The organism is uncultured Algibacter sp., from assembly GCF_947495675.1.
Classification (GTDB): domain Bacteria; phylum Bacteroidota; class Bacteroidia; order Flavobacteriales; family Flavobacteriaceae; genus Algibacter_B.
Window position 1 is genome coordinate 1 of the sequence record NZ_CANLZX010000017.1, and the last position, 96,707, is coordinate 96,707.

Here is a 96,707-nt window from a genome sequence, read left to right on the forward strand (position 1 = left end):
ATGCTACTTGCTTAATTAAAGACTGCCCTTGGTTGTAAACCAAATTTCCATTAATATAGGTTTGCAGCGTTTTAAAAGTTTTTAAATCTTCTACAACTATAAAATCTGCATGGTCGTCTTTTTTCATTAAACCAACATCTAAATTATAATGTTTTACTGGATTAATACAAGCAACTTTAAGGACATTAAAAACATCTATGCCTTTTGCCACAGCCCGTTCGCATAATTGATTAATATGGCCAATTATTAAATCGTCTGGGTGTTTATCATCACTACAAAACATCATATTTTCGAAATGTTCTGGTAATAAATCAATTAAAGCGTCAAAATTTTTGGCAGCACTCCCCTCTCGAATTAAAATTTTCATGCCTTTTTCAAGTTTCTCTAAGGCCTCGCCATAGGTAAAACACTCATGATCTGTTGAGATACCAGCTCTAATGTATTTTAAAACGTCTGGACCTCTTAATCCTGGTGCATGACCATCAATAGGTTTATCAAAATATTTGGCCCAGGCTATTTTTTTCATGACTTCATCATCATTAAAAAGCACCCCAGGGTAATTCATCATTTCTGCTAAATACTTTATATCTGGATTTTCAAGTAGTCGTTTTATAGCATCAGAATCAATAACGGCTCCTGCCGATTCAAAATTTGTTGCTGGCACACAAGATGGTGCTCCAAAATTAAATTTAAAAGGGACTTCTTTTCCATTTTCAATCATGAATTCTACACCTTTAACACCTAATACATTGGCTATTTCATGTGGGTCTGAAACAGTTGATACTGTGCCATGATTTACTGCTAATCTTGCAAATTCACTAGGAACAAGCATAGAACTTTCTATATGAATATGTGCATCAACAAAACCCGGTAAAATATAATGATTAACATTATGCTCTTTTTTTTGAATAGATAGAATTTTACCATTTTCAAAAACAATTTCACCTTTGTAAATATGCCTGTTTTCTATGTCGACTATTTGTCCTTGTAGTTTCAAATTATTTTAATTCAATTTTTAATATTTTATTCGTTTTGTCTGTCACTTTAAATCTATTATCTGCTCTTCTATTTATTACCCAAACAACATTATTTCCAGAGCACAATAACCATGTGTTTTCTTTTTCAAGTAATGATAGTTTTTCGTCTTTAAAATACTTACTCACTTTCTTTTTACCTGTCATTCCTAAGGGATAAAACACATCGCCTTCTTCATATTTTCTAATGGTAAGGGGGAATTCCAACACGTCTTTATCAACAAATATGGCATTGGTGCGTTTACCAAAAATAGCATCGGCTTCATCAAAAAACAAGACTCCAAAAGGTGTTTCTACTTGGTTTTCATTTTGTGAAACAGAAATTATTTTATCTTCTTTTAAATCAATCTCACTTAAAAGTAAATGCGCTCTATTTTTAATTAAACGGTGTGTAGATGAGAATACTTGCTTTCCTGTTTCTGCATCTAATAAATTATGCACATCATTCCATTCAGAAAAACCATATTCTTTAAAAACTTCAAATAAATAGGCTTTTGGATTATTTACCTTTTTAAATTCTGAAATTTTAAAGGCTATATGATTATTGTCTATAGAAGCTATAGCTCGTTTTAAAACGGCATTGGTACTTTCTTCAACAATATCTGCTGTATCGTTTAAATTATTTAAAGTTATTTGAAAACTTTGTAATAAACTGGGGTTAATTTCCTTTAGAATAGGAATAACTTGATGGCGCAATTTGTTACGTAAATATTTTACCGATTTATTACTACTATCATCTCGCCAATTAATTTTATTAGCTTTTGCATAGGCTGCAATGTCTTCGGTAGTAAAAGGCAATAAAGGGCGTACAAACCTACCATTAACTTCTGGAATTCCTGTTAAACCATCTAACCCTGTACCACGAGTAAAATTAATTAAAAATGTTTCTAGATTATCGTCTGCATGGTGGGCTGTTAAAATGTAATCGAATTGTAATTGTTCTGCCAATTCTTCAAACCAATTGTAACGCAATTCTCTAGCTGCCATTTGTATGGAACATTTATGCGCTTTTGCATAACTATCGGTATCAAAGCTTTCAATAAAAACTTCTAAATCTAAATTTTCGGCTAGTTGTAAAACAAATGCTTCATCGGCATCACTCTCTTCGCCTCTTAAGTTAAAATTACAATGCGCTAAAGATATATTGAAATTAAGTTTATGGCATAAATGTGTTAAAACAACACTATCAATACCTCCAGAAATAGCAATTAATATTTTAGCATTTCTTAGAAACTGTAAATTGGTATTTGTATGAATATTAAACCGATTAAGCATAAGTCAAATATACAATGATATAATCATCTTTAACTAATATTAAAATGACAAAAATCATGTACCATCTCTGCTAATTTCGTAAATTTATAGGACAAATTTTAATACTTTGAATTATGTGTAGTATAGAAAAATTAAATGATAAGAGCACTCAAAAAGCATTTGACAAAAAAGTAGTATCGGTAACTCAACATATACAAGCTTATGTAAAACATAGATTATATATAGCAGAATCAACTAAGATTATTCCTAAAAACATGTATAAATCTAATGATATTATTGATGAGGGGATTGCTAAATTTTACGAGGCTGGTTATAATATTGATGCTGATAAAAATGACATAAAAATTAAACTATTTAAAATTATTGATGCCGATTTAGATGCCCTTTTTAAAAAAGAAGCTTTTCATCAAAATACCATGAGTACGCATACTATTTTAGAGCATGAACTAGATGGACTAGAAGAAAAATTTACCGTTGATGAAGGTTTTGATTTTATTATGAACGATGAGTTAAGCGATATATCTTATAAACAAGATGAGAATGGCAAAGAGTTATTTGTTTACGATGACAATAACACATCTGTTAAAAATGCCTTTGATATTTCTGATATTTCATTACAACGCAATAAACATCTTCTAGGTAAATTTTATACATGGTTACCTCTAAAAGTGTCTGATATTGTAGATTTATTTGTATTTGGTAAATTATCTTTTGATGAAATTGCCAAAGTAAAAACTATTGAAGCCAAACGTGTAGAGCGTGTTTTAAAGCTTGCTATTGAAGATTTTAAAGAGCATTTAATTTAATTCTCTAAAACTTCGCGCATGGCTTTGGCCTTAACCAAACATTCTTCGTATTCTTTTAGTGGTTTGCTTTTAGCTGTTATAGCGCCACCAACAGAATACGAAACGTAATGTTTTGTGGCATTATATAAAATACTTCTAATTACAACATTAAAATCAAAATTACCTGAAGGTGTAAAGTATCCAATGGCACCAGAATAAACACCACGTTTTGTGTCTTCCAAATCCTCTATAATTTTCATTGCAGAAATTTTGGGAGCACCTGTCATGCTGCCCATTGGGAATGTACTTTTAATAATATCAACAGGGTGTGTATTTTCATCTACTTTTGATGTGATTGTAGAAATCATATGGTGTACTTGATCAAACGTATAAACCTTACATAATTCTTCAACAGTTACAGAGCCTTTAAGTGCTGTTTTAGATAAATCATGGCGCACTAAATCTACAATCATAATATTTTCGCTACGCTCTTTTATGTCTTTTGCGAGATTTGTTTTTAACATCTCATCATCATATACATTTAAAGACCGCTTTGCTGTACCTTTTATGGGTTGCGAAATTATTTTATCACCTTGCTTTTTTATATAGCGTTCTGGCGAAGCGCTAAGCACATACTTATCTTGTAATTTAACAAAAGAAGCAAATGGCGATTTAGATATTCTATTAAGTTTCTGGTAAGTTTCTAGCGGGTTTATTTGTGTGTTTTCAGCATAAAACTCTTGACAAAAATTAGCCTCGTAAATATCGCCTCTATGAATATGCTCAAGCATTTCATTAACTTTTTCAAAATAAGCATCTTTATGAGTTCTAAGCTTAATTTTAATATCAGAATAAACATGGCCACGCGCTACATCGTTGCCTATTTTTATAGCTAATAAATCATCATCAATTTCATCATCAACAAAATTTAAATAGTGCGTTTCAACTTGATTACCTGCAATTAAAAACACTTTTTTTGGTTGAAAAAAACATAAATCAGAAAACCCTAAACCATCAAAATTTTGCGACTTTAATACTTCAACATCATTCTTTAAATCGTAAGTTAAATAACCAAAAATCCAATCGTTGGTATAACTCTGGTATTCTTTAAGCTTCTCAAAACCTTGGTGGTAGTCTGTTTTAATACTCGTAAAAGCATCAACAGCTAAAATAGCATCGTAGCTGTAATGCTGTTGGGCATCTTTATTACTATGAGGGTTAGAGTCTAACCAAACAACATCGTCAAATTGTTGTGCCCAATTTAGCAATCGAGTTTTAAAGTTATCGATATCCTCGAAAGTATGAATGTGTTTTGTTCTCAATTAAAAAATTTATATAAACTCAATACACATAGATTTTTGTGCATTGCAAAGTTACTTAGAATCATTAAAGCCTGTTTAAGAATTTATCAATTATTTTTTATAAAAATTCTAATCACAAAATATGAGTCAGACTCTTAAAAAATATAGTATTTTGTACATTAGTTTAAATTTCAAAAAAAAACATGTATACCCTAAATAATAACAAACTTAAAATTTCTGTAAAAAAAACCGGTGCAGAATTATGCAAAATAACAGCATTAAAAAATAATACAGAGTTTATGTGGCATGCAGACCCAGAGATTTGGGGAAGTTATGCTCCAAATTTATTCCCAATTATTGGCGCTCTTAAAGAAAATACTTTTGTTTTTGAAAACTCTAAATATGAGCTACCTAAACATGGCATTGTGAGGCATAATAAAGACATTGTTATACAAAAACAAAACGATAACAGCTTAACTTTTAAATTAGTTTGGAATAATAACTCTTTAAAAAAATACCCTTTTAAGTTTGAGTTTTACATAAGCTATACCCTAACCGATAATAAAATTGAAGTTAAACATACGGTTAAAAATATAGACACTAAAACCATGTATTTCTCGGTTGGCGGGCATCCGGCTTTTAAATGTCCTGTTTTTAAAAACGAAAAATATGAAGATTACTTTTTAGAATTTGAACACACCGAGAATTCTAAAAAACATTTAATAAACATGGCAAATGGGCTTATATCTTCAAATACTAAAACCGTTTTTAACAACACCAATAAATTACCATTAACACACGATTTGTTTAACGACGATGCCCTTATTTTCAAAGATTTAAAATCTAAAAAAGTGACATTAAAAAGTGCTAATTATGGTGATATTTTATCTGTAAGCTATAAAGATTTTGACTATTTAGGTATTTGGGCAAAACCCAACGGAAATTATGTTTGTATAGAGCCTTGGCTAGGCATTGCAGACCACGAAAACACCAACCAAAACCTTATAGACAAAGAAGGCATAATTAGTTTATCACCAAATAAAAGTTTTGAGGCAACTTATACTATCGAAATAGATAACAGCCATTTAGTCTAAACAGAATAATAAGCTTAACTTTGCCAGCTAAATAGTAGTATTTTGACATTCAAAGATTTAAATTTAAACACACCTCTTTTTAATGCTTTAGATGATTTAGGCTTCGTTACGCCTACACCCATCCAAGAGCAAGCATTTAATGTAGTTTCATCTGGTAAAGATGTGGTTGGTATTGCACAAACAGGTACAGGAAAAACCTATGCCTATATGTTGCCTATTCTTAAAAACTTAAAGTATTCTGAGCAAGAAACGCCAAGAGTTTTAGTTTTAGTACCAACGCGCGAGTTGGTTGTGCAGGTGGTCGATGAAATTGAAAAACTCTCTAAATACATAAACAATCGTGTTTTAGGCGTTTATGGTGGTACCAATATAAATACCCAAAAGCAAGCCATTGCTCAAGGAATCGATATTTTAGTAGCAACACCTGGGCGATTATACGATTTGGCTTTAACACGTGTTTTACAACTAAAATCCATACAAAAATTAGTGATAGATGAGGTTGATGTTATGCTAGATTTAGGCTTTAGGCACCAACTCATTAATATTTTTGATATCCTGCCACAACGCCGTCAAAACATAATGTTTTCGGCAACTATGACGCAAGATGTCGATTTACTAATAAACGATTTCTTTAAAAACCCAGAGCGTGTATCTATAGCCGTTTCGGGTACACCACTAGATAATATAGCACAACAACGTTACAATGTGCCTAACTTTTACACCAAAGTAAATTTGTTAGTGCATTTATTAAACGATACCGAGCGGTATAACAAAGTTTTAATATTTGTGGCCTATAAACGCATGGCAGACCGCTTGTTCGAAAAATTAGACGACTATTTTCACGACGAGCTTTGTGTAATCCACTCCAACAAAACACAAAATTACAGATTACGAAGTATCGAGCAGTTTCGAAGCGGCGAAAACCGCATTTTAATAGCCACCGATGTTATGGCGCGTGGTTTAGATATCGATAACGTATCGCATGTTATAAATTTCGACACACCAGATTTTCCAGAAAACTACATGCACCGTATTGGTAGAACAGGCCGTGCAGAGCGCGAAGGCGAAGCACTTGTGTTTTCTACTAAAAAGGAAGAAGAAGCTATCGAGAACATCGAGTTATTAATGAAAATGAAAATTCCTGTATTGGAAATTCCAGAGGCAGTTGAAATTTCTACCGATCTTATTGAAGAAGAGCGTCCGCAAATAAAAGAGCGAAACAACCCGCACAAACGCAGAGACGAAGATGCTCCGGGACCAGCCTTTCATGAAAAATCTGAAAAAAACTCTAAAGAAAATTTAGGAGGTTCTTATAAATTTAAAATTGCTGCCAAGTATAAAAAGCCAAAAACTCGGGGCGATAAAAATTATAACAGACGTAATAAACGTAAATAAATTTTGGGCGTTACCCAAGGGTAGGGCTTTACGTTGCAATCCCTAACGCAGGTGGGTGATACTTTTATTATTTCATTTTATCAAATAATTTTTTTAGTTCATTTTCATTATCCACATTTTCACCAATCAAATTTAATTTATCTACCATTCGCTCATTTAAATTTAGTTTACTAATTATTTCAGGAAATGCGTCTCTGATATTTAAACAAATTAGGTAGATAATACCTGAAAATAAATTTTTCTCTGATAACGAATTAGGTATTTTATAGTCATAAAGCAACTTTTCTTTTGAAAAAAAAGATTTATCTTTTATTCTAAAATTATGAGCAATAAGTTGATTTCTGAAATCTATAAGACCAGTCCATTTATTTATTCTTCTAATACCAGGTTTATTTTTATTCTTAACACTTAATATTAAATTTCTATCAACACTTTTCAAATGTCCTAGATTAAAGAATTTATGGTATTCCTCTAGAAAGGAACAAAAAAGTATTATTGAATAGTTTGATAATATTCCAGATGTTGAAATCTTCAAATTCATAGAATTATCAAAATAATTTTCAATTTGAATTTTTTCTAGAATTTTTTGATTTTGTTCAATCTCATTTAGACTTTCAACAGTTAAATTAATTTGAGTTTGTAGATGAAATAGAGTTTTAAGAACATTTACTAAATTTTCATTTTCCATCTATTTACAATATTTTGGGTTATTTAACACAACTTAAAATAATATAAAGGCACTTGTTTCGAGGGTTTATTGCTTAACTGTATTAGTAAGTACTAATGTTAAATCCTCAACTAATAACTTACTAGCGATAACGAAGGTTTCAACACGATTATTTTGTATTTACAGATATTCTGCTTGCAATATCTAAAAGTTCTTTTATATCATCTATTTTATAATTTTTTGTGCTAATTTTCCTTTCTATTTCTTTCTCAGCTGGTGAAAAAATTACTGTGGCTGCATCAGTTGTGATTTTATCTCCAACAGATTTTTCTGTCAAAAGTTCAGGGTATGAAGGTAGTGTTTCTGCAATTGCAGATTTATGAGCATAAATTTCTTCTAACTTCCTTTCTTTTGAATACTGTTTTATGGCAAAAAATACTACAAAGTAAATTGGAAATAAAATTAATAATCTCAAAACCCAAATAATTCCGATTGTATTTGATTCAATAATATTTCCTGATTTATCAGACGGACTTATCATTCCAGTAATAAGTTCTGACACACTCGCTGTGTAATACATTGCGATAATGACACTAACAAGAACTAAAATTAACCAACCAACTTTTTGTTTAAAAATTTCACTCTTACGTTTACTGAATGCTGTACTTAATCTGTCAGCAACAGCTGGTGACATTAAAGTACGTACTTGCTTTGCTAATTTATCAATTTCTGATTTACGTTCGTTAATATTTTCAAGTTGTTCTTGAATCAATCTCTGATTTTCAGGAATATCTGGGGATAACTTTAAAAGAGAAAAAAGCCCACTATTTCTAATATTGGTATTTATAGTGTTGAGTTGATTCAATGGGTTGTGATGTTGGTTCCTCAATTGAGTCGGTATAATCCCTTTTACTGTTTGAAACTGAGTGTTGAAATTATTTAAGTTACTATTTATAGATTTAAGGTAATTAAATGGTAGTGTTTCAAGTAAATTTTTATCAATTGCATCATTAAGAAGTTCGAAAGTCTCTTCAACTAATTTTTGGATTTCTTCAGGTGTAAGAGCATTCCAATTTTGTATGTTGGGTTCTTCTGACCACAAAATAGAAAGGTCTTCAGCAATGTTCCTTTCAACATTAGATTTGATTCCGCTTAAATATGTTTCTGTACTCATTTACTATGTTTTATGGTTACATCAAATGTTCTTTAACTTTAATAATATGTCATTATTATATAAATAGCACATATCAGTCATCAAACAAAGTTAGAAATTTACTTACAAGATATGAACTTAAGTTGTAAACACTTATAAACTTTATTTCAACAAAAAAAATCCCTTCTTCAAATACATGAAAAAGAGATTTTAGCTTGATTAGTTAATTGATTGATGAAGAACCGTTATACTTATATTAACTCTTGTGTAAGCTCTTTAAAATAATAATACCTATTCGTGGTAGTATAAAAGTAACGGCACCAAAAACAGTTGTTAAAAAAGCTACTTTAAGCCCTCCTGCCATAACTCCAGTACTAACATCGCTTATAGACTCAATAGCATCAAAGGCGCCTATCATACCAATAATAGACCCTAAAAAACCAAATACTAGGCCTAAAACGCTAACATCGGAAGCTAAACTGGTCATTTTTTTAGATTTTGGCGCATCTTTTTTAAGATTAACAAAACCCATAATAACAAAAAACAAGGCTAGTAAAAGACATATTAAAATGAGGGACATAAAAAATGGTCCGCCTTCATTAAATCTATCTACAAAAACATTCGACGCAATAATTGATAACTTAAACATAAATAATGGTTTTAATTAAACATGCTACAAACATATAGCCTTTTGTACTTGCATAAATAAAAATGCGACAGATGACTCTTTTAGCTATTAAAACAACATGGTGTTAAAACGGATACTAATTCTGTTATTCGTCTACAAAATCTTTAAGCCCTATAAATTTATAGTATTATTGTATTACGGTTATGTTTACAAAACAATTTATTTTAAAAAAACTGGCACAAATAATACTTCACATGGCCTTTTGGTGTGGGGTCTTGCTATTTTACACCTATTTTTTTGGTGTAGATACTAACGATTTTAATTATGTGTTATCGTTCTCTTTATTTTTAATGCCTATAACCATTGCTACCACATACGTTTATATTTATAAAATTATTCCGGAATATCTTATTACAAAACGTTATATGCTGTTTGGTTTGTACAGTTTGTATACGCTAATAATTTCGGCTTATCTTATTGTTATTTCGGTGTTTTATGGGTTTGTTTACCTCTCAAATTTTGTTTATGCAGATATGGCACCCATTAGCAGAAACTTAGTTTTTGTGACGGTTGCGGTTTATTTGGTGGTTATTTTAGTGAGCGCCTTTAAAATTTTAAAACTGAACTTAAAACATAGTGAAGAAACTAAAAAACTAGAAACTAAAATTTTAGAAACCCAACTAAAACTAAAAGAACAGGAGCTTAATTATTTAAAAATGCAGATACATCCGCACTTTTTATTTAATACGCTAAATACCATGTACGGTTTTGCTTTAAAGAAAGCTGATGAAACGCCCGAAATGATTTTAAAGCTTTCAAACTTATTGGATTACTTGTTATACCAAGTTGATAAACCCTTTGTATCGCTTAATGATGAAGTTAACCACATGAACGATTACATTGAACTAGAGAAAATGCGTTTTAATGATACACTACAAATTCATTTTGACACCGAAAACATAACTGAAGACACCAAAATAGCACCTATGCTCCTATTGCCTTTTGTAGAAAACAGTTTTAAACATGGGAGTTTAAAAAATGGTATTCTACATGTTGTTATTAAACTTTCTTGTAAAAATAAAAGTGTGTTTTTCGAAATTGAAAATACGTGCAATACAAGTACCGTTACAGAACATGGTATTGGTTTAGAAAACATAAAGAAACGATTAGATTTATTATACAAAAATCTGTACACGCTTAATATTACTAACGAAAACGGATTATTTAAAGTAAATTTAAAGCTTAAAACCGCTTAATAAATGTCGCAAAACAAAGACATATTATGTATGATAGTTGATGATGAAACTATTGCTAGAGAAGTCATAGCAACACATGTAGCTAAAATACCTAAGGTTAAAATTGTAGCGAGTTGCACAAATGCGATTGAGGCTTTTAGTATTTTAAGAACTCATGATATCGATTTGGTTTTTCTGGATATTAATATGCCCGAAATCTCTGGAATTTCATTTGCAAAATCTATAAATAAAGATGTAAAAATCATTTTTACAACCGCCTATCGTGATTTTGCTGTTGAAGGTTTTGAGTTGCAAGCGGTAGATTACCTTTTAAAACCTGTATCGTTCGATAGATTATTAAAAGCTGTGAATACGTATTTTGATATTCATTATGACGCCAATCATTCTGAAAACACAGAAACAGCGCCTAACGATTTTATGTTTGTTCGTGCAGACCGCAGGATGATAAAAATTGATTATGAATCTATTATTTATATTGAAAGCTATAGCGATTATATAAAAATACATTTAGCCAATGAAACTATAGTAACTAGAGAGACTATTAGTGCTATTGAAGCTAAATTACCAAGTAATAAATTTTTAAGAATTCATCGATCATACATCATAGCGCTTAAACATATTTCATCTTTTACAAACGAAGAAATAATAGTAAACAACACCGCTTTAACCATTAGTAGAAGTTATAAAAAAGAGGTTTTACAAATTCTTGAAAAATATTAAAAAAAAAATCCCCTTTCAAATTAATGAAAAGGGATTGTAATAAGTAGATAGTTTTCTGATTACAAATATTAACTAACCAAATTTTAACCCTAACTTAAAGTCAAACAAGTATTCTTACTCACAACCTACATATTAAAAACTTAACTAATACAAATACTCTTTAATGTTATGATACTAATTGATATGATGTAGACAAACGCTCTCTTGCTCTTTTAATTCTCATTTTTACTGCGCTTGATCCTATACCTAGTAGGCCTTCTAAATTCTTTATTGATAAATTGTTTTGATATTTTAATACTAAAATAGACTTATCATCTGCTGATAATCCATTTAATGCATAATTTAATTTTTCTTCAACTTTTTCTTCTTCATTTAAATCGATAATATCGACTGAACAATCTGAAAAGTTTTCTAAATCGTATGATTCTGATAAACGTGTTTCGTATTTTTTAGCAGGGTTTCTAGATACATAATTAACACAATGGTTATATGTAAATGAATATACCCATGTTGAAAATTTAGACTTTCCTTGAAAAGATGAAAGTTTTACATATAATTTTAAAAATATGTCTTGTGTTAAATCTTTTGCTTCTTCCTGATCGTTTACAAATGAATAACACTTATTATAAATTACTTTTGAAAATCTATCATATAGAACTCCAAAAAGTTCGGTGTTGTTACTACTAATAATCTTTGATACTAATTCTTCGTCTGTCAAAACTAATGGGGGTTAAAATTTATACTGGCACAATATTATATAATGAGATACGGTTTCGTGTTTTTAAATAAACACAGACAACAATTTCTATGAAATACCAATTTAATCGTTGTAACGTTGTTTTTTTTGTAAGATTTTTATATTATATACAAAAAAATCCCTTTTCAACTCAATTGAGATTTACGAAAAGGGATTATAAGATGTAGAGAGCTTTTGGCATACAGAAAAGTAACCAACCAAATTTTAACCCTAACTTAAAGTTAATCCTGTATACTTACTTGACTCTCTACAATATCTTTAATTGGTACTATTAATTTTCCTTCTTTAGTTTTTAGTGTTACAGATATACCATCCATTGATACAACTGTACCTTTAATATTATTAAACTCTATTTTTTGACCTATTTCATACGTTTTTCTGGTATAAAAAGTTCTTAATAAGTCTGCTACTATTTTTTGAGAACCGAAGCCAAGTGATAAAGCAAAGGCTAATAAAAAAGCCGCTAAAATCATTGTTAGGTTACTTGTTACAATTTCTGTATCAATACCTGCTTGATTTAATGCTGTTATAGAAACGAAAATCAAGAAGATGAAAAATACTATTTGGCTTATCATTTTAGCACCAGATAAATCCATAGACTCAAAAAACGACTTTAAGCCTTTCTTAATTAAATTTGCTAAGATTAATCCAACTGTAAAAATGACTAATGCAGAAAATAATTGCGGTAAATAAGCTAACAAATTACTTATTTGCTGAGATATCATTGTTAAGTTCATAATATCTGATGCCATTATTAGTAGCATAATGTACATGACCCATTTTACAAAACTGGATACAACTTTAACCGTATTAAAGTTTAACTTTTTTCCTTCAACAATTTCAATTTCATTTATTGCATCATCTAATTTGTTTGCTTTTGCTAATTTTAATGCCTTTTTAATAATTTTAACTATTAGTTTGGTTAATAACCAACCAATTACTAAAACTAATATGGTGCCTATAATGTTTGGAAATATTTTTGAAATCTCAATCCACATAGTAGATAATGATTCCATGGCCATATTTTTCCATTCTGTTGCTTTTTCCATAGCTGTTTTTATTTATTGTTAGGGTATATTTGATTAATAAAATTCTATTTGTTTGTTTTTCTGCTTTTTACAACTGTTTCAATAACATCTGCAATGTTATATGAAAACAAAGTTGCCAACTCCATAACTAATTTTGCCATGGCTATGTCGCTCATCACTTTCGATTTAAGTTCCTCAGGAACTTCTCTAAGTGGCTGATTTATATGCTTAAACGGGTTATCCATCACTTAACATTTTCATTATAAACATTTACTAATTTATCCTTAGCGCGTTTAATTCTCATTTTAACTGCGCTTTCTCCTAAACCTAAAGCACTTTCAATTTCTCTTATAGATAAATTGTCTTGATACTTCATTAGCAGAATCATTTTTTCCTCTGGAGAAATTAGTTCTAATGCTATTTTTAATTTATCAACCTTCATCGTTAAAAGACTATTATCGTCTTCTTCATCTTCAGAAAGGTTCTCTATATCTTTATAATCAACAGACTGCTTTTCAAATTTCTTAGCAGTATTCCTAGTAACGTAGTTTACACAATGATTATATGTAAAAGCATATAACCATGTTGAAAATTTCGATTTTCCTTTGAAGCTTGGTAATTTAATAAAGAGTTTTAAAAAAACATCTTGAGTTAAATCTTTAGCTTCATCGCTATCTTTTGCAAAACCATAACACTTGTTATATACTAATCCTGCATATTTATCATATAAAATCTCAAAAAGCAATGTGTTATTTGTTTCCACAATTGCTTCTACCAGATCTTCATCAGACAGCTTACTATTGTTTTTTAGGGTTTCCAAAATTTAGCTTACGCTATTTAGTTGTTATATTATAATGTTTAAGACACACTTATTATTGAAGAGTCACTAACATGATAAAAAAAAAATAAATTTATACGTTATCCCCTATAAAGTGTTATTTTTTCTTACTCAAGTTATACGCGTTTTCGGTATTAAGAATCAATATATTTAATGGCTTAAAAAAAACCTTTTTAAATATTTTTTTAAATATTAAAAGCCAAAACTACAATACACTCTAAGACAGTTTGTTATAAATTACAAAAGTCATAATTAGTGCTTACACCTTTATTTTAGGGCAACTACATTATATATATGTTTTAAAAAAGTAAGAGATACTATAATTCAAATCAATAATTAAACTTTTGTTAAGTATATTTTTAAATATGATTTTTCTGTTCGATATTCATAAATTAGCAAAAAATTACGTTTATGAAATCTCTTTACATTTATATTATTGTCGCCCTTTTAATAATACCAGTAAAAAGCCATGCTTTTGATGATTTTTGGGGGCAAACTGGACATCGAGTAGTTGGAAAAGTTGCAGACGCATATTTAAGCGGAAAAACTAAACGCGAAGTGAAACGCTTGTTGAAAAGACAATCGCTTGCCTTTGTTTCTACATTTGCTGATGAAATAAAATCTGATAAACGTTATAATGAGTTTTATACTTGGCATTACATTAACATGCCTTTAGATGAAAACTACGAAAATTCTAAAAAGAATAGTAAAGGCGATTTAGTTACTGGTATTGAATATTGTAAAAAAATTATAGTTGATGATAATGCTTCTGATGATGATAAAGCCTTTTATTTAAAACTTTTAATTCATTTAATTGGCGATTTACACCAACCTATGCATATAGGCTTAGAAGAAGACCGAGGAGGTAATGATTTTAAGGTAAAATGGCATTATGAAGACTCTAATATGCACCGAGTTTGGGATAGCGAAATGATAGAAAAGTATGATATGACCTATACCGAATTAGCAGATAATGCAGATGTGCTATCAAAAAAACAAGTAAAAGCGATTCAGGAAGGTTCTGTTATTGATTGGGTTAATGAAACACACCAACTAACAAAAAAAATATATGCTTCTGCTAAACCAGATGAGAATTTAAGATATCGTTATTCTTACAATCATTTTAATACTGTTAGAAGTCAATTACAAATTGCTGGTATTCGATTAGCTAAGGTCTTAAATGAATTGTTTTAAACACTAATTTAATTAATAATAAAAAAGGCTGTCTATAAATTAGACAGCCTTTTTTTATGAGATTGATTTTGTTGTATATATTCTAAATATGCAACGCTCTATCTTCAGTAGCCGCTAAAGCAGCTTCTTTTATTGCTTCTGTAAATGTTGGATGTGCATGAGACATTCTTGAAACATCTTCTGCAGACGCTCTAAATTCCATAGCTACAACAGCTTCTGCAATCATATCTGCTGCACGAGCACCAATCATATGAACACCTAAAATTTCATCAGTCGTTTTATCAGCTAAAATTTTAACAAAACCATCTAAATCCATACTCGCTCTACTTCTACCTAAAGCACGCATTGGAAAAGATCCTACTTTATACTCTACACCAGCTTCCTTTAATTGTTCTTCTGTTTTACCAACAGCAGCAACTTCTGGCCATGTGTAAACTACACCAGGAATTAAGTTATAATCAATATGTGGTTTTTGCCCAGCAATAGTTTCTGCAACAAAAACACCTTCTTCTTCAGCTTTATGAGCTAACATGGCTCCTTTTACAACATCTCCAATAGCATAAATATTTGATGCTGATGTTTGTAAATGGTCGTTAACTTCTACTCTACCTCTGTCATCTAATTTTACGCCTGCTGCTTCTGTATTTAAACCATCTGTATATGGCTTACGCCCAACAGATACTAAACAGTAATCGCCTTTAAACTCTACTTCTTCCCCTTTTTTGTTATCTGCTTTTACAATAACTTCATCACCAACGCGCTCTACAGATTTTACTTTGTGAGATACTTGCATTTTAAACTTAGCTTTTTTGAAAACCTTGTTTAATTCTTTAGATAAGCCTGCATCCATAGTTGGAATGATTCTATCCATATACTCTACAACAGTAACTTCTGCTCCTAAACGACGATAAACTTGCCCTAATTCTAAACCAATTACACCACCACCAATAACAATCATGTGTTTTGGAATTTCTTTAAGCTTTAAAGCTTCTGTAGATGTAATAATACGTTCTTTATCAAGGTTTATAAATGGTAAGTTTGATGGCTTACTACCGGTTGCAATAATGGTGTTTTTTGCTTCAATTTCTGTAGTTTCTTCTCCAGTAATGGTGATATGAGTAGCGTCTTTAAAGCTTCCCAAACCTTGATAAACATCAATATTATTCTTCTTCATTAAGAAATCGATACCGCCAGTAGTTTGGTCTACAACTGCCTGTTTACGAGCAATCATTTTCTCTAAATTCACTTTAACATCGCCAGGTATTTCTATACCATGTTCTTCAAAATGCTTTACAGCATCTTCGTAATGGTGTGAAGAATCTAAAAGTGCTTTACTAGGTATACAACCTACGTTTAAACAAGTTCCACCAAGTGTTGAATATTTTTCTATAATGGCAGTTTTCATACCTAATTGTGCACAACGGATAGCTGCTACATATCCTCCAGGGCCAGAACCTATTACGGCTACATCATAAGAATTCATATAATAATTTTGAAATTTAGTTTTTTAACAAATCTAAAATCAAAAGTACAAATTTAGAATCAAGCCATTAAAAGAATATCCTTTTTTTTGAATAATTTAATCTTGTTTATAAATATCTTCTAATATCCACTCTAATTCTGTATCAATTTCTAATTTCCTGTCTTGTATATTTGGCAAAATGGTAACATCTGGTTTAATACCGTAACCGTCTGGATTTTGCTTAAAAGGAGCTTCTATTTGCATTAAACCCATGCGTACATTTAGTTTTGCATTTGGAAGTTTAAATATTCTGTACAATCCAGCTACACAGCCATTATAAGCACCACCAGTTTCTTCGCCAACAAAAGTAGCACGTTTATTGGCTTTTAAATGTGTTGAAATTAGTGATGATGCCGAAAAAGAATTTCCGTTTATAAGCACATATAGTTTGCCTTTATAATTTGCTTTTTTAGGCTTTTTTGGCTTATTATATGACATTTTATAATAAATTTTACCATCAACTTTTTTAGTATTAAAATATTGATAACCTAGTGAAATAGGATCTAAGTAAGAAAGTGACCCAATAATTTTCATAAAAGCAGGGTTACCACTACTAACTAATGATTTTGTGAGTGGTAGCCGGGTATTAACTTCAATAGGCTCCATAAAAACATAGTCTTTATTTGTTAAATAAGAATATAAATAATTAATTTCTGAGATTCGCCCGCCACCATTATCTCTTAAATCTAAAATTAAGTTTTTAGTTTTTAAGGCTGCTAATTCTTTAAAACTTTCCTTATAAAACTTTTTATATTTCCCATTAGAAAAAGCTCTAATCTTCATGTAAGCTACCAAACTATCTTTACCTATGTAATTAAAATTTCTGGTATATGTTTTTGATCTTGCTATAAATCCATATTTCTTATGGTTTTTACGTTTTTGCTTTCTTACTAATTTATTTTTCTTTTTTTCTAACTTAGTTAATTTTATACGCTTTACTTTTTTGGTTTTAACTGTCTCTTTTTTAGATTTTTTTTCTTCTTTTTTAGCACGTTTAAACTGCTTTATGAAAACGGAATCTTTATTTTTAAATGTAACCTGTAAGCTATCTAAAAACCCTTTATCCTTATAGTAAAAACGAGAAAATGCTTTTCCTACATACCTATTATGTAAAGTGGTATTATACCCATCTGATGCAAACTGTGTTTTATAAGTTCGCACTAAATCATTTACTTTTTCGCCATCTATACTTATAAGCTCTGCACCTACTAATAATGAATCTTTTCCAAAGGTTTGTTTTACAAAAAGCTTATTGTTTAAATACTCTAAATCTAAATCATAAAACTCAAGCTTCCGCTTTTTTAATGCCTTGCGTTCTTTTTTAGTAAATCGCTTATTAACAGAGCCTACGGCTACATGCCCTTGCCTTATATGTGCTACAACTGGTGCTAGTTTTTTATAAAGCTCTCGCGAATTTATTGGTGCATTTATAGATTTCTTGAGACTGTCAAACTTAAAATCTAAATCTTCTTTGGTTATATATTGATATAATTTCGGGTGATTTGTTTGTAATTGTTCATATAGCTTATCAACATCACTTCTTAAAGCATTTACAGTATGTTGTGTTGATGTTTGAGCGTTATATTTTTTAATACTTTGGCAAGATGCTAAGGCAATAAATAAAGTTAATACAAAAACCAGTTTTTTCATGTTTGTAAAAATAGACCTATTTCTGAAATCTAGAAACGCATTACTATTTCTTTAACTTTTGAATACATTCCCATGACATTCTCACAATAATTTATGTAATTTTGCACTTCATGCAAAAAAACATCAACATACAAAACAAGAAAGCACGCTTTCAATATGAAATTTTAGATAAGTATACTGCTGGCATAGTACTAACAGGAACTGAAATAAAATCGATTAGAAGCAGTAAAGCTTCCATTGCAGAAAGTTTTTGTGAGTTTAGTGAAAACGGAGAACTTTTTGTTGTTAACATGACTATACAAGAGTATGCATTTGGTAACTACTATAACCACAAACCTAAAGCTACAAGAAAGTTACTATTAAATAAAAAGGAACTTAAAAAACTAAATAAAGAAGTTCAGAATTCTGGACTAACCATTATTCCGTTACGATTGTATATTAACGATAAAGGTTATGCAAAACTTGACATAGCTTTAGCTAAAGGTAAAAAATTGTTTGATAAGCGAGAATCTATAAAAGACAGGGATAACAAGCGTGACCTTGATAGAATTAAAAAAGCTTATAAATAACATTTATAAATTTCTTAACGTTTTTAATTCTAATAATTTCTAATTTACACTTTTAAAAATTTGGTTATGAAAAACTTAATATTGTTTGTTTTTATTTGTGTTTTGTCTTTAAACACTCAAGCTCAAAAAAAGGAAAAAAAGAATGATGAAGAAAAAGTTGAGTTTACAATTGATAGTACTTCTGTTTTAACTTTAGATAGCACAATTAAAGCATTATATAATGTTATATCTGGCGAAAAAAAAGAGAAAAGAAATTGGAAACAATTTAAGTTTCTTTTTAAACCCGATGCAAAATTAATACCTTCTGGAAAAGATAAAGCTGGAAATTATAGGGTCCGTTTTATGTCTCCAGATGATTATATTAAAAGCTCTGGTAAATGGCTAGTTGAAAACGGTTTTTTTGAAAAAGAAACACATCGTAAAGTAGATACTTTTGGAAACATAAGCCACGTATTTAGCACTTATGAAGCTTTTAATAGTGCAACTGATGAAACACCTTTTATGAAAGGTATTAATAGTATTCAATTACTAAATGATGGTAGCCGTTGGTGGATAATTAATATTTACTGGGCGCAAGAAACCGAAGAAAACCCTATTCCAGAAAAATATAACAAATAATATGATTAATCAAGATAACTCAAATTCAGAAGAAGCTTTCTGGACTAAACGTTATTTAGAACACCAAACCGGCTGGGATATAGGTAAACCTTCAACTCCATTAAAGGCTTATATTGACCAAATTGAGAATAAAAATTTAAAAATATTAATTCCCGGCGCAGGAAATTCTTATGAAGCCGAATACCTTTTTAATAAAGGTTTTAATAATGTTTATGTTTTAGATATCTCTAAAGAGCCACTTGATAATTTTAAAAAAAGGGTACCTCATTTCCCTTTTAACCAAGTTATACATGATGATTTTTTTAGTCATAATGAGCAATACGATTTAATTTTTGAACAAACATTTTTCTGCTCTTTCACTCCTACTAAATCTAACCGACAAAGCTACACCTCTAAAGTATTTGATTTACTAAATGAAAACGGAAAACTAGTAGGTTTATGGTTTAAATTTCCTTTAACAGATAACATGGAAAAACGTCCTTTTGGAGGTTCAAAAGAAGAATATCTTAATTATTTAAACCCTTATTTTGAAGTAAAATCATTTAACGAATGTTATAATTCTATTGAATCTAGAACGGATAATGAGCTATTTGGAATTTTCGTTAAAAAAAGTGTTGCTTTAGTTTAAGCTTATAGACAGGTTAATTTTTATCTTCTAATAATGGTACAAACCTAAATTCGCCAAATTCCTCTTGCTCAAATTCTTTAGGTCCTTTTCTGGTAAACATTGTCATTATTTGCACATCATCACCAACAGGAATCACTAATTTACCACCTATTTTTAATTGACTTAGTAATGGTTTAGGTACAAAAGGTGCACCTGCAGTTACAATAATACCATCAAAAGGTGCTTCATCCTCAAGCCCAATATAACCATCACCAAAAATTAATTTCTTAGCGCGATATCCTAGTTTTGGTAAAAACTTACTTGTTTTTTTAAACAATTCGTTTTGGCGTTCTATACTATAAACTTTAGCTCCCATTTCACATAAAACAGCTGTCTGATAGCCACTTCCTGTTCCTATTTCTAATATTTTATCGCCAGGTTTAGTTTGTAATAATTCAGTCTGAAATGCAACTGTATAAGGTTGAGATATGGTTTGGTCTGCAGCAATAGGAAATGCTTTATCTTGATAAGCATGGTCTAGAAAACTAGAATCCATAAATAAATGTCTTGGTATTTTACCAATAGCTTTTAAAACATTTTGATCTGTTATGCCTTTGTTTTTTAATATATTAACTAGTTGTTGTCTTAATCCCTTATGTTTAAAAGTATCTTTCAATTATGCTTGCATTTAGTTTGCTAAATTTAGTTAAAGATTTTCAAGCTTAAAACTATTTATTCAGATTTTATTTTTCTTAATTTTTAACCTAAAATTTTATACTAAATACGTAACATCATCTTTTAATTATCTTATTTTTGTTGAAAACGTAAATATTATGCTTAAAGCTGGTGTACTTGGTGCTGGTCACTTAGGAAAAATTCATTTAAGACTTCTTAAACAATCTGAAAAATACAACCTTGTTGGGTTCTATGATGCCGATGAAGAAAATGGTAAAAAAGTAGAAGCGGAATTTGGTTATAAATTTTTCAACTCTATTGATGCGTTAATAGATGCTGTTGATATGGTTGATATTGTTACCCCTACACTATCGCATTACGATTGTGCAAAACAAGCTATCGCAAAAGGAAAACATGTTTTTATTGAAAAACCAATTACTAATACGGTTGAAGAGGCTGAACATATTAGAGAACTTTTAGCGAAACATAATTTACGCGGACAAGTAGGACACGTAGAGCGTTTTAACCCCGCATATCTTGCTGTTAAAGATGAGATTAATTCGCCTATGTTTATTGAAACACATCGTTTGGCAGAATTTAATCCTAGAGGGACTGATGTTCCTGTGGTTTTAGATTTAATGATACATGATATAGATATTATTTTAAGTGTTGTAAAATCTAAAGTAAAAAGTGTTTCTGCTAGTGGAGTTGCTGTAATTAGTGACACACCAGACATTGCAAATGCTAGGTTAGAATTTGAAAATGGTTGCGTTGCCAACTTAACAGCTAGTAGAATTTCTTTGAAAAAAATGCGTAAAGCTCGTTTCTTTCAAAAAGATGCTTATATCTCTGTTGATTTTTTAACTAAAAAATGTGAAGTTGTTAAAATGAAAGATGCTCCAGAAAATCCTGGTGATTTTGATATGATTTTACAAAATGCCGAAGGCGTTAAAAAACAGATTTATTTTGATAACCCATCTGTACCTGATAATAATTCTATCCTTGATGAATTAGAAACCTTTGCTGATGCTATAAATAACAACACAACTCCAGTTGTAACATTACATGATGGAACTGAAGCACTACGTGTTGCAACACAAATAATAAATTCTTTTTAAATGAAAAATGTTGCTGTTATTGGAGCTGGAACTATGGGAAATGGTATTGCCCATACTTTTGCACAAAGTGGATTTAATGTTCATTTAATTGATGTTAATAACGATGCGCTAAATAAAGGTTTTAAAACCATTGCTACCAATTTAGATCGTATGGTAGCAAAAGAAAAAATTACAGAGCAACAAAAAACAGACACATTAAATAACATAACTCTATTTACAAATTTACAAGATGGAGTTAATAATACAGAATTAGTTGTTGAAGCTGCTACTGAGAATTTAGAATTAAAACTAAAAATTTTTAAGTCTTTAGATGAGGCTTGTAAAGCATCTACCATTTTAGCTACCAATACATCTTCAATATCGATAACACAAATTGCAGCAGTAACATCAAGACCAGAACAGGTTATTGGTATGCATTTTATGAATCCTGTTCCAATTATGAAATTGGTAGAAATCATTAGAGGCTATAATACTAGTGATCATGTTACTAATACCATCATGGAACTTTCTAAAACATTAGGCAAAAATCCAGTTGAAGTCAATGATTATCCTGGCTTTGTAGCAAACCGTATTTTAATGCCAATGATTAATGAATCTATTGAAACCTTATACAATGCCGTTGCAGGAGTTAATGAGATTGATACGGTTATGAAGTTAGGTATGGCTCACCCAATGGGACCATTACAATTAGCAGATTTTATAGGTTTAGATGTTTGCTTATCTATTTTAAATGTTATGTATGATGGATTTAAAAACCCTAAATACGCACCTTGCCCGCTTTTAGTAAATATGGTAAGAGCAGGAAAACTAGGAGTAAAATCTGGAGAAGGTTTTTATGATTATTCTGAAAGTAGAAAAGCAGAGAAAATTGCAAAACAATTTTTAAAGTAAACAAGTCTAGTCTCAACTTATAGTTATACTTATGGGACTGAATACTTAGACTTTAAAGTAAATTTAATGGCAAAAATTATTCCTTTTAAAGCAGTAAGACCAACTAGAGCCATTGTTGGTTTAGTAGCTTCACGCCCTTACCAAAGTTATACAGTAAACGAGCGCGAATCTAGAATGGATTATAATCCTTATAGTTTTCTACATATTGTGAATCCAGGTTATAAATTCGACCAAGTTATTACCGGTAAAGAACGCTATAAATTAGTAAGAAATAGATATCTAGAATTTAAAGAAGATGGTGTTTTTATACAAGATGAAAAACCATCATTTTATGTTTATAAAATAGTTAATAGACACGGGCAAGAATTTAATGGAATAATAGCCGCAACAAGTGCTGAAGATTACCATGAAGATATTATTAAAAAGCATGAAAACACTATTGCAAAACGCGAAGAAACTTTTAAAAGTTATTTGCAAACAGTTGGATTTAATGCAGAACCTGTGCTCCTTACCTACCCTGATAATCAAATAATTGCATCTATAATTCAAGAAACTCAAAAAAATCATGCCGAATTTGAGTTTACAATGACTTACAGAGACACGCATTATTTATGGAAAATTGATTGTGATAAAACAATTGCAAGCATTCAAGAGGAGTTTAATAAAATGAACAGCATTTACATTGCTGATGGGCATCATAGATCTGCTTCATCTGCCCTTTTATATAAAGAAGAAAAAGCAAAAAACCCAAACCATAATGGTGGTGAGTCCTACAATTTTTTCATGTCTTATCTCATACCAGAATCCGATTTGGTAATTCATGAATTTAATCGTCTAGTTAAAGACCTTAATGGCTTAACTAAAGAAGAATTCTTAATTCAATTAGATAATTTATATCGCATTAAAAACAAAGGGATTTTCCCGTACCACCCATCAAAAAAACATCATTTTAGTATGTATTTAGATGGTGAGTTTTATGCACTTTATTTAAGAAAAAACAGATACAAGTTTAATACTGCCTTAGATAATCTTGATGCACAATTACTTTACAATACCATACTAAAACCTATATTAGGAATTAATGACTTACGAAATAACAATCGTATTGAATATGTTAATGGTAGAGATGAAATGATAACTATAAAGAGTAGTGTTGATAATGGTGTTTTTAAAGTAGGTTTTGGTATGTGTCCTGCAAATATTAATGAAATAAAACGCATTGCAGATGAAGGTTTAAAAATGCCTCCTAAAAGTACCTATATTCTACCTAAACTAAGAAGTGGAATAACAATTTATGAATATTAAGCTTTGTAAAGAAGTAAAAAAATTACAGACAAATAAATGAGTATACAAGAAAATCTCAAAAAGATAAAATCTTCTATTCCAGAACATGTAAAATTAGTTGCTGTTTCTAAAACCAAACCTATAAGTGATTTAATGGAAGCCTATAATGCAGGACAACGCATTTTTGGTGAAAATAAAATTCAAGAAATGGTTGAAAAACATGAAAACATGCCTAAAGATATACAATGGCATATGATTGGGCACGTACAAAGAAATAAAGTAAAGTATATGGCTTCGTTTGTTTCATTAATTCATGGGGTAGATAATTATAAACTTCTATCAGAAATAAATAAACAAGCAAAAAAACATAATAGAGTTATTGATTGCTTACTTCAAATAAGAATAGCTACCGAAGATTCAAAATTTGGAATGTCCTTTGAAGATGCATCAGAAATTATTCAATCAGAAAAATTCTCAGAATTAAAAAATATTAAAGTTACTGGTGTTATGGGCATGGCCACTTTTACTGATAATGAAGATCAAATAAAAAATGAATTTAATCGTTTAAAATTTGCATTTGATGCGCTAAAAGGGCTTCAATCTGACTATTGTAAACTAGAAACCATTAGTATGGGAATGAGTGGAGATTACCAATTAGCAATTGAGTGTGGAAGTACTATGATTCGAGTAGGAAGTAGTATATTTGGTACACGTAATTATTCAAATTAATAAAATTTTTAATTTAAAACAATAACACACTATTTACGCAATATTAGACATAGAAACTACTGGTGGAAAGTACAATGAAGAAGGTATAACAGAAATTGCTATTTACAAGTTTGATGGCCATGAAATAGTAGATCAATTTATAAGCCTTGTTAATCCAGAGCGAGACATACAACCCTTTGTAGTTAACCTTACAGGTATTAACAGTAACATGCTACGTAATGCACCAAAATTTTATGAAATAGCTAAACGTATTGTTGAAATTACCGAAGATTGCATTCTTGTTGCACATAATGCTCAATTTGACTACCGAATTTTGGGTACAGAATTTAGAAGATTAGGTTTTGATTATGAAAGGAAATCTTTATGTACCGTCGAGCTATCTAAAGATTTAATTCCTGGGCAAGCATCCTATAGTTTAGGTAAGCTAGTGCGCTCGCTGGGTATTCCAGTAACCGATAGACATCGGGCTTCTGGAGATGCTTTAGCTACTGTTAAGTTGTTTAAACTTTTATTAACTAAAGATACTAGCAAAAGTATAATACAAAAATCCATACGTCTTAACCCTAAACGCCAACTCGAACCAAGGCATTTAGATATAATTGCAGAGTTACCATCAATTACCGGGGTTTATTATATACATAAATCAAATGGCGATATTATTTATATTGGTAAGAGCAACAATATTAAAAAACGTATAAATCAGCATTTTACAGGTACTAATGCTAAATCAAAAAAAATACAAGCTAAAGTAGCATCTGTTACTTACGAAGCTACTGGTAGCGAACTAGTTGCGCTTTTAAAAGAAAGTGAAGAAATAAAAAGAATAAAACCCATATACAATAGAGCCTTACGTCGTTCAATATTTACACATGCTTTATATGCTTTTAAAGATGAGCATGGCTATTTAAATTTAAAAATTGATATTGCCGATGGTCGTAAAAAAAACATAACAACTTTTAGTAATCGCCAAAGCGGAAAAAGTTTTATTACAAAAGCTGTTGAAGATTTTAATTTATGTCAAAAACTAACAGGCTTATACAAAACTAAAACCAGTTGTTTTAGTTATGAGATTAAATCCTGTGACGGTGCATGTATCCAAAAAGAATCACCAGAATCATACAATAAACGTGTTGAAGCACTAATTGAAAAAAACAGTTATTCAAACAAAAACATGGTAATTGTAGATAGAGGTCGCGAAATAGATGAGCGTAGTGCAATCTTAATTGAAAATGGTGTTTTTAAAGGCATTGGGTTTATTAATTTAAATTACCAAATTACTAATCTTAAGGTTTTAGAATCTATTATAACACCCATGCAAAATAATAGAGATACACAGCATATAATTCAAAACTATATAAGGCGAAACAAACGCTTAAAAATAATATCAATAGATTAAACATGAAAAACATTACATTAATACTTTTATTACTATTTAGCTTAAAAAGCCTATCACAAGAAAATTATAATTCAGAATCTTATCAAGTAACATTAGGAGATATCGAGGCTAAAACCTTTGCAAAAGATTCTACTGCAAATGCATTAGTAATTTACGAAGTAGGAAAAAGCTATGTAGATAAAAATGATTACGATTTAAGAACCGATGTAAAACATAAAATAAAAATTTTAAATAGAGAGGGTTTTAAAAATGCGACTGTAGAGATTTTTTTATATAACAATAAAACAAAGTCTGAAAAAGTTGAAAATATAATTGCTACAACTTATAATAAAATTGGTGAAGATGTAATAAAAACTAAACTTGAAAAGGAAAATATTTACACAGAAAAATACGATGAAAATCACTCCTCAATTATATTTACATTACCAAACCTTAAAGAGGGATCTGTAATTACTTATAGTTATAAAATAATTTGTCCATTTGTTTCAAGTTACAAAGGTTGGGATTTTCAAGATGTTATTCCTAAATTATATAGTGAATACAATGCTAGTATTCCTGGTAACTGGTTATTTCACACAAAACTTGTAGGAGGAAAAAAGCTTACTACAAATACTTCTGTTATAAAAAAAGAATGTTTAATAATGAATAATGGTGCAACTGCAGATTGTAGTGAAAATGTTTATGCCATGAAAGACATTCCTGCTTTTATTGAAGAGGATTATATGACTTCTAAAAAAAATTACTTAGCACGTATAGAATATGATTTAAAAACGTTTAGAGATACTGATGGTACTGTAAAGCATTTCACAAAATCATGGAAAGATGTAGATAGAGAGTTTAGAACCGATAAGGAGATAGGTAAACAACTAAAAAAATCTATAGACATTGAATCTCTTTTAAGTAGTGAAATCATAAATGAATCAGATAAATTAAAACAATCTCAAGCAATATATAGTTATGTGCAAAATAATTATACATGGAACGGAGATTATAAAATATACAGAGATGTATCCATTAAAAATCTATTAAAAAACAAATCTGGAAATGTATCGTCTATAAATATTTTATTACATAACTTACTAGAAGAATCTGGTATAGATGTAAAACCTATATTAATATCAACCAGAAATAATGGATTTCCAACAACTATTTTTCCAGTAATTTTTGATTATAATTATCTAATCGTACAAGCAACTATAAATGATAAAAAATACCTTTTAGACGCTACAGATAGTTTCTTAAATTTTGGAGATATTCCTTTTAAATGTCTTAATCAAATTGGTAGAATACTTGATTTTAAAAATGGAAGTGATTGGATAGAAATAAAACCAAGCACACCCTCAAACATTTTTTACCAAGCAAAATTAAAGTTTGATGAAGATGAAGCCCTTGTAGGATCTATAAAATCTAAAAGAACTGGGTATCACGCTTTTTATAAGAAAAAAGCATATTATGCAAATTCAAATGATTATTTAGATAAACTAGAAAACAACTTTCCTTATTTAAAAATATCAGATTTTAAAATAACATCAAAAGGCAAAACAAGCAAAGATTTTAAAGAAGCCTATAACTTAGAATACCATTTTGATGAAGCTGGAAATAACATTTATTTAAACCCCTTTTTTGTAAAGTTTTTTAATGAAAACCCTTTTAAATTACAAGAACGCACCTACCCTATTGATTTTGGTTATAAAGACAGTTATTTCTACATGTTTGAAATAGAGTTAAAGGATAATTATAAAGTTGTAGAGCTGCCAAAATCACATAATATAGTACTGCCAAATAATACAGGGCAATTATTATTTAGCTCTCAAAAACTAGGAAACAAAGTCATTTTATCCTTTAAAATTGTATTCAAACAGGCCATTTACCAGGCCGAATACTACGAGTATTTAAAAGAATTTATGAATAAGGTTGTAGATATTCAAAACAACACTATTATTTTACTTGAAAAAAGTAACTAATCTTTTCTTACTTTTGATTTTATGAATAAGCAATCAAAAAAAAACTGGAAAACAAAACTTCATGATATTATTTATGAAGCAGACACGCCAGGTGGTAAACTTTTTGATGTTATACTGCTTATAGCCATTATTGCTAGTATCCTATTAGTAATGCTAGAAAGTGTAAAAAGTATTGATAACAGATATCACAATTTTTTAAATATATCAGAGTGGGTAATCACTATTCTGTTTAGTTTAGAGTATATAGCAAGAATTATTACTGTAAAAAAACCTTCAAAATATATATTTAGTTTTTATGGTATTATAGATTTACTATCTACAATACCTAAATACATTTCTTTAGTATTTGGAGGCATTCATGCTTTAGCAGCTTTAAGGGCTTTACGTTTATTACGTGTTTTTAGAATATTAAAACTAGCAAGATATTTAGGCGCTTCCAATAATCTTGTAAATGCTTTAAAAGCTAGTCGTGTAAAAATATCAGTTTTTCTATTTGCAGTCATTATTGTAGCTGTTATTTTAGGTACTGTAATGTATCTTATAGAAGGTGAAGAAAACGGATTTACCAACATCCCTAAAAGTGTGTATTGGTGTATTGTTACACTAACCACAGTTGGTTTTGGTGATATTGCACCACAAACACCATTAGGTCAATTTATAGCCTCGTTAGTTATGGTATTAGGTTATGGTATTATAGCTGTTCCTACTGGTATTGTATCTGCAGAATACGCAAACCAACATAGTAATAAAAATGAAAAACCAAAAGCCCCAGAACTACACTTAAACTCGAAATCATGCCAAAATTGTTTAGCAACAAAACACAAAGACAAAGCTGAGTTCTGCTATAATTGTGGCGAAAAATTGAAAGCTTAAAATTTGGGCGTTACCACAAGGGTCGGGCTTTACGTTGCAATCTTTTTGTTCGTGCCTCACAAAAAGGATTTTCTCTGTAATCCCTAACGCTTGCATTCATAAAAATAGCTAACACCTAAATGTTTGTTTAGTCATTTTTTCAAATTAACTTTACCAAATAAATATTTTAAAATTATCAATTCAAATACTAAATATCTCATTTCAATTGTTGGTCCAACAGCAATAGGCAAAACAGCATTAAGTATTAAATTAGCCCAGCATTTTAATACAGAGATAATTTCTGCAGATTCGCGGCAGTTTTTTAAAGAAATGCAAATAGGAACAGCAGCACCAACTACTGAAGAGTTATTAGGAGCAAAACACCATTTTATCCATCATAAATCTATTAAAGATAACTACAATGTGGGTGCTTTCGAAAAAGATGCTTTACATTGTTTAGAAACATTATTTAAAGTTAATAATATAGTGATTATGGTTGGCGGATCTGGTTTGTATGTAGATGCTGTAACTAAAGGCTTAGACCATTTTCCTGAAATAGACTCTAACATTCGCGAAACTCTTAATAATCAATTAAAAAATGATGGAATAGAGTCGCTTCAAAACCAACTACAAATATTAGATCCTATTTCATATAATACAATAGCTATAGATAATCCTCATCGTATTATACGTGCTTTAGAAATTTGTATAGGAACAGATAAACCTTATTCTTCATTTTTAAATCAAGGTAAAGAAAAACGGCATTTTAAAACTATAACTATTGGTTTAAAAGCCAATAGAGAATTAATATACCAACGTATAAACCAACGGGTAGATATTATGATTAACGAGGGTTTACTTAATGAGGTAAAAGGACTCACTAACTATAAAGATTTAAACGCCCTAAATACTGTAGGATATAAAGAATTATTCAACTACCTAAATGGCGAATGGGAATTAGACTTTGCCATTTCAGAAATAAAAAAGAATACCCGACGCTTTGCCAAAAGACAACTTACGTGGTTTAAGAAAAAAGAGGATACATTATGGTTTGATTATAATGCACCATTAGAAAATATAATAAGCCAACTAAATTTGCATTTAAATAATTAAATATGGCTAAAGAAGATGTTTTAGACAATCCGGTTTGGTTTTCATTAACCGATACACACCACCAACAATGCATAGACTATGGTAATGTGAAATTTTACCATCCAGACTTCACGCCTTTTGGCGCTTTAGTTGAAAACCAAGATACTACTGAAGCTATAGAGAAGCACTCTAAATTAATAAAAAACTTTTTTCTAGTAGGCAATAAACCCAAAATGCCAACAAATTTTAAACCGCCTATTAAATATGTTGGTTTACAAATGATTCTTCGTCATAAAATTAATTATCCCATAACAGAACATATTGTAGAGTTAAACGAAAGTCATTATAAAGAATTAATGAATTTAGTAGATATTGCATATCCGGATTTTTTTAAACCTAAAACCAATACTTTAGGACGTTACTTTGGTATTTTTAAAAACCAAAAACTGGTAGCCATAACTGGCGAGCGCATGCAGATGCAGCATTTTACAGAAATTAGCGGTGTTATTACACATCCAAATCATGTTGGTAATGGTTATGCTAAGCAGCTTATAACACACACATCAAATAAAATATTTGAAAAAAACAAAATCCCTTTTTTACATGTTGATGAAACCAATTTGGGTCCAATAAATTTATATAAAAAACTTGGTTTTGAAACGAGAAGAAAATTAGAATTCTGGAAAATAAGTCGAGAATAATTAAGGGCAATAAAAGTAGTTTTACTCCATAGTCACATGGCTATATTTAGCATTGATTACTATATTTTTTCCAGTTGCTAAATTACCAGAAGAAAAATTAGAAACATGTTGGTTTTCTGTTAGTTTAGGGTGTTTTAAAAGTGAACGTGTCCCCTTATATTGTAAATTACAATCTACTTTAGGTAACTCAATAAAAGCATCATTATTTTGAAGAATCATATTAAGACTAATAAAATTATCGTCGATATTAAAAATTTTTACCTCCCCAATATTACCATCAATAATAGCGCTTCCAAACAAGTTCTCTACATCAATATTAGACGATATAGAATTTAAAATTAAATGCTTAACGTTTTCTAGCTCAACATTTTTAACATGATTTAAATTCAATTCTCCTAAATTCCAATTAGTTACATAAATTGGCGAATAAGAAGCATTAATGGAAGTTAAACTCCCATTAATGCTTTCCGCAGTAAATTTTGTGTATTGTAAATCTGCCTCTAAATTATCAACATTAGTAGCAAATTGTATTTCACCATGCTTTACATTAACCCTTAACTTAGCCCCTTTTGGCATTTTTATTTTTATTGTTTTTTTAATATTAGGGTTTGCTGTTTTGTGAAATAATCTCTCAATTTCTTTTTCTCTATCCTTAATTAATATAGAACGTTCTTTTAAATGCTCTTTAGTATGTTGTTTATGTTCTAATTCTCGTGCTTTATGCTCTGCTAAACGCTCCTTTTGTTCTGCAAAACGCTCTGCCTGTGCTTCCAATCGCTCTGCATGGGCTTCAACACGACTTGATTGAGTTTCCATACGTTTTGCAAATCGCTCTCCCCATGCTTCCATTTTTTTCGCATATTTCTCACCCCATTTTTCACCAAATTTTTCGCCCCAAGCTTCCATCTTTTTAGCATAATCCTTTCCATATTTATCACCCCACTCTTTACCAAACTTTTCGCCCCATGCTTCCATTTTTTTTGCATAGTCTTTTCCGTATTTAGATTCGAAATTTTTAGACCATTCTTCTAAATACTTTTCGCCATTTTTTTGATACGCATCATAATCAAACTTAATAGCATTAACACCTTCTGGCAATTCTGGTAATTCTGGCATCTCTGGCATCTCTGGCATTTCTGGCATCTCAGGTATTTCTGGTACTTCAAAATCGAAATCAAAATGCATTTCTGGCATATCTGCTAGTTCAAATTTTAATTCATTCAACAAAGCACCTACGGAATGGTTATCATGATCACAACCATCACAACTATCAGAATCACTATGTATCCATAACGCAGAAGTGTGACCGCCACTAGTAGAAATTGTAACATTACTGCTCGTAGCATCTATATCAACATCCCAATTTTTTAAAGCTACTTCTAGTTCATCTTTACTAAGCTTATCTCCTTCAATATAAGCTTCAATTTCAATGGTGTTTTTATTCCATGTGTCAAACACAATATTACTATAACTGGTGTTTAAATCAACTACCACATCTTTATCTACTTTTATAGATTGAGATACTTTAGTAAATTTTTGTTGTGCCATAACACCTCCTGTTATAAGAAAGCATAAGGCTAATAATTTGATTTTTTTTAAATTACTGTTCATTTTTTGATTTTTTTAGATTGATTGATAAACTTCATCAACATGCGCATCAGAAGTATTAAATTCTTGCAATTGTGATCTTAATCGATATAATAAATTTAAACGTAACTTTAAATTATCAATTAAGGCATTTACTGTTAATTCACTAGGTCCAGATTCTGTTAATTCTAAAGATAGTTTTTGGTATTCTTTATCAAGCGCATTCAATTGTATTAGATATCCATCAAACAACTCTTTAGTTTCTGGTGTGTATTTTACTTTAGACAACTCCAAATTTATACTTGCTAAATAATAATCTTCTACTTTTTTCAAACCAGGAGAAATATCACCTAAAGTTTTTGTGTCTGCTGTTTTATTAGCAACAATTTCTGGAGTATCTCCTATTGCTGGCTGAAAACACTTAAATACACCAAAACTTAAACCTAAAAGTACTACAACGCTGGCTGCAATTTGCATCCAACTAAACTTGTATGTTTTAGTTTCTGGCAAAGCCGTATTTAACTTATCAAGAAAACGTGTTTCATGATTTTTTGGCATGCGCTCACCTAATATTTTATCGTTTTTAAATAACTCTCTAAGATCTTGTGCCATCTTTTTTAATTGTTAACAGATTTTGTAATTTTACTTTTCCTCTTGATAGTTGTGTTCTTGAAGCTACCTCAGAAATTTCTAAAATTTCGGAAATCTCTTGATGGTCATACCCTTCAATTAAATACAACATCACAACATATTGATACTTATCTGGCAACTTATTAATAGCCACTTTTACATCGTTTAATGTAACGGTATCCTCTACTAACCAATTGTCGTCTTTAGGCGTATCAACCACTTTAAGGTGCACCTCATTTAATTCCACTAAATGTTGTTTTTTAGCTTTTAGAAGGTCAATACTTTTATTAACAACAATACGTTTTAACCAAGCCCCAAAAGTAACTTCTGCTTTGTATTGATGAAGTTTTGTAAAAGCCTTAATGAAAGCTTCTTGTACCACATCTTCAGCATCAGCAGTATCTTTTAAAAACCTTTTAGCAACAATATACATACCATCGCAGTACTGGTTGTATAACTGCAATTGTGCTTTCCGGTTGTTTTGTTTACATTTTTCAATAATGTCAACTTGAAACATGCTTGATTAACTTTTGGTTTTAACCCTCAAAATGAAATAAATGCTCTTAACATAAAGTGGGCTTCGTTAGTTTATTTAAAAGACGATTAAAAAACTGGAGTGTTGCAGAAAAAATAAAAAAAATTATTTTCATCAATAACAAATCTAAATAAATTAACGTTTGCTCTTTATAAGTTATTCCATTTAAATTATCTTTATACCCTAATATATCTTTGAATGAACACCTTTTTAAAACGTCTTTTAATCTTATTATCTGTAGTAGCATTAGGACTATTTTTATATTCTACTTTTGTTGAAAATATTTTTGCAAAACGATTAAGTCCAAAAGATACTGTAGAATTCAAATTAAATGATTTAAAGCTAGAGGTTTTTTATAATCGACCATATAGAAAAGAACGTGAAATTTTTGGTGCACTTGTGCCTTATAATCAAGTTTGGCGAACAGGTGCAAACGAAGCTACCACTTTTGAAACCAATAAACCATTACAAGTTAATGGCATGCCACTTGAACCAGGGAAATATACTTTATGGACAGTTCCTAAAGATTCAACATGGACCGTTATTTTTAACTCTAAACAGTATTCATGGGGTGTAAATGCAGAGATGCAACCTATGTGGGATCCAAATTACGATGCTTTAAATATTGAAGTACCTGTACAAAGATTACCTAATCATGTAGAGCAATTTACCATAGCTTTTGATAACTCTACAGACAACCTTTATTTAACAATGGCTTGGGACGATGTTAAAATTGCAGTACCCCTTAAATAAGTTTTCATTATCCGTTTTAATAAACAGTAATCTGAGAAATAAATTTGTAAATTAGACCAACATTTTCTCAACTGGTGTCAAAACAAAAAAAATCGGCTTTAAAAGAAAACAAAGGTATTTCTGTTTCGGAAATTACTAATAAATCTTCTATTGAATCTATTAAGAAAAAACGCAAAACAAAAATTGACACAGATGCTTTATTAGCTTCAATTTTAAAAAAAGATGTTACAGCCCTAAGTAGAGCAATTACTCTTGTTGAGAGTAAAAACCCCAAACATAAAAAGCAAGCTAATACTTTATTAAAAGCATGTTTACCTTATGCCAATAACTCTATTAGAATTGGTGTAACTGGTGTTCCTGGTGTTGGCAAAAGTACTTTTATTGAAGCTTTCGGGAAACATCTTACAAGTATTGGAAAACGTATAGCAGTATTAGCGATAGACCCAAGTAGCACTATAACAAAGGGTAGTATTTTAGGTGATAAAACCCGAATGGAAGATTTGGTTAAAGACAAAAATGCTTTTATTCGACCTTCTGCATCAGGTGAATCTTTAGGTGGTGTAGCCAGAAAAACAAGAGAATCCATTATTTTATGTGAAGCTGCTGGCTTTGATGTTATAATAATTGAAACCGTAGGAGTTGGACAAAGTGAAACGACTGTTCACAGTATGGTTGATTTCTTTTTACTTTTAAAACTAGCAGGAGCTGGTGATGAACTACAAGGAATAAAACGTGGTATTATTGAAATGGCAGACAGTATTGCTATTAATAAAGCCGATGGTGATAACTTAAAAAAAGCAAAATTAGCAAAAGTAGAATTTAATAGAGCTCTTCACTTATATCCTGAAAAATCATCAAATTGGCTACCAAAAGTCATTTTATGTAGTGCTTTACAAAATGAAGGTATAGATTCCATTTGGAACATTATTTTAGAATACATTGAAATTACTACAAAAAATAATTTCTTTAGTAAAAAAAGAAATGAACAAAATAAATTTTGGCTAATCCAAACTATAGAAGAGCAATTAAAATCTGATTTTTTTAACAAGCCAAAAATTAAAAAAGCTTTAGCAAATCAAATTCAACTTTTAGAAAGTAATAAAACTACTCCTTTTGCTGCAGCAGATTATTTATTAAATCTTAATAATTAAGAAAGCTCAAACCGATTTAATAAATATTTAGCTAATTTATAAAACATATATCCTGACATAACTCCAAAAGTTAAACCACATACTATATCTAAAGGATAATGTACACCTAAATATATTCTGCTATAAGCAACAATTAAGCTTACTAAAATTAAAACATAAATTAACCGTTTATAATAAGGCTTTAATAAGAGACCTCCAAAAATAGCCACCGCCATAGAGTTTGATGAATGCCCAGAAAAGAACCCATATTTACCACAACGTACAGCAATAAATCTAATATTATCTGCAATTTCGGCAGCACCACATGGCCTAGGACGCATAAATGTACGCTTAAAAACATTAGTAATTTGATCTGTAAATGTAATCATCAAAGCCATGACTACTATTAAAAGTAACATTCCTTTTAGGCCATAATTTTTATAAAATAAAAAAAGTAATAGGACACCTAAAATAGTGCCAAATATAAACTTATTAGTTATGTTTAGCCATAAACCATCCCAAGTTGAAGAACCTAAATTATTTAAAAAAACAAATAATTTGGTATCGTATTCTAAAAGTTGTTCAATCATTTATTTTGAATGTTTCAATAAATTCTATTCGTCATACTTAGCTACTTCACTATCATAAAAATCAGTTGCTTCTCTTATAGCATTTTCAGTTTCTGTTTCCAATTCTTTTTGGTCTTCAGCATCAAAGTCTTCAAACCATTCAACCTCATCATTTTCAAGGTTAATTATAAATCTAGGAAATTCAGTATGAATAACATATATAGCATTAGGGAATTCTGTATTATCGCCAAGTATAAATTTAGGTAAAGTCATTTTTTAAGTTTATTTGTTAGACAAAATTAGTTTTTTTGTCAAATAGTTAAATCGAATATACAATAAAATTGATGCTGTAGTTAAACCCGCCAATAATCCTAACCAAATACCAAAACTGCCATAAGCATCTTCTTTACCTAAGAACCAACTAATTGGAAAGCCAACTAACCAGTAAGATATAAAGGTAATAATAGTTGGTATTTTAACATCTTGCAATCCGCGTAAAGCACCTAAAACTACAACCTGAATACTATCACTTATTTGAAAAATAGCTGCTGCTATTAATAATTTTGAGGCGATACTAACTACTTCCATGTTATCGACTAAGTTTTCTGCATCATCATAATCAACATATATTCTTGGTAAATAGTCATGAAATATAAAGAATAAAATAGCAAAACCAATAGCTAGTATGATGCCCATTAAAAATAAAGAAAAGGCTATTCTTCGTAATTCAAAATAGGCTTTCAATCCTTTTTGGTTTCCAACACGAATCATAGCAGCTACACTTAAACCCATGGCCACCATAAAAGTCATTGAGCCTAAATTTAAAGCTATTTGATTAGCCGCTTGTGGGTTTTTACCAAGTAAACCACTTAACCATATAGCAGCTGTAAAAATAGCTACTTCAAAAAACATTTGCATAGCACTTGGAGCTCCTAAATTCATTATTTTTTTAATCATTAACTTATCCAATACAAAGAATTTAATATTGGTTACAAAGGCTATTGATTTTTTATTTCCTTTTAATAAAAACCACAAATACAAAACCATAACTATTCTTGACACTAAAGTTCCGTAAGCAGCACCAACAATACCTAATTCTGGAAAACCAAATTTTCCAAATATTAATATGTAATTTAAAACGATATTTATAATGTTTGCTAAAAGGGTTGCATACATAGGAAATTTAGTCATAGATAAGCCATCACTAAATTGTTTAAAACCTTGAAAAATTATTAGAGGAATTAAAGAAAATGCCACCAAATCTAAATATGGTATTGCTAACTCAACAACCTCTACAGGTTGCTTCATTAAATACATTAAAGGCTTTGCAAAGAAAACTAATAAAAAAAGCAAAACTCCTAAAACGGTACACAAAAACAATCCGTTTTTAAATGTAGATTTACCTTTAACAAAATCTTTTGAAGCATCAGCCTCAGCTATTAATGGTGTAATAGCTGTTGAAAAACCAATCCCTAAAGACATGGCTACAAACATAAAACTGTTTCCTAAAGATACAGCAGCTAATTCTGCAGTACCTAATTGACCAACCATAATATTATCTACAAAACTAACAAAAGTATGCCCTAACATACCTAACATAACTGGTGCAGCAAGTTGCCAATTATATTTAAATTCTTTTGTGTATTGTGATAATTGCATTTTGCAAAAATAACCTTTACGTTATACTTATTATAAATTTGATAATTTTCTTTTGACAAAAAAACCAAATTAACAAATGTTAATAATTGTTTAAAACTATGATTATAAATAGAATTGATTTTTTTACATTTGCTGTGCCTTAAATCAATCTCCTTAATGATTGATAGCACTTAGAAATATTTAGTTTTTTATAGGGATAAATTACTAGTAAATAGGTTTCTAAATGAAAAGGAGGAATATTAATTTCCTCCTTTTTTATTTTTTAAAGTTTTGATACTTCTCTTTTAGAATCCTCAAACTCCTTAATAATATCTTCAACTATTTTAGATACAGGTTTAATGTCGTTAATTAAACCAGATACTTGACCTATTTCTAACTCGCCTTCATTTAGATCTCCTTCAAACATGCCTTTTTTAGCCCTTGCTCTACCTAATAATTCTTTAAGTTGTTCTGTAGTTGGTGATTTTTTATATAAATCTTGAATTTGATTATAGAAATCGTTTTTTAATAATCTAACAGGCGCAAATTCTTTTAAAGTTAATTGTGTATCACCTTCTTTTGCTTCAACTACAATGTTTTTAAATGCATCATGGGCCGAACTTTCTTCACTAGCAACAAAACGGCTTCCTATTTGAACACCATCTGCTCCCAAAATCATGGTTGCTAACATGGCCTGACCAGTTGCAATTCCTCCTGCAGCAATTAAAGGTATTTGTACTTTTTCTTTTACCATTGGTATTAAAGCAAGGGTTGTAGTTTCATCTCTACCATTGTGTCCACCAGCTTCAAAACCTTCTGCAACAATAGCATCTACGCCTGCTTGTTGCGCTTTTAAAGCAAATTTCACACTACTCACAACATGAACTACTGTAATTCCACGTTCTTTTAACCAAGTTGTCCAAGTTTTAGGGTTTCCTGCAGAAGTAAAAACAATGTTAACACCTTCTTCTACAATAATGTGCATGATTTCCTCAATATTAGGATATAACATTGGTACATTTACACCAAAAGGTTTATTGGTAGCTTTTTTACATTTTTGAATATGTTCGCGTAAAACTTCTGGATACATTGAACCAGCTCCAATAAGTCCTAATATACCAGAATTACTTGAAGCAGAAGCCAATCGCCAACCACTATTCCAAATCATTCCTGCTTGTATAATTGGATATTTTATTTTGAATAGAGATGTAATTCTATTAGACATTATTGCTTAATGAGTTTTAATGTTTTTGAAATCGTATTATGTTGCAATTTTACAATGTAAATACCTTTTGGTATATCATGAACATATATTGCATTTTGATTATTTTTTAAAATAGTGTAATTATTAATTTCTTTTCCTAGTATATTATAAATTCTTAATGTTGTTGTACCATTATCTGAAGGCAATTTTATATACAACTTATCTTTAACTGGATTAGGATAAATATTAATATCGTCGGAACTTTCCGATTTAACAAGTAAGGTTGAATTTAATGCCAACTCCAGATTTGGTATACCATAACCTAAAAAATAATCTGGAGAATTATATTGAGATGCAGATTCTCTAACTAATTGCATAATTTCGCCATTGGTTTTATTTGGCAAAGCTTGCCATAAACAAATAATACCTCCTGCCAAAATAGGTGAACTAAAAGAGGTACCGTTAGCTGTAGCAATAACATCGTTTTCGGTTATTACATAACTAGCTTGCCCTTGGGCAACTACATCTGGTTTTTGAGTAGGTTGAAAAGAACTACCAATAGAACTAAAAGAAGCGTAATTACCTGAAGCATTAACTGCTCCAATAGATAAAACATTTGGCGAATCGGCTGGTGCACCTACTCCTCCATTTCCAGAGTTTCCTGCAGAAGTAATTAGTAAAAGTCCTTTTTCAAAAGCTATATTGGCACCTTTAGTAATATAAGCTGTATAACCATCAAGATCAAATTTGGAATAATTATAATTAGGATTATCAAAAGTTGTATATCCTAAAGATGTATTTATAACATCTACCCCCAAACTATCAGCACGTTCTGCAGCTTCTACCCAATAGCTTTCTTCTACAGGGTTTTCATTAGGTGCATCTTCAGTTATAAATAAATAATAAGAAGCATCAGGTGCTGTTCCAACAAATTGATTTTCAACATAACCAGCCATATCGCTTAATACTAAAGTGCCATGATTACTTGTTGTACCTGTATAAACATCAACATCTCTATTTACAAAATCGTAACTTCCTAAAATATTACCTGCATTTCTTAACCTCTCAAATGAGGACATTGTATTTACATTAGGGAAGCCTGCATCTAAAACTGCCACAGTCATTCCTGTTCCTGTAAAATCGGCAAGGTGTAATTTATCACCCTTAATCATTTCTATTTGATTGGATGCATTCCCGTAATTAAAGTTCGTAAAAGTACCTTCTAATTTAAAAAGTTTATTCTTTTTATTTTTTGTTTCACTATTTTTTGAATTAAGGCTCTTATCTGCAAAATCAATATAGCTAACAAATGCTAAGCTTGACAACCCTTGAATTGTCGTTTGCAAACCTCTAACATGTAATGCATTAAACCATTTAGACTTTGCTAAAACAGATATCCCTGTAGTATTTTTAATTTGAGCAATATAGGACTCATTGACTGGTACATCTCTTTCATCAATGGGAATACCATGAGTGTTTTTTCTATCTATGGCTTCTTGGGATAGTATAGTTATTGGATTAGCTAATGAAGTTGTTACATTTTGTTTGTCGGCTAAATACACCCAAGCATCTTCAAATTGAGCAAAAAGAGTAAAACTGAAACAATAGAAAATTAAAGGTAATAGTATTATTTTTTTCATAACAAAAAGTATTGTTATGCTAAGTTAAGAAATAACTCCCGAACCAATAAGCTCATCCTCAATATACCATGCAACAAATTGCCCTTCTGTAATTGCTGATTGAAAATTTTCAAATTTTACATACAAGCCACTTTCAACTTTATAAAGTGTCGCATTTTCTAATGTTTGTCTGTATCGTATTCTTGCTTTTACTTCCATAGTGTCACCTACTTGCAACTCTAAATCTTTACGAATCCAATGTAACTCCTCATTACTTACAAATAATGCTTTCTTATACAAGCCTGGATGTTCTTTACCTTGACCAGTAAAAATTACATTTTCTTCAACATCAGTATCAATTACAAATAATGGTTCTACAGTACCACCCACTCCAAGACCTTTACGTTGTCCTTTAGTAAAATAGTGAGCACCTTGATGCTTACCTACTATTTTTCCAAAATCAACTTTATATTCAATTTTGCGAGATAGATACTTTAGTTTTTCTTCTTCAGAATTAAATTCTGTTTCAGTTTGACTATATATTGATAGCTCGCTTGGAATTTCAACAATAATACCTTCTTTGGGTTTTAGCTGTTGTTGTAAAAAATCTGGTAGTTTTACCTTACCTATAAAGCATAAACCTTGTGAGTCCTTCTTCTCTGCTGTAACTAAACCTAACTCTGTAGCAATTTCTCTTACTTCTGGCTTTGTTAATTCACCTATTGGAAATAAAGCTTTTGAAAGTTGTTCTTGAGATAATTGACATAAAAAATATGATTGATCTTTATTATTATCAACTCCTGCTAATAATTGATAAATATTTTCTCCTTCTTTTTGAATAGTCCCTTTTCTACAATAATGACCAGTAGCAACATAATCTGCTCCTAAATCCATTGCAATTTTCATAAAAACATCAAACTTAATCTCTCTATTACAAAGTACATCTGGGTTTGGTGTTCTTCCTTTTTCATATTCATGAAACATATAATCTACTATTCGTTCTTTATATTGCTCACTTAAATCTACCGTTTGAAAAGGGATTCCTAACTTATCTGCTACTAGCATGGCATCATTACTATCATCAAGCCAAGGGCATTGATCAGATATAGTTACTGAGTCATCATGCCAATTTTTCATAAATAAGCCAATTACCTCATAACCTTGCTGCTGTAATAAATAAGCGGCAACACTAGAATCTACACCACCTGAAAGTCCAATAATTACACGTTTCATTTTAAAAAAAATTAGTCCACAAAGATACATATAATTGTAAGATTCATTGACTAATTAATAAACTCAAATAATCGATGAAATACACTTTTGTTTCATCTTTTTTAATTTTTATTAAACATTATTAGGTTTTTTGTTTAATTTTTACATATTTTTGTTGAACAAAGTATAACTAATACATAAAAAAAAATGAAAATTAAAAGAAACCTTAAAAACATATCAATGCTGTTTGTTGCATTGATAATGATGACATCATGTAGCAACGATGATGACAATTCAATTGCATTTGAACCTTCAAACAGTTTAGTTGAACTTGCTCAAGCAACACCTCAATTATCTAGTTTAGTAACTGCTCTAGTAAAATATCCAGACCTAGTTGATTTGTTAAGTAATGATGGAAACTTTACTGTATTTGCACCAAACAATGATGCATTTGCTGCTCTATTAAGCGCTATTGGACAAACATCCATAGACGACATACCTGAAGATGTATTAAAAAGCGTTTTACAACATCATGTTTATGCATCTGCAGCCTTACAAGCTAGCCAAGTAACTTCTGGAACTATTACCATGGCCGGAGGAGAGTCTGTTGAAGTAACTGCTGGAGCTGACGGTGTGTTTTTAGACAACGCTCAAGTAATAATTGTAGATGGTATTGCAACAAACGGTGTTGTTCATATCATTGATAGTGTAATTGTGCCACCTTCTATGTTACCAATTGTTGGAACTATTGTAGCACCTGCATATTTTAATAAAAACTTTACAACTCTTATTGCTGCAGTTCTTGCTGCTGACCCAAGTATATTAGAGTTACTGCTTAGTAACGGACCAAGTGATGGAGGTTTAACATTATTTGCTCCTACAAATGATGCATTTGCTGCTGCTGGAATAACAGATGTTAATGGAGCCGATGCAATTTTAGCATATCACGTTATTGATGGAACTGTTATGGCTTCTATGTTACCAGATTCTGGTATAGCTGCTGCAGAAGTTTCAACTTTAGGCGGAAATATTTACATTACTAACGCTGGTGGACCTGTTTCTATTAATGGAACAACAATGGTTACAGCAACCGATATTACAGGATCAAATGGTGTAGTTCATGTTATAGACAGAACACTAGTACCACCTACAAATACAATAAATGAAATAGTTGCTAGTTTAGCTGGAGGAAGTCCTGCAGAATTTACAATGTTAGCTGCTGCATTAGGAAGAGCTGGTTTAGGCGATACTTTTGGTACAGACGGACCATTTACAGTATTTGCGCCTGTTGATGCTGCGTTTATGGCTGCTGGTTTTGCAGATGTAGATGCTATTAACGCTGCAGATCCTATGGTTTTAGCTTCTATACTAACACATCATGTTGTAGAGCCAAGCGTATATATTTTCTCTACAGATTTAACAGATGGTTTACAAGCTCCAATGTTAAACGGACAAAATGTAACCATCGATTTAGATACCTTAACAATTCAAGATGCTGCTGGATCAATGCCAGCTGCAGGTTTAGTTACATCTTTATTAAATGTACATGCAACTAATGGAGTAGTTCATGTTATTGATAAAGTATTATTACCCTCTAATTAATAAAATTAGTTTGGTTTGTTGATTGTAGACATATTTAAAATTGTCTATGAAAAAGGCGTCTTAAGAAATTAAGGCGTTTTTTTTATGTATTTAGGTTTATAAGTAAAGTCTTTTTCTTTAATTATTTTACCATTTTCATAATACTTCCAAACACCATCTTTTTTTCCTCTTTTATATTGACCTTCAGAAACTAACTCGCCTTTGGGAGTATAAAATTTTGCTTCACCATGTAATTCATCATGGTCATAAATATATGTTTTGAGAACCACATTTTTTTCAGATAACCAATAAGATTCTCCATACAATTTACCATCAATATAGTTTTGCTTTTCGGCAACTTGCCCGTTTGGATAATAAACTAAACGCTCACCTATTAATTTACCTGCATCATTATAGTTTTCAATTGTAAGTAATTGATCTGAGTTTTTATGATAATATTTCCAGGTACCAATGTATGTTTTACCATTCATTTTTCCTTCACTAACTACTTTTCCATTTGATGCTAAAAATTTAACCTCTGCTATTTCATTAGTATTATTAAACAATTTTGTAGCAGAAAGAATCGCTTTCTTTTTGTAGTTCTTATAAAATTTGAACAATCCAATTTCCTTTCCATGTTCAAATTGTCCTTCATATCTTAATACATCACTATCTTCAAAAGTTTTTTTCCAAACACCATGTCGCTTACCATTAGCATCAAACTGATTTACGTTTTGGGCTAACATAAAATTAGTAATCATTAAAAAAAATATAAAACTATAACGCATCTTCATTTTTAAAAATTTTATTTTATTGCTGTACACATTATTTAATCTATTATAATAATGAATTTATGAATCTTTCGATTTAGCAGAAATTATATTAAGGTAACGATTAAACTTTAAGTTTGTTATAACAAAAAAGCTGCCAAAATGATTTTATTGGCAGCTTTTTAAATTTATTTTGAAATGCTAAATCAAATAGAATAGCATATTATTTACGCTTTTGTTGAGCTTGTTTTTGTTTTTCAGCTTGCTCCATCATTTCAGCCATTTTTTTCTGAAAACGATTTTCCTTTTTAGGCTTCTTTTTCTTTTCTTGCATTTGAGCATGAATCTTATCCTCGTCAAGAATAAAGTTTTTAATAACTAAAATAATTCCAATACTAATAACATTTGATATAAAGTAATATAAACTTAATCCGGATGCATAGTTATTAAAGAAAAACAACATCATTATTGGTGAGAAGTACATCATATACTTCATCATTTTACCCATATCTGGCATGCCTTCTTGTTGTGGTTGAGATTGCATGTTCTGTCCTGTAGTTAAACGCATATAAAAGAATATAGCAACAGACGCTAATATTGGAAACAAACTAACGTGGTTTCCATAAAAAGGAATATTAAACGGCAAGTTTGCTATAACATCATAAGAAGATAAATCTTTTACCCAAAGGAATGATTTTTGTCTCAAATCAAAAGCAGATGGGAAAAATTGGAACAAGGCATAAAATACAGGAAGCTGAATTAAAGCTGGCAAACATCCTGCCATTGGGCTTGCTCCTGCTTTAGTTTGCAACGCCATCGTTTCTTGTTGCGCTTTCATTTTATTATCCTTGTGCTTTTCTCTAATAGCATCTAATTCAGGTTTTAAAATTTTCATTTTTGCCTGAGATAAAAACTGTTTGTACTGCACGAATGACAATAAGAATTTAACTAAAACTGTCATTACTACAATAGCAATACCATAAGACATGTAGCTACCTAGAAAACCAAATAAAGGCATAAATATGTAACGATTTATCCAACCAAAAAGTCCCCAACCAAATGGTACTAATTCGTCTAAATTTCTATCATATTTATTTAATACTTTAAAATCACTAGGACCATAATACCAGTCCATGGTTTGATTAAACTCGCCACCTTGCAATTCTAAAGGAATTGTAGTTGCAAAGCTTTTAGTAAATACAGTATCTATAGTTTCTTCTTTAACTAAATTTTCTGTTTTTACTTTTACGTTTTTAAAACGGTTATCTGTTAATAATACAGAAGAAAAGAAATGTTGCTTATAGCCTATCCAAGAAACATCTTCAACATCATCTTCACCATCTCTTGTATAATCTGCTTTTCCATCTTCGTAATCGTAATGCACATCTGTATATCTGTTTTCATAAGAGATACTTTTTGCATGACGATAACCTTTTAATTTCCAGTCTAAATTAATGGCTTGAGAACTATTTATAACAGAACTTAAACCTTGAGAACGAATAGCAAAATCTATCATATAATCGCCCTCTTTAATCTCGTAACGGTATTCTAAAAACTGACTTTCAGAAACTTTAAGTTTCATAGATACCACAGTAACATCACCATTTTTAGTAACTTTTGGTACAAATGGTAAATCTTTAGTATTTAAAATACGGCTATCTGTTGTACCGAAGTTTATGTTAAAGGATGCATTATTATCCTTAATCATATAAATTGGAATAGAATCGTAATCTACAAATTGCTTTAATCTTACTTCAGAAAGGAAACCACCTTTATTACTAAATTTAAGAGCTAATAAATCACTTTCAACTACTGTCTCTTTATCATCAGATTGAGTAGCAGAATATGCAAAAGCACCTAATTTATTTTTAAGCTGTATCATTTGAAGTGAATCAACTCCTGAGCCAACTTGATAATCTGCTGCTGTGGTTACTAAAGTTTCTTGTTGAGCTTTTTCTTTTTGTTCTGCTTCAACTTGTTCTTGCTTTGCTTTTTCTTGAGCTTCTAATTCTTCTGGCGTTGGTTGATTTTGCCATAGCATGTAAGCCAAAATTCCGAAAATAAGTACAAAACCAATAATCGAATTAATATCTAATTTCTTTTCTTCCATGTGTTAGTTATAGTGAGTTGATTTGATTGTTATTAGGTATTTATGTAAACCCTTCTTCTATTAGAATTTAAAATACTTAATCAATAAACTATCCAATCTTAATTTTATGACATAGTGGCATTATTTTTCTTTTTCTTATGTTTTAATGCTGCTTCAACAAAGGCCACAAATAAAGGATGTGGATTTGCTACTGTACTTTTATATTCTGGGTGATATTGTACACCAATAAACCAAGGGTGTTGAGGAACTTCAACGATTTCAACTAACCCTGTATCTGGATTTAAACCAGTTGCTACCATTCCTGCAGCCTCAAGCTTATCTTTATATTCGCTATTAAATTCATAACGATGTCTATGTCTTTCTGTGATGCTTTCTGCTTTATATATGTCACGAACAGCACTTCCTATTTTCAAATCGCATGCCCAAGCACCTAAACGCATGGTTCCACCTTTATCTGTTATGTTTTTTTGGTCTTCCATTAAACCAATAACAGGATTGTTAGTGGTAGCATTCATTTCTGTAGATGCAGCATCAGAAATCCCTAAAACATTTCTAGCAAATTCTATTACAGCCATTTGCATGCCTAAACAAATTCCTAAAAAAGGCACATTATTTTCCCTTACAAACTGAACTGCATCTATTTTACCATCAATACCACGTTCTCCAAAACCTGGTGCAACTAAAACACCATCTAGATGTGCTAATTTTAATTTAGCATTGTCTTTATTAATATATTCAGAATGTACAGATTCAACATTTACTTTTACTTCATTTTCTGCACCAGCATGAATAAAGGCTTCTAAAATAGATTTATAAGAATCTTGTAACTCTACATATTTTCCAATTAAACCTATAGTAACTTCGGTCTTAGGGTTTTTATGACGGTGCACAAATTGATTCCATTGATCTATATCTGGTTTTGTGCTTTTTAATTTTAATTTTTCAAGCACCACTTTATCTAAACCTTCTTCAAGCATAAGATTTGGCACATCGTAAATTGTAGATGCATCTATAGATTGAATAACTGCTTCTTCTTTTACATTACAAAATAAAGCAAGTTTTCTGCGTAAATCTTTTGGTAAATTACGCTCTGTTCTACAAACCAAAATATCGGCTTGTACTCCACTTTCCATAAGTGTTTTAACACTATGTTGTGTTGGTTTAGTTTTTAATTCGCCAGCAGCAGATAAGTATGGAACTAAGGTTAAATGGATAACAATACCATTATTTTCTCCTAAATCCCATCTTAATTGACGAACAGCTTCTATGTATGGTAACGATTCAATATCACCAACTGTTCCTCCAATTTCTGTAATTACAATATCATAATCTCCAGATTTTCCTAAAATCTGAACACGTTCTTTAATTTCATCAGTAATATGAGGAACAACTTGTACTGTTTTACCAAGAAATTCACCTCGACGCTCTTTTTGAATGACACTTTGGTATATTCTACCTGTAGTTACGTTATTAGCCTGACTTGTTGGTCTGTTTAAAAAACGCTCATAATGTCCTAAATCTAAATCGGTTTCTGCACCATCTTCAGTAACATAGCACTCGCCATGTTCATAAGGATTTAATGTTCCTGGATCGACATTAATATATGGATCTAATTTTTGAATAGTTACCCTATAGCCTTGTGCTTGAAGTAATTTAGCTAGAGATGCTGCTATGATACCTTTTCCTAAGGATGATGTAACACCGCCGGTTACAAATATGTATTTTGCTGTAGTTGTCATGTTGCGCTTATAAACGCAGGCAAATTTACAAAATTAAAATAGTTATTTAAGAGTGACTTGTTAACAATTTTTGAAATGATTTTTTGATCATTTCCCTATTTAATTAACTTGACTTGTAAATGAATTCAACTATTTTAGCTATAAACTTTTTAAAACTAATTTTAATTATTAAAAATAAAGCAAAATATCTACTTAGACAATTTGTAATATGCTTAGTCTCTTGCTCTTTACATGCCCAATATAAAAACTATGTAGATTTAGACAATGATTCCTTTAAGCAACAAAAAGTTATACTAAAAAAAGAAAAAATTAAGAAATTAACAATTAGAACATATTCTAGTCCTTTTAATAATGGCGATTTAGAACCGAGTTCAGATACATTTATAAATTTTGATAATAATTTTAATATTGCTAGTATTATTTATCAAGATTGTGATACCAAAATTTCTGAATTTTATTCTTATAATAAATCAAACCTTTTAAAAGAAAAAAACAGAAAGACAGAAAAAGGTGTATTTAAAACTACAATTAATAATAGTCAATATAGCTACATTGTGCCAATTGCAAGATTATTTCCAACCAAACCAAATAAAATTTTATATAATTACGACAGTAGTAACAAATTAATTAAGAAAAAAACTTGTATTAGAGCATCTTGTAAAATTGAGCGCTACAAATACTTTGGAAATAAAAATTACACTTATTTTATTGACGAAGAAGGAAAAATTGAGCAAACAAAAATTTGTCAAAAAAAGGATAGTATTGAGATTGAACTAAAACACAATAAACTCAATGAAGTTGAATATAAATCAATTAAATATTTTAACAAGGACTTTTTGAAAATTAGGGAAGAACATTTTAATCGCGATACCTTAATTTATAAACAATTAATTAAGATTGAGGATAATAAAATTATACAATCTATAACTAGTGAATATTACAGGAAAAAAGATTCAAATGAAATGACTGCTTATGTAAATGGTGAATATTTTATTTATGATGAATCTTATAAACTCAAAACAAAATTTAAAATTGATAGAAATGAAAATACAACTAAAAAAAAGTATGAGTATTATGAAAACGGATTACTAAAATCGGAAATTTCATTTTTTAATGACAAATTAAGTCACTCAAGATTATATCAATACGAATAAACCAAGAACTTATTTTTTTTGATTATTAATTATTCAATTTACACCTCCAAGACCTCTTCTTCACCCTTTTGAAACACATAGGTTAAAAACCACATGATTGTAAAGGTTGGAATAATATCAAACCCAGGTATTATTTCTTCAATAAAAGATACAACACCAGCTATTTTACCTTTGGTGCCTTTATACATTTTACTCATTATATAACCAGATGCAGGTGCCCAAATAATATCGAAAATGGTGAGCATACCAATAGCATCAAATACGATACTAAGTGCCAGTTTTTTATATTTACTTAAGTTTTCTAAATTCATTTGTTGTTTTTTACTAAACTTATTGCAAGAAACATACCAAAATAAATTGTTAGATTACTTCCCAATAAGCTTTAAAAACTCATTTCTAGTTTCTATTTTTTCAAACTGCCCTCTAAAACCAGATGTAGTAGTTATTGAGTTTTGTTTCTGCACACCACGCATCATCATACACATGTGTGATGCTTCAATAACCACAGCTACACCTTGTGGTTGCAAAGTATCGTTAATACAATCTAAAATTTGTTTTGTTAAGCGTTCTTGCACCTGTAATCTCCTTGCAAAAACATCAACAATTCTTGGTAATTTACTAAGTCCAACAATTTGACCATTTGGTATATAAGCTATATGCGCTTTTCCAAAAAACGGTAAGATATGGTGTTCGCAAAGCGAGTATAATTCTATATCTTTTACAATTACCATTTCGTTATAGGACTCTTTAAACATAGCACCTTTAAGAATTTCAACTGGGTCTTGATTGTAACCTTGAGTTAAAAACTGCATAGCTTTTGCTGCACGTTCTGGGGTTTTTAAAAGACCATCACGATTGGTATCTTCACCTAAATCTTTAATAATATTTTCATATCTATTCTTAACATCATCGGTAACTTTCATGTTGTATTCCTCGAAACTCTTATATGGCATAATAATCTATAATTTGAAAATAAAGATAAATAAAAAAAATATTGAAAACCTATTTATGAATAAGCTCTTAATTTTTTTTAACTTTTTATTGTGAAAAATAAACAGCAACAAATTTAGTTTTGTAAATGTTAATTGACTAATAACATCATCAATCAAATCAATATCATGAAGAAAGTATCATTTATACTACTATTCTTTTCTTTTTTTTTGCATTTAAATGGACAAACCAAAAAATTATACCAAATAACCAGAACTCTAAAAGCACCAAATATTGATGGTGTTCTTAATGAAAGTATTTGGAGTAATTTACAGGTAGCAACAGACTTTATTCAGTTTAAGCCTGAAGTTGGAAAATCGCCAACTAAAGAAAAACGTACTGAAGTAAAAATGTGTTATGATGATAATGCCATTTATATATCTGCTTATTTGTATGACAATCCAGAAGACATTATGCGGCAATTTACCCAAAGAGATAATTTTGGACAATCGGACTTTTTTGGTATAATATTCAATCCAAATAACGATGCTCAAAATAATACTGAGTTTTTTATTTTTAGTTCCGGAACACAAGCCGATGCTGTTGAAAGCCCTAGTAATGGTGAAGATTTTGGGTGGAATGCTGTTTGGGAAAGTGCTGTAAAAATAGTGGATGACGGTTGGATTATTGAAGTAAAAATACCCTATAGAGCACTACGATTCACACAACAAGAAGACCCAACTTGGGGTATTCAATTTCATAGACAATATAGAAAAACCAGATCACAATTTACTTGGAATGCTATAGATGTTACTAAAGGAAATTATGGATTATACAATGCAGAATTAAGAGGTCTTAAAAATATAATTCCACCAACAAGATTAAGTTTTTACCCATATGCTTCTGGGCTAGTTAGTAGTTTTAAAGATGAAACAGATACCGATTTTGCTGCGGGCTTAGATGTAAAATATGGAATAACTGAAAATATTACATTAGACGCTACATTAATTCCAGATTTTAGTCAAGCTGGTTTTGATAATGTGAGGTTAAACCTTGGCCCTTTTGAACAACAGTTTGCAGAACAACGCCAATTTTTTACAGAAGGCATAGATTTATTTAATAAAGGAGATTTATTTTATTCAAGGCGTGTTGGTGATACCCCATCAATCTTTCCAGATACAGAAGACAATGAAGAAATTAAAAATTACCCAGATAAAGTTCAATTAATAAATGCCGTAAAAATATCTGGTAGAACAAAAAAAGGGTTAGGTATTGGATTCTTTAACGCTATTACTAAAAAAACATTTGCAACAATTGAAAAAACAGAAATTACAAACGAAAATTTACCTAGCGAATCTACTGTTAAAACAAAAAGAGATGTAGTTGTTGAGCCGCTTGCAAATTATAATATTATGGTGCTTGACCAACAGTTTAATAAAAACTCTTCTGTTACCTTAATTAACACAAACGTTACAAGAAATGGTGATTTTAAAGACGCCAATGTAACCGGATTGTTATTAGATTTAGTGAACAAAAAAAACACCTATGGTGCCATAGGAGAAATAAAAATGAGTTCTTTTAACGATATAGAAAATATTGATAATGGCTATAGTGCCAAATTAGGAGCCGGCAAAAATAGTGGTAAATTTAGATATAGTTTAGTTTATAATTATGCAGATGATAATTTTGATATTAATGACTTAGGCATACAATTTAGAAACAATTACAGCAATTTTAGTACAGAAATGAGTTATAGAATTTTTGAGCCTACCAAAAGCTTCAATAATTTATATGTTGGTAGCTGGTTTAATTATAATCAGTTAGCAAGCCCTAACACTTATACAGGTGCAAACATGGGATTTAACATAAATGCTACAACTAAAAAATTACATTCATTTGGAATTAATGGTAACTGGAATATAGGTAAACAATATGATTATTTTGAACCAAGAAATGGTTTTAATAGCTATTTTGTTACCAAAAACTATGCACAAAGTAATGTATGGATTTCATCAAATTACAATAATCTCTTTGCCATAGATTCTAATTTTGGATATGCACTTTTCTTTGATGAAGAACGTCATAATTTTAACAATTGGTGGTATGGAATAACCCCTCGATTTAAATTTAATGATAAGCTACTAATTGTTTTAGGTTATAGTTTTGATGATTATACAGCAGATAGAGGTTACATTAATAATCAAAAAGTTGATGATGAAATTATTTTTGGTCAACGAAAACGTATTGAAACAACTCTTAGTATTTCTGGAAGTTATATTTTTAATCCGTTTAATGCTTTAACATTAAGTTTTAGAAACTATTTAAGCCGTGTTACTTATGATAACCAAGTTTATAATTTACAAGATAATGGAAGTCTTGAAGTGTCCAATACACATACAAAAACTACAATAGGTGAAGACTCAGATTTTAACCCAGATGCTAACTTTAACACCTGGAATTTAGATTTTAGTTACACTTGGCAATTTGCACCAGGAAGTCAATTAACAGCATTATATAGAAATCAGATCTTTAATTTTTCAAATGATTCAAAAGACAGTTATTTTGATAGTTTAAATAGCTTGTTTGATCAAGATAAACGAAATACAGTCTCTCTACGATTAGTTTATTTTATTGACTACAATGATGTTAAAAATATATTCCAAAACAAAAACAAATCTTAAATATATTTTTATACCAAACGAACATTTGGTATAACAGTATAAAGTAGTAAATTCACAGCTGTTATATAATAAAAATGATTCAAGCAAAAAACATTCATAAATATTACGGTGATTTACAAGTTTTAAAAGGTGTAGATATCCAAATTGAAAAAGGAGAAATTGTTTCAATTGTTGGTGCTTCTGGAGCAGGAAAAACAACCTTACTACATATTTTAGGTACGTTAGATACACCTGCTTCTAAAAAGGGTTCAGAATTGTTAATAAACAAAATCAATATAACATCTCTTAAAGACAAAGCTTTAGCCAAGTTTAGAAATGAACATCTTGGGTTTATATTTCAGTTTCATCAATTACTTCCAGAATTTACAGCCATAGAAAATGTGTGTTTACCAGCTTTTATTAAAGGTACTAAAAAAGCTGAAGCTGAAAAACATGCTAAAGAACTTTTAGATTTTTTAGGATTGTCTCACAGGTACAATCATAAACCTAATGAACTTTCTGGAGGTGAACAACAACGTGTAGCAGTAGCTAGAGCTTTAATAAATAGTCCTGATTTAATTTTTGCAGATGAACCTTCTGGGAATTTAGATAGCGAATCTGCTGAAAACCTACATAATCTGTTTTTTAAACTTCGTGATAAATTTGGACAAACATTTGTTATTGTAACTCACAATGAAGATTTAGCAAATATGGCCGACAGAAAATTGATAATGGTTGATGGTAAGATAACAAACTAATCTTTTTTGTAAAGCGCATACAATCCAAAAATAGGTCCTATGGCTAATATTAAAAAAAGGTACTTTGCTTCTATTATGGATTGCAAATAGTTTATAAACTGAATACTAATTATTGTAATTGCAAACCCTATTGAATTTACTATAGTTAAAGCAGTTCCCTTATATTCTGAGTTTACATTTTGTGCTACTAATGTTGAAAAGAGAGGTGAATCGGCAATAACTACAATACCCCAAAACATTAAGAATGTTATAAAAACTATATCGGATTCCAACATAAATAGTAATGGTGATACTAAACAACAAATACAAGACAAAGCAAGAATGGTTCTAGCTACTTTTTTAGTTAAAAATCTTTGAGACAAATATCCTGATGCTACACATCCCAAAGAACCTACAGCAATTATGCTAAAACTTAGCAATGGCAAATTAAAATGATTTTTTTGATGATAATCAATATAATATTTTAATAATACAGGTACAAAAGCCCAAAATGCATACAACTCCCACATGTGTCCAAAATAACCAAATGCAGCACTTCTAAATTTTTTGATTTTAAAAATTTTATAAAATAAGGTTATATCAAATCTTTGAAGTGTTCTTTTATATGGCCCATCTGGTACTAATAAAAAAATTAACAATCCTCCAAACAATGCTAAACCCGAAGTGATATAAAGCATAAGTTCCCAATACACAATCCCTTTATATCCATTTAAAACATGAGGAAAAGCCGTACCTAATACTAAGGCACCAACTAAAAAACCTAGAGTTTTACCCAAACCTTTTTTATAATAGTCTGATGCTATCTTCATCCCTACTGGATATATACCAGCTAAAAAAAAGCCAGTTAAAAAACGAAGTAACATTAAACTTAATAAGTTTTGAAAGCCAAAAGCCATTAAAGCATTAAATAATGCTGCAATTACAGCACTAACAAAAAACACTTTTGAAGGTGAAAACCGATCTGATATGGTTAAAATAGCAAATATAAAAGTACCTATAATAAAACCAAATTGTATGGCAGAAGTTAAATTACCTAATGCTGTAGATTCTAAATTAAATTTAAGGATTAAATCGTTAATAATTGCGTTACCAACAAACCATAAAGAGGTACAGCAAAATTGTGATAAAACAATAACAGGAAGGATTATTTTTTTGCTAATCATTTAAATGATTTAATGACCAATTTAATTTATAAATATTATAAGTCTCCTTTTTATTAAACTAATTACATTTATTTTTGTTGAACTATGAAAGGAAAACAAATAAAACTAACCAAAAGCGAACTTAAAGACTTTTTGGATACTAAAGTTATTCAATATAATAATCCTAAATTTATTGAAAGCGATCCTATACAAATTCCACATAAATTTAGTAAAAAAGAAGATATAGAAATTGCTGGTTTTTTAACAGCTACTATTGCTTGGGGAAACCGCAAAAGCATTATAAATAATGCAAATCGTTTAATGGAATTACTAGACCACTCCCCTTTCGATTTTGTATTAAACCACCAAGAAACAGATCTAGAAAAACTTTTGCCTTTTGTACATAGAACATTTAATGGAAATGATTGCATACAGTTTATAAAATCGTTGCAACATATTTATAAAAACCATGATGGTTTAGAAAATATTTTTTCAAAACACACCGAATTTAATTCATTACAAAAATCTATTTCAAAATTTAAATCTACTTTTTTTGAAATTGAACATTTAAAGCGATCTCAAAAACATGTTAGCGATCCTTTAAAAAATTCGGCTGCCAAACGTATTAATATGTTTTTACGTTGGATGGTTAGAAATGATAATACTGGGGTAGATTTTGGTATTTGGAATTCTATTTCGCCAAGCCTTCTTTCTTGTCCTTTAGATGTGCATTCTGGTAATGTTGCCAGAAAACTCGGTTTATTAAAACGAAAACAAAATGATGGTAAAGCACTTACTGAATTAGATATAGCTTTAAGAAAACTAGACCCAAAGGACCCTGTTAAATACGATTTTGCTTTATTTGGTTTGGGCGTTTTTGAAGGGTTTTGATTGGTGCGTTAGGCATTGTAAAGGAAAGCACACCCTTGTGGTAACGTATTGAATAAAAAAAACGATTGACAAACTTAAGATTCATCAATCGTTTATTAAATATTATAATTTTAAAGTTATTTTATCCTTTTAACCAAGCTTCACGCAATGCGTTTTCCTCTTCTGTTGTATTTGCTTTTTGTTTTAAAGCCTTACCAACTGTATAACCTTGAGTTGTAGTGGTTTTTATTACAACTTCTTTACCATCTCTCTCAAGTATTACTTCTACATCTCTACCTGGTTTCCAGCTAAATACTTGGCCTAAAACTTTATTTGCATTTTGAAGTGTTACTGATTCTCCATCAATCGCTTTTATAATATCGTTTGGTTGTGCGCCTTGCTCTTTCCAAAAACTATTTTCTAATACAGAATCTATAAAGAATATACCTTTATCTGGAGATCCACTAACAATAGGTGCGCCACCAACTAAAATATAATTAGCTTCTACTTTCCCCTCGGCTATTTCTAGACCAACTTTGTCAAAAAATTCGTTATAATTAATTGGAATATCTCCAACTACGTGTGTATTTAAAAATTCACCAATAGATGGGTAGGTCATGGCTGTAATTTCATCAATTAATTTGTCGTCTTCAAATGGTTTGTTTTTTCCGTATTTATTAGACAGCTCTTTCATTAATGAAAGTATACCTCTATTTCCATTACTTTCTTCACGCGTTAATATATCTATACACATACCAATTAATGCACCTTTTTGGTACACATTTAAATATTGATCTTTATATGGTGCTTTTAATACATTTTCGCTCATTATGGTAAAACTCATGGCATCATTTAAACGTCTAGAACCATCAATTTTACTCTTTATTTTATTATAAAAATCTTTCTCTTCAACCAAACCTTGATCTACTTGAAACAGCGTAGCAAAGTATTCGGTTACACCCTCATACATCCATAAATGTTTTGAAAATGTAGGGTTGTTATAATCAAAATAATGTACGTCTTCTGAGTGTACACTTAACGGTGTTACAATATGAAAAAACTCATGAGACACTACATCTATCATACTTTCTGCTAATGCTGCTTCATCCATTGATTCTGGCAATACAACAACTGTAGATGTATGATGCTCTAAAGCTCCAAATCCTTTAGGAGAATCCTCTTTACTTTCAGATAAATACAAGTAAATATCATAACGCGGTGTAGCGTTTATATCGCCCAAATAAGCTTTTTGTGCTTTCATCATTTTAAAAACAACATCTTTAAGAGATTTTGCTGAATGCACTTTATTTGGAGAATATACACTTAATACAATTTTGATATCGCCAACTTGAAACTCTTCTACATCCAAATTACCGTACATCATTGGGTTATCTGTGATATCAAAATATCTAGGCGCAATATAACTTGTAGTGGTTGTTTTTCCGTCGTCACTAACTTTTGAACTTACATTTTGTAAAGCTGATGTACGTACAAAATCGGATGCTGCAGTAACATCTAATTTGTATTGATTGTTTTTTAATGAATCAAAATAACCAATAAAACCGTGTAAGTTTAAAACATAGTTATTAGGTTCTAAATTCGTCCCTGCTGGCGAAAAAGGCTCCTCTTTTCCAATACCTCCTTCTTCTTCAATATCGAACGTATCGTTCACTAAATAGGTTATTTTGTCTAATTGTTTGGCATTAGCAATCGTCCAAGTATTAGTATCGGTTTTATTTACTGCCATTTCATTTCCTTTGTAATCAAAAGCTTTAAAATCGTCTATATACTTACCAAAATCACTAACAGAATAAGTACCTTGAACAACTCTTGGTAGCCTATAAGTAACAGTTTCTGTTGTAAAACGACCTGGATTAATGGTTACAGGAGCTTTATCATCAGAGATATTTACTAAATTTATTGAAGTTTCAATAGGTAAATTTGTTGCTAAATCGTTGCTGATATTTTTAGTTGACCCACAGCCAACTAGCACAGCACCAGCAAATAAAGCGAATAATGTTTTTGTATACATCAAAATTGATTTTTAAAGTTTTTTAATTGACGCGCAAATTACCATAATGTTACGGGCTGCTTTCTTAATGTTTTGTTAAATTCGCAGTATGCAGAAGCCTTTGGTAAGTATATTAATTCCGTTTAAAAACACAGAAACTTTTATTGGTGCTTGTTTGCAATCAATTTTAGAACAAACCTATACTAATTGGGAACTACTAATTGTTGATGATAACTCTATTGATTCTAGTTTATCTATAGTTGAAAGTTTTGCTAAGAAAGATTTTAGAATTAAGGTATTTAAAAATTCTGGGAGCGGTATTATAAATGCTTTACAATTAGCATTTAAAAATAGTACAGGAGAGTTGGTAACTAGAATGGATAGTGATGATGTGATGAAACCCAATAAAATTAAAGTTCTTGCCAATAATCTTATACAACAAGGTAAAGGACACGTGGCGTTAGGCTTAGTTCATTATTTTTCTTTAAATGGTATAAAAGCTGGATATAAAAGTTATGAAGTTTGGTTAAATAAATTAACTAAAATAGGAACTAACTATTCTGAAATTTATAAAGAGTGTGTTATACCTTCGCCTTGTTGGATGTTGTACAGAGACGATTTAATAGCATGTAATGCCTTTAACCCTAATAGATATCCAGAAGATTACGATTTGGCTTTTAGGTTTTATAAACATAATTTTAAATGTATTCCTTGTAATGTTGTTTTACATGATTGGAGAGATTATAGCCATCGTACCTCTAGAACAAACGAGCACTACGCAGAAAATCATTTTATTCCTTTAAAACTGGACTACTTTTTAGAGTTAGATTTTAATACTGAAAAAACACTTGTAGTTTGGGGCGCTGGCAATAAAGGGAAGTTTATTGCTAAAACACTTATTGATAAGCAAATTGATTTTGAATGGATTTGCGATAACCCTAAAAAGATTGGAAAAAATATTTATGGTAAGGTATTAAGGGCTTTTAAAGATTTAGAAACTATAAAAAACCCACAGAGTATTATAACAGTTGCTAATAAAGAGGCTCAGATCGAAATTAGAAACTATTTAAATTCATTGCATTTTAAAACAATTATAGATTATGTTTTCATTTGTTAACTGATATATATAAATCTATTAAAACAGAGGTTTAGACACAATAGTCATAGAAATGTCGCAATGATGCCGTTATCAAAATGATTGATTCATTATTAATTTTGGCTGAAATTAAATTGAATAAACTATGAACATTATTGGAAATAAAATCAAAGAAGTTAGAAACAAAAAAGGAATGTCTCAAGAAGATTTAGCAGAAAATGCTAAAGTGAGTTTAAGAACCATTCAACGGATAGAAAATAACGAAAATGAACCCAGAGGAAAAACACTTCATTTAATTTGTGAAGCACTAGAGTTAAATGCTGAAGATATTTTAGATTATGGTAAACAAAACAATAAAAACTACCTTATTTACCTTCACTTATCTGTACTTTCTTTTTTTATTATTCCGCTAGGTAATATTATACTTCCCCTAATAATTTGGCTAACAAATAAAGATAAAATAATTGGTTTAAATGAAGCTGGAATAAATCTTTTAAACTTTCAAATTTTTTGGACTTTCATAACATATGGCAGTCTAATTGGTTTTGTTATTGCAAAAATTATGCATTTTAAAACAGGTGGTCTAGCCTCTATCCAAATATTAATATATGTATGGTTAATTTTAAATACAATAAATATTATTTTACCAATATTATTTTCGGTTCGAATAGGAAGAGACTTGCAAAAAAGCCAGTATCCAAAAATTATAAAGTTAATTAAATAGATTTCATTTTATTCCTTAACTAAAAATGAAAAAAAATATATAGATTTGCTCAATCCTAAACAATATGCAGTTTAAACACCCAGAAATTCTTTACGCTTTATTTTTACTGCTTATCCCTATAATTGTTCATTTATTTCAGCTTCGAAAGTTTCAAAAAGTAGCATTTACAAATGTGGCTTTTCTAAAGGAAGCAATACTTCAAACTCGTAAAAGTTCGCAAATAAAAAAGTGGTTAATTCTGTTAACTAGAATGTTACTATTAGCCGCATTGGTTTTTGCTTTTGCTCAACCGTTTACATCAAAATCTAATAATTTTAATATTGAAAAAGAAACAGTAATTTATCTTGATAATTCTTTTAGTATGCAAGCTAAAGGTAATCAAGGTGAATTACTAAAACGCGCTATTCAAGACATTATTTCTAATGTACCCGAAAATGAAAATATATCGATTTTTACTAATGATGATGTTTTTAAAAACACAACAATAAAAGCAATTAAAAATGATTTATTAAAACTAGAATACTCATCAAACCAATTAACTACTGAAGCCGCTTTACTAAAAAGTAAAACCTTTTTTAATCAAAAAAGTAATACTTTAAAAAACATAGTTTTAATATCTGATTTTCAAGAAGATAAACAAGTATTCAAAACCACAAAAGACACGCTTATAAACCTAAATATAGTAAAACTAAATCCTATAAATAAAAATAATATTTCAATTGACAGTCTATATATTTCTGAAACCAACCCTACTGCTCTTAAGCTAAAAGTAATACTAAAAAATAGCGGTATTGCAATTGAAAATTTACCAGTTTCATTATACAATAATGATAACCTAATTGCCAAAACCTCTGTAGCTATTAATCAAGATGCAGAAACCACTTTTTCGCTTCCTGTTAATGAAACTATAAATGGAAAAATAACTATTGAAGATTCAAATTTACAATTTGACAATTCACTTTATTTCAACATTAATAAAGCAATAAAAATTAATGTTTTAAGTATTAATGGTCAGGATGACGATTTCTTAAAACGCATTTACACCAATACAGAATTCAACTATAATTCAACACCAATAAATAAATTAAATTACAATCTTATTGACACACAAAATTTAATTATTTTAAATGAGTTAAATAGTATACCAGTTGCTTTATCTTCAGCTTTAAATCAATTAATTAAACAAGATGGCACACTTATTTTAATACCATCAAAAACTATTAAAAATGCTTCTTACAATCAATTCTTAATGAATTATAATTGTAGTTTTAAAAATTTAATTACTTCTAATAAACGAATTACTACCATAAACTATTCACATCCATTATATAACAATGGTGTATTTGAGAAGCAAGTTAAAAACTTTCAATACCCAAAAGTAAATAGTTTTTACAATGTAGCATGTTCTGGTTTCTCATCTGTTTTATCATTTGAAGATGGTAAAACATTTTTAGGCCAAAGACTTAATACATATATGTTTTCTTCAGCTCTAAACAAAGACAACTCTAATTTTAAAAACTCACCTTTAATAGTACCTACGCTCTATAATATAGCTAAACAGAGTTTTAAAATTCCGCAATTATATTATACTATTGGTAAAGAAAACACTTTTGATGTTGAAACTAAAATGCAACAAGATGCTGTTTTGTCGTTAGTAAATAATGATTTAAATATGATACCAAAGCAACAATATTTCAATAATAAGGTTGTGATAAATACTTCTGAAGAACCTTCGGGTGCAGGGATTTACTCCATAACCAACAAAAACAGTATTGTTAAAAATGTTAGCTATAATTACAATAGAAATGAAAGCAAATTAGCTTACAGAGATTTATCTGCTTTAAAACATGTAACCGTAAGTGATTCTGTTACTAAAATTTTTGACACCATAAAAAGTGACACAAAAGTTAATGCGCTATGGAAATGGTTTGTTATTTTTGCACTAGCGTTATTGATTATTGAAATGCTCATCTTAAAATTCTTTAAATGAACATACTTATAAAATCGGCCAAAATCATAGATTCCAAAAGCGAGTTTCACAATACGACTCAAGATCTATTAATTGAAAAAGGTGTGATTACTAAGATTTCCAGCAACATTAAAAATACAAAAAATTACAAAGAAATTAATTTAGAGAATCTTCATATTTCTCAAGGTTGGTTTGATAGTAGTGTGAGTTTTGGCGAACCTGGTTATGAAGAACGTGAAACTATAGAAAACGGATTAAAAACAGCTGCACTCTCTGGTTTTACTAATATTGCTGTAAATGCAAATACAAACCCTGTAATAGATTCAAATTCTAACGTTACATTTTTAAATTCGAAAGCAAATAATAACGCTGTTGGTTTATTACCCATTGGAGCCTTAACAGTTGGTAGTAAAGGTGAAGATTTAGCCGAACTATACGATATGAGTACTGCTGGTGCTGTTGCATTTTACGACTATAAAAAATCCATTTCTAACCCTAATCTAATGAAAATTGCTTTGCAATATGCTAGTAATTTTAATGGTTTAGTATGTTCGTTTCCGCAAGAAAATAAAATTTCTGGAAATGGTGTTATGAATGAAAATATAACAAGTACTAGATTAGGTTTAAAAGGTATTCCTGCCTTAGCCGAAGAACTTCAAGTTGCTAGAGATTTATTTTTACTTGAATATACTGGCGGAAAATTGCATATCCCTACTATTTCTACTGCAACATCGGTAGCTTTAATTAGAGAAGCAAAAAAGAAAAAATTAAATGTTTCGTGTAGTGTGGCAATTCACAACTTGTATTTTACTGATGCTGTTTTAACCGATTTTGATACTAATTATAAAGTATTACCACCACTTAGAACACAAAGTGATATAAATGCTTTGATTGAGGGCGTTAAAGATGGTACTATTGATATGGTAACTACAGACCACAACCCTATTGATATTGAAGATAAAAAAATAGAATTCGATCACGCAGATTATGGCTCTATAGGTTTAGAAAGTGCTTTTGGTGCTTTACAAAACATCTTTACAACAAAAAAAACAATTGATATTTTAACAAAAGGAAAAGCTAGATTTGGTATTGAATCGTCACCTATATCTATAGGAAATTTGGCTAATATTACCCTTTTTAACCCAGATACTAAATACATATTTTCAAATAATAATATTGTATCAAAATCTAAAAACGCCATATTCATAAACGAAACTTTAAAAGGAGTAGTTTACGGTATTATTTCAAATAATCAGGCCGTTTTAAAATCTTAAACATGACAGAACAAGACATAAATAAAGGGCGCCAAAACGCAATAATAAGTTACATAACTATTTTTGGGGTTATTATAGCCTATTACTTAAATAATGAAGATGATAAAAAAAGTAAATTCGCTAGTTTTCATATTAGACAATCTTTAGGGCTATGGCTAACTTTTTTTGCTTTAGGTTATATTATTGGAAGTTTTAATAGTTGGTTAATAACCTCTTCTTTTTATTTATGCTTTGCTGTACTTTTTATTTATGGCTTCTCAAATGCTATCGGAAGAAAAGCACAAGAAGTACCACTTGTTGGAAACTTATACCAACGCATATTCTCTAATCTAGGATCTTAAATGGCAAACAATACACTCTCTTTAAATCACATAATACGTAAATCTAGTTTAAACCAAAATGCCCCATTACTTATAATGATGCACGGCTATGGTAGTGATGAAAACGATTTATTTTCATTTGCTTCAGAATTACCAGAAGAACTTTTTATAATTTCTGTAAAAGCACCGTACCCAATGCAACCATACGGAAATGCATGGTATGCCATTAATTTTGATGAGGAAAAAGGAAAATGGAGTGATAACGAACAAGCTATAGAATCTAGAGATTTAATAGCTAAATTTATTGATGAAGCCATTGCTGAATACCCAGTAAACAAAAACAATGTAACATTATTAGGATTTAGCCAAGGTTCTATATTAAGTTATGCGGTAGCTTTAACTTATCCTGAAAAAATTAAAAACGTAATAGCCTTAAGTGGTTATATAAATAAAGATATTTTTCCTGAAGATATAGAAAGTAGAGATTACTCAAATTTAGACTTTTATAGCTCACATGGAAGCGCAGATCAAGTTATTCCTGTAAACTGGGCTAGATTAACCTCTCCTTTTTTAGATGGCTTAAATATAAAATATAAATATTCGGAGTTTCCTGTTGGACACGGTGTTGCACCTCAAAATTTTTATGAGTTTAAGAATTGGCTATTGGAACGCATTTAAAGAATTTAATTTTATAATTTATCATAAACAAAAAATCCAGCTTATAGCTGGATTTTTTAATATCATAAAAGTAAAGTTTTAGCTATTAACTACCAGTCTAAAACCTTCACCATGTATATTAAGTATTTCAACTTTTTCGTCTAATTTCATATACTTACGAAGCTTGGCTATATAAACATCCATACTACGTGATGTAAAGTAATTATCGTCGCGCCATATTTTTGTTAATGCTAATTCACGCGGCATTAAGTCGTTTTCATGTAATGCTAACAATCGTAATAATTCATTTTCTTTTGGTGATAATTTAACAGGATCACCACCATCAAATTTCAAGAAACGCAGTTTTGAGTTTAACTCGAAACGTCCAATTTTAAATTCAAATTGTTTGCTATCAGAAATAGTTTCTGTTGCTTTTCTTTGAATAATAGCTTTAATTTTCATTAAAAGCACTTCACTATCAAACGGTTTATTTAAATAGTCATCGGCACCTACTTTATAGCCTTTTAAAACGTCTTCTTTCATCGTTTTAGCAGTTAGAAAAATAATAGGCACATCTGTGTTTTTTTCTCTAATTTCTTTAGCTAAAGTAAAGCCGTCTTTATAGGGCATCATTACGTCTAGGATGCATAAATCAAAATCGTCTTTTTTAAATTTCTCAAAGCCTTCCATACCATTTTTAGCATGAGTAACTTCATAATTATTCATCATCAAATAATCTTTAAGTACGGTTCCGAAATTTGGATCGTCTTCAACTAATAATATTCTTTTTTTAAACTCTTCCATAGTTATGATATTAGTGGAAGCTTTATAATAAAAGTGCTTCCTTTTTCTTTTTCTGATTCTACTGATACGTGACCTTGATGGTCTTCTACAATTCTTTTAACATAAGCCAAACCTAAACCATGACCTTTTACGTTATGAATATTTCCTGTGTGTTCTCTATAAAATTTTTCGAACACTTTTTTAGCAGCAGCTTTACTCATACCGCTACCATGATCTTTAATTTTTAATATAATATTTGTCCCTACATTTTCTGTATACACTTCAATTTCGGGCGCATTAGGAGAATACTTTATAGCATTATCCAATATGTTTACTATAACATTGGTAAAGTGTGTTTCGTTTGCTAAAACAGAAGATTTTTCGGCCTCTAAAAACATTTTCATAGACCCCTTTCTGTCTTCAACTATAAGTTCTACATGTGTTAATGCATCTTCAATTAAATCGTGTAACTCTACTCTATCTTTACTAATATTTAGTTCGTTTTTTTCTAGTTTAGATATTCGTAATACATTTTCAACTTGTGCATGCATACGTTTATTCTCTTCCTTTATCATTCTTAAGTAACGCATTACCTTTTCATTATCATTTATAACAGTAGGATTCCTTATTGCATCTAAAGCTAAATTTATGGTTGCTATAGGTGTTTTAAACTCATGTGTCATGTTATTAATAAAATCTGTTTTAATTTCTGAGATTTTACGTTGTTTTACTAACTGAAATAAGGCACTTGAATAAGCTAAAATAATAATTGAAGTGAAAATTATTGATAGCAAAATCATACCGATTATACCTGATAAAATAAACTTTCTATCATCAGGAAAATTTACTAAAAGCCTATATGGTGTTTGATTGTTTTCATCATAAAATATAGGTACTTTAAACGTAGATTTTAGGTCGTATTCAAAATTGTCACTTTGCACTTTTGTGGCTAAATCATTTCCATAAATTGCAAATTCAAAATCGATATCTATACCGTCTTTTTTAAGTTTTTCTGATAACAATGATTTTATTTCTTTCTCTGATACACGCTTATGTATGGGTGTTCTTTTAGAAAGTTCTTTAAAGTTTTTTTCAAAACTTAAACGTTGAGCTTCATCAATAGTTCCACTTCTAATAATTTTAGAAATAGGACTATTAATATCCTTGTTATCAATATTTGAATTACTATAAATTTCGGTAGTTGATTTAGCTGTAATATTTTTAATATCAAGGCTATCTAAACCAATGTCAAAGAGCGAAGAAGATAGTTTATAGTTTTCTTCTAAAACATTACTTCTGTAAATGAGCGTTTCTTTTGTGCTATTATTTTTTTGATAAATTAATAACTGTGAAACGGCATCTTCATCTGCTTTTTTTTCACTATCTAAGTTAAAATACTTAGAGAAATATTTTTCTGATTCATTTTCTTCAATAGTATTAGAAACATAATTAAGCGCTTTTACAACATTAAATTTAAAACGCTCTTTTTCATTCTCTACTGAATCATTTATATAATATGCTTGAATTGCAATAATACCAACTAGAGATAAACTCATAAGTATTATTAGCAAGATGAATAACTTTTTGCCCATCAATCAAAATTAACATTTTAACATTTAGAATTCTTATGTTTTAACCTTACATTAACAAAAATGTTAAAATTTAAGACATTTATTCTTTAACAAGTAGTTTCTTATGGACTTCTAAGACCTGCTTTATAGTATTTTCAAGGTCTGTATTTTCAATAACAAAATGAGAATGTTTTATTTTTTCCTCATCTGTCCATTGATTTTTCATGATAGCTTCAATCTTTTCTTTTGAAGTGACATCTCGTTTTAGTAATCGTTTTATTCTTGTTTTTATTGGTGCTGTTACTGTAATAACATAATCACAAGCCTTATCGCCTCCATTTTCAAATAAAATAGCAACTTCTTTAATAACATAAGGTGCATTTTGCTTCTGTGCCCATTTTTCAAAATGCCTAGCTACTTTTGGATGTACTATAGCATTCATTTTTTCTAAATATCCTTTATCATTAAAAATAATATTTGCTAAATATGGTTTGTTTAATTCACCTTCAACATAAGCTTTTTCTCCAAATAATTTAATGAGTTTTCTTTTAATTATTTTAGATCTTCTCATTAATTTTTTTGCTTCATCATCGGCTATATAAACTGGAATTCCTAACTTAGAAAACTGTTTAGCTACAGTTGTCTTACCACTTCCTATTCCACCTGTAAGTCCTACAATAATCATTTTGTAATAATAAATTCTATTCGTTTTTGGCCTATTTTTACGTTTTTAATTAACTCCGGTATTTTTACCAATTCTGGAATTAAAAAAGACTGACTTTCATTTGTTTTATTAAAATCGCATACTACTTTAAAGTCTTTTGCTGTAACCGTATTAAAGTTACTTAAACTCACATAATAAGAAACGTTAACCATCTTTGGGAAATATTTTATGGTTGCGTTTTTTGGAGCATTTATTATAGTAATTGGAACTTTTAATGTGCCTTCTGTAAATTTCTCTATTTGTGCTTTTAACACTACTTGTTTTGTTGAAAACTTTAAATCTGATGTGTTTTTTGGCAACTTTAGCTTTACTGTTTTATTTATATCTGTCTTAATATCATTTAAAATGACTTCTTCTAATTCTAATTTATTAATTTTTGATACTAAAATATTAGGACCAATTACGGTAACTGAATCTGGCTCTGAAGTAACTGAGCCAGTCATATTAAAACCATGACTAAAGCTAATTTCTGTATTAAAAACAATAGGTACTTTTTTTACCATGTTTACACCATATCTAAATGTTATTGGGTCTGGTGATATGTTTAAAATTTCCACTTGTTTATCAAATTGCGTGTTGTTTAAATAGGCCTTAGACTTATTCCAAACAAAAACATCATCCTTTTTATTAACATCTTTACTAAAATCAATTTTAATTTTTGGCTTAGAGAAATAGTAATTTAACCATTTAAAACCATGTGTTTTTAATGTTATATTTATTTCTGTAGAATCATTTAGAATAATATTTTCTTGTGGAATGTTTAACTTTTCTACATCAAAAGCTATGGTATTAGTATATTCTTTTGAAAGTTTTGTAAACATTAAAATAACAAACGCAAAAAACAAAAATAAAACAAACACATTTATTTTTTTATTTTTAAATGATGCTAAAATATCTGCTTTTAGTTTCTTCATTATTTTAATTTAAAAAATAATTTAGGAAAATGAGTTTCTGGAGTTTTATTAAAAACAGAAATAGCCAAGGTAGATTTTAAAAAACCATAACCATAGCCAAAAAACTGAATTATAATTGCAGGAACAGTTAATAAGGAAACCATAATGCTTTTTGTACTAAACAAGGCTAATACAAAAGCTATTACAAAATAAAATACGTAAGCTATTAGTAAAAAATTATAACCAAATAGAAATAGCAAAATAGCAAATAATAAACCTACACTAAATAAAGTTGGAAACCAGTATGTTATTTTTTTAGTAGTGGGATGCCACTTATTTAAAATAGGACGTACCATGCCGAATTTATTTACTTGTTTGTAAAAATTACTCCAAGAAATACGGCGCTTATGGTACACAAAAGCTTCTGGTATTAGCTTGGTTTTATAACCTAAATTCCAGAGTCTAATTGATAAATCTGGGTCTTCTCCTGGGTGTATTCTACCAAAACCTTTAGAGTCTTGAAATGCTTTTTTAGAAAGCCCCATATTGAAACTTCTGGGTTGAAATTTATCGACACTTTTTTTATTACCTCGAATACCACCAGTAGTAATAAAGGATGTCATTGAAAAATTAATGGCTTTTTGCAAATTTGAAAAAGAATTGTGAGCTGCATCTGGGCCTCCAAAGCAATCTACATAATTTGCTTTTAAACTTTTATCTGCTTCAATTAAATACGAAGTAGGCAAAATACAATCTGAATCTAAAATGATAAAATAGTTCCCTTTTGCATGTTGCATACCATAGTTTCTTGAATCACCAGGACCTGAGTTTTCTTTGAAATAATATGATATATCCAATTTATTTTTAAAGGAATCAATTATTGCTTTTGATGTTTTAGTTGATCCATCTTCAATAATTACAATTTCAAAAGGTATATCGCCATATAAAGCTTCAAAACTCTCCAAAAGTTCTTGAATTTCGTCTGGACGATTATAGACTGGAATTATAAATGAATATTGTAATTGCATAACACAAATGTAACAAAAAAGCCACCATTTTATTGGTGGCTTTATACTATATAAAATAATTATTCTATTCCTCTTCTTTCATAAACGCTTCCATAACAGCTGTACTAACACCCATGTTACTAAAACCACCATCGTGAAATAGGTTTTGTAGAGTTACACGTTTTGTTAAATCGCTAAACATAGACACCGTATAATCTGCACAGTCTTGAGCAGTTGCATTACCAAGTGGCGACATTTTATCTGCATAAGCAATAAAACCATCAAAACCTTTTACGCCACTACCAGCAGTTGTTGGTGTTGGCGATTGAGAAATGGTATTTACACGAACTTTTTTATCTCTACCAAAGAAATAACCAAAACTACGTGCCACACTTTCTAAATAGGCTTTATTATCAGCCATATCATTATAATCTGGAAAAACACGTTGAGCAGCCATGTATGTTAAGGCTACGATACTTCCCCACTCATTCATTGCATCTGCTTTGTAAAGCGTTTGCATTACTTTATGAAAAGACATCGCAGAAACATCTGTTCCTTTTTGTGTCCATGCATAATTTTGATCTGTATAATGTTTTCCTTTACGCACGTTTATAGACATTCCTATAGAATGTAAAACAAAATCGATTTTACCTCCAAGAATTTCCATAGATTTCTCAACAAGATTTTGTAAATCTTCTTCAGAAGTAGCATCAGCAGGAATAATTTGAGAACCTGTTTTTTCTGCTAACTCATTAATTTGTCCCATTCTCATAGCAACTGGAGCGTTTGTTAAAACAAAAGTCCCTCCTTCTTCATGAACACGTTCTGCAGTTTTCCAAGCAATTGAGTTTTCATCTAATGCTCCAAAAATGATTCCCTTTTTTCCTTTTAATAAGTTATACATATGTATTGGTTTGTATGTTGGTTTGTTATTTATTTATTACAAGTAATTTAATAGTGAACAAATATAATATTAAAATTAAGATTTTTATAATTAGATTATCGTATTGATAGTATTACTAAGTTAATTAAGTAATTCTTTAGCATGAGCAATAGCAGATGTTGACATTTCTGAGCCTCCCAACATTTGTGCGATTTCTACAATACGTTCATCATGATTTAATTTAATTAAATTAGTTTGTGTAACTTCATTTACATCTTCTTTATACACTTTAAAATGTGAGTGTCCTTTTGCTGCAATTTGAGGTAAATGTGTTATAGAAAACACCTGCATGTTTTTACTCATTTGCAACATAATATCTCCCATTTTATTGGAAATTTCTCCAGAAACACCTGTGTCAATTTCATCAAACATAATAGTAGGTAATTGAATGTATTTTGCTAATACAGATTTTATAGCTAACATTATTCTTGATAGCTCTCCACCTGATGCTGCTTTTTTAAGGTCATTAAAACTTCCTCCTTTATTAGCCGAAAATAAAAAGGACAATTCATCTTTACCATTAACAAAATATGAATTACTATATAAAGCATCAATTTTAAACTGCGCATTTGGCATACCTAAATCTACCAAAATGGTTTCTAGTTGCTTTTTTAACTCTGGAATAACTTCTGAACGTTTATTATGAATGCCTTTAGAAATACCATCTAATAGACTTTCTTTTGAAGTTATTTCAGATTCTTTTTTCTTGATTGTATCATCAAGATTTTCTGTTATCGAGACCTTTTCTTCAAGTTGCTCTTTAATAGTAATTAATTCTGAAACAGTTGCCGCAACATGTTTTTGCATTAAACTATGTAGCGTTTTTAGTTTAGCATCAACAAACTCTAATCTATTAGGATCGGCATCAATATTTTCTTGAAAAATATTGACTTCACTAAACAAATCGTCCATTTCAATTAAACTGCTATTCGCTCTATTAAATAAATCTTCATATATTGAAGCATAACTAGACAATTTTTGAAACACATTTTTTAATGCTGTAAGAGATGACAAAATACCTAAATCATCATCACTTAAAAGTTGATAAGCTTCTGCTAGTTTTTCTTGAATGCCTTCAATATTATTTAAAGTTTCGTATTCTTCTTCTAAAGATTCTAATTCTCCTTCTACTAAATTAGCTTCAGTTAACTCATTTAATAAAAATGTATTATAATCATGTTCTTTAATGGCTTCAGCTTGAAAATTTTTGAGTTCTTCAAGTTCTTTTTGTAGTGCTTTATAAGTTTTTAACTCTAACTTATAGTTTTGTAATGCATCTTCATTTTTTGCTAATGCATCAATAACCTGAAACTGAAAATCGTTGCTTGTTAATTGTAATGTTTGGTGTTGTGAGTGAATATCAATTAAACGTGCTCCTAACAATTGCAAACTACTTAAATTTACAGGAGAATCATTAACAAATGCTCTAGATTTTCCTGAAGGTAAAATTTCTCTTCTAATTATAGTTTGAGGCTCATAATCAAAATCTTCTGTCTTGAAAAGTGATTTTAATTTGTAATTTGATATATTAAAAACGGCCTCGATTATACATTTTTGCGATGTATCTTTCAGGCTACTTAAATCTGCTCGTTTACCAAGAATAAGTGATAATCCGCCTAATAAAATTGATTTACCTGCTCCGGTTTCACCTGTTATTATTGAAAAACCATCATTAAAATCGACCTGAAGATTATCAATTAATGCATAATTTTTTATTGAAAGAGAAGTTAGCATATTTCAGTATTCAGTATGTAATTAAATTAGGATAATTACCAATTCAATTTAAAGCTTAATGTTTTGCCATTTACTACTATGCATTGGCGCTATTTTTTGAAGCATGTCTTTCAAGGCAGCAATATCTACCGGAGGTCCGTCTGTAAATATTTGCTCAATTTCTTCTGCTTTTGCATCAAAAAAAGTTCGTAGTAAAAAAGAATTTGGTCTACGGCTATTCATAGCTTTAAAATTCTGTAAAACAGATGCTATATTGCCTTTTCCGTCTTTAACGTTATTACTCATTAAGTCTAAACCATTTCTATGATAACCATACATAACGCTTCTAAACTCTTTAAATGTAGGCGATAGCACATTATCAATTAGAGTAAATCTGCTTTGTAAACCATCCTCTAATTTCCAACCTTGAAAATTACCTTGTTGTGAATAATTGGTTATTACTTGAGCTTGTTTATAGTATTCGTCTCCTCCATTTTCAGAAAATGAATCTGCATCTAATGCTAATATCATGTTTACATGAAATGCTAAAACAGAAATTAAATTAGATTCAAATTGAGTTGGATTATATATTAAATTTTGGAATTCAAGATATCTGAAACTTAAATCTTTATCATTAAAATTGTAGATTGGTGTACTGAATGAAGATCCATAAATTGGTCTTGAAGATTGTACTTGTAATGTCCCTTGAAAAGATTCACCACTATAATTAGTAATATTTAAAAACATATTACAATTAATACGCTCTTGATCTTTAAAGGTTTTATTAGTCCATTTTGTGTTATTAATAAACTCATTAAGTTGTTTTTCAAGTGTTTTGAAAATGGGAAAGTTTTCATTTCCAGTTTGTTCTGCATTTACAATAACACTACAATTTAATTCTTGTGAAAACCCTTTAAATCCAAGGCAAACCAATAATACAAATAGAATTTTACGCATCAATTTTTGATATAATTTTATTTATTAAATCTGAAGCAACTTCACTTTTAGACTTTAATTGAAACTCAGTAATATTATCTTCATCATCAATAAAAGTTACTTTGTTGGTATCTGTTTTAAATCCAGCACCTTTGTCATTTAACGAATTTAAGACAATTAAATTTAAATTCTTTCTTTTTAATTTTCCTTTTGCATTTTCAAGTTCATTGTTTGTTTCCAATGCAAAGCCAACTAAATATTGATTTTTTTTTATGTTTCCTAAAGATGCTAAAATGTCTTTTGTTTTTTCTAACTCTAAAGTTAACGTGTCAGACTTCTTTTTTATTTTCTGCTTTGCTACATCTTTTGGTGTAAAATCTGCTACTGCAGCAGAAAGTATTGCTACATGAGATGAATCAAAATGATTATGAACTTCTTGATACATATCATAAGCACTTACAATTGGTTTAACCAATATGTTTGCATGAGATACTTTTTGGTGAGTTGGCCCAGTAACTAAAATGACTTCTGCTCCAAAATTAGCTGCTGCTTTTGCTATTTCGAACCCCATTTTTCCGCTTGAATGATTTCCTATAAAACGAACAGGATCAATAGCCTCGAAAGTTGGCCCAGCTGTTATTAATACTTTTTTTCCGCGTAGTGGCAATTTGCCTAAAATATCTTGTTCTATAAAAGACACAATATCTTCTGGCTCTGCCATTCTTCCTTCACCAACTAAACCACTAGCTAATTCTCCACTAGTAGCAGGAATCATTATATTTCCAAAAGTATGAAGTTTATTAAAAGACTTATGGGTTGATGGGTGTTTATACATATCTAAGTCCATGGCAGGCGCAAAATACACAGGGCATTTAGCAGATAAATATGTTGCTAGTAATAGATTATCACAAACACCATTAGCCATTTTAGACATGGTATTTGCTGTTGCTGGTGCTATTATAAATATATCTGCCCACAGACCCAAGTCTACATGACTATTCCATACCCCATTATCGTCTTCTTCATTTACAAATGAAGAATGAACAGGATGTTTTGATAGTGTCGATAAAGTTAATGGTGTTATAAACTCTTTGGCTGCTGGAGTCATAACAACTTTTACGTTAGCCCCAGATTTTACAAGTAACCTAACAAGCGATGCTGTTTTATAAGCGGCAATACCACCAGTAACACCTAATAATATGTTTTTCCCACTTAATATACTCATAACAAAGTGATAGTTTAATAACCAAACAAACTCCAATGCCATTTATTAAAACGGTATTGGAGTTTACTTTTTGTTGATTAATTTAAGAAATTATTCCTGATTATCGTTATCAGTATTTCTAAAATAAATTTTATCTGTTAACCATTCTTGAACAGCTAATGCATGAGGCTTAGGCAGTTTTTCATAAAATTTAGAAACCTCAATTTGCTCTTTGTTTTCAAAGATTTCTTCAAGACTATCATTGTAAGTTGCAAACTCTTCTAACTTATCAATAAGTTCTTTTTTAATCTCTGTGTTAATTTGTTCCGCACGTCTTGAAATGATTGAAATTGACTCATAGATATTCCCTGTTGGCTCATCAATTTGATTTCTATCATACGTTACCGTATTAACTGGAGCATTAGTTTTTTTTAAATCCATTGGTATTATATTTAACTTTTTGTGCTGTAATTTTTTAATTCTTCGTTTATTTCTAAAAACATTTTCTCTACGTCTTCAATATATTTTGAATTTGAATAAGATTTTTTGAATGCCTCAGAATATTCTTTTGCTGTTTCCAAACGTTCTTTTTTAAGGTATACTAAACCTTTTTGAAGCGATCTTTTAATTTCTACACTATTAACTGCTAACTTATAAGCAGAATCTAATCTATAAAATAGGGCATCTTCACGAAATTTTGAACCTGGAAATTCAAATATAAAATTATCAAATGATCTTACAGAAGCAGGGTAATCAGAAATTTGATTAAACTGTTTTGCAATTTCATATGCTTTCTTCTCTAGTTTTAAATCTAATTCTTGTACTAACTTACTTGCATCAGAAACATATTCGGAATCTGGAAAAACATTTATAAACTCTTGAAGTTTTTCAATTGCTGCTTTAGTTTCTGTTTGATCTTTACTATATATTGGTGATAATTGATAAGCACTTTTAGCACTTAAATATGATGCCTCTTCTAATTTTTCACTTTTAGGATAACTTGATGCAAAACGTTCAAACTGATAGCCTGCAACATAGTAATCTTTCATTTCATAAAATGATTTAGAATACAAGTACATTAATTTTTCAGCTTGGGGTTTGCCCCTATAGTTAGGTACTATTTGAGCAAAAAGTCTATTTGCTTTACCAAACTTACCTGCATTATACAACTCTTCGCCCATTTTAAACTTAGCTGCAATAGCGCCTTCACCATCAGCTTTTAAAGCCTTTTGATATTCACTACAACTGCTAAAAACAGCAAAAAAAACTAAAATGTAAAAAAATTTGTTCATAGATTTTTAATACAGCACGCAAAAATACGCTATTATTATGAATTTAAAAAATATTATTTCATGGCTAAAATAATAGCAAAAACTCAGTAATTATAAGGTTTAAGTAATATTTAACAGATTAAAACTTGTTTACAAAATCTACTATTTTTGCTTTAAGGTTAGTAGAGGCTGGTACTAGTGGTAATCTTACTGTATCCCTACATAAATTTAATGCTTCAAAAACAGCTTTAATTCCTGCAGGATTATTCTCTTCAAAAATATATCCTATTACATCCATAAGTTTAAAATGCAATTTATATGCAGCTTTAGCTTCTCCTTTTAAGCCTAAACTAATCATCTCTGAAAATTCTTTTGGAAATGCTTGACCTATTACTGAAATAACTCCTGATCCTCCAGCTAAAGTAACTCCTAAAACTAAATCATCATCACCAGAAATAATTAAAAAACCTTCTGGTTTATTCTTTATTAATTCGTAATACTGACTCATATTATTTCCTGCTTCCTTAACACCAACAATATTTTTAAAATTGTTTGCTAAACGCAATGTAGTTTCAACCTCTACATTTTTTGATGTACGGCCAGGTACGTTGTACAATATAACATCTATTGGAGATGCTTCTGCAATAGCTTTGAAATGCTGATAAATACCCTCTTGTGTTGGTTTACTATAATATGGAGAAACTGATAATATAGCATCTATTTCGCTTAAATCAGTAGATTTTATTTCTTCTATAACAAGAGATGTATTATTACCTCCTATCCCCAAAACTAATGGTAACCGACCATTATTTGCTTTTATAATAGTTGCAGTAACTGCCTTTTTTTCTTGTTTAGTTAGGGTTACACTCTCCCCTGTTGTTCCGCAAATTACTAGATAATCTGTTCCATTATCTATATTATAATTTACAATATTAGTTAATGCTTCGTGATCTATACTTAAATCTGAATTAAATGGTGTAACTAACGCAACTCCCGTTCCTACAAACTTATTATTCATTACTACTTATTTTTTTAAAAATGGTTAGGTATTTAAACACTTCTTCTTTAAAAAGATCGAACTGCTTTAAATTTGTTTTAATAATTAAATCATTCAAACGCTCATCAGACTGTAAAATTCCAATTTTAAATTTTGCTTTAGATTCAGCTGTTATTAACTTCAATTCTAATATTTCTTTGTCGTAATAACTAATCAAAACATCAAATTCTGTTTTTAAAAAATTTTTCAGCTCTGAGTTATGTATAGCTCCTTTCCAACCAAAATCTTTAGGATTGTAACATTCGTCCCAAGAATGCAAATCTTCTTTTTTATTAGAAGAATAAGCAATAATTTTTAATCTATTTGGTCTTACATTTATATAACCAGCTAAATTCCTAAAGGCCTCAAAATCATTAAATTCATCAATATTTAAGATAACACCCAGACTTAAAACCTTATTATTGTTAAATTCAACAAGTCGACTTGTTAACAATTTGTCTAAGTACTTTTTATTAGATTTTTCTTTAAAACCCTTTAAAATCATTTATCTTTATCGTTTGCGCAAAGGTAGCAAAAGTACATTCAAATTATATATTTTAATATGAGGTTTACACATTTCTTTTTTTTGTTATATTTTTTGGTTTTTCTAAATTGTAAACAAGAAAAATTGCAGCTTTCAAAAATTGAAGGTGTTCAAATTCCAATTACAGATTCACTTTCTTTAGACCCTGAAATAGATAGCTTTATAAAACCTTACAGGGATAATATTAAAAAAGATCTAGATAGTGTTTTAGCATATTCAGTAAGTACTTTTTCAAAAAATGATGGAGATTTAAATACAGCATTAGGTAACTTTATGGTTGATGCTATTTATAGCGAAGCTAATCCAATTTTTAAAAGTAGAACTGGAAAAGACATTGATATGGTGATTTTAAATAATGGTGGTATTAGGGCTACTTTAAATAAAGGTAATGTATCTAAAAGAACCGCTTTTCAATTAATGCCTTTTGAAAATGATATAGTAGTAGTCGCTTTAAAATCGAATCAAATTGATAGTTTGATACATTATCTAACCAGAGCAAAAAGAGCGCATCCAATTTCAAAATTAAATTTAATTGTAGATAAAGATTACAATGTTTTAGATGCCAAAATAAATGGCAAAGACATCCATAAAAATAAAATCTATCATGTTGCTACTAGTGACTATTTATATAATGGTGGAGATAACATGACCTTTTTTAAACCTAACGACACCATTTATAGATTAGATTATAAAATTAGAAATGCTTTAATTGATAAGTTTATAAAACTTGATACCATAAAGCCTGAAATTGACAATCGTTTTATTCAGATAAAATAAATTATGAAGCGTAGAAATTTTATACAAAAAGCATCAGCAGGAACAGCTTTAGTCTCTCTTGGAAGTTTAGGGTTACAATCTTTTACTAGTACTTTTAAAAGCACAAAAATTACTATTCTACACACCAACGATGTGCACAGCCATATTGATGCTTTTGGTCCGGAAGATAAAAGAAATGCTAATAAAGGTGGGGTTGCAAGACGTGCTACTTTAGTTGAAAATATTAGGAACGAAAATCCAAATACATTATTATTAGATGCTGGAGATATTTTTCAAGGCACACCTTACTTTAATTATTATGGTGGTGAATTGGAATTTAAACTTATGAGCAAATTAAAATATGACGCCGCCACAATTGGTAATCATGATTTTGATAATGGAATTGATGGTTTATATGCGCAACTTCCTTATGCTGAATTTCAATTTGTAACAGCAAATTATGATTTTTCCAACACCATAATGGATACACACACAAAACCCTATAAAGTTTTTAAAAAAGATGGTATTAAAATAGGTGTTTTTGGCTTAGGTATTAAACTAGATGGCTTGGTTGCACCAAATATGTTTAAAGAAACGAAATATTTAGACCCAGTAGAAATTAGCCAAGACATGTCACGAATATTAAAAACCGAAGAAAACTGTGATTTGGTTATTTGCTTATCGCACTTAGGGTATTATTATAAAAACAACCCTAATAAAATAAGCGATTTAAATTTAGCAAAAGCGACCAAAGACATAGATTTAATTATTGGCGGCCATACTCATACATTTTTGCCAAAACCTACTATAGTAAAGAATATTGAAGGCAAAAACATGTTAGTAAACCAAGTTGGCTGTTATGGAATTAATCTTGGTAGAATTGATTTTTATTTTGATTCTGATAAAAATAAATCTGCAAATGGTACTTCAATTATAGTTTAATTAAATGGGTGTTTGTTAAGGTTTTTAGTTAAGTACGTCTAATATTAAATAAAGACCTAACTAAACAAACCAATTATGAAAAAACACATTCCTTTAATATTGCGAATAATTGTAGCTATTATTTTAATACAAACTTTAAGATTTAAGTTTACTGCTCACCCGGATAGTGTTTACATCTTTGAAACTGTTGGATTAGAACCAATTGGTAGAATTGGCATTGGCATTTTAGAATTAGTTGCTGGTGTTTTATTGTTAATACCAAAAACAGTTTGGGCTGGAGCTCTTTTAACATTAGGCATTATAGGAGGAGCAATTGTATTACACTTAACACAATTAGGAATTGAAGTTAGAAATGATAATGGTGTCTTATTTAGTACCGCTGTACTAACATTTATGCTATCTGCGATTATCCTGTACTTTTATAAAAAAGATATTCCGTTTATTAATATCAATTAAATTATTCTACAAAAACAAACTCTTCCTCTTTATTTATAATATTCAATAACTTTGATTGTTGGTAGAAGAAATAAAACGCTCCTAACGCAAGAGTTGTTCCTAAAAAGTTTAACAAACAGCGTTGTGCTACATATATGTAAGCAATATCCATTACCTCAGAAAAAACAATACACAATGCTCCTAAAAACAGGTATAGTGCTTTTTTATTATCTCTATAAAAATAATTTAATAATGCAATTGATAATAAAGTTAGCACTACAACATTATATGTTAACTCCAAATAGTAATCACTTTCAAGAATTAAATTAGGATTTATTATGGCATGTATAACGTAAAGCAAATAAATATTTAAAATAGTTAATACCAATACATGCATTTTTAAATGTTTTAAAACATGTTTATAGTTAATAGACATACCTATTTTAAAAACAAGAAACATATATGCTAGTATATATAGTGAGTTACATACATAATACTCAATGTCATATAAAAATTCTGATCCATAATTAGGCAAATTAACTATTATTATGCCTAAAATATCTGAAAGGGTATAACTAATTAAAAACAGCCAAAACAATTTACTTTTTGGTTTAATAAATAACGAATAAAAGACAGTAATAACTGGTACAATTAATGACTGAAAGTAGAAAGCAATCTCTTCCTTTCCGCCAAATTCAAATATGGCAAATAAAAAATAGCAAATTAATACAAAACCAACCAAGACTTTCGACTTGTACATGAGAGTATTTTATTGTTGAAGTACAAATATATACAAAAAAAACTATTTAACGTGTTTTATTTACACTTTATCGATAAAAATATCAATTTACTGTATTTTTTGTAAGAATTCAATTTCGCTAATCAATTTTACACCAAGTTTTTCTGCTTTATCTTTTTTACTTGGCCCCATACTATCCCCTGCAACAATGTAGCTAGTTTTAGAAGAAATAGAACTACTAACCTTCCCGCCATTATCTTCAATAAGTTTTTTCAACTCAGTTCTTGATACTTTATGAAAAACTCCAGATACAACAACAATATCACCTTTTAGAAGCTCTGTTTGCCCACTTAATGCCTCTGCAGACATTTCTAACTGAACACCAAAATCTTTTAACCTATTAATTATAACTATATTTTCTTCAGCGTTAAAAAAATCATTTACACTTTCTGCTATTTTAACACCTATTTCATCAACATTAACCAAATCTTCTTTAGTAGCTGCAATTATAGCATCGATACTTTTATAATGCTTAACTAATTTTTTTGCCACAGTTTCACCTACATATCTAATACCTAAAGCAAACATGACACGCTCAAAAGGTATTTTTTTAGAAGCTTCTATTCCTTGAATTAAATTTTCGGCACTTTTTTCTGCCATACGTTCTAAAGGAATTACTTGTTCTTTAGTTAATTCATATAAATCTGAATAATTAGATATTAACCCCTCATTAACTAAAAGCGCCACAGTTTCACCTCCTAAACCATCAATATCCATTGCTTTTCTAGATATAAAATGCTGAATTCTACCAATAATTTGAGGATTACAACCATTATAATTAGGGCAGTAATGTTGTGCCTCTCCTTCTTGCCTAACTAGTTCTGTATTACATTCTGGGCAATTTGAAATATATTTTGTAGGTTGAGAATTTACAGGACGTTTTGCTAAATCTACTCCAAGTATTTTTGGAATGATTTCACCTCCTTTTTCTACATAAACTTCATCTTCTACTCTTATATCTAATTTTTGTATCTGGTCTGCATTATGTAGCGATGCTCTTTTAACTGTTGTACCAGCTAATTCTACAGGTTCTAGGTTAGCTACAGGAGTAATAGCTCCCGTTCTCCCAACTTGGTAAGTAATACTATTTAATCTTGTAGAAACCTGCTCTGCTTTAAACTTATAAGCCATAGCCCATCGTGGTGCTTTAGCAGTATAGCCTAATTCTTCTTGCTGCTGTAAATTATTAACTTTAATAACTACACCATCTGTCTCATAAGGTAAATCGTGACGATGTATATCCCAATATTCAACAAACTCTAAAACTTCATCAATCGAATTAGCGATTTTAGCAGCACTAGGTACTTTAAAGCCCCATTGCCTAGCTTTATCTAAACTTTCAAACTGAGTTTTTACACCTAAATTAGAGCCTGTTAAATTATAAAGCAAGCACTCTAACGGACGTTTAGCAACTTCTGCACTATCTTGTAATTTTAAACTTCCTGAAGCTGTATTTCTAGGATTTCGATATGGTTCTTCCCCTATTTCAATACGTTCTTCATTCATTTTAATAAATCCTTCGTATGGCAAAACAATTTCACCTCTTATATCAAATTTTGGAGGATAATCACCTTTTAATTGTAATGGTACCGATTTGATTGTTTTAATATTAGCAGTTACATTATCACCTTGAAACCCATCGCCTCTGGTAACCGCTTTCACTAAATTACCATTTTCATAAGTTAAACTAATTGAAGCACCATCATATTTTAACTCGCAAGTATATTGTATATCGCCATCTACTAACTTTTTTAAGCGAGTCTCCCAATCTTGTAAATCTTCTTTAGAATAAGAATTATCTAGAGAGTACATACGGTACTCATGTACAGTTGTTTCAAAATTTTTAGTCACTTCGCCTCCCACGCGCTGCGTAGGTGAGTTTTTATCAAAAAATTCAGGATGTTTTAATTCTAATTCCTGGAGTTCTTTCAGTTTTATATCAAAATCATAATCTGAAATGGTGGCATTATCAAGTACATAATAATTATAATTATGCTCTCTTAATTCGTTACGAAGGTTTATTATTTGTTGCTCTATAGTACTCATTAACTTTTAATTCCTTTTATCATTCTATCTTTTTTAAAGATATCTTGTTTTAATTCTATATTCTTAAAATTATTATCATGTAACAATTCAATCATGTCGTTTCCTAAATATTCATTGATTTCGAAATACAACACCCCATTTTCTGTCAAATTTAAAATAGCAAAGCTTGTAATAGCTTCATAAAAAAGTAATGGATTATTGTCTTTTACAAATAATGCTAAATGCGGTTCGTTTTCTAAAACATTAGGTTTCATAAACACTTTTTCTTTTTCGCGCACATAAGGTGGGTTAGATACAATAATATCAAACTTTAAATCACGAATACTTTTTGTTTTTAAAATATCTGCTTCAACAAACTCAACATCAACAGCGTTTAATTTAGCATTTTGTTTAGCAACTTCTAAGGCTTTTTTACTTACATCTAATGCATAAACCTTAGCATTAGGTAAATTTTTAGCTAACGAAATAGCAATACAACCACTTCCGGTACCAATATCTAAAATTTTAATTGTGGCATTATTTGCTGTTTGTTTTATTACACGCTCAACCAACTCTTCGGTTTCTGGTCTAGGAATTAAAACATGGTTATTAACTTTAAACGGTAACCCATAAAATTCTGTTTCACCAATTATATATTGAATTGGAACATGGTCTCTTAAAAAACTTAGCGATTCAAGAATTTTTTCAGGATCATCAATTGCAATTGTTGGATCCATAGCCAATTGAATTTTTGTAACATCAAAATAGTCATGAATCAACATATAAAAAAAACTATCAACTTCATCTTCGCCATAAATAGCATCTAAATCATCGTGGAATATATTTTTAAGGTGTTTTAATTTCATTTGTACATTTTATAAATCTTTTATCAACCATATCCCACAAGAATAATGTCCTGTGTTACCAAGTGCGTTATCTAAATGCTTAAAACCGTAACTTTCATATATATGTATTGCCGCCTTAAGTTGGTGTGCAGATTCTATATAACATTGCTTATATCCTAAATCCTTAGCTGCTTTTAAACATGCTTCAAATAAAGCTTTACCAAAACCTTTACCTCTTACTTTAGGTAAAAAATACATTTTTTGAATTTCACATATTTCAGTTTCAAAATTTTTCAAAGGTTTTATACCGCCTCCACCTAAAACAACACCATCTTTATCAATTACATAATATACTTCATTTGCTTTTTGATAAGATTCAAACATACTCTGTGTTTCTGCATCAGTATAAGCCGTCCCCTCTAAAGGGATATTAAATTCGTGAAAGCACCCTCTAATAACCTGTTCTATTTGCTCATTATCTTGAGGTTCAATTTCTCGAATAACTATAGTATCTTTACTCACTTTAATTAGCACTTTTAAAGTAGTGAAGATACATTAAATCGAAAAAAATCAGAATGAAAAAACTTATAATCTTATCAACAATCTGTATTGCTTTAATTAGCTGCTCTGTAAATAAAAAACCAGAATTTATTGGAGTAGAAAATATTAAGGTTTTAGAATCGACTTCAAAATATATTACTTTTACTGCTAATGCTAAATTTATAAATCCAAATGATATTGGTGGCGAGTTACAAACAGATGAAATTAAAGTATTTGTAAACGACAATGAAATGGCATCTGTCTCTACTGAGAAATTTGAAGTTCCTGCAAAAAAAGAATTCTCAATACCTTTAAAAACAAACGTCCCTACTGATAGTCTTTTTAGCAATAAAAGTCTTGGTGGCTTAATTGGAAGTTTATTTAGTAAAAAAGTTAAAGTGCAGTATAAGGGTGAAATTAAATATAAAGTTTTAGGGTTTTCACATTATTATAATATTGATCAAACTGAAAATGTAAAAATTAAATTCTAATATTGACAAATCACGAAACTTACATAAAACGCTGTATACAAATTGCTAAGAATGGCCTAGGAAACACCAGACCAAATCCCATGGTTGGTAGTGTAATTGTATATAAAAATAAAATTATTGGCGAAGGTTTTACTAGCCCATATGGTGGTAGCCATGCTGAAGTTAATGCTATAAATTCAATATCTAATAAAAGTCTATTAAAAGAAGCCACGCTATATGTAACCTTAGAGCCCTGTTCGCATTTTGGAAAAACACCACCTTGTAGTGATCTTATAATAAAACATAAAATACCTAATGTTGTTATTGGTTGTATTGATGATAATAAAGACGTTGCAGGTAAAGGCATTAAAAAATTAAAAGATGCTGGTTGCCATGTAATTGTTGGTGTTTTAGGTGATGAATGCAAAAATCACCATAAGCGATTTTTTACATTTCATAATAAAAAAAGACCCTATATAATATTAAAGTGGGCCGAAACTAGCAATGGTTTAATTGCCCCAAAGAGTAAGAGTGCGCAAAAACCAGTTTGGATTACAAATACATTTTCAAGACAATTAGTTCATAAATGGCGTGCAGAAGAGCAAGCGATTTTAGTAGGCACCAATACCGTTATAGAAGATAACCCAAGTTTAACAACAAGAGATTGGGTTGGTAATAATCCTATTAGAATAGTCATAGATAAACATGAAAAACTTTCAAAAAAACATACAGTAATTAATACTGAAGCAGAAAGTATTTTAATATCAAAAAACAACATCGATTTTTCAAAACCTGTTGCAAAACAAATTTGTAATTATCTATTTGAAAAAAATATTAACTCAGTAATTATTGAAGGCGGGGCCAAAACACTTCAAACTTTTATTGATGAAAACCTTTGGGACGAAGCTAGAGTTTTTACTGGGCAATCATCATTCAAAAAAGGTATTAAAGCACCAAAATTTAACGGAAAACTACAGTCTGAAGAAAACATACTTACAGATACACTTAAAATATATATTAATGATTAAAACCCTAATTTTCGATTTTGGTAATGTATTTATTAATTTAAATCTTGAAGCAGCCTATAATCATGCCTTAGAAAAATTTCAAATTGAATCTCTTTCAGAGGAAATGCTAGGCTTTAATAGCTTTTATGAGCAAGGACTTATATCAACTGAAGAGTTTTTAGACTTTTATTCTCAAAACTTTCCGAATTTATCTAATGAAGAACTCATAGATGTTTGGAATTATATGCTCAAAGATTTTCCAAAACAACGCTTAGACTTTTTAAAAGAACTTAAATCAAATTCAAACTATAAATTAATATTATTAAGTAATACCAATGCACTCCATATAGATTTTATTAAAACAAACGTTTTGTTTTTTGATGAATTTAAAGATTGCTTTGACACCTTCTACCTTTCGCATGAAATAAATTTGGTAAAACCCAATCAAGATATATTTGAATTTGTTTTAAATGAAAATAACCTTATAGCTGGTGAATGTTTATTTATAGATGACAACAAAGACAATATCTCTACAGCAAAAAATATGAATTTTAAAACTTGGCATATTAATCCAGAAACGGAAGATGTTATTACTCTGTTTGAAACTAAAAAAACTTATTTTAAATAATATTGTTAGCAACAGACACATATAAAACTATAGAAAGCATATCTGAACCTGTGTTATTCAAAGACAAGAATAGCAAGTTTTTTGGTTACGCATTTCCTGTTTTAAATGAAGAAGATGCAAAAGACTTTCTTGAAGAGTTAAAAAAAGAACACCATTCTGCAAGGCATTGGTGTTATGCTTATCAAATGGGTACAGAAACCATAAATTATCGTGTAAATGATGATGGCGAACCTAGCAATACAGCAGGCATGCCAATTTATGGTCAAATCCAATCTTTTAATGTTACAAATATTTTAATTGTAGTAGTTAGGTATTTTGGTGGAGTTAAATTAGGCGTTGGTGGTTTGATAAATGCATATAGAACAGCTGCTCAAATGGCGCTTGAAACTTCAACCATTATTGAAAAAACAATAAATATTGAATATCTCATTTCTTTTGATTACAAAAATATGAATACTGTAATGCGTAAAATCAAAGAAAAGCGAATAAATATTATTAATCAAGAATTAGAAATGGATTGTAAAATAACAATTTCTGTAAGAAAAAATGAATCTGAAGCAATTTTTGAATTATTTAATCGACTTTATGAAATTGATATAAAAATGAAATAATTATTCTTTGAGTAGGTCTAAAATATAATTTGGAGCTTTTGTTGGTCTTCCTGTTTTCATGTCTACAAATACTAAAACGGTACTTGCAGTAGTTAAAATCTCTCCAGCCTCATTTGTAATTTCGTACTCAAATTCAATCTTAGCAGTTGGCTTATTTTTTAGTTGAGTTTTTACATTAATTACATCATCATAACCTGCTGATTTTTTATAGTTTATGTTTAAAGAAACTACTGGCAACATAACACCACTTTCTTCCATAGATTTGTAGGAAACTCCAAGTTTTCTTAACCATTCAATTCTACCCATTTCAAGATATAATGCATAATTGCCGTGGTAAACCACTCCCATTTGGTCTGTTTCACCATATCTCACTCTTATTTGTATTTCATCGATTTTCATAAGTATTATTGAATATTTTTTTGTAGTTTCGACAAGAGGTTAAACATGGGGAAAAATTTCTTAATATTCAATAGAAATTCATTTTTTTTTTAAGAATTTTGTTCACATATTTGCCACACGAAAAAAGGGGGTTATGAAATTTATTTTCATATAAATTCTAATTAAAAAACACAACAAAAATTAAAAAATGAGTGTAACTGCGCAATCGGTTTGGAACAACTGTCTTGATTTTATAAAGGATAATATTCAGCCGCAAGCATATAAAACTTGGTTTGAACCAATAAAAGCAGTTAAGCTTACAGATACCTCGTTAAGCATTCAAGTACCTAGTAAATTCTTTTACGAATGGCTAGAAGAACATTATGTTAAAATCTTAAAAGTTGCACTTACAAAAGAATTAGGAGATACTGCCAGACTTGTTTACATTATAAAAATGGAAAACACTTATGGTAACAAACAACCTTTTACTGAAAAAATTCCTAGTTCTAATAGAGGTGCATTAAAATCACAAGATGTTGATGTTCCTTTAAAAAATAAAAGCCCAGAATTACGTAATCCATTTGTAATTCCTGGTATAAGGAACGTAAAAATTGAATCTCAACTTAATCCAAATTATAGTTTCGAAAACTTCTTAGAAGGTGATTCTAATAGATTAGCACGAAGTGCTGGATTAGCTGTTGCAAATAAGCCGGGTGGCACATCTTTCAATCCACTATTAATTTTTGGTGGTGTTGGTTTAGGAAAAACTCACTTAGCACACGCTATTGGTGTTGATATAAAGGATAAATATCCAGAAAAAACAGTTTTATATATTTCTGCCGAAAAATTCACGCAACAATATATTGATGCTGTAAAGAAAAATAACAGAAATGATTTTATACATTTTTATCAAATAATTGATGTATTAATTATTGACGATGTACAATTCTTATCTGGTAAATCTGGTACACAAGATGTCTTTTTTCATATATTCAATCACTTGCACCAAAACGGTAAACAAGTTATTTTAACTAGTGATAAGGCACCTGTTGATATGCAAGACATTGAGCAACGTTTATTATCTCGTTTTAAATGGGGACTGTCTGCAGAATTACAAAATCCAGATTTTGAAACCCGTGTTTCTATATTAAAAAACAAATTATATCGTGATGGTGTAGAAATGCCAGATGATATTATTGAATATGTTGCCAAAAACATAAAATCTAATGTTAGAGAGCTTGAAGGCGCAATTATTTCTTTAATTGCACAATCTTCTTTCAACAAAAAAGAAATTACACTAGAGTTAGCTCGTCAAATTGTAGAAAAGTTTGTAAAAAATACAAAACGCGAAGTTTCTATAGATTACATACAAAAAGTAGTATCAGATTATTTCCAAATGGATATTGATACATTACAATCTAAAACAAGAAAACGTCATATTGTTCAAGCTAGGCAATTAGCCATGTTTTTTGCTAAAAAATTCACTAAAGCTTCTTTGGCTAGTATTGGTTCGCAAATTGGAAAAAGAGATCATGCAACAGTACTACATGCTTGTAAAACAGTAGACAACTTATCATCAACCGACAAACAATTTAGAAAATACGTTGAAGATATAGGTAAAAAACTTTCTATTTAAGTTACACACTAGTTATCATGACTAAAATTTTAATGGTTTGCTTAGGAAACATTTGTCGTTCTCCTCTTGCTGAAGGTATATTAAAATCAAAACTTTCAAACGATTTTATAATAGATTCTGCAGGAACAGCCAATTACCATAAAGGAAGTTCTCCAGATAAACGTTCAATTGCTATTGCTAAAAAATACGGTTTAGATATCTCTAACCTTAAAGGCAGACAATTTGTTATTTCTGATTTTGATTCTTTTGATTTTATTTATGTAATGGACGAATCAAATTATCAAAATGTAATTAAATTAGGAAGATCAAAAGAAGATTTTGATAAAGTAAAATACATTTTAAACGAAGTTTACCCAGGAAAAAACTTTGAAGTTCCAGATCCTTATTACGGAGGTGATCAAGGTTTTGAAAACATTTATCAAATGTTAAATGAAGCTTGCGAAAATATCGCTAACAATTTATTACACAACAATGACTAACAAGACAGGTAAATTATACTTAATCCCTACAACATTAGGAGATAACGAACCCTTAGAAGTATTACCTATTACTGTTAAGCAAACAATTGATACAATTGATACTTTTATAGTAGAGAACGATAAAACAGCTAGACGTTTTATAAAAAAAATTAGTCCAGATAAATCGCAACCATCTTTAAATATGTTTCATTTAAATAAGTTTACTGAAGCAACTGAAATACCATCATTTTTAAACCCATGTTTGCATGGTATTGATGTAGGCTTACTATCTGAAGCTGGTTGCCCAGGAGTTGCAGACCCTGGCGCAGATATTGTTAAATTAGCACACCAAAAAAACATAAAAGTAGTGCCTTTAGTTGGTCCGTCTTCAATTTTAATGGCTATGATGAGTTCTGGAATGAATGGGCAGAGTTTTACTTTTAATGGCTACCTTCCTATTGATAAAGGTGAACGTAAAAATGAAATTAAAAGATTAGAACGTTTATCGTTTGAGCAAAATCAATCACAAATATTTATTGAAACGCCTTATCGAAATAATAAAATGCTAGAAGATCTTTCTGCTGTGCTAGAAAACAATACTGACATTTGTGTTGCGTGTGATATTACTTTAAGTACCGAGTTTATAAAAACACAGACTGCCAATCAATGGAAAAAAAATAAGGTAGACCTTCATAAAAGACCTACCATATTTATAATTCATAAAAGCTAATTTTTAAATAGCTTTTGCTTTCTTGTTTGGTTTAACAAAGGAAGTATCGTAACCAGAAAAACGTTTCATGTAGTTATGTATTGTTGTACCATAACCATCTGCAAAATTATCTAAACCGTAACTTCTTAAGTATTTTTTTACACTTCCAGGACCTGCCAGGTGAGCTGCTGCTAAAATACCAGATTCTGTAATTATTATACCATTGATTCGCTTTCCAACAAAATTCTTAATATCACGTCTTAAAATCCATTTATTACGAGCAGAGTTAGCAATAAAAGCTTTTTCTTGTAATTTTGGGTTCTTTAAAAATTTTGATGGATTGTGAATTCCAATAAGCTTTAGTGTTTCAGATCCAAATTGATACTTCCCTAAATAACCATAAGTGTTAACCGAAGTGTAATCACCACCAGACTCTTTAAAAGCTAGTGCTTCTTTAAAGCCAACAAATGATTTTCCTAAATAAGGTGAAAATTCAAAGTCTGAATCTTTTAATGCAGAATGTTTATCATTCACAGAAGCATCAATACTTACTGTGTAATTTAAGTCTAAACCCTCTGTTGAGTACTTACTTAAATCTATTGTTTCATTTGACTGAAACGAGACATACAATAGTGTTAATATTGTAAGCGTAATTGATACGTAACTTGCAATATTTCTTACCATAATTTTAAATTTTTTCAGTATATTTTTTTATTTAATACACCTTGAAATTTGAGCGTGCAAAAGTAATACTTTTTTTAATAACTTCAAAATTAATCGATTATCGACTATCTTTAATAGTAGAATAGATGAAATACAGCCCTTTTTTTATTAAATTCTAAAGTCGGCAACGGTATTTTTATCATATTAAAAACATTAAAAATAGACTTCAATAATTTTGAATTAGTATTAATTGCATTCAAATTTAAATCAAAACTTAAATAGTACTGCCTATAGCGCTGATTAGTTGTTAACACCTGATTGTCAATATCTTTTGTTCCTGTTAGCATACCTTCTGCTCCATAGCCTACAGCTACATTTAACCATTTAGGTATTTTGCTTGTTTTAAAGAATGCATGCAAATTAGCACTAAGCCAATATGTTTGCCCATTATAATCTTTCAAAATTTGTTCTAAATACGTTTCTCCTAGCTTATCTGGACGTTGCTTTGCAAATTTTGTTTGATGAAAAGAGTATTTTAAAGCAATTCGTTGCTCTTTCCATAATAAATCTTGACCAACATACAACCCAGTTCCTGCTCCATTGGCTAAAATATCTCCCCATGAAAATCCCCACTCTTTTGAATATCCATCAAGAATTTCAACAGCAGACAAAAAGGTAAAACCTAAAGTGGCTCCATACAATAATTGGTCTTTCTCACTTACTCCACTCCAGTTTAAAAGTTGAGCGCCATGTTTACCAAGTTGATATGATGTAAAAACATGTCCTAACTTATCCATTTGTAACCACTCATTATTATCATTAATAGTATGAAACTTTGAACGCTCAAAATCTTTATACCATAATTGATTTAATCCTATAAGGGTTAATGTGCCTAAAGAAGCTTGAGAAATTACAACAGCATTTCGCCTAGGTTTATTAAGTGAATCACTAGGTGTTAAAAACTCATCAAATTTAGATTGAGAAAAGGATAATGTAGATAATAAAACAAAAAATATAATATGTTTTACTACAGAAAAACGCACTACCTATTTATGCCTTGAGATGACAAATAACGCTGGTATTCTCTAGCATTAACATTATGCTGAGACAATGTTTTAGCAAACTTATGAAAGCCTAAACGCTTGGCATCAGCAGCAAAATATAAATACTTATGTTTTTCATGATTTAATACAGCATCAATTGCTGAAATATCTGGCATAGCTATAAGCCCAGGAGGTAAGCCTCTATTTTTATAAGTATTATAAGGCGACTCTATATCTTTATGAATATTAAGAACACGTTTTATAACTGTATTCTTATATTCTGGAAGTTTATAAGCTGCAAATTTTAAAGTAGGATCTGCTTGAAGCGGCATACCAATTCGTATTCTATTCATGTAAACACCAGCAATTCTTGGCTGTTCTGAAGCTTGTTTTGATTCTTCATAAACGATAGATGCTAAAGCAATTACTTGATCTTGAGATAAGCCAATATCGTGTGCTTTTTTAATTCTTGCATCTGTCCAGAAACGCTTATACTCTTTTAGCATACGCTCTCTAAAAGACTCTGCCGATGTATTCCAGAAAAATTCATAACTATTAGGTAAATACATACCTAATGCCGTTTCTTCTTTAAAATTATTTTTAGTTAAAAAAGAAGCATCTTTCATGGCTTTTAAAAGTGATATACTATCTGCTTCAATTTCTTGTGAAACACGTCCTGCTAGTTTTTCTAATGTACTTTGATTATTAAAAGATACTTTTATTGGTAAATTTTTACTCCTAATGGAATTTATAATATCATTGTTTGTCATTCCTTTTTTTATTTGGAAACGACCTGCTTTAATATATTTAGTGTATTCTTTTCGTTCTGCTAAATCATCAAAAGACTCAATATCTTTTAATAAAGGTTCTAGTTGCTCGCGAACTTCTTGATAACTTGCACCTGTTGGCACAAAAATATAAGCTGCTTCGTTATTAAAAGCGGTATTAGGTTTTAACATCGCTTTATAAACAAAATTCGCAAAAAATGCAGCCACTATAAGGCCAATAATTACAATTGCTAAGAGTATTTTTTTTATGTACATTTAATTATTAATAAGCTGATATAAATATTCGTTTTTATAAGAACCATTTACATAGTTCCAGTCTTTTTTTAATCCAATTTGTTTAAAACCTTGGTTTGAAAACAATTTTACACTAGCACCATTGTCTTCTGATATGTTACAGTATAACTGATGTAAATCTAAATGTTTAAAACTGTAATCTATTAGTAATTTTAGAGCTTCGCGGCCGTAACCTTTTAATCTGTCATTAGGCTCTTTAACTAATATACCTACTCCTGCCCTTCTGTTTTTAAAATCGAAATCGAATAAATCAATCATACCCAAAGCTAGGTCATTATAATTCGAAATAACTAATCTTAATTGTTTTACTTCAAAAATATCTTTGTGTGCATGCTCTAAATATTGTTTAATTAAAAATTTAGAATATGGTGTTTGGGTATTACTAATTTCCCAAATAGACTCATCGTTTTCTATGGTATGAATAAACTCCAAATCTTCGGGCTCTAAAGCACGCAAATATATATTTTCGCCTTTTAGAGTTATCATATACTACCTTTAAAAACAAGTTTTGCAGGACCAATAAGCCATACATTTTTATAGGTGTTATTTTCAACTTCAAAAGATACATCTAATGTGCCACCTTCAACATTTAAAGTAATTTGGGTTTTATCGGTTTCTCCTAAATGATGCATAGCTATGGCTACAGCAGTTACTCCTGTACCACAAGATAGAGTTTCATCTTCTACCCCTCTTTCGTAAGTTCTAACTCTAAAAGTAGTATTGGATTGTTTGTTTACAAAATTAACATTGCTTCCAGCTTCATTATAAGGCTCGCCATAGCGAATGGCAGCACCTTTTGTTTTAATATCGAATTCTGCAATGTCTTTTTCAAATTGTACATGATGTGGCGATCCTGTATTTAAAAACACATGATTTTTATGCGTTTCAACAGTATTAACATCTAACATTTGAAGCTTTACAATATCGTCTTTAATGCTTGCATGGTGTAAACCATCAATTGCTTGAAATATAGCTTTATCTTTTATTACGCCTAATTGCTTTGCAAAGGCGACTAAACAACGGCCACCATTACCACACATAGTACTTTCATTACCATCGGCATTGTAGTAAACCATTTTAAAATCGTATTCTGGATGGTTTTCTAATAAAATAAGGCCATCGGCACCTATGCCAAAACGTCGGTCGCATAAAAACGCAACGTGTTTGGTATCTTTTTTGTTGAATGTTTGTTGACGATTATCAATCATCACAAAATCATTTCCTGTTCCTTGGTATTTGTAAAAAGTCTGTTGCATATTGTATAGCAAAGATAAAAGAAGTGATTTAAATTTTATGTTGAATTTTAAAAACTTGATAATAATTTAAGAATATGATTTAAAAGCGCGTTAGGGATTGAAGTGGAAAGCCCACAGCGAGGCGCGAGCGCGGACTTGCAACAAAAAGCCCGACCCTTGTGGTAACGCCCAAAAAATTATTTTTAGGATTGTTAAATGGTCGTTAAAGTTCACGTTAAAAAAAGTTAAAACAGTAAACTCAATTCAATAAATAATTAATTTTAATCGTTAATTAAACTTAAACGAAAATTATGAAGAAGATTATAACATTAGTATTGGTTTCGGCTTTAGGTGGTATTTTTACATTAGGAGCCTACAAATTATTTTTAGAAGAAGAAAAACCTGTAATTGTAGCACAGGAAAACACCAATTCGGCATTTTTACCTACCAACAATAGCCACATAAATGCATTATTTAAAGCTGAGGAGACTATTGATTTTACAGTAGCTGCTGAAAATACTGTAAATGCGGTAGTACACGTAAAAAATGTAACTTTAAGTTCTGGACAATACACATTACAGGATTTATTTTCTGGTAGAAGTTCTGAGCGTGCACAAATGGGAACCGGATCTGGTGTTATTATTAATTCTGATGGTTATATTATTACCAATAATCATGTTATTAAAAATGCACATGAATTATCGGTAACTTTAAATAACAATAAAACCTATACTGCTGAATTAATTGGTGCCGACCCAAAAACGGATATTGCTCTTTTAAAAATTGAAGCAGATGAGGACCTACCATTTGTAACCTTTGCAGACTCTGATAATGCTAAAATTGGCGAATGGGTGTTAGCTGTTGGTAATCCTTTTAACTTAACAAGCACAGTTACAGCGGGTATTATTAGCGCAAAATCTAGAGATTTATCGGGTACAAGCAGACAATCTTTTATACAAACAGATGCCGCTGTAAACCCTGGTAATTCTGGTGGTGCGCTTGTAAATACTAACGGCGAATTGGTTGGTATTAATACAGCAATTACATCGCAAACGGGTTCTTATGTGGGGTATTCCTTTGCTGTACCTAGTAATATTGCCAGAAAAGTTATTGAAGATATTATGGAGTACGGTAACGTACAAAATGGTATTTTAGGTATACAAGGTGGTGCTTTAAATAGTATGATGGCTAAAGAAATTGGCGTTACAGATACCGAAGGTGTTTATATTGATAGTGTTGTGGAAGACTCTGGAGCTGAAAAAGCTGGTATTAAAAAAGGCGATATTATTAAAGAAATAGATAATATTAAAGTTTCTAAATTCTCTGATTTAACAGGGCATTTAAGTGCTAAACGCCCTGATGATGTTGTAAATTTAAAAGTATCTAGAAATGGCGATATGAAATCGATTGCTGTTACACTTGCAAAAAATGATACGTTTACAATGCCGCTAGTAGGAAGAATAAAAAATGCAAAATCTGCCGATCTTAAAAAATACAATGTTACTTATGGTGTTAAGATTACAGAACTAAATTCTAAATATGCCGATTATTGGAAAAAAAACGGTATTGAAGCTGGTTGTATTATTACATCTATTAACGATATGAAAGTTAAAAGTGTTGATGATGTACAAACTGCTTTAAAATCACAATCGGATAATGACTCATTACGTTTAGAAATTATTAATTCAAATGGTGATTTAGAACGTTATAATTTTAGATAAAAGTCTTCATTTATCGAATTAATTAACCCTTCAAATATATAAATTTTTGAAGGGTTATTTTTTTACTATTATAGCTTACGAAAACGTTTGAAATATAGTATTTTTGACAAAACTAAACACACAAACTAAACTATTTAAGCAATGGGTTCTAACAAAACTTATGAAAAAGAATTAGCCTTTCAAGCAGACCGTAGAAAAGCTACTGTCGAATTTATTAAAACGGTAAGCGACTTATGGTATGACAAATCCATCGAATTGGTTTTATTTAGAAATCAATTAATTGATAGAAATGTAAGTCAGATTTTAAATTTACATGAGTATGCAGGTAAATTTGTTCAAAAACCAATTTCTATTTTTGATTCTGTTGAAATAGCACAAGCTATTAAAGCACTTCATGTGCCTCCAGCAAAACTAGATATTGGAAAACTTACTTATGAGTATCATTTAGAAGATAATAAGCATAATAATGCCAAAGCTTTTGTCGCTAATAAATTAAAAGATGCCAGTAAAAATGGAAGTATAGAGCCTAAAGATGTGGTGCTTTATGGCTTTGGTAGAATTGGCAGATTGGTAGCAAGAGAACTCATGACCAGAACTGGCAAAGGTAGCCAACTTCGTTTAAGAGCTATTGTTACTAGAGGCACCATTGATGCTAAAATACTAGAAAAAAGAGCTTCTCTTTTGCGTAACGATTCTGTTCATGGCGATTTTCCGGGCACAGTAGCTGTCGATATTAAAAATAACGCGCTTATTATTAATGGTACAACGGTTAATATTATTTCTGCAAATTCTCCTGAAGATATTGATTATACAAAATTTAATATTAATAATGCCTTAGTTATTGATAATACAGGTGCGTTTAGAGATAAAGAAGCTTTAGGTAAGCATTTAAAATCTAAAGGTATTGATAAGGTGTTATTAACAGCACCGGGAAAAGGGATTCCTAATATTGTACATGGTGTTAATCATAGAGAATATAATCCAGATGAATTAGATATTTTTTCTGCTGCATCCTGTACTACAAATGCTATAACACCGGTTTTAAAAGCTGTAGAAGACTCTTTTGGTGTAAAAAGCGGCCATTTAGAAACCATACACGCCTATACAAACGACCAGAATTTAGTGGATAATTTTCATAGTAAATACCGACGCGGAAGAGCTGCCGGATTAAATATGGTAATTACCGAAACAGGTGCTGGAAGTGCCGTATCTAAAGCATTACCAAGTTTAGAAGGCAAACTAACATCAAACGCTATTAGAGTGCCTGTACCTAACGGATCATTAGCAATACTTAATCTAGAATTAAAAAATAAAACATCGCTTAACGGTGTAAATACCATTTTAAAAAAATATGCTTTAGAAGGCGATTTGGTAGAGCAAATTAAATACGAATTAAGCGACGAATTAGTATCTAGTGATATTGTAGGTAGCTCTGCCCCATCTATTTATGATAGTAAAGCCACAATTGTACGTAAAGATGGCAAAAATATTGTTTTATACATTTGGTACGATAACGAATATGGCTATAGCCACCAAGTTATAAGACTAGCAAAATATATTGCTAAGGTGAGACGTTACACCTATTATTAATAAAAAAAAGAATTAAAATCTTTTTTTAAATTTAAATCGTATATAAATTAGCCTCATTTAATGAGGCTTTTTATTGATTTATAATCAATTAATAAACAATATTTTATAAATTCGCAAACCAAATAGAACCAAAACCAGTTTAAAATGAATCCTATCAAATCATTATTTTTAATAGTATTTTCATGCCTAATTAGCTTAACCTCATTCTCTCAAGAAACTCAAGATGATGACCAATTATCGCTTTACAAGAGCTCCATTGATAATCAATTTGAATACATTCTTAAAAAATCTGGGAATTTTAAAGGTACCAATGGGCAAGCTTACGAGGCCGTAAAACGCAGCATGTTTTTGGCACTAAGAGCACATACTCTAGATTCGCTTAAAACAGTACATAAAAACCTAACTGAAACACAAGCGGTGGTTAAAACGCAAGCTAAAGAAATTTCAGATTTAAAAGCCAATCTTTCTAATACTAAAACAGACTTAGATAAAACCAATTCTGAGAAAAACAATATGGCTTTGTTTGGTATGCAAATGAGCAAAATTAGCTATAACGTACTTATGTGGTCTATTATTGGCGCTTTATTAGCCTTACTTATTTTCTTTATTTATAAGTTTAAAAACAGTAATGCTATTACTAGAAAAGCGAATCATGATTTAGCAGAAATTGAAGAAGAATTTAACGAGCACCGCAGAACGGCTTTAGAGCGTGAACAAAAAGTGAGACGCCAATTACAAGACGAAATTAACAAACAGAAAAAGGGATAATAACACGCCTTTTTGTTTTAAAAATATATAAAATCTGTAATGTTTCATTACAGATTTTTTTATTGAACCAAACTTGACTTTGTAATAATTTTCAACTAGATTTGTTTAACGTTGGATATAAAACATTAAAACGTTTGATATCCACGAATCATTAAACAAAATTAAAAAACAGAAATACCTCAAAAATAAAAAAGCAAGCTATTAAATAGCTTGCTTTTTCTGTTTGTTAGTGGGGAGAGCAGGATTCGAACCTGCGAAGACGTAGTCAGCAGATTTACAGTCTGCCCTCGTTGGCCGCTTGAGTAT

The 96,707-nt window shown here is 30.0% G+C and carries 96 protein-coding genes and 1 tRNA gene; 44 read left to right on the forward strand and 53 right to left on the reverse strand.

What is annotated here, in order from left to right; all coding sequences use genetic code 11:
- Together Q0842_RS12080 and tilS are read right to left on the reverse strand one after the other, a co-directional pair.
- A partial coding sequence (locus Q0842_RS12080; protein WP_298498358.1) for an amidohydrolase family protein occupies positions 1-997 on the reverse strand: 997 nt, incomplete at its 3' end.
- A gap of 1 nt (position 998) precedes the next feature.
- On the reverse strand, positions 999-2,309 hold the full coding sequence (tilS, locus tag Q0842_RS12085) for a tRNA lysidine(34) synthetase TilS (protein WP_298498359.1): 1,311 nt from the start codon (positions 2,307-2,309) through the stop codon (positions 999-1,001).
- Positions 2,310-2,422: 113 nt separating this feature from the next.
- Between tilS and Q0842_RS12090 the strand changes: the two genes are divergently transcribed.
- Positions 2,423-3,115 (forward strand): hypothetical protein, encoded by a 693-nt coding sequence (locus tag Q0842_RS12090; protein WP_298498360.1) that lies wholly within the window; start codon positions 2,423-2,425, stop codon positions 3,113-3,115.
- Here Q0842_RS12090 and pabB read toward each other — a convergent pair.
- Positions 3,112-4,416 carry an aminodeoxychorismate synthase component I gene (pabB, locus tag Q0842_RS12095; RefSeq protein WP_298498361.1) on the reverse strand — a complete coding sequence of 435 codons (1,305 nt, stop codon included), beginning with the start codon at positions 4,414-4,416 and terminating at the stop codon, positions 3,112-3,114. The two genes, Q0842_RS12090 and pabB, sit on opposite strands and share 4 nt — an antisense overlap.
- Positions 4,417-4,598: 182 nt before the next feature.
- Between pabB and Q0842_RS12100 the strand changes: the two genes are divergently transcribed.
- Both Q0842_RS12100 and Q0842_RS12105 read left to right on the forward strand, forming a co-directional pair.
- On the forward strand, positions 4,599-5,489 hold the full coding sequence (locus tag Q0842_RS12100; protein ID WP_298498362.1) for an aldose 1-epimerase family protein: 891 nt from the start codon (positions 4,599-4,601) through the stop codon (positions 5,487-5,489).
- 42 nt (positions 5,490-5,531) lie between these two features.
- Positions 5,532-6,884 (forward strand): DEAD/DEAH box helicase, encoded by a 1,353-nt coding sequence (locus Q0842_RS12105; protein ID WP_298498363.1) that lies wholly within the window; start codon positions 5,532-5,534, stop codon positions 6,882-6,884.
- A gap of 67 nt (positions 6,885-6,951) precedes the next feature.
- On the opposite strand, the gene Q0842_RS12110 is transcribed toward Q0842_RS12105, so the two are convergent.
- The 3 genes from Q0842_RS12110 to Q0842_RS12120 form a co-directional block, all read right to left on the reverse strand.
- Entirely contained in the window at positions 6,952-7,572 is a 621-nt protein-coding gene (locus Q0842_RS12110) for a hypothetical protein (RefSeq protein ID WP_298498364.1), read from the reverse strand.
- Between the two features lie 148 nt (positions 7,573-7,720).
- Positions 7,721-8,725, reverse strand: coding sequence for a hypothetical protein (locus Q0842_RS12115; RefSeq protein WP_298498365.1), 1,005 nt, complete (start codon positions 8,723-8,725; stop codon positions 7,721-7,723).
- A 235-nt stretch (positions 8,726-8,960) separates the two neighbouring features.
- On the reverse strand, positions 8,961-9,353 hold the full coding sequence (locus Q0842_RS12120; RefSeq protein ID WP_298498366.1) for a MotA/TolQ/ExbB proton channel family protein: 393 nt from the start codon (positions 9,351-9,353) through the stop codon (positions 8,961-8,963).
- Between the two features lie 233 nt (positions 9,354-9,586).
- Here Q0842_RS12120 and Q0842_RS12125 point away from each other — a divergent pair, with 233 nt between their 5' ends.
- Positions 9,587-10,588, forward strand: coding sequence for a histidine kinase (locus Q0842_RS12125; RefSeq protein ID WP_298498380.1), 1,002 nt, complete (start codon positions 9,587-9,589; stop codon positions 10,586-10,588).
- A 3-nt stretch (positions 10,589-10,591) separates the two neighbouring features.
- Positions 10,592-11,308: a LytTR family DNA-binding domain-containing protein gene (locus Q0842_RS12130; protein ID WP_298498382.1), complete on the forward strand. Its 717-nt coding sequence runs from the start codon at positions 10,592-10,594 to the stop codon at positions 11,306-11,308.
- A 166-nt stretch (positions 11,309-11,474) separates the two neighbouring features.
- Here Q0842_RS12130 and Q0842_RS12135 read toward each other — a convergent pair whose 3' ends face one another.
- The 4 genes from Q0842_RS12135 to Q0842_RS12150 all read right to left on the reverse strand — a co-directional run bounded on the left by Q0842_RS12135 (position 11,475) and on the right by Q0842_RS12150 (position 13,913).
- Entirely contained in the window at positions 11,475-12,026 is a 552-nt protein-coding gene (locus tag Q0842_RS12135; protein ID WP_298498384.1) for a sigma-70 family RNA polymerase sigma factor, read from the reverse strand.
- A gap of 260 nt (positions 12,027-12,286) precedes the next feature.
- Positions 12,287-13,114 (reverse strand): mechanosensitive ion channel domain-containing protein, encoded by an 828-nt coding sequence (locus Q0842_RS12140; RefSeq protein ID WP_298498386.1) that lies wholly within the window; start codon positions 13,112-13,114, stop codon positions 12,287-12,289.
- 44 nt (positions 13,115-13,158) lie between these two features.
- Positions 13,159-13,338, reverse strand: coding sequence for a hypothetical protein (locus Q0842_RS12145; protein WP_298498388.1), 180 nt, complete (start codon positions 13,336-13,338; stop codon positions 13,159-13,161).
- Positions 13,338-13,913, reverse strand: a complete 576-nt coding sequence (locus tag Q0842_RS12150) for an RNA polymerase sigma factor (RefSeq protein ID WP_298498390.1) — start codon at positions 13,911-13,913, stop codon at positions 13,338-13,340. Before Q0842_RS12150 ends, Q0842_RS12145 begins: the two co-directional genes overlap by 1 nt.
- A gap of 429 nt (positions 13,914-14,342) precedes the next feature.
- Between Q0842_RS12150 and Q0842_RS12155 the strand changes: the two genes are divergently transcribed.
- Positions 14,343-15,125 carry a S1/P1 nuclease gene (locus Q0842_RS12155; protein ID WP_298498392.1) on the forward strand — a complete coding sequence of 261 codons (783 nt, stop codon included), beginning with the start codon at positions 14,343-14,345 and terminating at the stop codon, positions 15,123-15,125.
- 82 nt (positions 15,126-15,207) lie between these two features.
- Here Q0842_RS12155 and lpdA read toward each other — a convergent pair whose 3' ends face one another.
- Positions 15,208-16,608 (reverse strand): dihydrolipoyl dehydrogenase, encoded by a 1,401-nt coding sequence (gene lpdA / locus Q0842_RS12160; RefSeq protein WP_298498394.1) that lies wholly within the window; start codon positions 16,606-16,608, stop codon positions 15,208-15,210.
- A gap of 96 nt (positions 16,609-16,704) precedes the next feature.
- Complete coding sequence (locus Q0842_RS12165; protein WP_298498396.1) at positions 16,705-18,297, reverse strand: S41 family peptidase; 1,593 nt, start codon at positions 18,295-18,297, stop codon at positions 16,705-16,707.
- Positions 18,298-18,407: 110 nt separating this feature from the next.
- Here Q0842_RS12165 and smpB point away from each other — a divergent pair, with 110 nt between their 5' ends.
- The 3 genes from smpB to Q0842_RS12180 all read left to right on the forward strand — a co-directional run bounded on the left by smpB (position 18,408) and on the right by Q0842_RS12180 (position 20,112).
- Complete coding sequence (gene smpB, locus Q0842_RS12170; RefSeq protein ID WP_298498397.1) at positions 18,408-18,866, forward strand: SsrA-binding protein SmpB; 459 nt, start codon at positions 18,408-18,410, stop codon at positions 18,864-18,866.
- A 66-nt stretch (positions 18,867-18,932) separates the two neighbouring features.
- Positions 18,933-19,484, forward strand: coding sequence for a hypothetical protein (locus Q0842_RS12175; protein ID WP_298498398.1), 552 nt, complete (start codon positions 18,933-18,935; stop codon positions 19,482-19,484).
- A 1-nt stretch (position 19,485) separates the two neighbouring features.
- Entirely contained in the window at positions 19,486-20,112 is a 627-nt protein-coding gene (locus Q0842_RS12180) for a methyltransferase domain-containing protein (protein WP_298498399.1), read from the forward strand.
- Between the two features lie 13 nt (positions 20,113-20,125).
- Here Q0842_RS12180 and Q0842_RS12185 read toward each other — a convergent pair whose 3' ends face one another.
- A complete protein-coding gene (locus tag Q0842_RS12185; protein ID WP_298498400.1) occupies positions 20,126-20,767 on the reverse strand; it encodes a protein-L-isoaspartate(D-aspartate) O-methyltransferase in 642 nt (213 codons plus the stop codon).
- 157 nt (positions 20,768-20,924) lie between these two features.
- On the opposite strand from Q0842_RS12185, the gene Q0842_RS12190 reads away from it, so the two are divergent.
- The 9 genes from Q0842_RS12190 to Q0842_RS12230 all read left to right on the forward strand — a co-directional run bounded on the left by Q0842_RS12190 (position 20,925) and on the right by Q0842_RS12230 (position 30,793).
- Positions 20,925-21,884, forward strand: coding sequence for a Gfo/Idh/MocA family oxidoreductase (locus tag Q0842_RS12190; RefSeq protein ID WP_298498402.1), 960 nt, complete (start codon positions 20,925-20,927; stop codon positions 21,882-21,884).
- The gene (locus Q0842_RS12195) at positions 21,885-22,775 is read left to right on the forward strand and encodes a 3-hydroxybutyryl-CoA dehydrogenase (protein ID WP_298498403.1); all 891 of its coding nucleotides are present in this window, start codon (positions 21,885-21,887) and stop codon (positions 22,773-22,775) included.
- Positions 22,776-22,841: 66 nt separating this feature from the next.
- On the forward strand, positions 22,842-24,080 hold the full coding sequence (locus Q0842_RS12200) for a DUF1015 domain-containing protein (RefSeq protein ID WP_298498404.1): 1,239 nt from the start codon (positions 22,842-22,844) through the stop codon (positions 24,078-24,080).
- Between the two features lie 36 nt (positions 24,081-24,116).
- The gene (locus tag Q0842_RS12205) at positions 24,117-24,788 is read left to right on the forward strand and encodes a YggS family pyridoxal phosphate-dependent enzyme (RefSeq protein WP_298498405.1); all 672 of its coding nucleotides are present in this window, start codon (positions 24,117-24,119) and stop codon (positions 24,786-24,788) included.
- 31 nt (positions 24,789-24,819) lie between these two features.
- Complete coding sequence (locus Q0842_RS12210; protein ID WP_298498548.1) at positions 24,820-26,184, forward strand: exonuclease domain-containing protein; 1,365 nt, start codon at positions 24,820-24,822, stop codon at positions 26,182-26,184.
- Between the two features lie 2 nt (positions 26,185-26,186).
- Positions 26,187-28,148 carry a DUF3857 domain-containing protein gene (locus Q0842_RS12215; RefSeq protein ID WP_298498406.1) on the forward strand — a complete coding sequence of 654 codons (1,962 nt, stop codon included), beginning with the start codon at positions 26,187-26,189 and terminating at the stop codon, positions 28,146-28,148.
- Positions 28,149-28,169: 21 nt separating this feature from the next.
- Positions 28,170-29,021: an ion transporter gene (locus Q0842_RS12220; RefSeq protein ID WP_298498407.1), complete on the forward strand. Its 852-nt coding sequence runs from the start codon at positions 28,170-28,172 to the stop codon at positions 29,019-29,021.
- 174 nt (positions 29,022-29,195) lie between these two features.
- A complete protein-coding gene (miaA, locus tag Q0842_RS12225; protein WP_298498550.1) occupies positions 29,196-30,113 on the forward strand; it encodes a tRNA (adenosine(37)-N6)-dimethylallyltransferase MiaA in 918 nt (305 codons plus the stop codon).
- 2 nt (positions 30,114-30,115) lie between these two features.
- Positions 30,116-30,793 carry a GNAT family N-acetyltransferase gene (locus tag Q0842_RS12230; RefSeq protein ID WP_298498408.1) on the forward strand — a complete coding sequence of 226 codons (678 nt, stop codon included), beginning with the start codon at positions 30,116-30,118 and terminating at the stop codon, positions 30,791-30,793.
- A 21-nt stretch (positions 30,794-30,814) separates the two neighbouring features.
- Here Q0842_RS12230 and Q0842_RS12235 read toward each other — a convergent pair whose 3' ends face one another.
- Genes Q0842_RS12235 through Q0842_RS12245 form a run of 3 tightly spaced genes read right to left on the reverse strand, consistent with a single transcriptional unit; the run spans position 30,815 to position 33,527 of the window.
- A complete protein-coding gene (locus Q0842_RS12235) occupies positions 30,815-32,404 on the reverse strand; it encodes a hypothetical protein (RefSeq protein ID WP_298498410.1) in 1,590 nt (529 codons plus the stop codon).
- Positions 32,405-32,416: 12 nt separating this feature from the next.
- Positions 32,417-32,992, reverse strand: coding sequence for a hypothetical protein (locus Q0842_RS12240; RefSeq protein ID WP_298498412.1), 576 nt, complete (start codon positions 32,990-32,992; stop codon positions 32,417-32,419).
- Positions 32,976-33,527 carry an RNA polymerase sigma factor gene (locus tag Q0842_RS12245; RefSeq protein WP_298498414.1) on the reverse strand — a complete coding sequence of 184 codons (552 nt, stop codon included), beginning with the start codon at positions 33,525-33,527 and terminating at the stop codon, positions 32,976-32,978. Before Q0842_RS12245 ends, Q0842_RS12240 begins: the two co-directional genes overlap by 17 nt.
- 216 nt (positions 33,528-33,743) lie before the next feature.
- On the opposite strand from Q0842_RS12245, the gene Q0842_RS12250 reads away from it, so the two are divergent.
- Complete coding sequence (locus Q0842_RS12250) at positions 33,744-34,298, forward strand: DUF2911 domain-containing protein (protein WP_298498415.1); 555 nt, start codon at positions 33,744-33,746, stop codon at positions 34,296-34,298.
- A gap of 74 nt (positions 34,299-34,372) precedes the next feature.
- A complete protein-coding gene (meaB, locus tag Q0842_RS12255; RefSeq protein WP_298498416.1) occupies positions 34,373-35,449 on the forward strand; it encodes a methylmalonyl Co-A mutase-associated GTPase MeaB in 1,077 nt (358 codons plus the stop codon).
- Here meaB and Q0842_RS12260 read toward each other — a convergent pair.
- The 6 genes from Q0842_RS12260 to mnmA form a co-directional block, all read right to left on the reverse strand.
- Positions 35,446-36,018 (reverse strand): phosphatase PAP2 family protein, encoded by a 573-nt coding sequence (locus Q0842_RS12260; RefSeq protein ID WP_298498418.1) that lies wholly within the window; start codon positions 36,016-36,018, stop codon positions 35,446-35,448. The two genes, meaB and Q0842_RS12260, sit on opposite strands and share 4 nt — an antisense overlap.
- Before the next feature lie 24 nt (positions 36,019-36,042).
- Positions 36,043-36,270 (reverse strand): hypothetical protein, encoded by a 228-nt coding sequence (locus tag Q0842_RS12265; RefSeq protein WP_298498420.1) that lies wholly within the window; start codon positions 36,268-36,270, stop codon positions 36,043-36,045.
- A gap of 9 nt (positions 36,271-36,279) precedes the next feature.
- A complete protein-coding gene (locus Q0842_RS12270) occupies positions 36,280-37,656 on the reverse strand; it encodes an MATE family efflux transporter (RefSeq protein WP_298498422.1) in 1,377 nt (458 codons plus the stop codon).
- 262 nt (positions 37,657-37,918) lie between these two features.
- Positions 37,919-38,860 (reverse strand): DUF561 domain-containing protein, encoded by a 942-nt coding sequence (locus Q0842_RS12275; RefSeq protein WP_298498424.1) that lies wholly within the window; start codon positions 38,858-38,860, stop codon positions 37,919-37,921.
- Positions 38,860-40,479, reverse strand: a complete 1,620-nt coding sequence (locus Q0842_RS12280) for a S8 family serine peptidase (RefSeq protein ID WP_298498426.1) — start codon at positions 40,477-40,479, stop codon at positions 38,860-38,862. The genes Q0842_RS12275 and Q0842_RS12280 overlap by 1 nt, the downstream gene beginning before the upstream one ends.
- A gap of 24 nt (positions 40,480-40,503) precedes the next feature.
- Positions 40,504-41,691 carry a tRNA 2-thiouridine(34) synthase MnmA gene (gene mnmA / locus Q0842_RS12285; RefSeq protein WP_298498428.1) on the reverse strand — a complete coding sequence of 396 codons (1,188 nt, stop codon included), beginning with the start codon at positions 41,689-41,691 and terminating at the stop codon, positions 40,504-40,506.
- A gap of 186 nt (positions 41,692-41,877) precedes the next feature.
- Between mnmA and Q0842_RS12290 the strand changes: the two genes are divergently transcribed.
- Positions 41,878-43,272: a fasciclin domain-containing protein gene (locus Q0842_RS12290; protein ID WP_298498430.1), complete on the forward strand. Its 1,395-nt coding sequence runs from the start codon at positions 41,878-41,880 to the stop codon at positions 43,270-43,272.
- A 68-nt stretch (positions 43,273-43,340) separates the two neighbouring features.
- Here the strand turns inward: Q0842_RS12290 and Q0842_RS12295 are convergent, their stop codons facing one another.
- From Q0842_RS12295 to Q0842_RS12305, 3 genes are all read right to left on the reverse strand, one after another.
- Positions 43,341-43,997 (reverse strand): toxin-antitoxin system YwqK family antitoxin, encoded by a 657-nt coding sequence (locus Q0842_RS12295; RefSeq protein WP_298498433.1) that lies wholly within the window; start codon positions 43,995-43,997, stop codon positions 43,341-43,343.
- A gap of 247 nt (positions 43,998-44,244) precedes the next feature.
- Positions 44,245-46,131, reverse strand: a complete 1,887-nt coding sequence (yidC, locus tag Q0842_RS12300) for a membrane protein insertase YidC (RefSeq protein WP_298498435.1) — start codon at positions 46,129-46,131, stop codon at positions 44,245-44,247.
- Positions 46,132-46,235: 104 nt separating this feature from the next.
- On the reverse strand, positions 46,236-47,870 hold the full coding sequence (locus tag Q0842_RS12305) for a CTP synthase (protein ID WP_298498437.1): 1,635 nt from the start codon (positions 47,868-47,870) through the stop codon (positions 46,236-46,238).
- A gap of 119 nt (positions 47,871-47,989) precedes the next feature.
- Between Q0842_RS12305 and Q0842_RS12310 the strand changes: the two genes are divergently transcribed.
- Complete coding sequence (locus tag Q0842_RS12310) at positions 47,990-49,024, forward strand: hypothetical protein (RefSeq protein WP_298498439.1); 1,035 nt, start codon at positions 47,990-47,992, stop codon at positions 49,022-49,024.
- Between the two features lie 38 nt (positions 49,025-49,062).
- On the opposite strand, the gene Q0842_RS12315 is transcribed toward Q0842_RS12310, so the two are convergent.
- Positions 49,063-49,335 carry a hypothetical protein gene (locus tag Q0842_RS12315; protein WP_298498442.1) on the reverse strand — a complete coding sequence of 91 codons (273 nt, stop codon included), beginning with the start codon at positions 49,333-49,335 and terminating at the stop codon, positions 49,063-49,065.
- Positions 49,336-49,389: 54 nt separating this feature from the next.
- Entirely contained in the window at positions 49,390-49,977 is a 588-nt protein-coding gene (gene folE / locus Q0842_RS12320; RefSeq protein WP_298498444.1) for a GTP cyclohydrolase I FolE, read from the reverse strand.
- A gap of 165 nt (positions 49,978-50,142) precedes the next feature.
- Between folE and Q0842_RS12325 the strand changes: the two genes are divergently transcribed.
- Entirely contained in the window at positions 50,143-52,635 is a 2,493-nt protein-coding gene (locus tag Q0842_RS12325; protein ID WP_298498446.1) for a DUF5916 domain-containing protein, read from the forward strand.
- A gap of 74 nt (positions 52,636-52,709) precedes the next feature.
- A complete protein-coding gene (locus tag Q0842_RS12330; protein ID WP_298498448.1) occupies positions 52,710-53,372 on the forward strand; it encodes an ABC transporter ATP-binding protein in 663 nt (220 codons plus the stop codon).
- On the opposite strand, the gene Q0842_RS12335 is transcribed toward Q0842_RS12330, so the two are convergent.
- Positions 53,369-54,535: an MFS transporter gene (locus Q0842_RS12335; RefSeq protein ID WP_298498450.1), complete on the reverse strand. Its 1,167-nt coding sequence runs from the start codon at positions 54,533-54,535 to the stop codon at positions 53,369-53,371. The genes Q0842_RS12330 and Q0842_RS12335 overlap by 4 nt on opposite strands.
- Positions 54,536-54,619: 84 nt before the next feature.
- On the opposite strand from Q0842_RS12335, the gene Q0842_RS12340 reads away from it, so the two are divergent.
- Positions 54,620-55,405, forward strand: a complete 786-nt coding sequence (locus Q0842_RS12340) for a TIGR02757 family protein (RefSeq protein ID WP_298498452.1) — start codon at positions 54,620-54,622, stop codon at positions 55,403-55,405.
- Positions 55,406-55,526: 121 nt separating this feature from the next.
- Here the strand turns inward: Q0842_RS12340 and Q0842_RS12345 are convergent, their stop codons facing one another.
- The gene (locus tag Q0842_RS12345) at positions 55,527-57,416 is read right to left on the reverse strand and encodes a peptidase M61 (RefSeq protein ID WP_298498454.1); all 1,890 of its coding nucleotides are present in this window, start codon (positions 57,414-57,416) and stop codon (positions 55,527-55,529) included.
- Between the two features lie 88 nt (positions 57,417-57,504).
- Between Q0842_RS12345 and Q0842_RS12350 the strand changes: the two genes are divergently transcribed.
- The 6 genes from Q0842_RS12350 (at position 57,505) to Q0842_RS12375 (ending at position 63,456) form a co-directional block, all read left to right on the forward strand.
- Positions 57,505-58,512, forward strand: coding sequence for a glycosyltransferase family 2 protein (locus tag Q0842_RS12350; RefSeq protein ID WP_298498456.1), 1,008 nt, complete (start codon positions 57,505-57,507; stop codon positions 58,510-58,512).
- Positions 58,513-58,636: 124 nt separating this feature from the next.
- Entirely contained in the window at positions 58,637-59,215 is a 579-nt protein-coding gene (locus Q0842_RS12355; protein WP_298498459.1) for a helix-turn-helix domain-containing protein, read from the forward strand.
- 64 nt (positions 59,216-59,279) lie between these two features.
- Positions 59,280-61,205 carry a BatA domain-containing protein gene (locus Q0842_RS12360; protein ID WP_298498460.1) on the forward strand — a complete coding sequence of 642 codons (1,926 nt, stop codon included), beginning with the start codon at positions 59,280-59,282 and terminating at the stop codon, positions 61,203-61,205.
- Entirely contained in the window at positions 61,202-62,458 is a 1,257-nt protein-coding gene (locus Q0842_RS12365; RefSeq protein WP_298498462.1) for a dihydroorotase, read from the forward strand. Before Q0842_RS12360 ends, Q0842_RS12365 begins: the two co-directional genes overlap by 4 nt.
- 2 nt (positions 62,459-62,460) lie before the next feature.
- Entirely contained in the window at positions 62,461-62,799 is a 339-nt protein-coding gene (locus Q0842_RS12370) for a hypothetical protein (RefSeq protein WP_298498464.1), read from the forward strand.
- Positions 62,800-63,456, forward strand: coding sequence for an alpha/beta fold hydrolase (locus Q0842_RS12375; protein WP_298498466.1), 657 nt, complete (start codon positions 62,800-62,802; stop codon positions 63,454-63,456).
- 78 nt (positions 63,457-63,534) lie between these two features.
- Here Q0842_RS12375 and Q0842_RS12380 read toward each other — a convergent pair whose 3' ends face one another.
- The 13 genes from Q0842_RS12380 to Q0842_RS12440 all read right to left on the reverse strand — a co-directional run bounded on the left by Q0842_RS12380 (position 63,535) and on the right by Q0842_RS12440 (position 76,021).
- A complete protein-coding gene (locus tag Q0842_RS12380) occupies positions 63,535-64,239 on the reverse strand; it encodes a response regulator transcription factor (protein WP_298498468.1) in 705 nt (234 codons plus the stop codon).
- A gap of 2 nt (positions 64,240-64,241) precedes the next feature.
- A complete protein-coding gene (locus tag Q0842_RS12385) occupies positions 64,242-65,774 on the reverse strand; it encodes a HAMP domain-containing sensor histidine kinase (RefSeq protein ID WP_298498470.1) in 1,533 nt (510 codons plus the stop codon).
- 115 nt (positions 65,775-65,889) lie between these two features.
- Positions 65,890-66,474, reverse strand: a complete 585-nt coding sequence (gene coaE, locus Q0842_RS12390; RefSeq protein WP_298498472.1) for a dephospho-CoA kinase — start codon at positions 66,472-66,474, stop codon at positions 65,890-65,892.
- The gene (locus tag Q0842_RS12395; RefSeq protein WP_298498474.1) at positions 66,471-67,427 is read right to left on the reverse strand and encodes a YbbR-like domain-containing protein; all 957 of its coding nucleotides are present in this window, start codon (positions 67,425-67,427) and stop codon (positions 66,471-66,473) included. Before Q0842_RS12395 ends, coaE begins: the two co-directional genes overlap by 4 nt.
- A complete protein-coding gene (locus tag Q0842_RS12400; RefSeq protein WP_298498477.1) occupies positions 67,427-68,434 on the reverse strand; it encodes a glycosyltransferase in 1,008 nt (335 codons plus the stop codon). Before Q0842_RS12400 ends, Q0842_RS12395 begins: the two co-directional genes overlap by 1 nt.
- Before the next feature lie 64 nt (positions 68,435-68,498).
- Entirely contained in the window at positions 68,499-69,317 is an 819-nt protein-coding gene (locus Q0842_RS12405) for an SDR family oxidoreductase (protein WP_298498479.1), read from the reverse strand.
- A gap of 120 nt (positions 69,318-69,437) precedes the next feature.
- Positions 69,438-71,090, reverse strand: a complete 1,653-nt coding sequence (gene recN, locus Q0842_RS12410; protein WP_298498481.1) for a DNA repair protein RecN — start codon at positions 71,088-71,090, stop codon at positions 69,438-69,440.
- 48 nt (positions 71,091-71,138) lie between these two features.
- Entirely contained in the window at positions 71,139-72,026 is an 888-nt protein-coding gene (locus tag Q0842_RS12415) for a DUF4835 family protein (protein WP_298498483.1), read from the reverse strand.
- On the reverse strand, positions 72,019-73,230 hold the full coding sequence (gene coaBC / locus Q0842_RS12420; RefSeq protein ID WP_298498485.1) for a bifunctional phosphopantothenoylcysteine decarboxylase/phosphopantothenate--cysteine ligase CoaBC: 1,212 nt from the start codon (positions 73,228-73,230) through the stop codon (positions 72,019-72,021). The genes Q0842_RS12415 and coaBC overlap by 8 nt, the downstream gene beginning before the upstream one ends.
- 90 nt (positions 73,231-73,320) lie before the next feature.
- Positions 73,321-73,650 (reverse strand): DNA-directed RNA polymerase subunit omega, encoded by a 330-nt coding sequence (locus Q0842_RS12425; RefSeq protein WP_298498487.1) that lies wholly within the window; start codon positions 73,648-73,650, stop codon positions 73,321-73,323.
- A gap of 11 nt (positions 73,651-73,661) precedes the next feature.
- Entirely contained in the window at positions 73,662-74,501 is an 840-nt protein-coding gene (gene bamD / locus Q0842_RS12430) for an outer membrane protein assembly factor BamD (RefSeq protein WP_298498489.1), read from the reverse strand.
- Between the two features lie 118 nt (positions 74,502-74,619).
- On the reverse strand, positions 74,620-75,498 hold the full coding sequence (gene dapA / locus Q0842_RS12435) for a 4-hydroxy-tetrahydrodipicolinate synthase (protein WP_298498491.1): 879 nt from the start codon (positions 75,496-75,498) through the stop codon (positions 74,620-74,622).
- Entirely contained in the window at positions 75,491-76,021 is a 531-nt protein-coding gene (locus Q0842_RS12440; RefSeq protein WP_298498493.1) for a hypothetical protein, read from the reverse strand. The genes dapA and Q0842_RS12440 overlap by 8 nt, the downstream gene beginning before the upstream one ends.
- Before the next feature lie 123 nt (positions 76,022-76,144).
- On the opposite strand from Q0842_RS12440, the gene Q0842_RS12445 reads away from it, so the two are divergent.
- The 3 genes from Q0842_RS12445 (at position 76,145) to Q0842_RS12455 (ending at position 78,214) form a co-directional block, all read left to right on the forward strand.
- A complete protein-coding gene (locus Q0842_RS12445) occupies positions 76,145-76,837 on the forward strand; it encodes a 5'-nucleotidase (protein ID WP_366941125.1) in 693 nt (230 codons plus the stop codon).
- 3 nt (positions 76,838-76,840) lie between these two features.
- Positions 76,841-77,758: a bifunctional UDP-sugar hydrolase/5'-nucleotidase gene (locus Q0842_RS12450; protein WP_298498497.1), complete on the forward strand. Its 918-nt coding sequence runs from the start codon at positions 76,841-76,843 to the stop codon at positions 77,756-77,758.
- 75 nt (positions 77,759-77,833) lie between these two features.
- A complete protein-coding gene (locus Q0842_RS12455) occupies positions 77,834-78,214 on the forward strand; it encodes a DoxX family membrane protein (RefSeq protein ID WP_298498499.1) in 381 nt (126 codons plus the stop codon).
- A gap of 1 nt (position 78,215) precedes the next feature.
- On the opposite strand, the gene Q0842_RS12460 is transcribed toward Q0842_RS12455, so the two are convergent.
- The 4 genes from Q0842_RS12460 to Q0842_RS12475 form a co-directional block, all read right to left on the reverse strand.
- Complete coding sequence (locus Q0842_RS12460; RefSeq protein ID WP_298498501.1) at positions 78,216-78,953, reverse strand: hypothetical protein; 738 nt, start codon at positions 78,951-78,953, stop codon at positions 78,216-78,218.
- Between the two features lie 87 nt (positions 78,954-79,040).
- Positions 79,041-81,038: an NAD-dependent DNA ligase LigA gene (gene ligA / locus Q0842_RS12465; RefSeq protein ID WP_298498503.1), complete on the reverse strand. Its 1,998-nt coding sequence runs from the start codon at positions 81,036-81,038 to the stop codon at positions 79,041-79,043.
- A complete protein-coding gene (prmC, locus tag Q0842_RS12470) occupies positions 81,038-81,883 on the reverse strand; it encodes a peptide chain release factor N(5)-glutamine methyltransferase (protein WP_298498505.1) in 846 nt (281 codons plus the stop codon). Before prmC ends, ligA begins: the two co-directional genes overlap by 1 nt.
- A gap of 9 nt (positions 81,884-81,892) precedes the next feature.
- Positions 81,893-82,384, reverse strand: coding sequence for a GNAT family N-acetyltransferase (locus tag Q0842_RS12475; RefSeq protein ID WP_298498507.1), 492 nt, complete (start codon positions 82,382-82,384; stop codon positions 81,893-81,895).
- A 53-nt stretch (positions 82,385-82,437) separates the two neighbouring features.
- On the opposite strand from Q0842_RS12475, the gene Q0842_RS12480 reads away from it, so the two are divergent.
- From Q0842_RS12480 to Q0842_RS12495, 4 genes are read left to right on the forward strand one after another with little or no spacing between them, the layout of a single operon-like run.
- The gene (locus Q0842_RS12480; RefSeq protein ID WP_298498509.1) at positions 82,438-82,893 is read left to right on the forward strand and encodes an LEA type 2 family protein; all 456 of its coding nucleotides are present in this window, start codon (positions 82,438-82,440) and stop codon (positions 82,891-82,893) included.
- 2 nt (positions 82,894-82,895) lie between these two features.
- A complete protein-coding gene (gene ribD, locus Q0842_RS12485; RefSeq protein WP_298498511.1) occupies positions 82,896-83,900 on the forward strand; it encodes a bifunctional diaminohydroxyphosphoribosylaminopyrimidine deaminase/5-amino-6-(5-phosphoribosylamino)uracil reductase RibD in 1,005 nt (334 codons plus the stop codon).
- On the forward strand, positions 83,893-84,507 hold the full coding sequence (locus tag Q0842_RS12490) for an HAD family phosphatase (RefSeq protein ID WP_298498513.1): 615 nt from the start codon (positions 83,893-83,895) through the stop codon (positions 84,505-84,507). Before ribD ends, Q0842_RS12490 begins: the two co-directional genes overlap by 8 nt.
- Positions 84,508-84,509: 2 nt before the next feature.
- On the forward strand, positions 84,510-85,118 hold the full coding sequence (locus tag Q0842_RS12495; protein ID WP_298498515.1) for a YigZ family protein: 609 nt from the start codon (positions 84,510-84,512) through the stop codon (positions 85,116-85,118).
- Here Q0842_RS12495 and Q0842_RS12500 read toward each other — a convergent pair whose 3' ends face one another.
- A complete protein-coding gene (locus tag Q0842_RS12500) occupies positions 85,119-85,517 on the reverse strand; it encodes a thioesterase family protein (protein WP_298498517.1) in 399 nt (132 codons plus the stop codon).
- Between the two features lie 187 nt (positions 85,518-85,704).
- Between Q0842_RS12500 and dnaA the strand changes: the two genes are divergently transcribed.
- From dnaA to Q0842_RS12515, 3 genes are read left to right on the forward strand one after another with little or no spacing between them, the layout of a single operon-like run.
- Positions 85,705-87,132, forward strand: coding sequence for a chromosomal replication initiator protein DnaA (dnaA, locus tag Q0842_RS12505; protein WP_298498520.1), 1,428 nt, complete (start codon positions 85,705-85,707; stop codon positions 87,130-87,132).
- 17 nt (positions 87,133-87,149) lie between these two features.
- Complete coding sequence (locus tag Q0842_RS12510) at positions 87,150-87,611, forward strand: low molecular weight protein-tyrosine-phosphatase (protein ID WP_298498523.1); 462 nt, start codon at positions 87,150-87,152, stop codon at positions 87,609-87,611.
- Positions 87,604-88,320, forward strand: a complete 717-nt coding sequence (locus Q0842_RS12515) for an SAM-dependent methyltransferase (RefSeq protein ID WP_298498526.1) — start codon at positions 87,604-87,606, stop codon at positions 88,318-88,320. The genes Q0842_RS12510 and Q0842_RS12515 overlap by 8 nt, the downstream gene beginning before the upstream one ends.
- 3 nt (positions 88,321-88,323) lie before the next feature.
- On the opposite strand, the gene Q0842_RS12520 is transcribed toward Q0842_RS12515, so the two are convergent.
- From Q0842_RS12520 to dapF, 5 genes are all read right to left on the reverse strand, one after another.
- Positions 88,324-88,983: a peptidoglycan-binding protein LysM gene (locus Q0842_RS12520; protein ID WP_298498529.1), complete on the reverse strand. Its 660-nt coding sequence runs from the start codon at positions 88,981-88,983 to the stop codon at positions 88,324-88,326.
- Positions 88,984-89,093: 110 nt separating this feature from the next.
- Positions 89,094-90,005 (reverse strand): DUF2279 domain-containing protein, encoded by a 912-nt coding sequence (locus Q0842_RS12525; RefSeq protein ID WP_298498532.1) that lies wholly within the window; start codon positions 90,003-90,005, stop codon positions 89,094-89,096.
- A complete protein-coding gene (mltG, locus tag Q0842_RS12530; protein ID WP_298498535.1) occupies positions 90,005-91,048 on the reverse strand; it encodes an endolytic transglycosylase MltG in 1,044 nt (347 codons plus the stop codon). The genes Q0842_RS12525 and mltG overlap by 1 nt, the downstream gene beginning before the upstream one ends.
- Positions 91,049-91,573 carry a GNAT family protein gene (locus Q0842_RS12535; RefSeq protein WP_298498537.1) on the reverse strand — a complete coding sequence of 175 codons (525 nt, stop codon included), beginning with the start codon at positions 91,571-91,573 and terminating at the stop codon, positions 91,049-91,051. It lies immediately after the preceding gene.
- A complete protein-coding gene (dapF, locus tag Q0842_RS12540) occupies positions 91,570-92,343 on the reverse strand; it encodes a diaminopimelate epimerase (protein WP_298498539.1) in 774 nt (257 codons plus the stop codon). Before dapF ends, Q0842_RS12535 begins: the two co-directional genes overlap by 4 nt.
- A 290-nt stretch (positions 92,344-92,633) precedes the next feature.
- Here dapF and Q0842_RS12545 point away from each other — a divergent pair, with 290 nt between their 5' ends.
- From Q0842_RS12545 to Q0842_RS12555, 3 genes are all read left to right on the forward strand, one after another.
- A complete protein-coding gene (locus Q0842_RS12545) occupies positions 92,634-94,043 on the forward strand; it encodes a trypsin-like peptidase domain-containing protein (protein WP_298498541.1) in 1,410 nt (469 codons plus the stop codon).
- Between the two features lie 141 nt (positions 94,044-94,184).
- Positions 94,185-95,633 carry a glyceraldehyde-3-phosphate dehydrogenase gene (locus Q0842_RS12550; protein ID WP_298498544.1) on the forward strand — a complete coding sequence of 483 codons (1,449 nt, stop codon included), beginning with the start codon at positions 94,185-94,187 and terminating at the stop codon, positions 95,631-95,633.
- A 144-nt stretch (positions 95,634-95,777) separates the two neighbouring features.
- Entirely contained in the window at positions 95,778-96,401 is a 624-nt protein-coding gene (locus Q0842_RS12555; RefSeq protein WP_298498546.1) for a tRNA (guanine-N1)-methyltransferase, read from the forward strand.
- 230 nt (positions 96,402-96,631) lie between these two features.
- On the opposite strand, the gene Q0842_RS12560 is transcribed toward Q0842_RS12555, so the two are convergent.
- A tRNA-Tyr gene (locus Q0842_RS12560) sits at positions 96,632-96,707 on the reverse strand.

Bases quoted from the DNA above. Each gene is read 5' to 3' on its own strand.
- tilS (WP_298498359.1), bottom strand. From the start codon at position 2,309: ATGCTTAATCGGTTTAATATTCATACAAATACCAATTTACAGTTTCTA.
- Q0842_RS12090 (WP_298498360.1), top strand. From the start codon at position 2,423: ATGTGTAGTATAGAAAAATTAAATGATAAGAGCACTCAAAAAGCATTT.
- Q0842_RS12100 (WP_298498362.1), top strand. From the start codon at position 4,599: ATGTATACCCTAAATAATAACAAACTTAAAATTTCTGTAAAAAAAACC.
- Q0842_RS12110 (WP_298498364.1), bottom strand. From the start codon at position 7,572: ATGGAAAATGAAAATTTAGTAAATGTTCTTAAAACTCTATTTCATCTA.
- Q0842_RS12115 (WP_298498365.1), bottom strand. From the start codon at position 8,725: ATGAGTACAGAAACATATTTAAGCGGAATCAAATCTAATGTTGAAAGG.
- Q0842_RS12120 (WP_298498366.1), bottom strand. From the start codon at position 9,353: ATGTTTAAGTTATCAATTATTGCGTCGAATGTTTTTGTAGATAGATTT.
- Q0842_RS12125 (WP_298498380.1), top strand. From the start codon at position 9,587: ATGGCCTTTTGGTGTGGGGTCTTGCTATTTTACACCTATTTTTTTGGT.
- Q0842_RS12130 (WP_298498382.1), top strand. From the start codon at position 10,592: ATGTCGCAAAACAAAGACATATTATGTATGATAGTTGATGATGAAACT.
- Q0842_RS12140 (WP_298498386.1), bottom strand. From the start codon at position 13,114: ATGGAAAAAGCAACAGAATGGAAAAATATGGCCATGGAATCATTATCT.
- Q0842_RS12145 (WP_298498388.1), bottom strand. From the start codon at position 13,338: ATGGATAACCCGTTTAAGCATATAAATCAGCCACTTAGAGAAGTTCCT.
- Q0842_RS12155 (WP_298498392.1), top strand. From the start codon at position 14,343: ATGAAATCTCTTTACATTTATATTATTGTCGCCCTTTTAATAATACCA.
- lpdA (WP_298498394.1), bottom strand. From the start codon at position 16,608: ATGAATTCTTATGATGTAGCCGTAATAGGTTCTGGCCCTGGAGGATAT.
- Q0842_RS12165 (WP_298498396.1), bottom strand. From the start codon at position 18,297: ATGAAAAAACTGGTTTTTGTATTAACTTTATTTATTGCCTTAGCATCT.
- smpB (WP_298498397.1), top strand. From the start codon at position 18,408: ATGCAAAAAAACATCAACATACAAAACAAGAAAGCACGCTTTCAATAT.
- Q0842_RS12175 (WP_298498398.1), top strand. From the start codon at position 18,933: ATGAAAAACTTAATATTGTTTGTTTTTATTTGTGTTTTGTCTTTAAAC.
- Q0842_RS12180 (WP_298498399.1), top strand. From the start codon at position 19,486: ATGATTAATCAAGATAACTCAAATTCAGAAGAAGCTTTCTGGACTAAA.
- Q0842_RS12190 (WP_298498402.1), top strand. From the start codon at position 20,925: ATGCTTAAAGCTGGTGTACTTGGTGCTGGTCACTTAGGAAAAATTCAT.
- Q0842_RS12195 (WP_298498403.1), top strand. From the start codon at position 21,885: ATGAAAAATGTTGCTGTTATTGGAGCTGGAACTATGGGAAATGGTATT.
- Q0842_RS12200 (WP_298498404.1), top strand. From the start codon at position 22,842: ATGGCAAAAATTATTCCTTTTAAAGCAGTAAGACCAACTAGAGCCATT.
- Q0842_RS12205 (WP_298498405.1), top strand. From the start codon at position 24,117: ATGAGTATACAAGAAAATCTCAAAAAGATAAAATCTTCTATTCCAGAA.
- Q0842_RS12215 (WP_298498406.1), top strand. From the start codon at position 26,187: ATGAAAAACATTACATTAATACTTTTATTACTATTTAGCTTAAAAAGC.
- Q0842_RS12220 (WP_298498407.1), top strand. From the start codon at position 28,170: ATGAATAAGCAATCAAAAAAAAACTGGAAAACAAAACTTCATGATATT.
- Q0842_RS12230 (WP_298498408.1), top strand. From the start codon at position 30,116: ATGGCTAAAGAAGATGTTTTAGACAATCCGGTTTGGTTTTCATTAACC.
- Q0842_RS12235 (WP_298498410.1), bottom strand. From the start codon at position 32,404: ATGAACAGTAATTTAAAAAAAATCAAATTATTAGCCTTATGCTTTCTT.
- Q0842_RS12240 (WP_298498412.1), bottom strand. From the start codon at position 32,992: ATGGCACAAGATCTTAGAGAGTTATTTAAAAACGATAAAATATTAGGT.
- Q0842_RS12245 (WP_298498414.1), bottom strand. From the start codon at position 33,527: ATGTTTCAAGTTGACATTATTGAAAAATGTAAACAAAACAACCGGAAA.
- Q0842_RS12250 (WP_298498415.1), top strand. From the start codon at position 33,744: ATGAACACCTTTTTAAAACGTCTTTTAATCTTATTATCTGTAGTAGCA.
- Q0842_RS12260 (WP_298498418.1), bottom strand. From the start codon at position 36,018: ATGATTGAACAACTTTTAGAATACGATACCAAATTATTTGTTTTTTTA.
- Q0842_RS12265 (WP_298498420.1), bottom strand. From the start codon at position 36,270: ATGACTTTACCTAAATTTATACTTGGCGATAATACAGAATTCCCTAAT.
- Q0842_RS12270 (WP_298498422.1), bottom strand. From the start codon at position 37,656: ATGCAATTATCACAATACACAAAAGAATTTAAATATAATTGGCAACTT.
- Q0842_RS12275 (WP_298498424.1), bottom strand. From the start codon at position 38,860: ATGTCTAATAGAATTACATCTCTATTCAAAATAAAATATCCAATTATA.
- Q0842_RS12280 (WP_298498426.1), bottom strand. From the start codon at position 40,479: ATGAAAAAAATAATACTATTACCTTTAATTTTCTATTGTTTCAGTTTT.
- mnmA (WP_298498428.1), bottom strand. From the start codon at position 41,691: ATGAAACGTGTAATTATTGGACTTTCAGGTGGTGTAGATTCTAGTGTT.
- Q0842_RS12290 (WP_298498430.1), top strand. From the start codon at position 41,878: ATGAAAATTAAAAGAAACCTTAAAAACATATCAATGCTGTTTGTTGCA.
- Q0842_RS12295 (WP_298498433.1), bottom strand. From the start codon at position 43,997: ATGTTAGCCCAAAACGTAAATCAGTTTGATGCTAATGGTAAGCGACAT.
- yidC (WP_298498435.1), bottom strand. From the start codon at position 46,131: ATGGAAGAAAAGAAATTAGATATTAATTCGATTATTGGTTTTGTACTT.
- Q0842_RS12305 (WP_298498437.1), bottom strand. From the start codon at position 47,870: ATGACAACTACAGCAAAATACATATTTGTAACCGGCGGTGTTACATCA.
- Q0842_RS12310 (WP_298498439.1), top strand. From the start codon at position 47,990: ATGAATTCAACTATTTTAGCTATAAACTTTTTAAAACTAATTTTAATT.
- Q0842_RS12315 (WP_298498442.1), bottom strand. From the start codon at position 49,335: ATGAATTTAGAAAACTTAAGTAAATATAAAAAACTGGCACTTAGTATC.
- folE (WP_298498444.1), bottom strand. From the start codon at position 49,977: ATGCCATATAAGAGTTTCGAGGAATACAACATGAAAGTTACCGATGAT.
- Q0842_RS12325 (WP_298498446.1), top strand. From the start codon at position 50,143: ATGAAGAAAGTATCATTTATACTACTATTCTTTTCTTTTTTTTTGCAT.
- Q0842_RS12330 (WP_298498448.1), top strand. From the start codon at position 52,710: ATGATTCAAGCAAAAAACATTCATAAATATTACGGTGATTTACAAGTT.
- Q0842_RS12335 (WP_298498450.1), bottom strand. From the start codon at position 54,535: ATGATTAGCAAAAAAATAATCCTTCCTGTTATTGTTTTATCACAATTT.
- Q0842_RS12340 (WP_298498452.1), top strand. From the start codon at position 54,620: ATGAAAGGAAAACAAATAAAACTAACCAAAAGCGAACTTAAAGACTTT.
- Q0842_RS12345 (WP_298498454.1), bottom strand. From the start codon at position 57,416: ATGTATACAAAAACATTATTCGCTTTATTTGCTGGTGCTGTGCTAGTT.
- Q0842_RS12350 (WP_298498456.1), top strand. From the start codon at position 57,505: ATGCAGAAGCCTTTGGTAAGTATATTAATTCCGTTTAAAAACACAGAA.
- Q0842_RS12355 (WP_298498459.1), top strand. From the start codon at position 58,637: ATGAACATTATTGGAAATAAAATCAAAGAAGTTAGAAACAAAAAAGGA.
- Q0842_RS12360 (WP_298498460.1), top strand. From the start codon at position 59,280: ATGCAGTTTAAACACCCAGAAATTCTTTACGCTTTATTTTTACTGCTT.
- Q0842_RS12365 (WP_298498462.1), top strand. From the start codon at position 61,202: ATGAACATACTTATAAAATCGGCCAAAATCATAGATTCCAAAAGCGAG.
- Q0842_RS12370 (WP_298498464.1), top strand. From the start codon at position 62,461: ATGACAGAACAAGACATAAATAAAGGGCGCCAAAACGCAATAATAAGT.
- Q0842_RS12375 (WP_298498466.1), top strand. From the start codon at position 62,800: ATGGCAAACAATACACTCTCTTTAAATCACATAATACGTAAATCTAGT.
- Q0842_RS12380 (WP_298498468.1), bottom strand. From the start codon at position 64,239: ATGGAAGAGTTTAAAAAAAGAATATTATTAGTTGAAGACGATCCAAAT.
- Q0842_RS12385 (WP_298498470.1), bottom strand. From the start codon at position 65,774: ATGAGTTTATCTCTAGTTGGTATTATTGCAATTCAAGCATATTATATA.
- coaE (WP_298498472.1), bottom strand. From the start codon at position 66,474: ATGATTATTGTAGGACTTACAGGTGGAATAGGAAGTGGTAAGACAACT.
- Q0842_RS12395 (WP_298498474.1), bottom strand. From the start codon at position 67,427: ATGAAGAAACTAAAAGCAGATATTTTAGCATCATTTAAAAATAAAAAA.
- Q0842_RS12400 (WP_298498477.1), bottom strand. From the start codon at position 68,434: ATGCAATTACAATATTCATTTATAATTCCAGTCTATAATCGTCCAGAC.
- Q0842_RS12405 (WP_298498479.1), bottom strand. From the start codon at position 69,317: ATGTATAACTTATTAAAAGGAAAAAAGGGAATCATTTTTGGAGCATTA.
- recN (WP_298498481.1), bottom strand. From the start codon at position 71,090: ATGCTAACTTCTCTTTCAATAAAAAATTATGCATTAATTGATAATCTT.
- Q0842_RS12415 (WP_298498483.1), bottom strand. From the start codon at position 72,026: ATGCGTAAAATTCTATTTGTATTATTGGTTTGCCTTGGATTTAAAGGG.
- coaBC (WP_298498485.1), bottom strand. From the start codon at position 73,230: ATGAGTATATTAAGTGGGAAAAACATATTATTAGGTGTTACTGGTGGT.
- Q0842_RS12425 (WP_298498487.1), bottom strand. From the start codon at position 73,650: ATGGATTTAAAAAAAACTAATGCTCCAGTTAATACGGTAACGTATGAT.
- bamD (WP_298498489.1), bottom strand. From the start codon at position 74,501: ATGAACAAATTTTTTTACATTTTAGTTTTTTTTGCTGTTTTTAGCAGT.
- dapA (WP_298498491.1), bottom strand. From the start codon at position 75,498: ATGAATAATAAGTTTGTAGGAACGGGAGTTGCGTTAGTTACACCATTT.
- Q0842_RS12440 (WP_298498493.1), bottom strand. From the start codon at position 76,021: ATGATTTTAAAGGGTTTTAAAGAAAAATCTAATAAAAAGTACTTAGAC.
- Q0842_RS12450 (WP_298498497.1), top strand. From the start codon at position 76,841: ATGAAGCGTAGAAATTTTATACAAAAAGCATCAGCAGGAACAGCTTTA.
- Q0842_RS12455 (WP_298498499.1), top strand. From the start codon at position 77,834: ATGAAAAAACACATTCCTTTAATATTGCGAATAATTGTAGCTATTATT.
- Q0842_RS12460 (WP_298498501.1), bottom strand. From the start codon at position 78,953: ATGTACAAGTCGAAAGTCTTGGTTGGTTTTGTATTAATTTGCTATTTT.
- ligA (WP_298498503.1), bottom strand. From the start codon at position 81,038: ATGAGTACTATAGAGCAACAAATAATAAACCTTCGTAACGAATTAAGA.
- prmC (WP_298498505.1), bottom strand. From the start codon at position 81,883: ATGAAATTAAAACACCTTAAAAATATATTCCACGATGATTTAGATGCT.
- Q0842_RS12480 (WP_298498509.1), top strand. From the start codon at position 82,438: ATGAAAAAACTTATAATCTTATCAACAATCTGTATTGCTTTAATTAGC.
- Q0842_RS12490 (WP_298498513.1), top strand. From the start codon at position 83,893: ATGATTAAAACCCTAATTTTCGATTTTGGTAATGTATTTATTAATTTA.
- Q0842_RS12500 (WP_298498517.1), bottom strand. From the start codon at position 85,517: ATGAAAATCGATGAAATACAAATAAGAGTGAGATATGGTGAAACAGAC.
- dnaA (WP_298498520.1), top strand. From the start codon at position 85,705: ATGAGTGTAACTGCGCAATCGGTTTGGAACAACTGTCTTGATTTTATA.
- Q0842_RS12510 (WP_298498523.1), top strand. From the start codon at position 87,150: ATGACTAAAATTTTAATGGTTTGCTTAGGAAACATTTGTCGTTCTCCT.
- Q0842_RS12515 (WP_298498526.1), top strand. From the start codon at position 87,604: ATGACTAACAAGACAGGTAAATTATACTTAATCCCTACAACATTAGGA.
- Q0842_RS12520 (WP_298498529.1), bottom strand. From the start codon at position 88,983: ATGGTAAGAAATATTGCAAGTTACGTATCAATTACGCTTACAATATTA.
- mltG (WP_298498535.1), bottom strand. From the start codon at position 91,048: ATGTACATAAAAAAAATACTCTTAGCAATTGTAATTATTGGCCTTATA.
- Q0842_RS12535 (WP_298498537.1), bottom strand. From the start codon at position 91,573: ATGATAACTCTAAAAGGCGAAAATATATATTTGCGTGCTTTAGAGCCC.
- dapF (WP_298498539.1), bottom strand. From the start codon at position 92,343: ATGCAACAGACTTTTTACAAATACCAAGGAACAGGAAATGATTTTGTG.
- Q0842_RS12545 (WP_298498541.1), top strand. From the start codon at position 92,634: ATGAAGAAGATTATAACATTAGTATTGGTTTCGGCTTTAGGTGGTATT.
- Q0842_RS12550 (WP_298498544.1), top strand. From the start codon at position 94,185: ATGGGTTCTAACAAAACTTATGAAAAAGAATTAGCCTTTCAAGCAGAC.
- Q0842_RS12555 (WP_298498546.1), top strand. From the start codon at position 95,778: ATGAATCCTATCAAATCATTATTTTTAATAGTATTTTCATGCCTAATT.